93 protein-coding genes, 1 tRNA gene and 4 pseudogenes (1 of these 98 running past the window's edge) are annotated in these 115,343 nt (G+C 61.4%); 40 read left to right on the top strand and 58 right to left on the bottom strand.

The window, feature by feature from the left end; translation table 11 throughout:
* A protein-coding gene (locus tag IB241_RS23110; protein ID WP_192300516.1) for a SulP family inorganic anion transporter crosses the window boundary here: on the top strand, nucleotides 1-1,409 show its 3' portion. Its footprint begins 235 nt before the window's first position; only the last 1,409 of its 1,644 coding nucleotides appear in the window; its start codon lies beyond the left edge, outside the window; it ends in the stop codon at nucleotides 1,407-1,409.
* A 51-nt stretch (nucleotides 1,410-1,460) separates the two neighbouring features.
* Here IB241_RS23110 and acnB read toward each other — a convergent pair whose 3' ends face one another.
* Nucleotides 1,461-4,070 (bottom strand): bifunctional aconitate hydratase 2/2-methylisocitrate dehydratase, encoded by a 2,610-nt coding sequence (acnB, locus tag IB241_RS23105; protein WP_192300543.1) that lies wholly within the window; start codon nucleotides 4,068-4,070, stop codon nucleotides 1,461-1,463.
* A 398-nt stretch (nucleotides 4,071-4,468) separates the two neighbouring features.
* Between acnB and IB241_RS23100 the strand changes: the two genes are divergently transcribed.
* A complete protein-coding gene (locus IB241_RS23100) occupies nucleotides 4,469-4,939 on the top strand; it encodes a DUF1289 domain-containing protein (protein WP_192300515.1) in 471 nt (156 codons plus the stop codon).
* A gap of 67 nt (nucleotides 4,940-5,006) precedes the next feature.
* Here IB241_RS23100 and IB241_RS23095 read toward each other — a convergent pair whose 3' ends face one another.
* Complete coding sequence (locus IB241_RS23095) at nucleotides 5,007-5,870, bottom strand: universal stress protein (protein WP_192300514.1); 864 nt, start codon at nucleotides 5,868-5,870, stop codon at nucleotides 5,007-5,009.
* A gap of 151 nt (nucleotides 5,871-6,021) precedes the next feature.
* On the opposite strand from IB241_RS23095, the gene IB241_RS23090 reads away from it, so the two are divergent.
* Nucleotides 6,022-6,624 carry a tRNA-(ms[2]io[6]A)-hydroxylase gene (locus IB241_RS23090; RefSeq protein WP_192300513.1) on the top strand — a complete coding sequence of 201 codons (603 nt, stop codon included), beginning with the start codon at nucleotides 6,022-6,024 and terminating at the stop codon, nucleotides 6,622-6,624.
* On the opposite strand, the gene IB241_RS23085 is transcribed toward IB241_RS23090, so the two are convergent.
* Entirely contained in the window at nucleotides 6,580-7,779 is a 1,200-nt protein-coding gene (locus IB241_RS23085) for an MFS transporter (protein ID WP_192300512.1), read from the bottom strand. The two genes, IB241_RS23090 and IB241_RS23085, sit on opposite strands and share 45 nt — an antisense overlap.
* A 156-nt stretch (nucleotides 7,780-7,935) precedes the next feature.
* Between IB241_RS23085 and IB241_RS23080 the strand changes: the two genes are divergently transcribed.
* The gene (locus IB241_RS23080) at nucleotides 7,936-8,643 is read left to right on the top strand and encodes a winged helix-turn-helix domain-containing protein (protein WP_192300511.1); all 708 of its coding nucleotides are present in this window, start codon (nucleotides 7,936-7,938) and stop codon (nucleotides 8,641-8,643) included.
* Nucleotides 8,644-9,921 (top strand): ATP-binding protein, encoded by a 1,278-nt coding sequence (locus IB241_RS23075; RefSeq protein WP_192300510.1) that lies wholly within the window; start codon nucleotides 8,644-8,646, stop codon nucleotides 9,919-9,921.
* Between the two features lie 40 nt (nucleotides 9,922-9,961).
* Here the strand turns inward: IB241_RS23075 and IB241_RS23070 are convergent, their stop codons facing one another.
* Both IB241_RS23070 and ampC read right to left on the bottom strand, forming a co-directional pair.
* Nucleotides 9,962-10,765: a MipA/OmpV family protein gene (locus IB241_RS23070; RefSeq protein WP_225595669.1), complete on the bottom strand. Its 804-nt coding sequence runs from the start codon at nucleotides 10,763-10,765 to the stop codon at nucleotides 9,962-9,964.
* Between the two features lie 130 nt (nucleotides 10,766-10,895).
* Nucleotides 10,896-12,038 carry a class C beta-lactamase gene (gene ampC / locus IB241_RS23065; protein WP_192300509.1) on the bottom strand — a complete coding sequence of 381 codons (1,143 nt, stop codon included), beginning with the start codon at nucleotides 12,036-12,038 and terminating at the stop codon, nucleotides 10,896-10,898.
* A gap of 130 nt (nucleotides 12,039-12,168) precedes the next feature.
* Here ampC and IB241_RS23060 point away from each other — a divergent pair, with 130 nt between their 5' ends.
* Both IB241_RS23060 and IB241_RS23055 read left to right on the top strand, forming a co-directional pair.
* Entirely contained in the window at nucleotides 12,169-13,047 is an 879-nt protein-coding gene (locus IB241_RS23060; RefSeq protein WP_192300508.1) for a LysR family transcriptional regulator, read from the top strand.
* Between the two features lie 73 nt (nucleotides 13,048-13,120).
* On the top strand, nucleotides 13,121-14,305 hold the full coding sequence (locus IB241_RS23055) for a DUF2252 family protein (RefSeq protein WP_192300507.1): 1,185 nt from the start codon (nucleotides 13,121-13,123) through the stop codon (nucleotides 14,303-14,305).
* 206 nt (nucleotides 14,306-14,511) lie between these two features.
* Here the strand turns inward: IB241_RS23055 and yghX are convergent, their stop codons facing one another.
* Nucleotides 14,512-15,399, bottom strand: a complete 888-nt coding sequence (gene yghX / locus IB241_RS23050) for a YghX family hydrolase (RefSeq protein ID WP_192300506.1) — start codon at nucleotides 15,397-15,399, stop codon at nucleotides 14,512-14,514.
* A gap of 44 nt (nucleotides 15,400-15,443) precedes the next feature.
* Nucleotides 15,444-15,938: a PaaI family thioesterase gene (locus tag IB241_RS23045; protein ID WP_192300505.1), complete on the bottom strand. Its 495-nt coding sequence runs from the start codon at nucleotides 15,936-15,938 to the stop codon at nucleotides 15,444-15,446.
* 89 nt (nucleotides 15,939-16,027) lie between these two features.
* Between IB241_RS23045 and IB241_RS23040 the strand changes: the two genes are divergently transcribed.
* The gene (locus IB241_RS23040) at nucleotides 16,028-16,594 is read left to right on the top strand and encodes a YceI family protein (RefSeq protein WP_192300504.1); all 567 of its coding nucleotides are present in this window, start codon (nucleotides 16,028-16,030) and stop codon (nucleotides 16,592-16,594) included.
* Here IB241_RS23040 and IB241_RS23035 read toward each other — a convergent pair.
* Entirely contained in the window at nucleotides 16,591-17,481 is an 891-nt protein-coding gene (locus IB241_RS23035) for a DMT family transporter (RefSeq protein WP_192300503.1), read from the bottom strand. The two genes, IB241_RS23040 and IB241_RS23035, sit on opposite strands and share 4 nt — an antisense overlap.
* A gap of 89 nt (nucleotides 17,482-17,570) precedes the next feature.
* On the opposite strand from IB241_RS23035, the gene IB241_RS23030 reads away from it, so the two are divergent.
* The gene (locus tag IB241_RS23030) at nucleotides 17,571-18,896 is read left to right on the top strand and encodes a PLP-dependent aminotransferase family protein (protein ID WP_192300502.1); all 1,326 of its coding nucleotides are present in this window, start codon (nucleotides 17,571-17,573) and stop codon (nucleotides 18,894-18,896) included.
* A 29-nt stretch (nucleotides 18,897-18,925) separates the two neighbouring features.
* Here IB241_RS23030 and IB241_RS23025 read toward each other — a convergent pair whose 3' ends face one another.
* Nucleotides 18,926-19,357, bottom strand: coding sequence for a nuclear transport factor 2 family protein (locus IB241_RS23025; protein WP_192300501.1), 432 nt, complete (start codon nucleotides 19,355-19,357; stop codon nucleotides 18,926-18,928).
* A gap of 235 nt (nucleotides 19,358-19,592) precedes the next feature.
* Between IB241_RS23025 and IB241_RS23020 the strand changes: the two genes are divergently transcribed.
* Complete coding sequence (locus tag IB241_RS23020; RefSeq protein WP_192300500.1) at nucleotides 19,593-19,817, top strand: DUF6434 domain-containing protein; 225 nt, start codon at nucleotides 19,593-19,595, stop codon at nucleotides 19,815-19,817.
* Nucleotides 19,814-20,551 (top strand): type II CAAX prenyl endopeptidase Rce1 family protein, encoded by a 738-nt coding sequence (locus tag IB241_RS23015; protein ID WP_192300499.1) that lies wholly within the window; start codon nucleotides 19,814-19,816, stop codon nucleotides 20,549-20,551. Before IB241_RS23020 ends, IB241_RS23015 begins: the two co-directional genes overlap by 4 nt.
* A 76-nt stretch (nucleotides 20,552-20,627) precedes the next feature.
* On the opposite strand, the gene IB241_RS23010 is transcribed toward IB241_RS23015, so the two are convergent.
* Together IB241_RS23010 and IB241_RS23005 are read right to left on the bottom strand one after the other, a co-directional pair.
* The gene (locus IB241_RS23010; protein WP_192300498.1) at nucleotides 20,628-22,337 is read right to left on the bottom strand and encodes an amidase; all 1,710 of its coding nucleotides are present in this window, start codon (nucleotides 22,335-22,337) and stop codon (nucleotides 20,628-20,630) included.
* A 53-nt stretch (nucleotides 22,338-22,390) separates the two neighbouring features.
* The gene (locus IB241_RS23005; protein WP_192300497.1) at nucleotides 22,391-23,179 is read right to left on the bottom strand and encodes a helix-turn-helix domain-containing protein; all 789 of its coding nucleotides are present in this window, start codon (nucleotides 23,177-23,179) and stop codon (nucleotides 22,391-22,393) included.
* An 83-nt stretch (nucleotides 23,180-23,262) separates the two neighbouring features.
* Here IB241_RS23005 and IB241_RS23000 point away from each other — a divergent pair, with 83 nt between their 5' ends.
* Nucleotides 23,263-23,568 (top strand): DUF2834 domain-containing protein, encoded by a 306-nt coding sequence (locus IB241_RS23000; protein ID WP_192300496.1) that lies wholly within the window; start codon nucleotides 23,263-23,265, stop codon nucleotides 23,566-23,568.
* Nucleotides 23,561-24,004 (top strand): MAPEG family protein, encoded by a 444-nt coding sequence (locus tag IB241_RS22995; RefSeq protein ID WP_192300495.1) that lies wholly within the window; start codon nucleotides 23,561-23,563, stop codon nucleotides 24,002-24,004. Before IB241_RS23000 ends, IB241_RS22995 begins: the two co-directional genes overlap by 8 nt.
* A 119-nt stretch (nucleotides 24,005-24,123) precedes the next feature.
* Here the strand turns inward: IB241_RS22995 and IB241_RS22990 are convergent, their stop codons facing one another.
* Genes IB241_RS22990 through IB241_RS22980 form a run of 3 tightly spaced genes read right to left on the bottom strand, consistent with a single transcriptional unit; the run spans nucleotide 24,124 to nucleotide 27,060 of the window.
* Nucleotides 24,124-25,047: a sugar ABC transporter substrate-binding protein gene (locus IB241_RS22990; protein ID WP_192300494.1), complete on the bottom strand. Its 924-nt coding sequence runs from the start codon at nucleotides 25,045-25,047 to the stop codon at nucleotides 24,124-24,126.
* A 43-nt stretch (nucleotides 25,048-25,090) separates the two neighbouring features.
* On the bottom strand, nucleotides 25,091-26,215 hold the full coding sequence (locus IB241_RS22985; protein WP_192300493.1) for a phytanoyl-CoA dioxygenase family protein: 1,125 nt from the start codon (nucleotides 26,213-26,215) through the stop codon (nucleotides 25,091-25,093).
* Nucleotides 26,215-27,060, bottom strand: a complete 846-nt coding sequence (locus tag IB241_RS22980) for an SDR family oxidoreductase (protein ID WP_192300492.1) — start codon at nucleotides 27,058-27,060, stop codon at nucleotides 26,215-26,217. Before IB241_RS22980 ends, IB241_RS22985 begins: the two co-directional genes overlap by 1 nt.
* A gap of 123 nt (nucleotides 27,061-27,183) precedes the next feature.
* On the opposite strand from IB241_RS22980, the gene IB241_RS22975 reads away from it, so the two are divergent.
* Nucleotides 27,184-28,209, top strand: a complete 1,026-nt coding sequence (locus IB241_RS22975) for a LacI family DNA-binding transcriptional regulator (RefSeq protein WP_192300491.1) — start codon at nucleotides 27,184-27,186, stop codon at nucleotides 28,207-28,209.
* A gap of 34 nt (nucleotides 28,210-28,243) precedes the next feature.
* Complete coding sequence (iolG, locus tag IB241_RS22970) at nucleotides 28,244-29,248, top strand: inositol 2-dehydrogenase (RefSeq protein ID WP_192300490.1); 1,005 nt, start codon at nucleotides 28,244-28,246, stop codon at nucleotides 29,246-29,248.
* On the opposite strand, the gene IB241_RS22965 is transcribed toward iolG, so the two are convergent.
* Together IB241_RS22965 and IB241_RS22960 are read right to left on the bottom strand one after the other, a co-directional pair.
* Nucleotides 29,245-30,405 carry a GGDEF domain-containing protein gene (locus IB241_RS22965; RefSeq protein WP_192300489.1) on the bottom strand — a complete coding sequence of 387 codons (1,161 nt, stop codon included), beginning with the start codon at nucleotides 30,403-30,405 and terminating at the stop codon, nucleotides 29,245-29,247. The two genes, iolG and IB241_RS22965, sit on opposite strands and share 4 nt — an antisense overlap.
* Before the next feature lie 107 nt (nucleotides 30,406-30,512).
* Nucleotides 30,513-31,724: an MFS transporter gene (locus tag IB241_RS22960; protein WP_192300488.1), complete on the bottom strand. Its 1,212-nt coding sequence runs from the start codon at nucleotides 31,722-31,724 to the stop codon at nucleotides 30,513-30,515.
* 85 nt (nucleotides 31,725-31,809) lie between these two features.
* Here IB241_RS22960 and IB241_RS22955 point away from each other — a divergent pair, with 85 nt between their 5' ends.
* On the top strand, nucleotides 31,810-32,631 hold the full coding sequence (locus IB241_RS22955) for an AraC family transcriptional regulator (RefSeq protein ID WP_192300541.1): 822 nt from the start codon (nucleotides 31,810-31,812) through the stop codon (nucleotides 32,629-32,631).
* Between the two features lie 6 nt (nucleotides 32,632-32,637).
* Here the strand turns inward: IB241_RS22955 and IB241_RS22950 are convergent, their stop codons facing one another.
* Complete coding sequence (locus IB241_RS22950; protein ID WP_192300487.1) at nucleotides 32,638-35,190, bottom strand: EAL domain-containing protein; 2,553 nt, start codon at nucleotides 35,188-35,190, stop codon at nucleotides 32,638-32,640.
* A 182-nt stretch (nucleotides 35,191-35,372) separates the two neighbouring features.
* Entirely contained in the window at nucleotides 35,373-36,875 is a 1,503-nt protein-coding gene (proP, locus tag IB241_RS22945) for a glycine betaine/L-proline transporter ProP (RefSeq protein ID WP_192300486.1), read from the bottom strand.
* Nucleotides 36,876-37,158: 283 nt separating this feature from the next.
* Here proP and IB241_RS22940 point away from each other — a divergent pair, with 283 nt between their 5' ends.
* Complete coding sequence (locus IB241_RS22940; protein ID WP_192300485.1) at nucleotides 37,159-38,562, top strand: MFS transporter; 1,404 nt, start codon at nucleotides 37,159-37,161, stop codon at nucleotides 38,560-38,562.
* Nucleotides 38,563-38,600: 38 nt separating this feature from the next.
* On the opposite strand, the gene IB241_RS22935 is transcribed toward IB241_RS22940, so the two are convergent.
* Complete coding sequence (locus IB241_RS22935) at nucleotides 38,601-39,521, bottom strand: helix-turn-helix domain-containing GNAT family N-acetyltransferase (protein WP_192300484.1); 921 nt, start codon at nucleotides 39,519-39,521, stop codon at nucleotides 38,601-38,603.
* Between the two features lie 151 nt (nucleotides 39,522-39,672).
* Here IB241_RS22935 and IB241_RS22930 point away from each other — a divergent pair, with 151 nt between their 5' ends.
* The 5 genes from IB241_RS22930 (at nucleotide 39,673) to IB241_RS22910 (ending at nucleotide 47,235) form a co-directional block, all read left to right on the top strand.
* Complete coding sequence (locus IB241_RS22930; RefSeq protein WP_192300483.1) at nucleotides 39,673-40,701, top strand: UV damage endonuclease UvsE; 1,029 nt, start codon at nucleotides 39,673-39,675, stop codon at nucleotides 40,699-40,701.
* Nucleotides 40,702-40,760: 59 nt separating this feature from the next.
* Nucleotides 40,761-41,267, top strand: a complete 507-nt coding sequence (locus IB241_RS22925; RefSeq protein WP_192300482.1) for an AAA family ATPase — start codon at nucleotides 40,761-40,763, stop codon at nucleotides 41,265-41,267.
* Nucleotides 41,268-41,342: 75 nt separating this feature from the next.
* Nucleotides 41,343-44,054, top strand: coding sequence for a type VI secretion system Vgr family protein (locus IB241_RS22920; RefSeq protein ID WP_192300481.1), 2,712 nt, complete (start codon nucleotides 41,343-41,345; stop codon nucleotides 44,052-44,054).
* A complete protein-coding gene (locus IB241_RS22915; protein ID WP_192300480.1) occupies nucleotides 44,051-45,952 on the top strand; it encodes a phospholipase D-like domain-containing protein in 1,902 nt (633 codons plus the stop codon). The genes IB241_RS22920 and IB241_RS22915 overlap by 4 nt, the downstream gene beginning before the upstream one ends.
* Complete coding sequence (locus IB241_RS22910) at nucleotides 45,952-47,235, top strand: sel1 repeat family protein (RefSeq protein WP_192300479.1); 1,284 nt, start codon at nucleotides 45,952-45,954, stop codon at nucleotides 47,233-47,235. Before IB241_RS22915 ends, IB241_RS22910 begins: the two co-directional genes overlap by 1 nt.
* A 34-nt stretch (nucleotides 47,236-47,269) precedes the next feature.
* Here IB241_RS22910 and IB241_RS28015 read toward each other — a convergent pair whose 3' ends face one another.
* The 3 genes and pseudogenes from IB241_RS28015 to IB241_RS22900 all read right to left on the bottom strand — a co-directional run bounded on the left by IB241_RS28015 (nucleotide 47,270) and on the right by IB241_RS22900 (nucleotide 49,490).
* On the bottom strand, nucleotides 47,270-48,037 hold the full coding sequence (locus IB241_RS28015) for a methyl-accepting chemotaxis protein (RefSeq protein WP_412547885.1): 768 nt from the start codon (nucleotides 48,035-48,037) through the stop codon (nucleotides 47,270-47,272).
* 87 nt (nucleotides 48,038-48,124) lie between these two features.
* Nucleotides 48,125-49,129, bottom strand: a pseudogene (locus IB241_RS28010) (cache domain-containing protein); the annotation flags it as partial.
* 64 nt (nucleotides 49,130-49,193) lie between these two features.
* The gene (locus IB241_RS22900; RefSeq protein ID WP_192300477.1) at nucleotides 49,194-49,490 is read right to left on the bottom strand and encodes a hypothetical protein; all 297 of its coding nucleotides are present in this window, start codon (nucleotides 49,488-49,490) and stop codon (nucleotides 49,194-49,196) included.
* Nucleotides 49,491-49,543: 53 nt separating this feature from the next.
* Here IB241_RS22900 and IB241_RS22895 point away from each other — a divergent pair, with 53 nt between their 5' ends.
* Nucleotides 49,544-49,834, top strand: coding sequence for a hypothetical protein (locus IB241_RS22895; protein ID WP_225595668.1), 291 nt, complete (start codon nucleotides 49,544-49,546; stop codon nucleotides 49,832-49,834).
* A gap of 6 nt (nucleotides 49,835-49,840) precedes the next feature.
* Here the strand turns inward: IB241_RS22895 and IB241_RS22890 are convergent, their stop codons facing one another.
* Entirely contained in the window at nucleotides 49,841-51,382 is a 1,542-nt protein-coding gene (locus IB241_RS22890) for a hypothetical protein (RefSeq protein ID WP_192300476.1), read from the bottom strand.
* Between the two features lie 125 nt (nucleotides 51,383-51,507).
* Between IB241_RS22890 and IB241_RS22885 the strand changes: the two genes are divergently transcribed.
* The gene (locus tag IB241_RS22885) at nucleotides 51,508-52,923 is read left to right on the top strand and encodes an XAC2610-related protein (protein ID WP_192300475.1); all 1,416 of its coding nucleotides are present in this window, start codon (nucleotides 51,508-51,510) and stop codon (nucleotides 52,921-52,923) included.
* Here the strand turns inward: IB241_RS22885 and IB241_RS22880 are convergent.
* On the bottom strand, nucleotides 52,886-53,485 hold the full coding sequence (locus IB241_RS22880; protein ID WP_192300474.1) for a hypothetical protein: 600 nt from the start codon (nucleotides 53,483-53,485) through the stop codon (nucleotides 52,886-52,888). The two genes, IB241_RS22885 and IB241_RS22880, sit on opposite strands and share 38 nt — an antisense overlap.
* 80 nt (nucleotides 53,486-53,565) lie before the next feature.
* Nucleotides 53,566-55,131 (bottom strand): methyl-accepting chemotaxis protein, encoded by a 1,566-nt coding sequence (locus IB241_RS22875; protein WP_192300473.1) that lies wholly within the window; start codon nucleotides 55,129-55,131, stop codon nucleotides 53,566-53,568.
* 163 nt (nucleotides 55,132-55,294) lie between these two features.
* Here IB241_RS22875 and IB241_RS22870 point away from each other — a divergent pair, with 163 nt between their 5' ends.
* A complete protein-coding gene (locus tag IB241_RS22870) occupies nucleotides 55,295-57,493 on the top strand; it encodes an OsmC domain/YcaO domain-containing protein (RefSeq protein ID WP_192300472.1) in 2,199 nt (732 codons plus the stop codon).
* Between the two features lie 153 nt (nucleotides 57,494-57,646).
* On the opposite strand, the gene IB241_RS22865 is transcribed toward IB241_RS22870, so the two are convergent.
* From IB241_RS22865 to IB241_RS22850, 4 genes are all read right to left on the bottom strand, one after another.
* Complete coding sequence (locus tag IB241_RS22865; RefSeq protein ID WP_192300471.1) at nucleotides 57,647-58,813, bottom strand: cystathionine gamma-synthase; 1,167 nt, start codon at nucleotides 58,811-58,813, stop codon at nucleotides 57,647-57,649.
* Nucleotides 58,810-60,186: a pyridoxal-phosphate dependent enzyme gene (locus tag IB241_RS22860; protein WP_192300470.1), complete on the bottom strand. Its 1,377-nt coding sequence runs from the start codon at nucleotides 60,184-60,186 to the stop codon at nucleotides 58,810-58,812. Before IB241_RS22860 ends, IB241_RS22865 begins: the two co-directional genes overlap by 4 nt.
* 121 nt (nucleotides 60,187-60,307) lie before the next feature.
* A complete protein-coding gene (dapA, locus tag IB241_RS22855; RefSeq protein WP_192300469.1) occupies nucleotides 60,308-61,171 on the bottom strand; it encodes a 4-hydroxy-tetrahydrodipicolinate synthase in 864 nt (287 codons plus the stop codon).
* A gap of 282 nt (nucleotides 61,172-61,453) precedes the next feature.
* Nucleotides 61,454-61,936, bottom strand: coding sequence for a VOC family protein (locus IB241_RS22850; protein ID WP_192300468.1), 483 nt, complete (start codon nucleotides 61,934-61,936; stop codon nucleotides 61,454-61,456).
* A gap of 246 nt (nucleotides 61,937-62,182) precedes the next feature.
* On the opposite strand from IB241_RS22850, the gene IB241_RS22845 reads away from it, so the two are divergent.
* Together IB241_RS22845 and IB241_RS27810 are read left to right on the top strand one after the other, a co-directional pair.
* On the top strand, nucleotides 62,183-62,443 hold the full coding sequence (locus tag IB241_RS22845) for a hypothetical protein (RefSeq protein ID WP_192300467.1): 261 nt from the start codon (nucleotides 62,183-62,185) through the stop codon (nucleotides 62,441-62,443).
* 164 nt (nucleotides 62,444-62,607) lie between these two features.
* Nucleotides 62,608-62,709 (top strand): annotated as a pseudogene (locus tag IB241_RS27810) (cupin domain-containing protein); the annotation flags it as partial.
* Between the two features lie 54 nt (nucleotides 62,710-62,763).
* Here the strand turns inward: IB241_RS27810 and IB241_RS22840 are convergent.
* Both IB241_RS22840 and IB241_RS22835 read right to left on the bottom strand, forming a co-directional pair.
* Entirely contained in the window at nucleotides 62,764-63,633 is an 870-nt protein-coding gene (locus IB241_RS22840; protein WP_192300466.1) for an AraC family transcriptional regulator, read from the bottom strand.
* 103 nt (nucleotides 63,634-63,736) lie between these two features.
* Entirely contained in the window at nucleotides 63,737-64,177 is a 441-nt protein-coding gene (locus IB241_RS22835; protein WP_192300465.1) for a hypothetical protein, read from the bottom strand.
* 324 nt (nucleotides 64,178-64,501) lie between these two features.
* Between IB241_RS22835 and IB241_RS27805 the strand changes: the two genes are divergently transcribed.
* From IB241_RS27805 to IB241_RS22820, 3 genes are all read left to right on the top strand, one after another.
* The gene (locus tag IB241_RS27805) at nucleotides 64,502-66,523 is read left to right on the top strand and encodes a methyl-accepting chemotaxis protein (RefSeq protein ID WP_053257157.1); all 2,022 of its coding nucleotides are present in this window, start codon (nucleotides 64,502-64,504) and stop codon (nucleotides 66,521-66,523) included.
* Nucleotides 66,524-66,699: 176 nt separating this feature from the next.
* Nucleotides 66,700-68,073 (top strand): transposase, encoded by a 1,374-nt coding sequence (locus tag IB241_RS22825; protein ID WP_192300464.1) that lies wholly within the window; start codon nucleotides 66,700-66,702, stop codon nucleotides 68,071-68,073.
* Between the two features lie 272 nt (nucleotides 68,074-68,345).
* Nucleotides 68,346-68,684, top strand: a complete 339-nt coding sequence (locus tag IB241_RS22820; RefSeq protein WP_192300463.1) for a hypothetical protein — start codon at nucleotides 68,346-68,348, stop codon at nucleotides 68,682-68,684.
* A 260-nt stretch (nucleotides 68,685-68,944) separates the two neighbouring features.
* Here the strand turns inward: IB241_RS22820 and IB241_RS22815 are convergent.
* Nucleotides 68,945-70,380, bottom strand: a pseudogene (locus tag IB241_RS22815) (IS1182 family transposase).
* A 134-nt stretch (nucleotides 70,381-70,514) separates the two neighbouring features.
* Here IB241_RS22815 and IB241_RS22810 point away from each other — a divergent pair.
* Nucleotides 70,515-70,973, top strand: a complete 459-nt coding sequence (locus tag IB241_RS22810) for a GNAT family N-acetyltransferase (RefSeq protein WP_192300462.1) — start codon at nucleotides 70,515-70,517, stop codon at nucleotides 70,971-70,973.
* A 345-nt stretch (nucleotides 70,974-71,318) separates the two neighbouring features.
* Here IB241_RS22810 and IB241_RS22805 read toward each other — a convergent pair whose 3' ends face one another.
* From IB241_RS22805 to IB241_RS22715, 19 genes are all read right to left on the bottom strand, one after another.
* Nucleotides 71,319-71,729 carry a hypothetical protein gene (locus tag IB241_RS22805; RefSeq protein ID WP_192300461.1) on the bottom strand — a complete coding sequence of 137 codons (411 nt, stop codon included), beginning with the start codon at nucleotides 71,727-71,729 and terminating at the stop codon, nucleotides 71,319-71,321.
* Nucleotides 71,730-71,810: 81 nt separating this feature from the next.
* Complete coding sequence (locus IB241_RS22800; RefSeq protein WP_192300460.1) at nucleotides 71,811-72,176, bottom strand: hypothetical protein; 366 nt, start codon at nucleotides 72,174-72,176, stop codon at nucleotides 71,811-71,813.
* Nucleotides 72,177-72,539: 363 nt separating this feature from the next.
* The gene (locus IB241_RS22795) at nucleotides 72,540-72,926 is read right to left on the bottom strand and encodes a hypothetical protein (RefSeq protein ID WP_192300459.1); all 387 of its coding nucleotides are present in this window, start codon (nucleotides 72,924-72,926) and stop codon (nucleotides 72,540-72,542) included.
* 75 nt (nucleotides 72,927-73,001) lie between these two features.
* Nucleotides 73,002-73,466 (bottom strand): GNAT family N-acetyltransferase, encoded by a 465-nt coding sequence (locus tag IB241_RS22790; protein ID WP_192300458.1) that lies wholly within the window; start codon nucleotides 73,464-73,466, stop codon nucleotides 73,002-73,004.
* A 123-nt stretch (nucleotides 73,467-73,589) separates the two neighbouring features.
* A complete protein-coding gene (locus tag IB241_RS22785) occupies nucleotides 73,590-75,743 on the bottom strand; it encodes a TonB-dependent siderophore receptor (RefSeq protein WP_192300457.1) in 2,154 nt (717 codons plus the stop codon).
* A gap of 211 nt (nucleotides 75,744-75,954) precedes the next feature.
* The gene (locus IB241_RS22780) at nucleotides 75,955-78,522 is read right to left on the bottom strand and encodes an autotransporter outer membrane beta-barrel domain-containing protein (RefSeq protein ID WP_192300456.1); all 2,568 of its coding nucleotides are present in this window, start codon (nucleotides 78,520-78,522) and stop codon (nucleotides 75,955-75,957) included.
* A 220-nt stretch (nucleotides 78,523-78,742) separates the two neighbouring features.
* Entirely contained in the window at nucleotides 78,743-79,504 is a 762-nt protein-coding gene (locus IB241_RS22775) for a PIG-L deacetylase family protein (RefSeq protein ID WP_192300455.1), read from the bottom strand.
* A gap of 316 nt (nucleotides 79,505-79,820) precedes the next feature.
* Nucleotides 79,821-81,980 (bottom strand): glycogen debranching protein GlgX, encoded by a 2,160-nt coding sequence (gene glgX, locus IB241_RS22770; RefSeq protein ID WP_192300454.1) that lies wholly within the window; start codon nucleotides 81,978-81,980, stop codon nucleotides 79,821-79,823.
* Between the two features lie 188 nt (nucleotides 81,981-82,168).
* Nucleotides 82,169-82,408, bottom strand: coding sequence for a DUF2934 domain-containing protein (locus tag IB241_RS22765; protein WP_192300453.1), 240 nt, complete (start codon nucleotides 82,406-82,408; stop codon nucleotides 82,169-82,171).
* Between the two features lie 24 nt (nucleotides 82,409-82,432).
* On the bottom strand, nucleotides 82,433-85,168 hold the full coding sequence (locus IB241_RS22760) for a malto-oligosyltrehalose synthase (protein ID WP_192300452.1): 2,736 nt from the start codon (nucleotides 85,166-85,168) through the stop codon (nucleotides 82,433-82,435).
* Nucleotides 85,165-87,249, bottom strand: coding sequence for a 4-alpha-glucanotransferase (gene malQ, locus IB241_RS22755; RefSeq protein WP_192300451.1), 2,085 nt, complete (start codon nucleotides 87,247-87,249; stop codon nucleotides 85,165-85,167). The genes IB241_RS22760 and malQ overlap by 4 nt, the downstream gene beginning before the upstream one ends.
* Nucleotides 87,246-88,991, bottom strand: a complete 1,746-nt coding sequence (gene treZ, locus IB241_RS22750) for a malto-oligosyltrehalose trehalohydrolase (protein ID WP_192300450.1) — start codon at nucleotides 88,989-88,991, stop codon at nucleotides 87,246-87,248. The genes malQ and treZ overlap by 4 nt, the downstream gene beginning before the upstream one ends.
* 19 nt (nucleotides 88,992-89,010) lie before the next feature.
* Nucleotides 89,011-90,567, bottom strand: coding sequence for a glycogen synthase GlgA (glgA, locus tag IB241_RS22745; protein ID WP_192300449.1), 1,557 nt, complete (start codon nucleotides 90,565-90,567; stop codon nucleotides 89,011-89,013).
* A 513-nt stretch (nucleotides 90,568-91,080) separates the two neighbouring features.
* On the bottom strand, nucleotides 91,081-92,034 hold the full coding sequence (locus IB241_RS22740; protein ID WP_192300448.1) for a D-2-hydroxyacid dehydrogenase family protein: 954 nt from the start codon (nucleotides 92,032-92,034) through the stop codon (nucleotides 91,081-91,083).
* Between the two features lie 66 nt (nucleotides 92,035-92,100).
* Nucleotides 92,101-92,532 carry a YqaA family protein gene (locus IB241_RS22735; protein WP_192300447.1) on the bottom strand — a complete coding sequence of 144 codons (432 nt, stop codon included), beginning with the start codon at nucleotides 92,530-92,532 and terminating at the stop codon, nucleotides 92,101-92,103.
* Nucleotides 92,529-92,975 (bottom strand): DUF411 domain-containing protein, encoded by a 447-nt coding sequence (locus IB241_RS22730; RefSeq protein WP_192300446.1) that lies wholly within the window; start codon nucleotides 92,973-92,975, stop codon nucleotides 92,529-92,531. The genes IB241_RS22735 and IB241_RS22730 overlap by 4 nt, the downstream gene beginning before the upstream one ends.
* A gap of 80 nt (nucleotides 92,976-93,055) precedes the next feature.
* Nucleotides 93,056-93,514 (bottom strand): SRPBCC family protein, encoded by a 459-nt coding sequence (locus tag IB241_RS22725; RefSeq protein ID WP_192300445.1) that lies wholly within the window; start codon nucleotides 93,512-93,514, stop codon nucleotides 93,056-93,058.
* Nucleotides 93,515-93,604: 90 nt separating this feature from the next.
* Complete coding sequence (locus IB241_RS22720) at nucleotides 93,605-95,599, bottom strand: methyl-accepting chemotaxis protein (protein ID WP_192300444.1); 1,995 nt, start codon at nucleotides 95,597-95,599, stop codon at nucleotides 93,605-93,607.
* Nucleotides 95,600-95,735: 136 nt separating this feature from the next.
* Nucleotides 95,736-96,731: an aldo/keto reductase gene (locus IB241_RS22715; protein ID WP_192300443.1), complete on the bottom strand. Its 996-nt coding sequence runs from the start codon at nucleotides 96,729-96,731 to the stop codon at nucleotides 95,736-95,738.
* 121 nt (nucleotides 96,732-96,852) lie between these two features.
* Between IB241_RS22715 and IB241_RS22710 the strand changes: the two genes are divergently transcribed.
* On the top strand, nucleotides 96,853-97,764 hold the full coding sequence (locus IB241_RS22710; RefSeq protein ID WP_192300442.1) for a LysR family transcriptional regulator: 912 nt from the start codon (nucleotides 96,853-96,855) through the stop codon (nucleotides 97,762-97,764).
* Between the two features lie 18 nt (nucleotides 97,765-97,782).
* On the opposite strand, the gene IB241_RS22705 is transcribed toward IB241_RS22710, so the two are convergent.
* Nucleotides 97,783-101,319 (bottom strand): membrane-targeted effector domain-containing toxin, encoded by a 3,537-nt coding sequence (locus IB241_RS22705; RefSeq protein ID WP_192300441.1) that lies wholly within the window; start codon nucleotides 101,317-101,319, stop codon nucleotides 97,783-97,785.
* 306 nt (nucleotides 101,320-101,625) lie between these two features.
* Between IB241_RS22705 and IB241_RS22700 the strand changes: the two genes are divergently transcribed.
* Nucleotides 101,626-101,820 (top strand): hypothetical protein, encoded by a 195-nt coding sequence (locus IB241_RS22700; protein ID WP_192300440.1) that lies wholly within the window; start codon nucleotides 101,626-101,628, stop codon nucleotides 101,818-101,820.
* Between the two features lies 1 nt (nucleotide 101,821).
* Here IB241_RS22700 and IB241_RS22695 read toward each other — a convergent pair whose 3' ends face one another.
* Nucleotides 101,822-102,202: a fe2+ zn2+ uptake regulation protein gene (locus tag IB241_RS22695; protein ID WP_192300439.1), complete on the bottom strand. Its 381-nt coding sequence runs from the start codon at nucleotides 102,200-102,202 to the stop codon at nucleotides 101,822-101,824.
* A gap of 237 nt (nucleotides 102,203-102,439) precedes the next feature.
* Between IB241_RS22695 and IB241_RS22690 the strand changes: the two genes are divergently transcribed.
* The 6 genes and pseudogenes from IB241_RS22690 (at nucleotide 102,440) to IB241_RS22670 (ending at nucleotide 107,641) form a co-directional block, all read left to right on the top strand.
* The gene (locus tag IB241_RS22690) at nucleotides 102,440-104,728 is read left to right on the top strand and encodes an acylase (protein WP_192300438.1); all 2,289 of its coding nucleotides are present in this window, start codon (nucleotides 102,440-102,442) and stop codon (nucleotides 104,726-104,728) included.
* Between the two features lie 212 nt (nucleotides 104,729-104,940).
* A tRNA-Cys gene (locus IB241_RS22685) sits at nucleotides 104,941-105,014 on the top strand.
* Between the two features lie 218 nt (nucleotides 105,015-105,232).
* On the top strand, nucleotides 105,233-105,412 hold the full coding sequence (locus tag IB241_RS22680; RefSeq protein WP_192300437.1) for a hypothetical protein: 180 nt from the start codon (nucleotides 105,233-105,235) through the stop codon (nucleotides 105,410-105,412).
* Between the two features lie 151 nt (nucleotides 105,413-105,563).
* Nucleotides 105,564-106,172, top strand: a complete 609-nt coding sequence (locus tag IB241_RS22675) for a LysE family translocator (protein WP_192300436.1) — start codon at nucleotides 105,564-105,566, stop codon at nucleotides 106,170-106,172.
* A gap of 304 nt (nucleotides 106,173-106,476) precedes the next feature.
* A pseudogene (locus tag IB241_RS27800) lies at nucleotides 106,477-106,587 on the top strand (signal peptidase I); the annotation flags it as partial.
* Nucleotides 106,588-106,657: 70 nt separating this feature from the next.
* Nucleotides 106,658-107,641 carry a GlxA family transcriptional regulator gene (locus IB241_RS22670; protein ID WP_192300540.1) on the top strand — a complete coding sequence of 328 codons (984 nt, stop codon included), beginning with the start codon at nucleotides 106,658-106,660 and terminating at the stop codon, nucleotides 107,639-107,641.
* Nucleotides 107,642-107,844: 203 nt separating this feature from the next.
* Here IB241_RS22670 and IB241_RS22665 read toward each other — a convergent pair whose 3' ends face one another.
* The 5 genes from IB241_RS22665 to IB241_RS22645 are packed head-to-tail and all read right to left on the bottom strand — an operon-like array spanning nucleotide 107,845 to nucleotide 114,265.
* Nucleotides 107,845-109,080 (bottom strand): NAD(P)/FAD-dependent oxidoreductase, encoded by a 1,236-nt coding sequence (locus IB241_RS22665; RefSeq protein ID WP_192300435.1) that lies wholly within the window; start codon nucleotides 109,078-109,080, stop codon nucleotides 107,845-107,847.
* Nucleotides 109,081-109,083: 3 nt separating this feature from the next.
* The gene (locus IB241_RS22660) at nucleotides 109,084-110,655 is read right to left on the bottom strand and encodes an aldehyde dehydrogenase (NADP(+)) (protein WP_192300434.1); all 1,572 of its coding nucleotides are present in this window, start codon (nucleotides 110,653-110,655) and stop codon (nucleotides 109,084-109,086) included.
* A 60-nt stretch (nucleotides 110,656-110,715) separates the two neighbouring features.
* Nucleotides 110,716-111,663, bottom strand: coding sequence for a dihydrodipicolinate synthase family protein (locus IB241_RS22655; protein ID WP_192300433.1), 948 nt, complete (start codon nucleotides 111,661-111,663; stop codon nucleotides 110,716-110,718).
* A gap of 37 nt (nucleotides 111,664-111,700) precedes the next feature.
* The gene (locus IB241_RS22650) at nucleotides 111,701-112,627 is read right to left on the bottom strand and encodes a 4-hydroxyproline epimerase (RefSeq protein WP_192300432.1); all 927 of its coding nucleotides are present in this window, start codon (nucleotides 112,625-112,627) and stop codon (nucleotides 111,701-111,703) included.
* A 12-nt stretch (nucleotides 112,628-112,639) separates the two neighbouring features.
* Nucleotides 112,640-114,265: an APC family permease gene (locus tag IB241_RS22645; RefSeq protein ID WP_192300431.1), complete on the bottom strand. Its 1,626-nt coding sequence runs from the start codon at nucleotides 114,263-114,265 to the stop codon at nucleotides 112,640-112,642.
* A 189-nt stretch (nucleotides 114,266-114,454) separates the two neighbouring features.
* Here IB241_RS22645 and IB241_RS22640 point away from each other — a divergent pair, with 189 nt between their 5' ends.
* Complete coding sequence (locus IB241_RS22640) at nucleotides 114,455-115,222, top strand: AraC family transcriptional regulator (RefSeq protein WP_192300430.1); 768 nt, start codon at nucleotides 114,455-114,457, stop codon at nucleotides 115,220-115,222.
* Nucleotides 115,223-115,343: the final 121 nt, after the last annotated feature.

Below are 115,343 nucleotides of genomic sequence, written 5' to 3'. Positions count from 1 at the left end.
TGGCCGCAGCGACCGCCAGCCTTGCCGGTGATGACCCGGCGTTGCGGCTTTCCCTGGCGTTTGGGCTGGTGTTGGTCACGGGTGGATTTTTCTTGCTGGCCGGGTTGCTCAAGCTGGGTGGCGTCACTTCGTTTATTGCCAAGCCGGTGTTGCGCGGTTTCGCGTTCGGCCTGGCGCTGACCATTATCCTCAAGCAACTGGCAGCTGTGGTGGGCGTACACCTGAGCGACAACAACCTGATCCGCTTCCTGCCGCAATTAATCGAGCAGTGGCCAAGCTGGAACTGGCCGGCGGCGCTGGTCGCGGCCGTGGCCTTGTGCGTGTTGTGGCTGTGCGCGCGGATTCCGCGCCTGCCGGGCGGGTTGCTGGTGGTCGTGCTGGGAATTGCCGGCGGGCAACTCCTGGACCTACAGGCCCACGGTGTGGGGTTGATTGGCATGATCGACCTGCGCCTGGAACTGGGGCGCTTGCCGGTGCTGCCGTTCGCCGATTGGTTGCGCCTGGGGGAGTTGGCGTTTGCGTTGGTCATGATCCTTTATGCGGAGTCCTACGGCTCTATCAGCTCGTTCGCCCTTAAACATGGCGACCGCGTGTCATCCAATCGTGATTTGTTGGCGCTGGGGGCGGCCAACCTGGTGTCCGGGTTGTTTCATGGGATGCCCGTCGGCGCCGGGTATTCGGCAACCTCGGCGAATGAAGCCGCCGGTGCGGGTTCACGGCTGGCCGGCATCGTCGCGGCGCTGGTGGTGTTGGTGATTGTGTTGACGGTGCTGCCCTACGTCGCCCTGACACCGGAGCCGGTGCTCGCAGCGATTGTCATCTATGCACTGGGGCATGGCTTGAGCGTGCAACCGCTGGGGCGCTATTTCATCTGGCGGCGTGATCGCCTGCTGGTGATCTGCGCGGTCGCGGCGGTGCTGGTGCTCGGCGTGCTGGATGGCTTGTTGCTGGCGGTGGCGATCAGTGTCGTGTTGATGCTGCGCCAGATGTCCTCCGCTGACATCCAGGTGCTTGGTCGCCTGGGCGATAGCCACGACTTTGTTGACCGTCAGCATCATGCCGACGCACGGGAGGTGCCGAGTGTGCTGATCGTGCGTCCCAGCGAGGCGCTGTTTTTCGCGAATACCGAACGCATCCTGGGCGCGGCCTTGCGCCTGATGCGCCAATCGCCAGTGGAAGCCGTGGTGTTGAGCCTGGAGGAATCGCCGAACCTGGATGGCACCAGCATTGAAGCGCTGGCCGCGTTTTTTGCGCAGGTGCGCGGGGAGGGTAAGCGCCTGGTGCTCGCGCGGGTACGGCACGACGCCCTTGAGGTGTTGCAGGCACTGCCTGAGGCAATGGCGCCGCAGGTGCTGCTCAGCGATTTGAGTGTGGATGGCGCGGTGCAACTGGCCAAATCCCGGGCATAAAAAAAACGCCGCGTATCTTGCGATACGCGGCGCCTTCTACGTCAACACACCTTAGGCTTGAATCACCGGGATGTTGGCGCTTGCTGCGATTTTGCGGAACTCGGCGATCTGGTCGAAGTTCAGGTAGCGGTAAACGTCACTGGCCATGGTGTCCAGTTTCGCTGCGTAACCCATGTACTCTTCGACGGTCGGCAGGCGACCCAGGGTGGAGGCAACTGCCGCCAGCTCAGCCGACGCCAGGTAGACGTTCGCGCCATCACCCAGACGGTTCGGGAAGTTACGGGTCGAAGTCGACACAACAGTCGAGTTCGGCTCTACACGTGCCTGGTTACCCATGCACAGCGAGCAGCCCGGCATTTCCATGCGCGCGCCAGCTTTGCCGTAGATGCCGTAGTAGCCTTCTTCGGTCAGTTGGTGTGCGTCCATCTTGGTCGGCGGCGACAGCCACAGACGGGTTGGCAGCTGGCCCTTGACCTGTTCCAGCAGTTTACCGGCAGCGCGGAAGTGACCGATGTTGGTCATGCACGAACCGATGAACACTTCGTCGATCTTCTCACCGGCAACGCTCGACAGCAGACGGGCATCGTCCGGGTCGTTCGGTGCGCAGAGGATCGGCTCGTTGATTTCCGACAGGTCGATCTCGATGATTTCGGCGTATTCCGCGTCGGCATCGGCTTCCATCAGCTCAGGGTTCTTGACCCAGGCTTCCATCGCTTGGGCGCGACGTTCCAGGGTACGTGCATCGCCGTAGCCTTCGCCGATCATCCAGCGCAGCAGGGTGATGTTGGAGTTCAGGTACTCGGTGACGGACTCTTTCGACAGCTTGATGGTGCAACCGGCAGCCGAACGTTCAGCCGAGGCGTCGGACAGCTCGAAAGCCTGTTCCAGCGTCAGGTCGTTCAGGCCTTCGATCTCCAGGATGCGGCCGGAGAAGGCGTTTTTCTTGCCTTTCTTCTCTACAGTCAGCAGACCCGATTGGATCGCGTAGTAAGGAATGGCATGAACCAGGTCACGCAGTGTGATGCCAGGTTTCATTTTGCCTTTGAAGCGCACCAGGATCGATTCCGGCATATCCAGTGGCATTACGCCAGTGGCTGCGGCAAACGCGACCAAGCCAGAACCGGCCGGGAACGAGATGCCCATCGGGAAACGGGTGTGGGAGTCACCACCAGTACCGACGGTGTCCGGCAGCAGCATGCGGTTCAGCCAGCTGTGGATGATGCCGTCGCCTGGACGCAGCGATACGCCGCCACGGGTCATGATGAAGTCAGGCAGGGTGTGGTGGGTGGTCACGTCGATCGGCTTTGGATAGGCCGCGGTGTGGCAGAAGGACTGCATTACCAGATCGGTCGAGAAGCCCAGGCACGCCAGGTCTTTCAGTTCGTCACGGGTCATCGGACCGGTGGTGTCCTGGGAACCCACGGTGGTCATCTTCGGTTCGCAGTAGGTGCCAGGGCGAACGCCTTTGCCTGCTGGCAGGCCGCACGCCTTGCCGACCATTTTCTGGGCCAGGGTGAAACCCTTGCCGGTGTCGACAGGTGCTTCAGGCAGCTTGAACAGGTCGGTTGGGCCCAGGCCCAGCTCGGCACGTGCCTTGTCGGTCAGGCCACGGCCGATGATCAGCGGGATACGGCCGCCGGCGCGGACTTCGTCCAACAGCACCGGGGTCTTCATTTCGAAGGTGGTGATGACTTCGTCGGTGCCGTGTTTGCAGACTTTGCCAGCATGTGGGTACAGGTCGATCACGTCGCCCATGTTCATGTTGGAAACGTCGAACTCGATAGGCAGTGCGCCAGCATCTTCCATGGTGTTGTAGAAGATTGGAGCGATCTTGCTGCCGAAGCAGAAGCCGCCGGCGCGCTTGTTCGGCACGTAAGGTACGTCGTCGCCGAAGAACCACAGTACGGAGTTGGTCGCCGACTTGCGGGACGAGCCGGTGCCGACCACGTCACCGACGTAGGCGATCGGGAAGCCTTGGCCGCGCATCTCTTCGATCTGCTTCATCGGGCCGGTTTTGCCTTGCTCGTCCGGCACGATGCCTTCACGGGCCATTTTCAGCATGGCCAGGGCGTGCAGCGGGATGTCCGGGCGGGACCAGGCATCTGGAGCAGGGGACAGGTCGTCGGTGTTGGTTTCGCCAGTGACCTTGAATACGCGCAGGCTGATCTTGTCGGCCAGGGTAGGGCGGTTGCGGAACCATTCGCCGTCAGCCCAGGACTGGATCACGCTCTTGGCGTGCTCGTTGCCGTTCTTGGCTTTTTCGGCGACGTCGTGGAACGCATCGAACATCAGCAGGGTGTGCTTGAGTTGGGCGGCTGCGACAGCTGCCAGCTCGGCATCGTCCAGCAGCTCGACCAGGGTCACGATGTTGTAGCCGCCTTGCATGGTGCCAAGCAGTTCAACAGCGCGCTTCTTGTCGATCAGGGGGGAAGTGACTTCGCCCTTGGCCAGGGCAGACAGGAAACCGGCCTTGACGTAGGCAGCTTCGTCAACACCTGGTGGAATGCGGTTGGTGATCAGGTCAACGAGGAATTCTTCTTCGCCAGCCGGAGGATTTTTCAGCAGCTCAACCAGGCCTGCAGTTTGTTCGGCGTTAAGCGGCTGGGGAACAATACCCAGGGCTGCACGCTCTTCGATATGTTTGCGGTAGGCTTCAAGCACAGTTATTACCCTCATCAGTGGTCCCACGGGACGCTCATCCAGAAATGAACGGCACGCATGCGCTCGGGGGCTTTTTGGGCCGCAAAGCCAGCGCTGCCGGCATTCCTCACAGAAGCTGCTTTCAAAGTTTTACGCCTGCAGAACGGAGCTGATGAGGGTTGGCGCTGGTGACTGACCTACCGGGTCAAACACCATCGCCAACACCGTTCTGAAGGAACGACTGTGCTCGTGACGCTTTGAAAACAGCTTCCAGCGGATTGTTGGCGCCTTACAAGGCCGGATGATTCTACGGCAAAAAAAAACTAAAGGTAAGTTGCCTCGCCAAGTTTGCAGGGTGATAGAGGTTAGACAAAGGGCTAACATGGCGCATTGTTTCGCTGATTTGTGTGTCGTTGCCCATGTCCAACCAAGCCATCAAAACCCCCTGCGTAGGCCTGTGCTCCACGGTCTACGGCGATCTCGTGTGCCGTGGCTGCAAGCGCTTCCACCACGAAGTGATCCAGTGGAATGGCTATAACGAAGAAGAAAAGCGTGCGGTTTGGCTGCGCCTGGAGCAACTGCTGGTGCAGGTGATGGGCGGCAAGGTCGAGGTTTTCGACCCCAAGACCCTGCGCGTTCAACTGGAACAGCGCAAGATTCGCTTCGTACCGCACCAGTCGGAGTATTGCTGGGCGTACCAGTTGATTGCCCGGGGCGCACGGGTAATCTCCAATCTGGAGGCCTATGGCATGGTGCTGTTGCCGGAATTTCGCGACTGGGCCTTGCCGGATTTGCGCGATGCGATCGACCGGGAGTTTTTTATCCTGTCCGAAGCGCATTACCACCGCTATATCGCACCGGGGTTTCTGCGGGATGTGTTTGCTGACTGACAACACCCGACCCAATGTAAATGGGCTTGTGTGGGAGCGGGCTCCCACAGTTTGATCCTCGTCGCCCTCAGGACTTAGCCGCCAGCTCTTCCAGGTGATCCATAAGGCTCGCAGGCTTGAGCACCAGCACATCACTTTCCAGCTTGTCGAGCACGACCTCCGCCGTATTGCCGATTAACGCGCCGGAAATGCCGGTACGCGCCACCGTGCCGATGATGGTGACGACCGCATGGTACTTGTGCGCCGCAAAGGGAATCAGCACGTCGGCAGGGCCTTCCTCGATGTGCAGCCTTGGGTTGTCGATATCAAACTCGGCTTGGAATGCCCGGCACTGTTCGCGGTAGCGCGCCTCAATCGTTTCTTTGAGCTGGAACGTCGGGTCCGCCGCCGATAGCATCGGCGAAGGGTGGGCGCTGATCACATGCAGTTGGGCCTTGGCCAGGCTGGCGATGTCGAAGCCATGACCGACTATCTCGGCGTGCAGTTCACGGTGTTCGGCGTCGGTATTACCCACATCGATTGCCGCCAGGATCACACCTTCAGCCCACGGCGTAGACGTCTTGACCAACAACACCGCCGTCGGGCAATAACGCAACAGTTTCCAATCCGCCGGGGTCAGCAGAGCCTTTTTCAATGGGCTGTCGGGAAAGTGCTGCTTGATCACCAGTCCACAGCCTTCGGCCTGCTGCACATCAATAATGGTTGCATGCAGGCTCTCGTTCCACGCCTGCTCGGTGGTCACGCTGTAGCCATCCTCCTGCAAGCCCGCCTTGAGCAGGCTCAGCAGCGCCGAATGCTCATGTTTCCTGTCGCACACCAGCAAATGCAAGTGCGCACCGGTGACCCCGGCGATCAACTTGGCGCGTTTGAGGGCCAGGCTTTCCGAATGTTCGGGCTCGATGAGCACCAGGATGCTGCGGATGGCTTGCATGGTCGGTAACTCCGGGAAGTGGTGGGCATGAGACAACTATAGTTGCTGCCCGGCGCACGTCATGTTGATGCACATCAAGGCCGGTGGCTGGTGGTCTGCGGCGTGGTCGGTATAATCGGCGCCCTTTTGTGATCCTTTGCCCGTGAGCCCGATGAACCTGCCCGAAATCCACGAATTCCTCGGTTGCCGCACCCCCGACGCCTGGGTCCAGGCCGCGCTGGCCGATCAGGAAACCCTGCTGATCGACCACAAGAACTGCGAATTCAAAGCCGCCAGCACCGCCCTGAGCCTGATGGCCAAGTATCACGGCCATGTCGACCTGATCAATATGATGTCGCGCCTGGCCCGCGAAGAGTTGGTGCACCACGAACAGGTCATGCGCCTGATGAAAAAGCGCAAGATCGAGCTGCGCCAGCTGCATGCCGGTCGCTACGCCTCGGCGTTGCGCAAAGTGGTGCGCAGTCATGAGCCGGTCAAACTGGTGGATACGCTGGTGGTCGGCGCCTTTATCGAAGCCCGCAGTTGCGAGCGTTTCGAAGCGCTGGTGCCGCATTTGGATGAAGAACTCGGCAAGTTCTACTTCGGCCTGCTGAAAAGCGAGGCGCGGCACTTCCAGGGCTATCTGAAATTGGCCTACCAATACGGCGACGCCAAGGACATCGCCCAAGTCATCGAGCGGGTGAGGGCGGCCGAGCAGGAACTGATCGAGTCACCCGACGTCGAGTTCCGCTTTCACAGCGGCGTGCCGGCCTGAGGCCACGACCACTCCGATCAACGCGGTGATCCCGGTCAGCAGCAGGATCACCGTTTGCGTACCCAGCGGCGCCGCCAGCAGTGCAACCGCCAACCCGGCCAGGGGTTGCGGCAGGTTGTTGAGCAAGGTAATCACCCCCACGGTTTTGCCAAAGTCCTGCACTGGAATCACCTTTTGCCGCACGCTGCGCATGTACACGCTGTACATCTTGTCGAAGCCGATCACCAGCAGGAACCCCAGCGAGTAAGCCCACAGATTGGGGCTGATCGCGGTGATCAGCGCGCCGGCGGCAATCAGTGCGTATGACAGGCCACCGAGGATTTTCAGCGACAGGGTGGCGCGCGCCAGGTAGAACAGAATCGCGATGGTCACCCCTGCGCCTGCGGCTTGCAGTACCGCATAGGCGTCCTTGTCGGCGGCGTAGAGCCCGGTGACCATTGCGGCCGACGTGGCCAGCGTGACCCCGATGATCAGGTTGACCCCCACCGTCAGCGCAATCAGGCGTTTGAGCCCGGCAAGCTGGCGGATATGCCCGAATGCAATCCGCAGTGGTTGCAGCCAAATATCACGATGCTGTTCAAAGACCGCCAGGTCGACCGAGCTGGAGCGCTGCCACACCCCCATGGCCACGTCCGCCAGCACAAACAACCCGGCAATCCCCAGTACCACCCAATGCCACGCCCACACTTCGAGCATCAGCGCTGCCACCAGCGGCCCGAGCACCAGTCCGCTCTGGTCGGCAATCTGCGAGTAGGAGAGGGTCTTGGCATAACTGTATTGCGCAAAGATATGCGGCATCAGCACTTCGCGGGCCATGATGCCCTGGGTGGTCAGCACCCCGCACACGGCCGAAAGCAACACCAGCCAATAGATGCCGTCGAACATCCCGTACAGCGCCACCGCAACGACGCACGTCAGCGCGCGATAGACCTGGCTGATATGCAGGATGTGCACCGGCGGGTACTTGTCGCACAGCGCCCCGCACAGCGGAAACGCGAGGAAACGCGGCAACGACTCGACAAAAAACGCCAGCCCGGCCCAGGACACGCTCCCTGTGCTCTGAAACACTATCAAGGGCACGATAAACAACAGAATCTGGTCGGCCAGGCGCGACAGGAACAGCGAAACGAAGAACGCCAGGTAATCCTTGCGCATACAACTCCCTGTAGATGGCGTTAAAAATTGCAGGCTATTTGTTAAAAAGTCTTAAAAGCATGAAGCTTCGTCGGCCGCTGCTGGCCAGTTGCTCAAGTTGCCCAGCTTGCCACCTATAATGCCCGCTCTTCAATCTGCGTCGCACACTGAGAACTTATGGAAAACCTGGGGCTGGGCAAGGTCTTGCTCGTTGAAGACGATGAGAAGCTGGCAGGGCTGATCGCGCATTTTTTGTCGCAGCATGGTTTCGAGGTGCGCGTGGTGCACCGGGGCAACGCGGCCTTGGCGGCCTTTCTCGATTTTCGTCCCAAGATCGTTGTTCTCGACCTGATGCTGCCCGGCCAGAGCGGCCTGCACGTGTGCCGCGAAATCCGCAATGTGTCCGACACGCCGATCGTGATCCTCACGGCCAAGGAGGACGACCTGGACCACATCCTCGGCCTGGAATCCGGCGCTGACGACTACGTGATCAAACCGATCAAGCCGCCGGTACTGCTCGCCCGCTTGCGCGCGTTGCAACGTCGCCAGGCGCCAGAGCCCACCGTGCGTGGGGCCCTGAGTTTTGGCCGCTTGGCGATTGACCGTAGCTGCCGGGTGGTGCGCCTGGGAGACGAAACGATCGAACTGACGACCATGGAGTTCGAACTGCTGTGGCTGTTGGCCAGCCACTCCGGCACCATCCTGTCCCGCGATGACATCCTCAACCGCATGCGCGGCATCGCGTTCGACGGCCTCAATCGCAGCGTCGACGTTTACATCAGCAAGCTGCGCGGCAAACTCAACGATAACCCTCGTGAACCGGTGTGCATCAAGACCATCTGGGGCAAGGGCTACCTGTTCAATCCGTTTGCCTGGGAGGTATGAATGCTACGGCTTTATCTACGCCTTTACCTGATCCTTGCTCTGGGCCTGGCGGGGGCGATCTGGCTGGTCAACTACACCTTCGACGAGTGGCTGCCGGAAGCCAACGAAACTTACAACCGCGAGGCGTTGCGTGGACCGGCCTACGCCCTGGTCGAGCAGTTGCGGCCGTTGACGAGCGAAGCGCGGGCTGCCCGCCTCGCCGAGCTGCAACCCCATTACGGGTTGCATCTGAAACTGCTGTCGCGTGATTCCCTGAGGCTGAACGAGCGTGAGCAGCAACTGCTGGCGGACGGGCTGCTGGTCGTGCGTGGGCACTTTATGGAGTTCCTCGCCCGTATCGATGACGGCCCGCAATTGCTGGAAATCAAGCTGCCGGAAGAGCCCAAGTGGCTTTACCTGTGGGCTTATGTGCTCCTCGGCCTGTGCCTGGCCGTCGTGCTGTATTTCTGGGTGCGTCCCCATTGGCGTGATCTGGAGCATATCCGCCTGGCCGCACAGCGTTTTGGCGACAATCACCTGGCCTCGCGCATCCTGCTGCCACGCCGCTCTACCGTGCGCGAACTGGCCGGGCACTTCAACCAGATGGCTGAACGCATCGAGAACCTGATCGCCAACCAGCGTGAACTGACCAACGCGGTTTCCCATGAATTGCGTACGCCGATTGCGCGCTTGTCGTTTGAACTCGATCAACTCAAGCAGCAGGTCGACCCGCGTCTGCGTAGCGAACTGATCGCCGACATGTACGCCGACCTCGGTGAGCTGGAGGAAATGGTCTCCGAGTTGCTGACCTACGCCAGCCTGGAGCGCGGCGCGACCCAGGTCACCCGGGAAAATATCGAGGCTCACAGCTGGCTCGACAGCGTGATCGGCAGCGTGGCCCTGGAGGCCGAGGCGGCAGGGGTCCGACTGACGTTGCGCAGTTGTGAGGTGGACACCATCCAGATCGAACCGCGCTTTATGGCGCGGGCGGTGATCAACTTGCTGCGCAATGCCATTCGTTATGCCGAGCGGCGTGTGGAGGTTTCGTTGGTTAAGTTTGGCAGCGGCTACGAAGTGCGGGTGTGTGACGACGGCCCCGGCGTGCCCGAGGATGGCCGGGCGAAAATCTTCCAGCCGTTTATGCGCCTGGATGCCAGCCGTGACCGCCGCACCGGCGGCTTCGGCCTGGGCCTGGCGCTGGTGCAGCGGGTGTCGCAGTGGCATGGCGGGCAGGTAGAAGTGCTGGATTCTCAGTGGGGCGGGGCGTCGTTTCGGATGACGTGGGCCTATGCCGAATGATCAGGCCCCGCGCTGAGCTCTGCGCTTCACACTGGTTGGATCAGAAGGTGTATTCCAGCGCACCTATGAGCGAGCTTTGCAGGCGCCGCTCGACGATAGGGCTTTTGCCCGCGTCCCCCGACAGGTACTGCATGTCCAGCAGTGTGCTGAATGTGGTGTGCTCGCTGACCGGCAAACTCCACGTCAGGTTCAGACCACGGCTGAATAGCCCGCCTTTGGCGTCATATGCCTGAAAACGGCTGCGCGCGGCTTGGTCGGGCGTCACGCCATACCATGTGCGCAGGTAATTGGCGTCGCCAAAGCGGCTGTTGAGGCTGGCGTCGAGGCTGCCGTAGTCGCCGTCGTACAGCTTGGTGCCGATGCTCAACTCCAGCGAGGTGAAGGCTTTGGCGCTGTCTTTGTGGTCGTCGTCCTTGAGCGCATGTTCCAGGGTTGCCCCCACAATCGCTGCGCCGAGGTTATAGCTGGCGCTTACGCCCAGTTGCGGGCGTGATTTGATTTCACCCATGCCTTTGAGGCGGTCCGAGCCCAGGCGGCCGGTTTTGTTTTTATCTTTGCGTGAGGCACTGGCGCCGATATAGGCGCTGAAACTCAAGGCGTTGCCTTCGTAGCCCCAGCCCAGCCCTTTGTCGGTATCAAGGAAAATCCCCGATGGGCTGACGATGGCGCCGCCCAGCAGCGGCGTGGTCGTACGCTCGTCGCTGCCGCTGTAGCGCGGCAGGTTGGCCACGCCGGCTTTCAATCGATAGTCCCAGTCGTCGGCCAAAACCTGATGGGCACCGGCCAACAGACACAGGGTGGAGATGGATAAACAGAGGTTTTTTGATCGCATCGTGCGAAGCATGTAGAGCACCCGATTGGAGGTTTGGAAGCTCGAATGCTAGGTCTGAGGGAGGGCGGGGGTCTTTGACAGCTTTGTCGGAAAACTGTCAAAGACTGTTAAGCGCGCAACACATTGTGGGCCGTGATGCTTGCTACTGATCCATCGCGCTCAAGATGCCATGGGCCGCCGTCACTCTGTCGGCAATCGGGTAGTTCTTGTTGGCCAGGATCACCACGCCTATATCCTTGCCAGGCACATACGCCACGTACGCTCCAAAGCCGCCGGTAGAGCCGGTTTTGTTGAACATGACGTTGCCCGGTTGTGTCTGCGCCGGTTGCAGCCAATGGGCTTTATTGGGTTGCAGCGCGATAAGCGTGGAGTTGCCGTCAAGCAATGCCTGCAACTTCACCGGGTAGGGGTAGTATTCCCAGCCCAGGCCTTGGGTCATGCCGTTGACGGTGTAGTAGCCGGTGTGTGTCGTGGCAATTGCCTGTTGCAGCGGCGCGCTCAGGGTTTGTGGGTGCATGTTCGCGATGACAAAACGCGCCATGTCCTGGGTGCTGGACTTGACGCCGTAGGCCTCGCCGTCCAGTGCGCCGGGGCCGACCCGTACCGGGTTTTGCTGCTTGTCATAACCTTGGGCGTATTGGTCTGCCTTGTCGGCGGGCACAGTGATGTAGGTGTGCTTGAGCCCCAACTGCGGCAGCAGGGTTTTCTCCATCGCCACATTGAAGGGTTGCCCCAGGCTTTGCGCGCTCAGGTAGCCGAACAGGCCGATGCTAGGGTTTGAGTAGAGGCGTTGCACACCGGGGGCGTAGGTAGGTTTCCAGTGTTGGAAATAGCCGAGCATGGTCTTGGCGCTGTCGGCGGCTTCCGGAAATTGCAGGGGCAAACCACCCGCCGAGTAGGTCGCCAGTTGCAACAGGCTGATGCGGTCGAAGGCGCTGCCTTTCAGGGCTGGCAGGTGCTGGCTGGCCTTGTCTGTCAGCTTGAGTGCGCCGGTGGCCTGGGCATAACCGCCCAGCGTGGCGGTGAAGGTTTTGCTGACGGAGCCAAGTTCGAACAGGGTGTCTTCGGTGACGGGGCGCTGGGTGGTCTTGGACATTACGCCGTAGTTAAAGTATTGCACCTGGCCATTTTTGATCGTGGCTACCGCCAGGCCGGCGATCCCGTGTTGCTGCATCAACGGCGCAACGGTGCTGTCCACAACCTGGCGCAGGTCGGTGGCGGCCATGCAGGTTCCAGATCCAACAATTGCGGCTGAAATAAGGAAATTTCTTACGTGATGGTTCATGCTGACTTGCTTCCATATCAAGGGCGCACTGCCAACCGAGGCCTGCGCAGGCGGATAAATCTAGGTAGATTTGCGCGCGTCGACAAACGATCATATCTCGCACCAGCCATTAGAATAACTAGGGTCAAGCATGTTGCGCTCCCATCTACCCCTCAATGCCCTGCGTGCATTCGAAGCCTCTGCACGGCATTTGAGCTTTACCCGCGCGGCCATCGAGCTGTGCGTTACTCAGGCGGCGGTAAGCCATCAGGTTAAAAGCCTGGAGGCACAGCTCAATGTCACCTTGTTCAAGCGCCTGCCACGGGGGCTGATGCTCACGAGCGAGGGCGAAACCTTGCTGCCGGTAGTGCGTGAATCGTTTGACCGGATTGCCCAGACCCTCAGTCGGTTCGAAGGCGGACATTACCGTGAAGTGCTGACGGTGGGCGCAGTCGGCACGTTTGCCGTGGGATGGCTACTGCCGCGCTTGCCGGAGTTTCACGCACGTTATCCGTTTATCGACTTGCGGCTGTCGACCCACAACAACCGCGTCGACGTCGCCGCCGAAGGCTTGGATTACGCGATCCGCTTTGGCGCGGGTGCCTGGCATGGCACCGACGCAAGCCCCTTGTTTGAAGCGCCGCTGAGCGTGCTTTGCGTGCCGCACATCGCCGAGCAACTGCAAACCCCGGCCGACCTGCTCAAGTTCACCTTGCTGCGCTCTTATCGGGCGGATGAATGGACCCAGTGGTTTCAGGCCGCAGGTCTACCGGCCGACACTCTGGTGCCGCGCAGCATTGTGTTCGACTCATCCCTGGGGATGATGGAGGCGGCATTGCAGGGCGCGGGGGTGGCGCTGGCGCCGGCGATGATGTTTTCGCGGCAATTGGAAAATGATGTGATTCGCCAGCCGTTCGACGTGGGCATCACCACCGGCAGTTACTGGCTGACCCGCCTGCAGTCGCGTGCCGAAACTTCGGCGATGCTGGCGTTCAAGGGCTGGTTGATGGCAGTAGCGGGGCGCGGCTGAAGGTTTATTCGCGAAACAAAATGAAACATTTGCGCCGGCCTAACCTCTACCGTAGCCCCAGCCGAGTGCCTATATGAACAGTCCGCGTCCCTCCGCCCGCATGCCCCGCCTGATCCAACTGCGCAACCTGAAGATGGCGCGTTCCGCCCACGCCTATGTGCGCGGCAGCACCGTGCAGTTCTACGATTGGCTGCACAGCCTGCCTGGCCGCCGGTTGCCCCACGGCCCGGCGATCTGGATCTGCGGCGATTGCCATGCGGGCAACCTGGGGCCGACCGGCGACAGCAAGGGGCGCATCGATATGCACATCCGCGACCTCGACCAGACCGTGATCGGCAACCCGGCCCACGACCTGGTGCGCCTGGCCCTGTCCCTGGCCACCGCGGCACGTGGCTCTGACCTACCTGGCGTGACCACCGCACGCATGCTCGAAGAAATGATGGTGGGCTACGAACAGGCGTTCAAGGACAAGCCGGATGAAGCGCCGCCGCGCCCGTCCCAGGTCAAGGCCGGCATGCGCAGTGCCGTGGAGCGCACCTGGAAGCACCTGGCACGTGAACGCATCGAGAATGCGCGGCCGAGCATTCCCCTGGGCAAGCACTTTTGGTCGTTGTCGCGGGCGGAAAAAAGCGCGTTGGCTGACGTTTGCGCATCGGACGACCTCCACCAGTTGGTCACGTCCCTCAAGGGGCGGCCCAAGGACGCCAAGGTCGAGTTGCTGGATTCGGCCTATTGGGTCAAGGGCTGCAGCTCCCTTGGCTTGCTGCGTTACGCGGCGTTGCTGGGGGTGGGAGACAAGGACGATCGCGAATACTGCCTGATCGACATCAAGCAGGCGGTGGGCGCTGCGGCACCCCGTGCCGCACGGGCGAAGATGCCACGGGACAATGGCCGCCGGGTCGTCGAGGGCGCTCGCCAGCTGTCCCCTGGCCTGGGTGAGCGCATGCTGGCGACGCGCTTTCTGGATCACGGTTTTTTCATCCGTGAATTGCTGCCGCAGGACATGAAGCTGGAGTTGGACGAACTCAGCGAGACCGACGCGATGCATGCCGCCGGGTATCTCGCCCGGGTTGTCGGTATCGCCCATGCCCGCCAGATGGACCGGGACACGCGCAAGGCCTGGATGGCCACGCTGCAAGAAAACCGCTCCAGGCAGCTGGATGCGCCGTCCTGGTTATGGACCAGCGTGGTGCAATTGGTAGGCAGCCATGAGCAGGGCTACCTCAGCCATTGCCGTCGGTATGCGCTGGAGCACTGACCTGCAAATACTGAAAATCAAATGTGGGAGATCTATGGTCGAGGGCAACACTTCTACCAACAGTGCCGCCGCCTTCGCAGCCTCGCTAAAGCTCGACAGCTCCCACAGGGGATTGGCAGTGTCCGGGCGATCTCCAGCCGAGCGCTGACAGCCCAGCAGCACCGATCAACTGTGGGAGCGGGCTTGCTCCCGGATCTGGGTGGCCACTAGGCCAGGTATTTGCGGAACCAGCCCAGCGTCCGCTCCCACGCCAGATTCGCCGCCGCCTCGTCATAGCGTGGCGTCGAGTCGTTATGGAAACCATGGTTGGCGCCCTTGTAGATAAACGCCTCATACGTCGTGCCTGCTGCCTTCAACGCCTGTTCATACGCCGGCCAGCCCTCGTTGATCCGCGTATCCAGCTCGCCGTAATGCAGCATGATCGGCGCCTTGATGCGCGGCACGTCCTTGGCCTGCGGCTGGCGCCCGTAAAACGACACCGCCGCGCCCAACTCCGGGTAAGCCACCGCCGCCGCGTTGGTCACGCCGCCGCCGTAGCAGAAGCCGGTGATACCGACTTTGCCGGTACTGCTGTCGTGGTGCATCAGCCATTCGATGGCGGCGAAAAAGTCGTTCATCAGCTTGGTCGGGTCGACGGTCTGTTGCAGGGCCACGCCTTTTTCATCGTTGCCGGGATAGCCGCCCACCGAGGTCAGGCCGTCGGGCGCCAGGGCGATAAAACCAGCCTTGGCCAGGCGGCGAGCGACGTCTTCGATGTACGGGTTGAGGCCGCGGTTTTCGTGGACCACCACCACGGCTGGCAACTTTCCTGACGTCTTGGCCGGGCGCACGAGGTAACCGCGCACGCTGCCGTTGCCGTTGGGCGACGGGTAGGTGATGTAGTCGGCGACGATGTCCGGGTCGGTGAATTTCACCTGTTCGGCCAACGCGTAGTTGGGGCTCAGCGCCGCCAGCAGCGCCGAGGCGGTGAGCCCGCCGAAGGTGAACAGCGCGGCGCGGTCGAGAAACTCGCGGCGGTTGATCTTGCCGTGGGCGTAGCCGTCGTAGAGTTCCAGCAGTTCGGGGGCAAAGTCCTGCGCGGTGAGACGAGTCATCGGGGCCATCCTCGATTAGCGGTAGCAGTCAATGTAGACCACGTTCAATCGTCGCGGCCATGGGCGGCAGCGGCCAACTGCCCGGTGTCGACGCGCACGAACAATGAATCGCCAATGGCGGTCAGCACATCACCGGCGTACACCTCGCAGACCACGCGGCTTTTGCGTCCGACGTCGCCCTCGACCCGGGCGCGCAAGGTCAGGGTGACACCCATGGGCGTTGGCTTGATGAACTTGATGCCGAGGTTGCCAGTGACGCACTCGATGCGCGGCAGGCTGCCGGGCTCGCGCTGTTCGGCGCGGTAGTGGTAGGCCATGGCGGTCCAGTTGGAGTGACAGTCCACCAGCATGGCGATCAGGCCACCGTAGACCAGGTCTGGCCAGCCACTGTATTTGGCTTCGGGCACATGCTCGGCGACCAGGTGGATGCCGTCGGCGTCCCAGCGGCTTTTGATGTGCAGGCCGTGGGGGTTGCTGGCGCCGCAGCCATAGCAGATACCTTCGGGGGCGGTGATGTCCTGGAGGGAAGCGGGGTGCATGCCAAGTCCTTTTTGTTATGGGGGCTACTCTGTTTAGCAGGACACGGGCAGGATGGGAACCCGATGGCCTTACTTCCCCCGGAGCGTGCATGAACCGTCGATTATCCCCAGTCGTGTTGCTGGCACTGGTGCTTGGTGTGTTTTCCAATGCCCGGGCCGTGGAATACCGTGATGTCAATCGCGCCGCCAGCCAGATCAGCTTTACCTTCCAGCAGTTCGGGCAGCGGGTGTATGGCACGTTCAACGAGTTTGAAGGGACGCTGGCGTTCGATACCCAAGCGCCTGGGGCGGCGCACGCGTTGCTCAAGATCCAGCTCGCCAGCATCGACGCCGGCAGCGCGGATGCCAACGACGAACTGCAGCGCCCGTCATGGTTCGACACGGCGACGTACCCGGTGGCGGTCTACCAATCCACCGGCGCCACGGCGCTGGGCAACAATCGCTTCAAGATCAGCGGCAACCTGACGCTCAAAGGGATTACACGGCCGGTGACGGTCGATGTGGTGCTCAAGGAGTTGGGCGGGATTGGCGTGTTCGACGGTGAATTCATCCTCAACCGTGCCGATTTCAAGATCGGCGAGGGTGAGTGGGCTGGCAACAGCGTGGTGTCCAACGACATCCACATCAAATTCAAGATGGTTTCACCGCAACGCTAGCGGGCAAACCTCTTCGCCCCGGCCACGCATCCGATCACCGCGACGGTGACCAGCACCATGCCCAGGCTGACCTGCTCATGCAGCAGGCCCGCCGCCAGTGCCAGGCCGAAGAACGGCTGCAGCAGTTGCAATTGGCCAACGGCGGCGATGCCACCCTGGGCCAGGCCGCGATACCAGAACACAAAGCCGATCAACATGCTGAACAACGCCACATAACCCAGGCTCAGCCACGCCGGCAGGCTGATGCCGCGCACACTCGGCGGCGCCAGGATCACACTCAACGGCACCACCACCGGCAACGACACCACCAGCGCCCAGCAGATCACCTGCCAGCCTCCGAGGCTGCGCGACAACTTGGCGCCCTCGGCATACCCCAGGCCGCACACCAGCACTGCCAGCAACATCAGCAGGTCACCGGCCGGTGCAGCGCTGAGGCCCTGGGCGAATGCATAACCCATCACCAGCGCGCTGCCGAGGATCGAGAACAACCAGAACACCGCACGCGGCCGTTCGCCACCGCGCAATACGCCAAACACGGCGGTAGCCAACGGCAGCAGGCCGATAAATACGATGGAGTGGGCGGAGGTCACGTATTGCAGCGCCAGTGCTGTCAGCAGCGGAAAACCGATCACCACGCCCAGCGCGACAATCAGCAACGGCCCCCACTGGTTGCGTGCGGGACGCTGTTCCTTGAACCACCCCAGCAACAGCAGCCCCAGCACGGCAGCGATGGTTGCGCGGAGCATGGTGAGGAACACCGGGTCGAACTCCATCACCGCCAAACGGGTGGCGGGCAACGAACCGCTGAAAATCACCACGCCGATAAAGCCGTTGATCCAGCCCTGGGTGCTGCTGTCCGGGGTGCTGAGGGAGAAAGTACGTTGCATGGGCAGGGGCCTGAAAAAGAATGATTGCGTGCCGGTCATCCTAAAGTTGAAGATTAGGACAATCAAAAAATTGTCATGGATACATCCCGATGCCCCGCGCCCGCTACAAATCGCTGGTCGACACCTTTGCCCAAGCCATCCGCAGCGGCGACATGCCGCCCGGCACACGCTTGCCAACTCACCGCCAGTTGGCCGCCGAGCATGGCCTGGCGCTGGTCACCGCGAGCCGGGTGTATACCGAGCTGGAGGCCATGGGCCTGGTCAGCGGCGAAACCGGGCGCGGCACCTTTGTGCGCGAGATTTCGCTGCCGCCAGGGCAGGGCAGTGGGCAGATGAATGTTGCCGCGGGGATGTTGGACCTGAACTTCAACTACCCGTCACTGCCGGGCCAGGCGGACTTGTTGCGTACGGCGCTGCGCCAACTGGCGCTGTCCGGCGATCTGGAAGCGCTGCTGCGCTATCAACCCCATGCCGGCCGTGTGCATGAGCGCGCGGCGGCGGCGCGTCATCTGCTGAGCCGTGGGTTGGCGGTCGCCTCCGAGCAGGTGTTGCTGGTCAGTGGCGCCCAGCATGGCCTGGCGGTGACGATGATGGCGCTGCTCAAGCCGGGGGATGTGATCGCCGTCGATGCATTGACCTATTCGGGTTTCAAGGTGCTGGCCGAGACCTTGCACCTGGAGATCGTCGCAATCCCGGTCACACCCACCGGCCCGGATCTGGAATACCTGCACAGCCTCTGCCGCAAGCGCCCGGTGCGTGCGGTGTACAGCATGCCGACCCTGCACAACCCGCTCGGCTGGGTCATGGGCCTGGCGCTGCGAGAGCAGTTGGTAGCGATTGCTCGCCAGCACAACCTGATGATCATCGAGGACGCGGCCTACGCCTTTCTGGCCGAAGATGCACCACCACCGCTGGCGACATTGGCGCCGGAGCGCACGGTCTACGTGGCCGGGCTGTCGAAAAGTGTCGCGACGGGGCTGCGGGTGGGGTTTGTCGCGGCACCTGTGCCGTGGGTGAAGGCGGTGGAGCGCACGATCATGGCCACCACCTGGAACGTTCCGGGGGTGATGAGCGCCATTGCCGTGGGTTGGATCGAGGACGGCACCGTCGCCCAACTGGAAGCGCAAAAACGCGAGGATGCCCGGGCGCGTCAGGCCTTGGCGGCGCAAGTGCTGACGGGGCTGGATTACCTCAGTCACCCGTCCTCGTATTTCTTGTGGTTGCCGCTACCGGAGGAGGCCCGCGCCGATCAGGTCGCCATGGCCTTGCAGCGCGAGAACGTCTCTGTCTCCACCGCGGAGCCGTTTGCGGTCGGTGCTCATGTGCCCCATGCGTTACGCCTGGCGCTGGGCTCGGTAGCCATGCCGATGCTGCGCGAAGCGCTGGTCAAGGTACGAGCGGTGGTGGCGTGGTGAGCCGGGGTTAGGCGGCTCGCCGGGGCGTTTCAGTACTTGTAGGCCTGACGTCCGATCAACAGCCATTTGCCATGCTGCTTCTGCCAAACCTGGAAGTTGTCGATGTCGGTGGGCACTTCGACGCCGCTGTTCACGGCCAACGCGTGAAAGTGGTTGCGCACCAGCGCCGTGTCCCCATCGAGGGTGATGGTCTGGTTTTGCATTTCCAGGGTCTTGAAGGCGCTGGTATGGGTTTCCAGGTCGGCGATGAATTGCGCCTTGTTCTGCACTTTGCCGCTGGAATGGCCGTAGGTGAGGGTGTCGGCGGTCAGCGCGTGGAGTTGCTTGAGGTCCAGGTGCAGCATGGCTTGGGTCAGTTGGTCGACCGCCTGGGCCACGTCCTTTTCTGCCGGGGCAGGGGCGGCAGCGACGTAGCCGCTGAACAGGCACAGAAAACCGATCAGTACTTTGACGTTGGGCATGGGTGTTTCCTTATTGTTTTTGGGTGAATACGACACTTTAGTCGTCGTACAACATTGCAATAATCAGGGCGCCCAAGCAAAGGGAAATTTTGAAATATTCATAAAATATTAGTCATTGAGTGATCGTTAATCTTGTGTGACGTCCTAACTCATTGGGAGGACCATCGGGTTTCTTCCTAGTGAAGTGGCACATCGCTATGCTGTTTCCTAAACAACAATGCACCTGAGGGACAAAATGGATTTTGACTGGCACAGCGACCCCATCACTCGCGCCACCCCCGTGACTTCCCACTACAAAAACACCCAGAACGTCCGCCGCTTCATGCTGGAACACTGCGGCCCGGGGTTTAAGTTTGATCGGGCATTCATGGCCTGGATTTGCGACGGCGCGGCCAAAACCCTGGGCGACGTAGTGGATGAGTGGCAACGCCGTCATCCAGACCAGGAGCCCGGGCAGTGATCGCCGAAGGCCTGGCGGTGCTGATCCACTACACCACTTATCTGAGTCCCGGCGTGCTGCTGTTCGGTCTGTGGTTTGCGCTCACGCCCAAGGCAATGCCGGCGATGCGCATCCTGATTCTGTTGGCGGCGTTCGTGTTGATGCGCGACGTGATGACACCCTTGGGCCTGTGGACGCTGGGCAGTGGGGTGCAGATCGGGTTCACGGCGAATGCCTTTGTACTGGCGGCGCTGGGCGGGTTGTCGGTGCTGTTGATCCTGCTGCTCGCCTACATCGCCCCGGACCTGTGGCGGCTGGTGCGCTGGACCATCGGCAGCCCGTGCGTTGGCTTGGCCGTCGGGTTGCTGGTCGGATGTTTGATCGGTGTACCGCTGCGGGTTTACCAAGGCATTGAGGCGTCTGCGTTTTACGGTTACTGGGTCTGGCTGCCGGCCATGGTGGTGCTGGCCTATGGCGCCAATGCCCTGGAAGAGGTGTTGTTTCGCGGGTTTTTGCAGGGTTATCTGGAACAACAGCTGACGCCATTGCGTGCGGCGTTGACCAGTGGCGTGGCGTTTGCGGCGTGCCATGCCTTCCTGGCGTTGAGCGTGACCCAATTGGGTTGGCCGGTGTTGGTGTTTACCTTGATCGAAGGTGTGGCGTGTGGGTTGGTGCGCATGCGCTATGGCGTGCTGGCGGCGACGGTCACCCATGGGACGGCGATCTTGCTGGTGGCGGTGCCCTACATAGCCTGATGCGGCATACAGGCTCAAGACAATATGGAACGGGGCCTGCTCCCACACAGGCCCGCGTTCATAAGGCTTGGCGCGTTCAGTCAGATTGCAGTGCAGGTGTACGCGGTGGAACCTGGCGTTTGTTGCCCATCGACTCGAACGCCGCGGCAAACCGCAGCAACGCGGAGTCATCATACGCACGCCCGGCAAACGTCAGCCCGACCGGCATGCCGATGTCTGCCATTACGCCCATTGGCACGGTGACCGTCGGTACGCCCAGGTGGCGGATCGCCAGATTGCCGTTGGCCACCCACACGCCGTTGCTCCAGGCAATATCTGCCGATGCTTCGTTCACGTCTGCGTCTGCCGGGCCTACATCGGCCACGGTGGGAAACAGCACGGCGTTGAGGCCGAGGTTGTCCATCCAGTCTTCCAGGTCCAGCCGGCGGGTTTGTTCCAGGCCGCGCAGGCCGTCAGGGACGGTGCTGATCTCGTTCCATGGGGTGATGCCGCGTTCGGCCATGCGCACGTACTCGTCCATGCCGGCGGCGAGGTCGTCTTCGCGGTTCGGCAAGGTGCCAGGGTCATGGGGGAAGATCTTCGCCCCATCCACATCCGCCAGGCGGTTGAGGCTCGGGTCGGCGTTGGCGCGCAGGAAATCGTCGAAAGCCCATGCGGACAATTCCCACAACTCATCGTGGAGAAATTCCTTGGAGACCAGGCCACGGGTAAACACCGTTGGCGCGTCGGGGCGGTCGCCTTCGCAGTTGGACACCAGCGGGAAATCCACTTCGACCACTTCGGCGCCCGCCGCTTCCAGGGCTTGGCGTGCGGCTTGCCACAGCTCGATCACCGTCGCGCGGGTGTTGATCTTTTGCCCGGTCGGGCCGCCGATCCCAGGTTTTTCGCTGGTGCCGGCTTCCGGGTCGGCGTTGATGTACATGCGCGGCACGCCGAAGCGTTTGCCGGCCAGGGACGCGCAATCCACCGCCAGTTCAGCGTAGGACGCCGGACGCACCGAGGCGACGCTGGGAATCGCCACCCAGGGTTGCAGGCGCCACAGGTCGCCACGGGTGTCGGGGTCTTCGGCGACGATCACGTCGAGCACTTCCAGCAGATCGGCCATGGTGCGTGCGTAGGGCACGACTACATCCATGGTCGGTGTCAGTGGCCAGTTGCCACGTACCGAAATCAGTCCACGGGACGGGGTGTAGGCGCACAGGCCATTGTTGGACGCCGGGCCGCGCCCGCTGGACCAGGTTTCTTCCGCCATGCCGAACGCGGCAAAACTCGCCGCCGTTGCGGTGCCGGCGCCGTTGGAGGAGCCGGAGGCAAAGGGGGCGGTCAGGTAGTTGGCGTTGTAGGGGCTTTCCGCGCGGCCATACACACCGCGCTGCATGCCGCCGTTGGCCATTGGCGGCATATTGGTCTTGCCCAGGCAGATCGCCCCGCCGGCGCGCAGGCGCTCGATGGTGAACGCATCGCGCTGGGCGACGAGCTTGGCAAAGGCCGGGCTGCCGGATGCCGCGGTCAGGCCTTTGACCAGGTAGCTGTCTTTGGCGGTGTAAGGAATGCCATCCAGTGGCCCCAGGGTTGCGCCCTTGGCCCGACGTGCATCGGACGCCTCGGCTTCTGCAAGGGCTTGCGGGTTGCGCACGACCACGGCGTTCAGCGCGGTAGCGGTGTGCGGGCCGTCATAGGCCTCGATCCGCGCCAGGTAAGCCTGGACCAATTCAACGGCAGTGGTCTGGCCGGTTTCAAGCGCAGCGCGCAATTGGGCAATGGAGACTTCGGTTACTTGCATCACGTTTTTTCGCCGCCTTCACGTGGGGGTATCGCGGCAGTCTACGTACAGATATTTCACAAAACCAGCGCCGAATATTCTGCATAGGCGGCGCGCATTATCTGCCAGGTGTGGGCGTCGGCCGGAATCAGATGCTCGATACGCAGGGAGGTGAGTGTGATGTCCTGGGGCATGCCGAAGGTGGTGAAGGTTGACAGAAAGTTCAGCTCGCCCTGGGTTGAGCGGATGCGGGTGAGTACCAGTGGCGGCAGTTCCTGGGGCGGCTCGGTGGGGCTTGGCGTCGGCAAACCGGCGAGCAATTGCGCCAGCGGCGGATTACCCAATGCCTCTCGGCTCGCGCGCTGCCAGGCCAGGGTGCGGATCTCGTCGGCATTGAGCAGGTGATCACCGAGGCCGCCGGGTTGCAACAGGGTGGTCAGCAGGTTCAAGCCATCGGCGGCGTCCGGCGCGATGCCGACCAGGCCAAACAACACCGCAGTACTGGCATTCGCCGCCAGCACTTGCCACTGGCTGTCGAGCAGAATCGCCGGGGCAGGATTGTTGGCGTGCAGCACATGGCTGACGGCTTCGCGAATTGCCGTCATGCCGGGTGCAGCGAGCGGGGTGGCGTTGTAGCGCGGGGCGAAACCGGCGGCGAGGAACACGCGGTTGCACTGCTCCAGAGGGGTCTCCAATGCCGTCAACAGGTTATGCAACGTCGCGGGGCTGGGGTTGGCGCGGCCGGTTTCGAGGCAACTGAGGTGGCGTTGGGAAACACCAGTGATCAAGGCCAGGTCGAGCTGGCTCAGCTTGGCCTGGCGGCGCAGTTGGCGCAGGTGTTCGCCGGCGGTAGAGGGGGTGTCCATGGCAGCTTCATGACCTCCGAGGTCATTGCGAGGGGCAGAACCTTATCACTAACGTGAGCCTTCATCACGTGGAGGAACAGACCATGCCAAGACCCTATTTCGCCCTGGCCGGCTTGCTCGGATTTACCCTGTATACGGGGTTCACGATGCTGACGGCCGAGCAGTCGCTGCTGGCGTTTGCAGCGCAGTTGCTGTCGCGACCGGACACGGCGCAGGTGGTCATCGACCTGTACCTGATGGCCGTGCTGGCGTGTGTGTGGATGTACCGGGATGCGCGCAGGCGAGGGCGGCCGCTGCGTTCGGTGCTGCCGTATTTTTTGCTGACGGCGGTGTTTGTGTCGGTGGGGCCGTTGCTTTACATCGTGGTGAAGGGGTTCAGGGATGAATGATCTTTTACCTGTCTATGCGGTATGCGTGTTGGTGCTGTGCCTGAAGATGTTCGCCATTTCCTGTTATCAGGGATATTTCCGTATACACGCACGGGCGTTTACCAATCGTGAAGACGCGGCCTTTTTTAATCGCAGAGCGCAGCCTATGGAGTTGCCGCAAGTGGCCCGCGCGGCCAGGGCGTGGGCCAATGACCTGGAAAATATCCCGCTGTTTTTTGTGTTGGGCGGGTTGTGTGTCGCGCAGCAGAGTCACAGCGCCGCGGCCCTATGGTTGCTTGTGGCCTTTACCCTGGCGCGGGTGCTGCACACGGTGATGTATCTGATGGGCTGGCAACCCTGGCGCACGCTGGCCTATGGCGTGGGTGTGGTGTGCCTGTTCGGCCTCGGCGCCGGGATTATTGGTAGTGCCGTCGATCAACGGTGGGTAGAGCTTTAGCGAGGCTGCGAAGGTGGCGGCAAGGCCAATAGACAGGTTGCCTGTGCTGGCGTCTTCGCAGGCAAGCCAGCTCCCACCGTTGACCGTGTTCACAAATCAAGACGTGGGAGCGTTCGGGGTTATGGGTTGAGGAAGGCTTGGTAGTTGTCCTTGGTGATCTGCTGATAGGGGATGGTCAGTTCAGCGGTATAGGGTTGCTTCTTGACCATCTTCACCGCCAGGTCAATCGAGCCCACTGCCTGGCCCTTGTTGTCCTGGTACACCGTCACCAGCAGTTGGCCTTTTTTCACCGCGTCCAACCCGGCAGGGCCGCCGTCGCTGCCGGCCACCAGGATGTCCTTGCCCGGCTGCATGCCCGCCTGGCTGATGGCCATGGCCGCGCCTATCGCCATCTCGTCCGCGTTTGCCGCCACCGCGTCGATCTTGCGGCCGGATACGATCCAGTTGTTCATCAGGTCAATCGCTTTGTTGCGCTGCCACTCTGCGCTCTGTTCCTCGACGATCTTGATATTCGGGTACTCCTTGAGCACGCTCTTGACCCCCAGCGTACGGTTGTGGGTGGCGTTGTTGGACAACAGCCCGAGCATGATCGCCAGGTTGCCCTTGCCGCCCATTTTCTCGGCCAGGTAGCGCATCTGGATCTCACCGGCCTTGACCTCATCGGAACCCACGTAACCCACGCCCGGCGGCAGTTGCGGCGCGTCCGGGCGACGGTTGACGTAGACCAGCGGGGTCTTGGCCTGCTGGGCATTGGTGCTCATCTTGGCGGTGGCGGCGGTGTCCACCGGGTTGACGATGATGGCGTCCATGCCCTGGGCAGTGAAGTTCTGCACCTGATTGAGCTGGCGCACCACATCGCCCTGGGCGTCTTCGAATTGCAGGGTCACACCGGGCAATTCCTTGGCGTGGGCGGCCATGTAGTCGCGCATTTGGGCGAGGAACACATCGTCGACCTGGGCGATGCTCACGCCGATACGGATATCGGCCAGCGCCCAGGGCGTGACAGCCAGGGTAAACAGTGTCGCAAGGATTTGCTTCTTCATGGTTTTGCTCCGTTGTTTTTGTTGTTGTTAAAACACGGGGGATTTACGCCTGGCGCTTGGCTCGCATCTGCGCCACGGCTGCTGCGAAGTCCGCTGGCGGCCAGCGTTCGCGCAACGCCTGCTGCATCAGTTGCTGCCCGGTTTGCGGGGCCAGGCCCTTCAGCGGCGGGTCGGTATCGAGGTTGGTGGGAAACGAATAGCCGTCGGCCGTGCAGGCGATCACCGCCTCGGCATCCAGGGCCGGGTTGGCCAGCAGGGCCGGATACACCGCCAGCATCATGCGGTCGCGGTCGAGGGCCTCCATGGGTTTGCCGAACGCCGAGGAGATTTGCAGCAGATTGGCTATGCGCTGGCGATCCGGCGTGCGGTTGGTGCCGGCCGCATGGAACAGCGCCGGGTTGAAGAACAGTAGGTCGCCCTTGTCCAGCGGCAGTTGCACGGCGTGTTGCTGGAAGTAGTCGATAAATTCCTCACGGCGCCACGCCAGGTAGCCCAGGGCGTATTGCTGGGAGAACGGCAGCAGCTGGGTCGGGCCGGTTTCCAGCGGCATGTCCGAATGGGCCACTGCACCTTGCAAGGTCAGGTACTGGGACAACACGTGCAAGGGCAGGGGGAAGCGCTCGACCACATCGTCGGTCTGGAACCCCAGGTGATAGTCACGGTGCGGTTGCTGCGCCTGGCCGCCGGGGTGCACCACATTGACCTGCGCCGTCACCTGGAAATTGGGCCCCAGCCACGCTTCGGCAATCAGCCCCAACAGCGGGTTGGCGTAGTACTCGACAAACGACTCGGGCGACTGCAGTGCGGCTTTCTGCAGTGAGTTCCAGATCCGCCCGTTGCTGCCGGCCTTGGCAAAGTGGTCGGCGGCCACGCCTTGGGCGGCTTCGTTGGCGAAGATTTTTTCGAACACCTGGCTGTGACGGTCGACCACTTCCAGGTCTTCGTAGGCGCGGCGCACGACCATCACGCCCGGGCCATCACGGAACAGTCGGTGCAGCTCATTCATGACCGTAAGTCTGTCGCTGTTGCGCAGTGCACGTGCCTGATAGATCGGCACGTTGTCCAGCACGTGCTGGCACAGCGGGTACTCTTCAGCCGTGGCCCGTTGCGCGCAGATCCGGCTGAAGTCCGCCAGGCGCACGGCATTCGCGCTCACGAACGCCGACATCACACACCTCCCGGCAGGCTCAGGGCCTGGTGCGGTTGCGGGCTGCCGCCGTCGGTGCAGCCCACCACGCCTTGCTCCAGGTCGATCACCGCGCCGGTCATCATTCCCGATTCACTGGACAACAGAAACGCCACGCTGCGCGCCACTTCCTCGGGCTTGAGCAGACGCCCGAACGGCTGCGCGCTTTCGGCCTGCTGCAACCAGCCGTCCCTGGCGCCGTGGTACTGGCGCTGGATCTGATCTTCGTGGGGCGTGTCCATCCAGCCGATGTTCAAGCCGTTGACCCGGATACGGTTGCGCAACGCACTGAACGCGACGTTCTTGGTCAGGATCGCCAGCGCGCCCTTGGACGCCGCATAGGCGCTGAGGAACGACTGCCCACCATGCCCGGTGACGCTCTGGATATTCACCACGGCGCCTGCCACACCTTTGCTGATCATCAGCTTCAGCGCTTCCTGCATCAGGAAAAACGGCGCCCGCACATTCACCGCAAACAGCTTGTCGAACAGCTCCGGCGAGGTGTCGAGGATGGTGCCGCGATCCGACATGCCGGCGCAGTTGACCAAGCCGTGCAAGGTGCCGAAGTGGGTATGTGCGGCAGCGATGATCGCCCGGCAATCCTCGATATTTTCCAGATCCGCCTCGACAAAAAACGCCTGGCAATCGAGTTGCGCCAGTTGCCGTACCTGTTCTTCGCCTTGGGTGCGACGGCGCCCGCAGATGATCAGCCCGGCGGCGCCACGTTGGGCCAAGGTATGCGCCACCGCCGCGCCGAGGCCCTGGGTGCTGCCGGTGACGACAAAGTATTGGCCGCTGAACGGCATGGCGAGATCGGCGTTAGGCATGGGGTTCTCCGGAGTTTTTGTAGTTGTGAGTCGCCCGGCTCGACGCCGGACGAAACTGAGACTAGCATTGCGAAACCTCAGAAATACCCAAATAAGACCTCAAAAACACCTCAGGCGAACCGCATGCTCGAACGCGCAAAACACTTTTCCATCAAGCAACTCGCGACCCAGGCGGGTGTGAGCAACGCCACGGTCGACCGTGTGTTGCACCAGCGCGGCAGCGTGCATGCGCAAACCCGGCGGCGCATCGAACAGGCGCTGGAGGAATTGGAGTCCCAGGAGAAAAATGGCTTGGCGATGGGGCGTACGTTCCACGTCGACGTGATCATGCACACGCCCCAGCGCTTCAGCGCGGCGGTGCAGGCAGCGATCGTCGCGCAACTGGCCAGCCTCGCGCCGTTTCGGATTGCCCCGCGGTTTCACCTGTTCGAAGAGATCGCCCCCAAGGCCATGCACGATCAACTGCTGCGCTGCCTCGACACCGGCAGTCAGGGCGTGGTGCTCAAGGCGGCCGACGAGCCGGCGGTGAACCTGGCGGTCAAGCAACTGATCGCGGCGGGCATCCCGGTGGTGACCCTGGTGACCGACCTGCCGCAGAGCGAGCGCATTGGCTACGTCGGCATGGACAACCGTACCGCCGGGCAGACCGCCGCGTACCTGATGTCGCGCTGGCTGCCGGCGGTGCCCCAGGACGTCGCGGTGGTGATCGGCAGTGAGCTGTTCCGTGGCGAAGAAGAACGCGAAATGGGCTTTCGCGCCTGGCTGCGGGGGCGCTCGCCGCACTTGCGGGTGTTGGACGTCAGCGGTGGCTACGGGGTGTACGACCGCACGTTCGAGCGCGTGACCCTGGCGCTCAAACAGCACCCCGAACTCAAGGCGGTGTACAGCGTCGGCGGCGGCAATCGGGCGATTGTCGATGCGTTCGCCGCCCTTGGCCGCCCACTGGAGGTGTTTATCGGTCACGACCTCGACGAAGAAAACCGCCAGTTGCTGCGTGAAGAAAAAGTCGCCGCGATCATCGATCACAACCTGCAGATCGATGCGCGCAGCGTGTTCCTGCACATCCTGCAATTCCATCGGCTGTGGAAGGCCGGGCCGATAGCGCCGTCACAGGTGCAGATCGTCACACCGTTCAACCTGCCGGACTGAATCTCCCCCAACAACAAAACCAGGAGTTTTCACCATGCTACGAATTGCCGTCCTCGGTGCCGGGCGTATCGCCAAGATCCACGCCGGCAACGTCGCCGCCCATCCCAATGCCACGCTGGTGCTGGTGGCCGACCCCTGGCGCGAAGGCGTCGATGCGCTGAGCACGCAACTGGGCTGCGAAGCCGCCTACGATTGCGCGGCTGTACTGCGTCGTGAAGACATCGACGCGGTGGTGATCGGTACGCCCACCGACACCCACATCGACTTGCTATTGGCGGCAGTCGCCGCAGGGAAGGCGGTGTTGTGCGAAAAACCCATCGATCTGGACATCGGCAAGGCACGCACGGCGGCCCAAGCGGTGGAACGCCAGGGCGGCAAGGTGATGCTCGGTTTCAACCGGCGCTTCGACCCCGACATGCTGCGCCTGCGTCAGGCCCTCGATGCCGGCCAGATCGGTGCGGTGCGCCAGGTCATCATCACCAGTCGCGACCCCGGCCTGGCCCCGCGTGATTACCTGGCCCATTCCGGCGGCATCCTGCGCGACATGACCATTCACGACTTCGACACCGCCCGCCATCTGCTCGGCGAAGAACCGGTGCAAGTCAGCGCCATCGCCAGCCGCCTGGTGGACCCCAGCCTTGCCGAAATCGACGACTACGACAGCGTAATGGTGTTGCTGCGCACCGCCTCGGGCAAGCAATGCCATATCAACTGCTGCCGCCAGGCGGTATACGGCTATGACCAGCGGGTCGAAGTGTCCGGCGCCAGCGGCGTGCTGCTCACCGACAACCATCGCCCCAGCACCCTGCGCCACTGGAGCGCCGCGCACACCGAAGCGCTGGAGCCGTTGCAGCATTTCTTCCTGGAACGGTATGCCGACGCCTATCGCAATGAGCTGACCCAGTTCATCGATGCGCTGAACGACGACCTGCCGTTGCCCACCAACATGCGCGACGGTTTGTATGCGTTGCACCTGGCGGATTGTGCGCTGGAGTCGGTGCAGACTGGGCGCAGTGTGGTGGTCAGCTACGACCTCTAGCTGCGGGCGCCGGTGCGATCCACCAACCGAATGCTGTCACGTCCACCGCGCTTGGTTTCATAGAGCGCGGTGTCACCCTGTTCGATCAACTCCGTGAGGTTCGCGGGCGGTTGGTCTAACAGGTTGGCGCCGATGCTCAGTGTCACTGGGGTTGGGGTCGCAAAGGTTTGCGAAGCGAACTGAAAAAAATCCCCGCGCAGGCGGCTGCCGAGGTCGACGATCTGTTCGGTCGAGGCCGGGTGCAGCAGGATCACAAACTCATCACCGCCCAGGCGCGCGGCCAGTGCGCCACGGGGGATCACCGTGCGGATCATCTCGCTGAGGGCGATCAGCAGGCGGTCGCCGGCGATATGGCCATACAGGTCATTGACCGGTTTGAAGTTGTCGATGTCGATCAGCAGCAGTGCGCCAGGACGGGCCGGGGAGATCTGCGCCAACAGGCGCGGCGCGCGCAAATCCAGGGCGCGGCGGTTGTACAGGGCGGTGAGCGGGTCGCGGGCGGCGAGGCGGGCGATCTGTTGTTCGCGGCGGTAGCGTTCAGAGCCGGTCATCGACAGGGCGATCAGCATGATTGCCATCGCGCCCTCCACCAGGGAAATCTGGATGATCTCGCCCTTGAACGAGGCCAGCTCGATCAAGGTGCCCGGGATCAGCACCGACAACGCCTTGGCCACGTAGAACGAACCGTGGAACAGCAGCACATAACGCAGTTGCACCGCGCCGATGCTCAAGGATTTGCCATGGGGCCGCAGCATGAAGCTCGCCCGCAGGGTCGGCGCTGCCACCAGCAAGGATTGCACCGCCAGCATGGCTTTGGACCACGGCAGGTCGCTCGGCAACATCAGCATCCCCAGCCAGATGAGCGGCATCAGTAGCCAGCGTCGCGACAGCCGCACCTGGGTGAAGCGCGCGACGCCAAGCAGGAACAGGAAATGCGCGATGACCAGCAAGCCATTGGCGAACCAGATGCCGATCATCAGCAAGCCGTTGGTGCGCAGCAGGGCCAGGGTGGAGCCGACGGTGATGGTGGCGAAACCGGCGCTCCAGAACAGCAGCGAAGGTTCGCGCACGCTGCGCCATTCAATCGCCAGGTACAGGGCGGCAGCGGCGGCGAGGGCCACGGTGAGGGCCAGAATCGTAGGAGGGTCGAGCGTCATGTCTTGCCGGGTCTGCCTGGTGTGCGTTTAAACCGGAATTGTAAGCGCACACGCAGGTTTTCAGAACACACTTCGTACTGGCATACGGCCAGACGACGCGCGGCCGATCAGACGCCTTTGGTCGAGGGCAGCAAGATCGTCAGGATGCCCACCAGCGGCAGGAACGAACACAGCTTGTAGACATACTCGATGCCGTGGTTATCCGCGAGCAGACCGAGCAGCGCTGCGCCAATCCCACTGAAACCGAACATCAGGCCGAAGAAGATCCCGGCGATCATGCCTACGTTGCCCGGCACCAGTTCCTGGGCGAACACCACGATGGCCGAGAAGGCCGACGCGAGGATAAAGCCGATCACCACGCTGAGCACTGCGGTCCAGAACAGGTCGACGTAGGGCAGGGCGAGCGTGAACGGCGCGGCGCCGAGGATCGAGAACCAGATGACTTTCTTGCGGCCGATCTTGTCGCCAATCGGCCCGCCGGCAAACGTACCGACGGCAACGGCCCCCAGAAACAGGAACAGGTACATCTGCGAACTGGCGACCGACAGCTGGAACTTCTCGATCAGGTAGAAGGTGAAGTAGCTGGTAAGGCTGGACATGTAGAAGTACTTGGAAAACACCAGCACAGCCAGCACCACCAGGGCAAAGGTCACACGGCCCTTGGACAAGCCATGGGTGGCTTTACCGCCCTGCTTGAGCTTGAACAGATTGAGGTGGTGGCGATACCAGCGGCTCAGGCCGTACAGCACCAGGATCGCGAACACTGCAAACAGACCGAACCAGGCGATGTGGCCCTGGCCGTAGGGAATGATGATCGCCGCCGCGAGCAATGGGCCGAGGGCGCTGCCGGTGTTGCCGCCGACCTGGAAGGTCGATTGCGCCAGGCCGTAGCGACCGCCGGAAGCCAGGCGGGCGACGCGCGAGGTCTCTGGATGGAAGGTCGAGGAGCCCACGCCGACCAGGCCGGCGGCGAGCAGGATCGCCGGGAACGTGCCGACAAACGCCAGCATCAGGATGCCGACCAAGGTGCACACCATGCCCGCCGGCAGCAGCCACGGCTTGGGGTGGCGGTCGGTGTGATAGCCGATCCACGGTTGCAGCAGCGAAGCGGTCAGTTGGAAGGTCAGGGTGATCAGGCCGACCTGGGCAAAGCTCAGGCCGTAGTTGGCCTTGAGCATCGGATAGATCGACGGCAGCACGGCCTGGATCAGGTCATTGATCAAATGCGCCAGGGCGCAGGCGCCAAGGATGCGCATGACCAAGGGGCTGGTTTGGGACGTAGTGGGGGCAGCAGTGGGTGACGCGGTCAGGGTCGACATGCAGGCATTCCATACAGGGGTGGCGAGTACTTGAGCCCGCCACTTATTTCAAAATGATTCGGCGTTCATGCTAGATTTGCAAAAAATGCCTGTCTCGCGAAATTCGGGCAGTAATCATCGCAAAAAGGGCGAAATGATCAAATCACTGGATAAATTTCTGCAGGAGATCGACGAAGGCGACTGGGCGGTGATCAGTTCGGCCACCGATTATCCCGAAAACTGGGTGATCCCTGACCACAGCCACGAGAAGCACCAACTGCTCTATGCCATCGAAGGCGTGATGGTGGTGCACTCGGCGCAAAATCAGTGGACGGTGCCGTCCAATCGCGGCTTCTGGATGCCCTGCGGGCATGTGCATTCACTGCGTTGCGTGGGCCCGTTGAAAATGCGCAGCGTGTTTGTGCGCCCCGACGCGTTCCCGAACCTGCCCACCGAGACCAAGGCGGTGAGTGTGTCGCCGTTGTTGAGCGAACTGATCAAGGCCTCGGTGAGCTTGAAGCCGCCGTATGCCGAGGATTCGCGGGACGCGCGGATCATGCACCTGATCCTTGACGAGCTTGCGCTGCTGCCGGCCTTGCCGCTCTCGCTGCCGCAACCGGCCGACCCGCGTATCCAGCAGATCTGCCAGGCATGGCAGGACGATCCGGGCGACGCCTCCACCGTGGCCGACTGGAGCGAGCGCCTGGACCTGGACCAGAAAACCATCCAGCGCCTGTTCCGCAAGGAAACCGCGATGACGTTCGGCCAATGGCGCCAGCAAGCGCGCTTGCTGCTGGCGCTGGAGCGCATTGCGGTGGGGGAGAAGATTATCGACGTGGCCCTGGAACTGGGCTATGAAAGCCCCAGCGCCTTTACCAGCATGTTCAAGAAACAGTTTGGCAAGACGCCGAGTCAGTTTTTCAGGTAGGGCTGGTCAGCGGACCAGCAACTGATTGAAGGTGTCCCGGTCCAGCGGCCGACTGAGGAAGTAACCCTGGCCTTCGTCGCATGCCACGGCCTTGAGCAAGTCCAGGTGTTCAGCGGTTTCTATGCCTTCGGCGGTCACGGTCAGGGACAGGGCACGGCCCAGGCCGACAATGGCCTGGATGATGGCTTTGTCATCGTCGCTGTCTTCGAGCCGGCTCAAGAAGCTGCGGTCGATCTTGAGCCCATCGAATGGAAATGCGCGCAAGTAACTCAGGGAGGAATAGCCTGTGCCAAAGTCATCCATAGCGATGCGTATTCCCAGTGCTTTGAGGGTGTGCATGATCGCCAGGGCGCCTTCGGCGTCTTCAAGCATGACGCCCTCAGTAATTTCCAGTTCCAGCCGCGACGGGTCGATACCGGAAGTGCCCAGCGCTTGACTGACACGCGCCACCATGTTCCCGCGCTTGAACTCAGAGGGAGAAAGGTTGACCGACACGAACAGGGGGGCCGGCCACTGGGCGGCACAGGCGCACGCCGTCTCCATTACCCAGTCGCTGAGCGACAGGATCAGCCCCGACTCTTCGGCAATCGGGATGAAGGTGTCCGGTGCAATCAGGCCGCGCACCGGGTGTTGCCAGCGCACCAGCGCTTCGGCCCCCACCATCTCGCCGTCAGCGATACGGTAGCGGGGCTGGAAGTGCAGGCGTAATTCTCCATGCTTGATCGCGAACCGTAAGTCGCTTTCCAGGCGGCGCCGCTCAATGATCCGTGCATTCATGTCCGCGGAATAGAAGCGCCAGGTGTTGCGGCCGGCGGATTTGGCTTCGTACAGCGCGATGTCGGCATAGCGCAGCAGTTCGGCCGCGTCGCTGGCATCGTTGGGTGCCAGGGCGATGCCGATGCTGGCGCTGATGAACACCTCCTGCTCATCGATCCCGATGGCGCCCTCGATGGACGCAATCAGGCGTTGGCAGAGTTTTTCGACGTCATCCTGAATGCCTGTATCAGTGAGGATCAGCACAAATTCGTCGCCGCCCACTCGAGCTACCAGGTCGCCATGGCGCACGCAGTCGACGAGACGGTTGGACACGACATTGAGCACGCGGTCGCCAGCGGCATGGCCGAGCAGGTCGTTGACTGGCTTGAAGCGATCAAGGTCCAGGGTGAGCATGACCAACGGCTGCGCCAGAGGCGACGCGGCCTGGAGCTTGCTGTTGAGGAAAGCTTGCAGACGTGTACGGTTGGGCAGCCCGGTGAGGGCGTCGTGCTGGGACAGGTACTCGATTCTGCGTCGCGCCTCGACTTCATCGGTGACATCGGTGGCCGTACCGCGAAACCCGCCACAAGGCATTTCCCGGGCCGAGAGCCGGGTGCTACGCGCCTGGCCTTGGGCATCGACGTAGCGGCACTGCACGCTCAGGTCTGGGCGTCTGCCGGGTGTGGAGAGCCATTGCGACAAGCGCCCGACGTCCGTGTCGAGCAGGTCGTTCATCGCTGCGCCCATCCAGGCCTGTCTGGCGAGACCGGTGACGCTTTCGAAACGTTCCGATAAGTAGGTGAAATGCCAGGTGGCGTCAATTTCCCAAACCCAGTCGGAACTGGCCTCTACCACGTCGCGAAAACGTGCTTCGCTGGTGGCCAGGGCCGCCTGGCTGCTTTGCAATGAAGCGTGGCTGGCATCAAGAGCCAGGGCGCTGGCAGTGGATCGACGCAGGATCATCCAGGTCATCGCGCACACCAGCAGTGCCGCCAGGCCCAGCAGGGGCAGGCCTACGCCCACCAACTTCAGACCGGGGCGCTCCGGCTCCCAGTACAGGCTGCCGGCGGCGCCGTTGTCGCCGAGGGGTAGAAGTGACTTGCCGATTTCTTCGGAGCTGGCGATGTGGAGGTTGGCGACGCCAAAGTCATTACCGATAGCATCCAGTTTGGCGCTGTCCAGAATGTCGACGAAGATCAACACGGAGGGCCGCCTGCCGTCCGGCAATACCGTGGGGTCGGTGCCGGGGGTGATCGCGGCAGCCGCCACCAGGGCAGGGCTGCCGCGCACGTTGATAAAGCTCGTCACCGGGGTTTCGGAGGCGGCCCCGGCACGCGCCTGTTCAATAATGGGGTCAATGGATTGGCCAAGCCAACTGCTCAACTCCAGCGGCTGTAGTTTGCCCTCGACCACTGCATACACCGTGCGATTCACGTCGCTGACGACAAAAAGCCCTTGAAACCCGAAATCCTGGAACAGTGTCGGGCCGACATTTTCGCGCACGTAGGCCCAGTCGGTGTCCACTTGAACGTGCAGGTGTTTGTACGCGTCGCTCCAGAACGCATAGTCTTTGACGGTCAAACGCAAGGATTTGTCCAGGGACTGCATGGCCTTGCGAGCGTGAAAAGCGCTTTCAGCCTGTTCGGTGCGATCCATGTCGTAGGCGAGGTAGACCAACGAATAGACGACCGCTGCAAAGACACCCGCCAACAGGGCCATCAGCTTGAATAGTGATGTGCGAGTCAGTGATAGGCTGGTGCGATTGGACAGCGTGCGGACAATTGGTGCGTGGGAGTTCGGCATTATTTCCCGCAGGACACTTCTGCAAGTCAGTTCGATGACAGGCTATCGGCGCCCTTGGCGAAATAATGAGGGGGGAAGGCTAAACACGCTTCAGTCATCAGATGGATAAAAGCAGGCCTCTGCTCGGCCCAGCCTTGCCACGTCGGATAACATGGCAAGGCTATTGGCGGCGCAGACTTGCTTCAATTTATGCGCGGATGCTGCTGCACCAAGTTTTTGCGTTTGGCTTCCAACTCGGCAATCTCGGCGTCGATGTCTTCGATCTTCTGCTCGATATTGTCGTGATGTTCCTGCAACAACTCCTTGGCCTCTTCCATGTCCGACGCCGCCGGTGCCGCGCCGCGCAGGGGTTTGTTGGCGGTTTCCTTCATGGTCAGGCCGGTGATCAGGCCGACCACCGCGAACACCATCAGGTAGTAGGCGGGCATGTACAGGTCGTTGGTGCTTTCCACCAGCCAGGCCACGGCCGTCGGGGTAAGACCGGCGATCAACACCGAGACATTGAAGGCGCTGGCCAGCGCGCTGTAGCGCAGGTGGGTGGGAAACATCGCGGGCAGCGTCGATGCCATCACACCGATGAAGAAGTTAAGCACCACCGCGAGGATCAGCAAGCCGGCGAAGATCAGGCCGATCTTGCCGCTGGTGATCAGCATGAACGCCGGGATCGACAGCACCAACAAGCCGATGCTGCCGGCAATGATGAAGGGCTTGCGGCCGATCTTGTCGCTGACAAAACCAATGAATGGCTGCACGAACAGCATGCCGACCATGATCGCGATGATGATCAGCACACCGCTGTTTTCTTTGTAGTGCAGGTTGTGGGACAGGTAGCTCGGCATGTACGTGAGCAGCATGTAGTAGGTCACGTTGGTTGCCGCGACGATACCGATGCAGGTCAGCAGGCTGCGCCAGTGCTTGGTCGCGACTTCCTTGAAGGAGACCTTGGGGCCGTGGCTCAAGCCTTCGCGGTCGCCTTGTTCGAGCTTGTCCATGTGCTGCTGGAACGCCGGGGTTTCTTCCAGGGCGTGGCGCAGGTAAAGGCCGATGATGCCCAGGGGCAGGGCAAGGAAGAACGGCAGGCGCCAGCCCCATGATTCGAAATCGGCCTCGCCCAATACGCTGGAAATCAACACCACGACGCCCGCACCCAGCACGAAACCGGCGATGGAGCCGAAGTCCAGCCAACTGCCGAGGAAGCCGCGCTTGCGGTCCGGCGCGTACTCGGCGACGAAGATCGAGGCGCCGGTGTACTCACCGCCCACGGAAAAGCCCTGGGCCATTTTGCACAGCAGCAACAGGATCGGTGCCCAGATGCCAATCGAGGCGTATCCGGGGATCAGACCGATGGCAAAGGTGCTCAGGGACATGATCACGATGGTCGCGGCGAGGACTTTTTGCCGCCCGTATTTATCGCCCAGTGCACCAAAGAACAGGCCACCCAGGGGGCGGATCAGAAACGGCACGGAGAAGGTGCCCAGTGCGGCAATCATCTGCACGCTGGGGGACGCGTCGGGGAAGAACACTTTGCCGAGTACATAGGCGACAAACCCGTAGACGCCAAAGTCGAACCACTCCATGGCATTGCCCAGTGCGGCGGCGGTGATCGCCTTGCGCATCTTGGTGTCGTCGACAATGGTGATGTCTTTCAACCCGATGGGGCTGACGCTTTTCTTGCGAGATTTCATGGGCACCACTCTAAATCTGAACAGGGGAGGTGCCATCGTGGCGATGGCACCGCTCTGAAAGGTCAGATACAGGCGGATACGAAATAATTCACCACTAATTGCGTTTTTTTGCTGAGGCCTGCGTTTTTGTCGTGATCGGGGGGATGTTGTCCTACGACTTGTTTTGGTTTGGCGTAGTGTTTCAGATTGACAGCCCCTAGATCGCCCGCTATAAAAGTCACAGTTGTACGACGACATATGACGTTACGTATGTCCTACCTAACAAAAATAAAAAAGTGATGCCATGAATTTGAACGAGCCCATCAACGCCCAGCGCGTTGGCCAAGCGGTAGGCAGCTATCGCTGGACCATCTGCGCGATGCTGTTCTTCGCCACCACCGTCAACTACCTCGACCGCCAGGTGCTCAGCCTCCTGGCGCCACAGCTGTCTACGCAATTTGGCTGGAGCAACACCGACTACGCGAACATTGCGGCGGTGTTCCAGTTTGTCTACGCCATCTCAATGCTGTTCGCCGGGCGTTTTGTCGACAAGATCGGCACCAAGGCCGCTTATATCGTCGCGATTGGCATCTGGTCTACCGGCGCGATCATGCATGCGTTTGCCGTGCCGATGGGCGAGGGCATCGCTGCGGTCAGTGGCGCGATTGGCCTGGCGGTGATCCCGGTGTCGATTGCCGGTTTCATGTTGTCCCGCGCGGTGCTGGCGGTTGGCGAGGCGGGTAACTTCCCGATTGCGATCAAGGCCACCGCCGAGTACTTCCCGAAGAAAGAGCGCTCATTTGCCACTGGCATTTTCAACTCCGGGGCCAACGTCGGCGCGATCCTGGCGCCGATCTGCGTGCCGCTGATCGCGGGGCTGTGGGGCTGGGAGGCGGCCTTTATCGTGATCGGTGCGTTGGGTTTTGTGTGGGTAGCGGTGTGGATCGCCTTCTACCAGCCGCCCGAGCAGCAAAAGCGCCTGTCGGCCGCAGAACTGGCGTATATCCGCAGCGACCAGACCGTGCAGCCCTTCAACCCGGCGCCAGCGGGTGCGGTAGAGAAAAAAGTCTCGTGGTTCAAACTGCTCACCTACCGCCAGACCTGGGCGTTTGCCTTTGGCAAGTTCATGACTGACGGCGTGTGGTGGTTCTTCCTGTTCTGGCTGCCGACTTATCTGTCGGCGCAATACGGCATGAAAGGCGCTGACATCGTGATGCCGCTGGCCGTGCTCTACAGCATGACCATGGTCGGCAGCATCGGCGGCGGCTGGTTCCCAAGCTACTTCATGGCACGCGGCGACGCGCCGTATGACGGGCGCATGAAAGCCATGCTGGTGATCGCGCTGTTCCCGTTGGTGGTGTTGCTGGCACAGCCGTTGGGCTATATCAGCTTCTGGGTGCCGGTATTGCTGATCGGCGTGGGTGCGTCAGCGCACCAGGCGTGGTCCTGCAACATCTTCACCACCGTGTCCGACATGTTCCCGCAGAAAACCGTGGCCTCGGTGGTCGGTATCGGCGGCATGGCCGGCGGCCTGGGCGGTGTGGTGATGACCAAGGTCGGCGGCTGGGTGTTCGACTACTACAAGTCGATCAACGATATTCACACCGGCTACATGATCATGTTCGCGATCTGTGCGCTGGCGTACCTGGTGGCTTGGAGTGTGATGAAGACGCTGGTACCACGCCACAAGGAAATCACCGACCTTTAAGTGACGACTTCCCGCGCTGGTGGCGGCGCGGGAAGGCTTTACAGCTCACGGGTCCAGGTTTCGCTGATCAACGATTTGCCGAAACTCTCGGTGGGTTCTTCCTCGACCAACTCGAAGCCGGCTTTCTGATAGAGCTTGCGGGCATCGGTGAGGATGTTCACGGTCCACAGCAGCATGCTTTTGTAGCCGGCCTGCCGGGCAAAACGCAGGCACTCATCCACCAGGCGCTGGCCAATCCCCATGCCGCGCGCACTGGCGTCCACATAGAGCATGCGCAGTTTGGCGGTGTTGTCGTCATGGCGCACCACGAACACCGAACCCACCACTTCGCCGTCTTTTTCCGCGATCCAGCAGCGCTCGCAGCTGCGGTCAAGGTTCCTCAAGTATTTGGCGACAATCTCCGCCACCAGCGCCTCGAACTCCCAATTCCAGCCGTACTCGCGGGCATACAGTGCCGATTGTTGTTGCACCACCAGCCCCATGTCGCCGGGTTGCGGGTCGCGCAGCAGGTAGCTCGGCGCGGTGCCTTGCAGCAGGGCCTGAATGCGTTTCATCGCGCCTGTCAGTTGCTGCTGTTGCCGTTCAGGCAGGGCCTGGAGCAGGGCGATCACTTCGTCCTGGGTCTGTTGTTCCAATGGCGTCAACACGCTGCGACCGAGGTCGCTGAGGTGCAGTTGCACCGCGCGGGCATCGGTGACAGAGCGGACTTTCTGGATCAGGCCTTTCTTTTCCAGCCCACTGATCAGCCGGCTCAGGTAACCCGCATCCAGGCTGAGCATCTGGCACAGGTCGGCGCTGGTCAGGTCGCCTCGGGACGACAACTCATACATCACGCGGATTTCGGTGAGTGAAAACTCGCTTTGCAGCAGATGCTCCTGCAGCACACCAATCTGGTGCGTGTAGAAGCGGTTGAAGCCACGGATGATGCCGGCGCGTTCGACCAGGGGGGAGATAGACATGATGGTGTCCAGATGGTTGCCTTTGGCAATTATATTGTTGCCTTGAGCAAATATGTCAAACCCTTTGCTCGCGCAAAATCTACTGAACCTCCTGCGTAGACCAGCGCCTAACCCCGTATCATCCCGCCCTCAATTTCCGCCAGGCATTCCCATGACCCATCCCCGCATCGGCTTCGCATGCCAATACAAGCACCCTGAACGGTTGCTCTCGGCCAGTGCCATGAAGCTGATCGAAGGCCCGTTCAACCCGCGTACCACCACCTTGCGCTGGATGGACGGTGTGACACCGCAGGAGGCCCGCGCCAAGCTGGTCGAAGTGGTCACCCATAACCTTGCCGCGCAATTGCGCCTGCTCACTTACGTCGCCGGGCTGCCGCCGACCTTGCGCATGCTGCGTCTGAGCAGCGACCTGTTGCCGTTCTACAGTCACCCCAAGGTGGCGGCGGTGTACAAGGACCCGGCCATCGAACACCAACTGGTCGAGGGGTTTGCCGCCATCGGCGAGCTGGCACGGGCGTCGGACATCCGCCTGTCTTTCCATCCCGGCCAATACTGCGTGCTGGGCTCGGAGAATCCCGGCGTGGTGGAAAACAGCCTGGCCGAATTTGAATACCACGCCGATATGATCCGCATGATGGGCTACGGTCGACAGTTCCAGGACCTCAAGTGCAACGTGCACATCGCCGGCCGCCTTGGGGTGGAAGGCACCCGCGCCGTCTGGACGCGCTTGTCGCAAGTGGCGCGCAACTGCATCACCTTCGAGAACGACGAGAAAACCTACGGGCTGGATCACTGCCTGCAAGTCGCCGACCTGGCGCCGGTGGTGCTGGATATTCATCACTGCTGGATCAACGAGAATGAGTACATCGATCCCCACTCGGAACGGGTGGCTCGCGTCATCGACAGCTGGCGCGGTGTGCGCCCGACCATGCACTACTCCCAGCCCCAGGAGAGCCTGCAGGAGCTGGGCTTCGACGCCGAACACAAGCTGGAGATGGATGCGCTGATGCAGGTGGTGTCCAAGCGCGACCTGTACGGCCACAGCGCGCAGATGTGGAACCGCTGGACCAACGACTACGCGCTGCAGTTTCTCGACCGTTTCGACATCATGCTCGAAGCCAAGGACAAGAACGTTGCGTCCCTGGCGTTCTACGAACATTGGCAGCGGCATACCACCTGAGTTGCGGGGTATCGCTGATGCCGGGCATGCTGGGCAAACCGACACAAGGAAACGTCCCCATGCCAACCCTGCATCTGCTCTGCGGTAAGATCGCCTCCGGCAAGTCCACCCTTGCCAACACCCTGGCCACTGCGCATGCCGCACTAGTGCTCAGCGAAGATCACTGGCTGGCGCAGCTGTACCCGGGTGAAATCCTGTCCATCGCGGATTACCTGCGCAGCGCCCAACGTATTCGCGGTGTGCTGGGGCCGCTGGTGGTCAACCTGCTGCAATCGGGCGTCAACGTGGTGCTGGATTTTCCGGCCAACACCCTGGCCAACCGCGAATGGCTGCGCGGCCTGGCGCAGACGGCCCAGGTGCCGCACTGCCTGCATTATCTCGAGCTGGATGACGCCACTTGCCGCGCCCGGCTGCATGCCCGAAATGCGCGGGGCGAGCATGACTTCGCGGCAACCGATGCCGAGTTCGACCTGATCACCCGTCACTTCAGTGTGCCGAGTGAGGAGGAGGGGTTGGTGATTGAGGTGCATCGCGCAAGAGGAGATCAGGAAGCACCCTTCTCTTAAAGTCGAATCTTCCGACATTAATCTGGGATAACAAAACTTTACTCTCTGGACTCTCACGCGTTCAGGAGTAAAGGGATGACTTCCAGCGTACTACCGACCCCATTTTTCGATCACAGCCGGCACGTGCTGTGGGTTCGCAATGTCGGTGCCATGCTTGATGTGCTGGCCTTCGAAGGCGAAGAGCAGCTCAGCCAGCCTTTCCAGTACCGCATCGAATTCACCAGCCCCGACCTCGACCTCGCCGCCGACTCCATCCTCGGCCATCAAGCCAGTTTCAGCCTGCACGCCCCACCACAAAAACTGCCGCTGCTGAGCCTGGCGCCCCCCAAGATCAAACCCCTGCGCACCCTGCACGGCGTCGTCACCGCCTTCGCCCGCCGGTCCGGCTCCAATGACCAGGCCACCTATGCAATCACCCTGCAACCGCGTCTGGCCCTGCTTGAACGTGGCCGACAGCTGCGTATCTACCAGCACCAATCCGTGCCCGAGATCGTCGAACACATCCTGCGCAGCCGCCACGCTTTCGAAGGCCAGGACTTCCTGTTCACCCTCAAGCGCGACTACCCCCGGCGCGAACAGGTCATGCAATACGGCGAAAGCGACCTGGCCTTTATCAGCCGGCTGCTCGCCGAAGTGGGCATCTGGTATCGCTTCACCAGCGACGAACGCCTGCGCCTAGAGGTCGTCGAGTTTTTCGATAGCCAGCGCGGTTACCAGTTCGACGTCGAACTGCCATACCGCCCGCAGTCCGGGCTCGGCAGCAGCGGGCAGGACGGCGTATGGGCGTTGCAATCGAACCACCAGGTCGTCGAGCAACAGGTCAGCGTACGCGCCTACCACCACCGCGACGCCAGCGCCCACCTGAACGGCGGGATCGAGCAGAGCCGCGGCGGGGCCTACGGCGATGCCTACCACTACGCCGAACCCTACAGCGTCCTCGGCAACCGCCTCGATCAAGACGAAGACCTGCCATGCGAAAGTGGCTACTTCTTCGCACGCCTGCGCCACGAGCAGTACCTGAACCAGCAGACCCGCCTGAGCGGCCTCAGCAGCAGCGCCACCCTGGCGCCGGGCCAGGTCCTCAGGATCAGCGGCGGCGCACCCCAGGCGTTCCAAGCCGGTGCAGTCATCACCCGCCTGACCACCCAGGCCGCGCGCGACCGCAGCTTCGAAGCCACCTTCGAGGCGATGCCCTATTCAGAAACCCTGTGCTTTCGCCCGGCCCCACACGCCAAACCGCAAATCGCCGGCACCGTCCCGGCCCGCGTCACCAGCCCCCAGGCCCACGACCCTTACGGCCACATCGACATGGAAGGCCGCTACCGCGTCAACTTCCTGTTCGACCGCGACACCTGGAAACCTGGCGAAGAAAGCCTGTGGCTGCGCCTGGCCCGGCCCTATGCAGGCGACACCCACGGCCTGCACCTGCCACTGATCCCCGGCACCGAAGTGGCCATCGCCTTCGAACAAGGCGACCCGGACCGCCCCTACATCGCCCACGCCCTGCACGACAGCCAGCACGTCGACCACGTGACCCTGCGCAACTACAAACGCAACGTGCTGCGCACTCCGGCCAATAACAAACTGCGCATGGACGACACGCGGGGGCAGGAGCACATCAAGCTGAGCACGGAACACAGCGGCAAGAGCCAGTTGAACCTGGGGCATCTGGTGGATGCGCACAGGCAACAGCGCGGTGAAGGGTTTGAGTTGCGCACGGATGGGTGGGGCGCGATCCGGGGTGGGAAGGGGGTGTTTATCAGTGCGGATGAGCAGGGTAAGGCGCAGGGGCAGCAGCTTGAAATGGGCGCGGCGATGGCCCGCTTGGAGCAAGCGAGTGAGCAGTTGGACGCGCTCTCCACTGACGCTCTGGCGGCGAATGCCGATCCGGCGGACGTGCAGGCGCAGTTGAATTTACTCAAGCAAGACCTGGAACGACTCAAGTCGTCCGTGCTTCTACTCAGCGCTCCCCAGGGCGTTGCCCTGAGCAGCGGGGAGCACCTGCAACTGGCTGCGCAGGGCAACGTGATGATCAACGCCGGGGCTGAGGCGGATGTCAGTGTGGTCAAGCGCTTGTTTATCGGTGTGGGGCAGGGCGTCAGTCTGTTTGTGCGCAAGCTGGGGATCAAGTTGATCGCCAACGCCGGCCCTGTGCGTATTCAGGCACAGAACGACACGTTGGAACTGATGGCGCGCAATGGCTTGGAAATCATCAGTGCTGAAGATGAAATCCGCATCGTTGCGAAAAAGAAAATCAGCCTGAATGCAGGTGGTAGTTACATCACCCTTGATCCAAGTTGCATCGAGTCCGGCACCCTAGGTAACCACAACATCAAATCGGCAAACTTTGATTACCTGGGCCCCGGCAGCCTGAAAGCCGCGCACCCGGAGTATCCGCGCAGTCTCTACAGGCAACCGCTGCGCTTCACGGTAGCGCAAACCCCCAACACCGTCGGCAAGGGCTGGGCAGGCATGCCATACACCCTCTACGCCGACAACGCTGCAATCGAGCAGGGTGTGTTCGACAAGAGCGGGCATGTGCGCATCGATCATCAAGTCGTGACCCAGCACTACCGAATCGAAATGGCCAATGGCGTGAGCTACGAGATACCGGTGCCCAGTGAATATCGCAACGCCGAGCAAGCGGTGCTGGCCAATGGCGGTCTGCACAACCATCACCTGCTGCCTTGCAGCGAGCTGAGCCAGCCCACCTCGCATACCGACCACCGCGCCAAATACGCTGCGGTGATCCGCACGTCCAACGACCAGGAAGGGAAAACCCCATGAATGACCTTTGCACCGTCGTGCCCGTCGCCCTGCGACACACCCAACAGGCAACCTGCACTGCGCCCTGGTACCTGCAGTGCACTGAGTATCACCCGGTCGAGGCCACCTACCAGCCGCTGATCAACGGTGAAGAAGCGTTCAAGGCCGTGCATTTGGCAATCGCCAACGCCACGAGAACCATCGACATCATTTGCTGGGGCTTCCAGCCGTCGATGTATTTCATTCGCGACGGCGAGAGCCCAAGTATCGGCGAATTGCTCATGGCAAAAGCAAGAGAAGGTGTTGAGGTCCGGATATTGGGTTGGGAGTCACCGTTCAATAGCGCTGGCGCGGCCGGCGAGGCCAATCTGCCTGGCAAAGGACCGTACCGGATCCAGGACCGGGCGCTGCAACCGGCCACGGATGATCAATATGCCTACGACCGGCAGTGGTTTTCCCGTTGTGCCTTTGCCGATCATCTGGCGCCTGCCATGCGCGTAGCGCGCAATGTGCCGGTGTTTGTCAGCCGTGGTTTCAGCCTGTTTGAACGCGCGGAAATCGCCCATCAAGCCAAATATAAAAGCCTCGACCCACAGCTCAGCGTCGGCACCCTGGGCGCGCTGGCAGTGGCTGTGACCCACCATCAAAAAACCGTACTGGTCGACTATGAACGGGCCGAGGATGCCGTCGGTTTTGTGATGGGGCACAACATGCTCGATGAGTACTGGGACACGGACGAGCATACGGCGCAGAACCGCGCCGAAGGCAGTAAACCTGCACCCAATCGCGGCCCGCGTGGTGATACACCGCGTCAGGATATTTCCAGCCAGGTCAGCGGGCCGATCCTTGAGCACTTGCACCACAACTTCGCGACCGCCTGGCTTAGGGAGACCGCTGAAGACCCGTTCGCCTTGCGCCAGGCCAAGCAGATCGGCCCCACTCTGCAATGCACCCCCGGCGCGACGCGCCAACTGGCCCAACTGGTGCGCACCCAGGCGCAAGACGGCAAGCGCGACATCGAAAAGCTTTACCTGAAAGCGGTCAACAACGCGACCCAGTTCATTTACATCGAGAACCAGTATTTCCGCTGGCCGCCCCTCGCCGAAGCGATCAACAAGGCCGCCGCCGTCCAGACCCGCGCGGGGCGCGATCCGGGGTTGCATGGCAGCCTGCACCTGTTCGTGATCACCAACGCCAGCGAAGATGGCGTAGGCCCTGGGGCCTTGAACACCTACCGCATGCTCGAAAGCCTTGGGCGCGGTGATGCCATCCCGCAGATCACCAAGCTGCAGCGCATCGAACAGGCCAAGGCCCACACGAGTGCACAGGCACCGACCTTGAGTGAACTGCTCGAACGCCGAGCATTGATCACCTTGACGCGCCTGACCGATGCGCTGAGCGGTGGCGCAATCAGCGAAAAAGCCGAGGACGCGCAGCGCGACGCCAAACTGCGCAATGAGCTACGCGAAGCCGCGCTCGAACAACAGATCAAGGCCATCGAGAATAGCACGCTGGCCCCGGAACCAAGGCCGGGGCTGAAGGTGCATGTGTGTTCGCTGGTGGCCAAGGACTCGCCGGCGGGCAAGCCGTGGATGCCGGTGTATATCCATTCGAAGCTGATGATTGTTGATGACGTGTTCACTACGCACGGCTCGGCGAATATCAATACACGGAGTATGCAGGTGGATAGTGAACTGAATATTGCGCATGAGTGGGGGAGTGTGACGCAGGGGTTGAGGCGGCGGTTGTGGGGGCTGCATACGGATGGGAGGGGGGATCAGGATGATGCGGCGCAGGCGTTTAAGGCTTGGGGGGACGTGATGAAAGAAAATCAAGATCGTCAATTGAAGGAGTTGGGGCCTGACACTTCGCTTGTCGAGTTTCATTACGCTGGAAAGCTCCCTAAGGACCTCGACTAATGCGCCAGTCTTTTTTGTTGCGTTGTTTGCTGCTGGTTGTTTTTGGCATCGGTGCAATCCCCAGTAACCCAATTGAGGGCGCTTCTATGAATCCATTATCTGAAATCAAAACCAAGTTAGCTTTTAGCTGTGTACACGAGCAAATTCCAGGGGCCTCTGCCGAGACCGAAGAGTTGTTCCAGTACGCGCGCTGGTTACAGAAGAGCAATTTGCTCAAGCAGAACAAAGTAGTGGACCTGGAGATTGAACGTCTGTATCGCGTTGCTGCGGAAAATGGTCATTACAGAGCAAATATCAACCTGCAAAACGGCGGCATGCGGGGCCACTTCAAACTTCGCGGAGATGAACATCTTCGTCTCAGTCAGCAACTGATCGAGGTGGGAGTGGCGACAGGCTATTACTTTGTTGGCGTTTTCCTGCAACAGGGGGCTGCGGGTTTGAAGCAGGATCAGGAAATGTCGCTGCGCTATTACCGTATGGCCGCTGACCAAGGCAGCGCCCAGGCTCAATACGTCGTAGGGGATAAGCTGGCGCCGATCAGAATTGCACCCGATATAGCCCGGCAAATGCGCCGCTGCGCGGCTGAGCAGGGAAATGGCGAGGCAGCAGTAGCTTTAGGAGTCGACCTCAAAAACGAGGGGCGCTACCCAGAGGCGCTGGAGGCTTTTCAAATGGGCGTTATGGGGGGGGATGAAAGTGCTGCTGGTCGTCTGGATGAGGCCTTTCGCGGCCCACCGGCCTCCAATCGGATGTACCACCTGGGTCAACAGAAGGATTTGGAACGCGCTGATCGCTATAAAACAATATGGCGAATGCTTGCTGGATACTCCTACGCCAACCCCAAAGTCCCCGAAATCAACGAAATCCTCCCCTTGCCCCCAGCCAAACTGCCCGCCTGGGACGGCAAACTTCAATGGTTGGAAGCTCACTTGGCCAACGTTCCACCCCCCAAGCCCAGCGAAGCCCTGATCACCCAACTGGCCAAGGCCAAACTTCTAGACCCCGCCACGGGCCAGGGGCTGCCAGGTTCGCCGGCATTCAGCCAATCCCATCTGTCCGCGCCCAACGGCTATAGCGGTCAAATTTGCCCATTGAGCGGCTATTGGGAGGTCGGTTTGCTCTGCTGGGGTGATTCGTTGAGAGACGGAAACGGCGCACGGTATTTCAAGCAAGGCGATGTATTTCCCACGGTATGGATCGAACGCTATCACTCCCGCCTGTGGCCGTTCTCCGACAAAGTCACGCAGCGTGAACAAGCGGTTGAATGGTGCCTGCTTTCATGAAACGAAAGCAGGTACCACTTTCCCATTCGTTGCCCTATGACTTGAACCGTCCCACCAACCCATTCAACTCATCCGACAGGTTCGACAACCGTCCCGAGTCATCCTGCGCGGAGTTCGCCAGGCTTTCCACCAGCCGTGCCTCGTCGTAGATCTGCTGGATATGCCGGTTGATCTCTTCCGCAACGCTGTGCTGTTCCTCAGCAGCCGCAGAGATCTGCAGGTTCTGGTCGCGGATCTCGTTCACCGACAACTGGATGCCTTCAAAGCTGTCCCGCGCGCTTTCAATGGACGACACGCTGGCCCGTGACAGGTCGAGGCAGCTGCCCATTTTCTGGGTGACTTCCTGGGTCTTGTTTTCCAGGGTGCCGAGCAGGTGTTCGATCTCGCCGGTGGAGTCCGAGGTGCGTTTGGCCAAGGCCCGGACTTCGTCGGCTACCACGGCAAAACCCCGGCCTTGATCGCCGGCGCGGGCGGCTTCGATGGCGGCGTTGAGCGCCAGCAGGTTGGTCTGCTCGGCAATCGCGCGGATGGTGCCGAGGATCTGGTTGATGCTGCGGCTGCCGGCTTCCAGTTCGACCATGGCTTGTGACGATTCCGTGAGGCGGCGGCCGAGGCGGTTGACGTTGTCGGTGGTCACTTCGATTTGCTGCTTGCCCTCGGCGACCCGGCGGTGGCCGTTCTCGGCCGACTCCGCCGCACCGCTGCACGAGCGCGCGACTTCGTTGGCGGTGGCGACCATCTCGTTGAAGGCGGTGGAGACCAGCTCCACCGCCTCACGCTGGCGCCCGGCGGCTTCGTTCATGTTGTTGGCCACTTCACTGTTGACCCGCGAGGCGTTCTGCAAATTGGCCGAGGCCGCGCCGATGTGTTGGATCAACTGGCGGATCGCCGCGAGAAACTTGTTGAACCAGCCGGCCAGTTCGGCAGTTTCGTCCTTGCCCTGCACGTGCAGTTCGTGGCGCAAGTCGCCTTCGCCCTGGGCGATGGATTGCAAGCCGGTACTGACCTGGCAGATGGGTTTGACGATGACCTTGGAGAACGCCGCCGCGACCAACCCGAAGATCAGCACCAGCACCGCGACGATCGCACTGGTGAGATAGGTCATGCGCGTGGCTTCGGCCATCACTTCGTTGTATTCGATCAGGCCGACATAACGCCAGCCGAGGCCGGGGGAGGTCCAGATATTGGCCATGTAGCGCACGCCATTGATTACCACATCGGTCGAGCCCTGGGCGGTGTTCGCCAGCTGTGCGTAGGGTTCGCCGAGGTCTTTGAGCGGCTTGAAGTTGTGCGCATTGTCACGCGGGTCAACCAGCACCACGCCATCTTCGATCAACATCACGTAGCCACTGGCGCCCAGTTTGATGCTCTTGACCAGCTCGGTGAGGTTTTTCAGCGAGACGCTGACCACGAACACGCCTTTGGGTTTGCCGGCATTGTCCAGCAAGGCGCGCGCAGTGCCCACCAGGGCCACGTCGTCCTTGTCGTAGTAATACGCAGGGGTGCGCACGGTCTTGCCGGGGCTCGCCATCGCGGCCTTGTACCATGGGCGCGCGCGCGGGTCGTATTTGGCCAGTTGCGGGTCATCCGGCCATTTGGCGTAGGTGCCATCTTCGAGGCCGATGGACAGAATCGCAGCGGCGGGGTGGGTCGCGCCATAACGCGCAAAGTGCTCGATGACCTCTTGTGCCTGCGCCGGCATCGGCTGGCTGGCGGCATTGGCGGGCTGATAATCCTTGAGCGTGTTCACAGAAGTGTATACAGGATCGGCGGACATTTGATCGACGTTCTGCGTCGTGCCATCGAAAAACTGGCGGATGTTGCCATCGATCTGGCGGATTTCACGGGTGCTGCCGTCGATAAACTGTTCGACTGCCTGGCTCCGCGTGTTCATGACGGAGATCACCGCGACCAGGCTGACCGGGATAAAAGCGACGGAAACGAAAGCAAGGACCAGCTTATTTTTTATTTTCATCGAGACAACCATCAGCGGGGAGGGCGGCCAAATCGTCGCTGCTGTGTGTGACGCGGCGATTTGCTATCACCGCTATGTCGGCGCGGGTGTCGAGAATCTTTAGGGCTTTTTTGTGTACAACAGAAAAGATGGATTGTCTGGTATCTGCTCTTGGTTCGCGGTGTAGGTGTGGGCCGATCCAGTGGTTGCCAGCCTTAACGACCTGGATGCTGAAGCCCGCGCCACCTATCTGCTGGACATGGCCCGCCTCGGCAACTCTGAGCCGGAACTGCATTGCCATATCTTTCCGCGCTATGCCTCGGAACCGGATGACAAGCTGCGGATGCCTGCCTGGTGATACGCGAACTGCGCGAGGAGACCGGCGTTGTACGCGATAGCGTTGGCGCCTGCGTGGCGGATCGGCGCTTTGCCTTGATGCTGCCCAGCGGCGAAACGGTGATGGCCATCGAGCAGTATTTTGTCGTTCACGCGCACAGCAAGGCGCTTTCCAAAGCCGAGTGGACCCTGGCAGAAACCCAGGTCATGGCTGACCACCATTGGTGGTCTGTCAACGAGCTGAAAACCACTGCCGATACGGTTTGGCCTGAAGCGCTGATCCAGATGCTGCTAGACGCCGGTGTTTGACGCCCCTCAGCGCGTGTAGCCCGGCAACAGCCGAAACGCCTCGGCGACGCGCGTTGGGTTGGGCAATGCGAGCACACGTCGATACAACTCCTGGTGGGCAGTGCACACCTGTGCGGGTGCGTGTTTGCTCGGGGACCGATAGCGCTCGTAGGTGCCGGGCTGAACGTGCGTGAACACACGGTTCAAGTCGGCCCGGGCCTGGGCGGTCGGGGCAATGTTCTGGTTGACCTCGGCGGCTGCTTTGACCAGTTCGCGCCGGCTGTCGCGTGCGTTGGTGAACAGCGCCTGCAAGACGTCTGGCATAGCGCTGTAACCCCCGGGATAAACGCCTGTAAGGTAGAACGCGCAGGCCTGTTCGCCGCCTTGCACCGCGGCGTCCACGAGCGACGCCTGGGCTTGCCAGAACCGCAACAGTTGCGGGGCCGGGGCCTTGCGCAGAGCGTCCTGGATCAGCCAAGCGTCGTGCTCGCGCGTGAGCTTATCGAACGCGCTGTAGGCTGTGGCCTCATCCAAGGCTTTTTGTGCCTTGGCCTTGTGCACTTCGTACTGCGCAGGCACCTCTTCGGCCAGCGTTCTGAACTGGAAAAACGTGCGCAAGTAGACATCCAGTTGCCCCGCTTCCCGTAGCCGCGCAAGGCGTGCATCGGTGAAGCCCCGGGCGTCTACGGTGGCCGACACGATGTGCTCACGCTTGAGTTCAGCGATGTCCGGAAACCACATGTCTTCGCGTCCGGTCGCCAGCACTTTATCGACGAATTGTCTGGACGCGCCGTGCTTGAGCAGTGCCTCGCGATACTGTGCGACGACTAGCGTTGATTGATTGTCCGAATCGAATAACGTCGCGGCGTGGAACCCCAGCTTGCCTTCCACGCCTAGCAACCGTTGTTTGCCCGACATGAACACCAGCGCGCAGGCACTCATGCATGCGCTGTTGGTGTAGGTGGTCAACGCCTTTTCTTCGATCAGCCGCGCGATGGCCCGGGCCTCGCCGAACAGGCCGCCCGGGCTGTCGAGCTGGAGCGTGGTGACAGCGGGGTGAGCGGCCAATGCTTGCTCGAAGGCAGAGAAACTGCCGGAGCCGATGCCGCCATTGAATTGGAGCTCAGTATCGCTGAGCGCAGTGATCCGGTAGGGCGGCATCGCGTTGGGGTTCATGGCCAGGCGCAGAGCAGACTTGAACGCCGGCACCACGTCGAGCACCGAGTAAACGGTCTGCACCGCCCCGACCACCACCAGCACACGAACCACCATGACCCAGCGGTGTTTGCCACCGCGTTGGCGGTGATGCCTGGCCGAGCGCCAAACGCCAACGCCTTGCCAAACTGTGACGGCGAGCGCGATAAGCATGAACGGCACGCCTGCCAGCAGCAGGGTGGCGGGGCTCGGAGGGTCACGCACCAACAGCACGTACAACGGCGTCGTGGCGAGCAGGCACAGCAGGCTGATCAATACTTCATTGATCCAGAATGCGTGCGCCAGCGGGAACTCCCCTCGCCAGTGGCGAATAAAATAGTTGCGACGGGCTTTCGGTGTGGCGGCTTCTTCCATGATGGGTGATGGTCCTTGGCGGTGTGGCCGGTTGCAGCCGCGCAACATACCAGCCATTGCCGTTGGCAAAACAGCGATTTGTTCGAATACACTGCGCGCCCCCATTTGCAGCAAGGAAGCGCTGGATGCGTTCGCTCCTCAACGGTGTGCTCATCTCCCTGGCCCTGGCCACCCCGGTCATGGCCGAACCCCGCTCGTTTTCGGTCGATGAGCCCAGTGGTCACTATCTGGTCGAAGTGTTGTTCCCGCAGGTGCCGCAAGACCTTGAGGAATTGACCCGGGCACTGGTCACGATCCGTGACAAACACACCCTGGAAATCCTCCAGCAACTGCAAACCCCCGCCGCGCAGGTGCCGCTCAACGCAGACGGCAAAACCCTCGATTGGCGCCTGGTGGGCGAGTACGGCGTGCTGTACTTCGCCGATATCGACCGCGACGGCCGTATCGACCTGGCGATCCGCAACGGCAATGGCGCCGATGCAAATTTCCAGTCCAGCTACGACGTCTACCTGCAAGACCCGCAGAAGCCCCAGTGGGTGCTCAATCGCCCATTGACCGACCTGGCCAATGAATCCAGCGGCGGGATGTTTTCGGTCAACCCCAGGGACGGCGTGATCCATTCGCAAACCGATCGTGGCTGTTGCTGGACGCGCTCGTCGCAATGGCAAATGCGCGACGCAGAGCTGGTGCGGCTGGGTTCCTACACCCAGGCAGAAGTGCCACCGACCGAAGACGGCGAAAACTCCAGCATGCCCAGCGGCTATATGCTGCGCACCACCGGCGAATGGAAGGACGGCAAATGGCAGGAAACCCCACGTCTGGAAGGGCCGGTTACCGAAGACCCGGAGATGCTCCACGGCACCCTCGACGGCAAGATCCCGGTGCAAATCTGGTATCAGCAGCAGGGCGCGGTGTTGATCGGCGAAGTGCGCTACAGCAAAAGTGGCAGCGGCAAGCCGATCAAGCTGGTGGGTGACCAGAGCGACTACGACGACAAACCCTTCACTTACCTGCATGAATATGCCGACGATGGGCGCCAGACCGGCATCTGGCGCATGACCCGGGAAAGTGTCGAACCCTACAACTTCTCCGGCACCTGGGTCAGCGGCGCCAAGGGTAATACCCCTGAACTGGCGATTCAGCTGGGGCGCTCAGACCGCGAGCCGGACCTGGACAAACTCGGCGACGTCCCGCGCGAGCAGCGCAGCGGCCATTACCAGATGCGAGACGACTTCCTCGGCCGCGATGGCGACCTGGACGTGAACGTGCTACCCGAACGTGACGCCGAGGGCAGGGAGGTCGCGGAATTCACCGTGACACTCAAAGACGCCAAGACCGGCAAGCAGATCCTCAGCGCACATCACCGCGTGCCGATGGAAACCGACAACCTGATCATCGTGCGTGAACCCCTGGCGCCCAAGGGCAACGGGCCATATCACATCCAACTGGTCAGGGACTTTGCGGTGATCAGCCACAACTCGGCGCCGGACAACATGGAGTACTTCACGGGGATGTATCGCAAGCAGCGCTCTGCACAGTGACGTGCAAGCCTGCCTGTTGCGCAAGCTCCAGGGTCGATTCGACGCTGTGCGTGTCGACGATAAACCCCACGTAGTCGTCATCGCCAGAATCCAGATGCAGGTAGCGCTTGCCGAACCCGGCCAGCCATTGGTCGAAGCTCTCCAGCACCTCCTGCATCGGCCGGGTGCCCGTGTGCTCATAGGTATAGGGCGCTTGCACGCCGCTCGCGGCCACCAGGTAAGGCGCGTGGTATTCGAATACGTCGAAGCCGCGCCAATCGACACCGAGCAGCGCCAGGTCAGCGAGCTTCTGGCCTCTTGAGCTGTCCAGTAGCCCATGGGTCAACGCGCTGGCGGGGTCCTGGTCGGCGGCATATTTACGCATGACGCGGCGCACGAGCCGCGCGCTTTCTTCTTCCGGCGTACGGGCCAGCAGGGTTTGCGTGAACAGCTTGAGGGCCTGCTTCTGCGCGGCGTATTGCGGCGAACGCATCTCGCGCATGATCGCCGCGTGGCTGGCGTCGGTTTCGTCGGGCGGTGGCATGGTGAAGCGCCCCCCGAACAAGCGAGCAAAAAATCCCATCACATTCCCTCGTCTTGATGCGAAGGTGGACGTTAGCGCAAGCAGAGGCGCCCTGTAAAAGGGCGCGTGAGAAGGGTGGGTCAGCGGTTGAAGCGTTCAACCAACGCGTATTGGGTAGCGGCGGTGTTGGTCAGTTCTTTGCTCAGGTCAGTGGACTGATGGGCCTGGATCGAGGTTTGGTCCGCGAGCCCGGCGATGGTGGTGATGTTGCGGCTGATTTCTTCGGCGACCGCGCTTTGTTCCTCGGTTGCGGCGGCGATCTGGGTGGTCATCTCGGTGATATGGGACACCGCTTCGCTGATGCCGACCAAGGCCTGGTCGGCTTCCAGTACCCATGCCACGCCTTCCTGGGCCTGGCGCTGGCCGTTTTCCATGCTGTGCACGGCGTTGTTGGACGACGCTTGCAACTGGGTGATCAGCGCGTGGATCTGGGTGGTCGACTGCGAGGTCCGCTGGGCCAGTTGCCGCACTTCGTCGGCGACCACCGCGAACCCTCGGCCTTGCTCGCCAGCGCGGGCGGCTTCGATGGCGGCGTTGAGGGCCAGCAGGTTGGTTTGATCGGCGATGCCTTTGATCACATCCACCACGCTGCCGATTTCGTCGCTGTCGCGGGCCAATTGCGCCACGGTCACGCCGGTTTCGCCGACCACCGCCGACAGGCGCTCGATGGCTTCGCGGGTATCGCGCGCCACCTCACGGCCGCGCCCGGTAAGGGCATTGGCTTGCTGGGTGGCATCGGCCGTCCGCTGTACGTGGCTGGCGACTTCCTGAGTGGTGGCGGCCATCTGGTTGACGGCGGCGGAGACTTGTTCGGTTTCCACACGCTGGCGGTCCAGGCCCTGGGCGCTGGCGCTGGCCAGCTGGTCGGATTGGCTGGCGAGGGCGCTGAGCTGTTCGGCGCTGTCCTGCAGGCGCGTGAGGCAGGTCTTGAGGCGCGCATCCTGGCTGAGGAACGCCGTTTCCAGGCGCCCTTGGGGGCCGCGTGCGTCGCTGTACATCTGCGCGATCAAGGCATCCGATGTCGACGGGTCAACCCCCTGCAACAGACCCAACGTGCTGCCCTGGCGCATGCGCGCGCAGAGCACGCCCACCGGCAAGGCAACGGCGACGGCCACGGCGATGGCGAGCGGAGCACTGAAGAACAGCCCCGCCACGCCGCCGATCACGGCGGTGGCCATATACGGCACGCTGCTTACTACGGCCGGCAGCCACACATCCTGACGCGGCACGCCGGGCTTGCCTGCGCTGATGCGTCGGTACAGCGCCTGGGCGCGGCGGATTTCATCGGCACTGGGCTTGACCCGTACCGACTCGAAGCCGACCACCGTACTGCCGTCGAAGATCGGCGTGACGTAAGCGTTGACCCAATAGTGATCGCCGTTCTTTGAGCGGTTCTTGACGATGCCCATCCACGGCAGGCCCTGCTTGAGGGCGCTCCACATATGGGCAAAGACCGCAGGTGGGACATCGGGGTGACGCACGATATTTTGCGGTGCGCCGATCAGATCGGCCCGCTCGAAACCGCTGATGTCGACAAAGGCGTCGTTGCAGTAGGTGATCACACCTTGAACGTCGGTGGCGGAAATAAGTTTTTGCTGCGGCGCGAGTGAAATCTCACGCTGTGTAACAGGCTGGTTATTGCGCATTCCGACTACTCCCTGGTTGCACTTAGCCAATCGGCCACAGCAGCAAAAAGATTAATGCACATTTGATATTTCGCCATCCGCTGGTCAAAAGCCTGAAACTTCCCGGTGAAAGACTTCATAATGGCGGCCATTTTTGTTTAGCCCGTTATTCTGGTGTGCCCGCATGGAAATCAAGGTCAACTTTCTCGACAACCTTCGACTTGAAGCCAAGTTCGACGACTTCACGGTCATTGCCGACCAGCCCATCCGCTATAAAGGCGATGGCTCGGCGCCGGGGCCGTTCGATTACTTCCTGGCTTCGTCGGCGTTGTGTGCGGCGTACTTCGTGAAGTTGTATTGCGCAACCCGCAATATCCCCACGGACAATATCCGTTTGTCACAGAACAACATCGTTGACCCGGAGAACCGCTACAACCAGATCTTCAAGATCCAGGTCGAGTTGCCGGCGGATATTTCCGATAAAGACCGCCAAGGCATCTTGCGTTCCATCGACCGTTGCACGGTCAAGAAAGTGGTACAGGCCGGCCCTGAGTTCGTCATCGAAGAAGTCGAAAATCTCGATGCCGACGCCCAGGCCTTGCTGATGCCCAACTCGACGTCAGCGGCGGGCACCTACATCGCCGGCAAAGACCTGCCGCTGGAGCAGACCATCGCCAATATGTCCGGAATTCTGGCCGGGCTGGGCATGAAGATCGAGATCGCGTCGTGGCGCAATATCGTGCCCAACGTGTGGTCGCTGCATATCCGCGATGCCCACTCGCCGATGTGCTTTACCAACGGCAAGGGCGCCACCAAGGAAGGCGCACTGGCGTCGGCGTTGGGCGAGTTCATCGAACGGCTCAACTGCAACTTCTTCTATAACGATCAATTCTGGGGTGAAGAACTGGCCAACGCGCCGTTCGTGCATTACCCGGATGAGCGCTGGTTCCAGCCCGGGCCCAACGATGAGCTGCCGCCTGAGATCCTCGACGCCCACTGCCTCAAGGTCTACAACCGCGACGGCGAGTTGCGTGGCTCGCACCTGTTCGACACCAACTCGGGCAATGAAGCGCGCGGAATTGTTTCGCTGCCGTTTGTGCGCCAGTCCGACGGTGAGGTGGTGTACTTCCCATCCAACCTGATCGAAAACCTTTACCTGAGCAACGGCATGAGCGCGGGCAACACCTTGGCCGAAGCCCAGGTGCAGTGCCTGTCGGAGATTTTCGAGCGGGCGGTGAAGCGGGAAATCATCGAAGGCGAATTCGCCCTGCCGGATGTGCCGGCCGAGGTGCTGGCCAAGTACCCGGGGATTCTTGCCGGTATCCAGGGCCTGGAAGCCCAGGGCTTTCCGGTGCTGGTCAAGGACGCGTCCCTGGGCGGTGAATTCCCGGTGATGTGCGTGACCCTGATGAACCCGCGCACCGGCGGCGTGTTCGCTTCGTTCGGCGCCCACCCGAGCCTGGAAGTGGCGCTGGAACGCAGCCTCACCGAGCTGCTGCAAGGCCGCAGTTTTGAAGGCTTGAACGACCTGCCGGCGCCGACCTTCGAAGGCCAGGCGGTGACAGAGCCGAACAACTTCGTCGAGCACTTCATCGACTCCAGCGGTGTGGTGTCGTGGCGCTTCTTCAGCGCACAGTCGGACTACGAATTTGTCGAGTGGGACTTCACAGGTGAAGGCGCAGATTCCAACGCCGAGGAAGCCGCGACGCTGTTCGGCATTCTTGAAGGCATGGGCAAAGAGTCCTACATGGCGGTGTACGAACACCTCGGCGCAACCGCCTGCCGCATCCTGGTGCCGGACTACTCGGAAATCTACCCGGTGGACGACCTGATCTGGGACAACACCAACAAGGCGCTGTTTTTCCGCGCCGACATCCTCAACCTGCACAGCCTGGATGATGCCGAGCTCAACGCCCTGGTCGAGCGTCTTATCGAAAGCGAGCTGGACGACTACACCGATATCACCACCTTGATCGGCATCGAGTTCGACGACAACACGGCCTGGGGCCAGTTGACCATCCTGGAGTTGAAACTGCTGATCTTCCTCGCCTTGCAGCAGCACGAGGAAGCCAAGGAGTGCGTGGAGATGTTCCTGCAGTACAACGACAACACCGCCGATCGTGGCTTGTTCTACCAGGCGATGAATGCGGTGCTGGAGATGCAACTGGACGACGACCTGGAGTTGGCGGACTACGAAGCCAACTTCCGCCGCATGTTTGGCGATGAGCGGATGGATGCGGTGATTGGTTCGGTCAATGGCAGTGTGCGTTTCTACGGTTTGACGCCGACCAGCATGAAGCTCGAAGGACTGGATCGCCATCAGCGCCTGATCGAAAGCTACAAGAAGTTGCACACGGCGCGGGCCAACATCACCTCAAGCTGATCCCGACACGTGTAGGCGCTGGCTTTTCTGTGGGAGCTGGCTTGCCTGCGATAGCATCACTTCGGTTGACCTGATACACCGAGGTGCCTGCATCGCAGGCAAGCCAGCGGCCACAAAAAGCAGCTCCCACGCAAGCCAGTTCCCAGGCAGGCCTTAGATGTGGGCCAAGGCTCGCGCCAGGTCCGCACGCAAATCCTCCACGTCCTCGACGCCCACCGACAGCCGCACCAACCCATCACCAATGCCCAATTGCGCCCGTGTGGCGGCGGGGATGCTGGCGTGGGTCATGATCGCCGGGTGTTCGATCAGGCTTTCCACGCCTCCCAGGCTTTCGGCCAGGGCGAAGATCGTCACGTTTTCCAGAAAGCGTGTGGCGCCGGCCAGGTCACTGTTCAAGTCCACTGAAATCATCCCGCCAAAGCCGCGCATCTGCCGACGTGCCAGTTCGTGCTGTGGGTGGGACGCGAGGCCTGGGTAGTAAACCCGTGAGACTTGCGGTTGCTGTTCCAGCCAGGTGGCCAACTCCAGCGCGTTGCTGCAATGACGCTCCATGCGCAACGCCAGGGTTTTCACGCCGCGCAGGGTGAGGAAGGCGTCGAACGGGCCGGCGATGGCGCCCACCGAGTTCTGCAGGAAACCCAGGCGCTGCGCCAGTTCAGGGTTATCACCGACAATCGCGATGCCGCCGATCACATCCGAATGGCCATTGAGGTACTTGGTGGTGGAGTGCACCACCACATCAAAACCCAGTTCCAGCGGTCGCTGGACCCAGGGGCTGGCAAAGGTGTTGTCGGCCACGCAGAGAATCCCGCGCGCCCGGCAGATGCGCGCGATGGCGCCAAGGTCGGTGAGGCTCAGCAGCGGGTTGCTCGGCGTTTCGACCCAGACCATGAGCGTGTCGTCCTGCAAGCTTGCTTCAAACGCCCGCACATCACTCAGGTCGACAAAGCTGAAACGGTGCCCGGCGCTGCGTTGGCGCACCTTGTCGAACAGCCGGAAGGTGCCGCCATACAGGTCATTGCCGCAGACCACGTGCGCGCCCGCATCCAGCAGTTCCAGCACCGTCGAGATCGCCGCCAGCCCCGAGGCGAACGCGAACGCCTGGGTGCCGCCCTCCAGGTCTGCCACGCAACGTTCCAGGGCAAAGCGGGTCGGGTTGTGCGAGCGCCCGTAGTCGAAGCCTTTGTGCACGCCGGGGCTGGCTTGCAGGTAGGTGGAGTTGGCGTAGATCGGCGGCATCAGCGCGCCGGTGGTCGGGTCGGGGGCTTGCCCGGCGTGGATGACACGGGTGGCGAACGCGCTTTTATCGGACAGGCTCATGCAAGGGATCTCCGCAAATGGTTGAGCAGATCGACGCGGGTGATCAGGCCATGGAAGCCCGAGGCGTCGGCGATGATCGCGACCAGGCCGCGGTCCAGTTCTTCCTGGAGTTCGGCGAGGCTGGCGCTGGGAGGCAGGGTTTCGAGGGCTTCGGTCATGGCGCTGGCGACGAGCATGTTGAAATCAGCCGCATCGTGGTGCAGGCCCAGCAGAATGTCGGACTCATCGATCACACCCACCAGTTGCTTGCCATCCACCAGCACCGGCAGTTGCGACACATCCGCCAGGCGCATGCGCTGGAAGGCCGTCAGCAGGGTGTCGTCGGGGCCTACGCTGATCACGCGGCCGTCTTCAAAGCGCCGGGCAATCACGTCGCGCAGGTCGCCGTAATGGGTGTAGTGCAGCAGTCCCGCATCCTTCATCCACTGGTCGTTGTAGACCTTCGACAGGTAGCGCGTGCCGGTGTCGCAGACAAAGCTGACCACACGCTTGGGCGAGGTCTGTTCGCGACAGTAACGCAGCGCGGCAGCGAACAGTGTGCCAGTGGATGAGCCGCCAAGAATGCCCTCGGCCTTGAGCAACTGGCGGGCGTGGTCGAAGCTCTCTTCATCGCTGATGGAGTAGGCGTGGCGCACGCTGGAGAGGTCGGCAATCGACGGGATGAAGTCTTCACCGATGCCTTCCACCGCCCACGACCCCGGCGGCTGCAGCGTGCCACTGCGGCTATATTCAGCCATCACCGAACCCACCGGATCGGCCAGCACCATCTCAAGCGCAGGTTGCACGCGCTGGAAAAAACGGCTCAGGCCGGTGAGGGTGCCGGCCGAGCCGACGCCCACCACAATTGCGTCGACGTCGTGCTGGGTTTGCGCCCAGATCTCCGGCGCGGTGCCTGTCTCGTGGGCCAGCGGGTTGGCCGGGTTGTTGAACTGGTCGGCGAAAAACGAATCCGGGATGTCCGCTGCCAGGCGCGCAGCGACATCCTGGTAATACTCGGGGTGGCCCTTGCCCACGTCGGAGCGGGTGATATGCACCTCGGCGCCCATGGCCTTGAGGTGCAGCACTTTTTCCGTGGACATCTTGTCGGGCACCACCAGCACCACGCGGTAGCCCTTGGCCCGGCCGACCAGCGCCAGGCCCAGGCCGGTATTGCCGGCGGTGGCTTCGATGATGGTGCCGCCGGGGCGCAGACGGCCGTCGCGCTCTGCGGCGTCGATCATAGCCAGGCCGATGCGGTCCTTGATCGAACCGCCGGGGTTTTGCGACTCCAGTTTGAGAAACAGCGTGCAGGGGCCGGTATCGAAACGGCTGACCCGAACCAGCGGCGTGTTGCCGATCAGTTCGAGCACGGCGGGGCGAGGGAGGCTGGGCATGGTGTCACCTGTTACGGGTTGACGTAGGTGGGACAACAAAGTGCAAAGCGTGCCTTGGACCATAGGCCGGGATCGCACCGGTCGCAACCGGGCGGCCCGCCGCATGTCTGTTTTTGGCGCATCAGCCGGGTAGCTTGCACACCTGCTGCAAGCGCCTGACCACCGCGTCACTGGCCGCTTGCATCGGCGCGCGCAGCTCGCGGCTGATCAAGCCTTCCAGGGCCAGCGCAGCCTTGACCGGCGCCGGGTTCGGCTCGATAAACATCGTGTTGATCAGCGGCAGCAGTTGGAAGAAGCTCGCACGGGCTTCGGCCAACTGGTTATCCCGCACCTGTTGCCACAGCGCGACGAATTGCTCGGTGTGCACATGGGCCGACGCCGCAATCGCGCCGCTGGCGCCCAGGCACAGCGCGTTGAAGATATGCAGGTCTTCGCCGCACAACACGTCCACCTGACCGCTCGCCAGCAATGCCAGGGTATTGGCCAGGTTGCCGCCACAATCCTTGATCGCGACGATGCGCTCGTGCGCGACGATATTCAGCAACGTGGCTTGTTCGAAGGTCGCGCCGGTGCGGTAGGGAATGTCGTACAAGATGATCGGCACACTGGACGCATCCGCCACCGTGCGGAAAAACGCCTCCAACCCAGGCTGGGACGGGCGGATATAACTGGGTGCCGGCACCAGCAAACCCGCGACCGGACGCTGGAGGATGGCCTGCTGGAACTGCAGCAATTCAATCTGGTTGTTGCCCGACAACCCCATCACCACACGCTGCGCGGGCACCAACTGCAACACCGCATCCAGCACCGCCAATTGTTCCTGGCGGCTCAGCGCGGCGGCTTCGCCGGTGGTGGTGCACACCATGATCCCGGCTACATGCTTTGCCAGCAGATGGCTGACCAGGCGGCGCAGGCCGATAAAGTCGATGGCGCCGTCCTGGAACGGCGTGACCACGGGAACCCAGATACCTTGAAACGCTGACATGCACTTTCTCCTGATGATTGACCGATCAAGTCACCGTCAGAAGGGCAGAGGCAATTGTGCAGAGGGGGGAGACCGTCGCGCTCAATGTCCTGTCAGCTCATCTGACGGGACAGCGCGCCCCGGTCACATGAGCGACTGTTTCTTCGATTTGAGGGCGTGCGCCACGCAACCTTGCGCCTTGGCCACGGAGCCAATGACGGAAAGGTTAACCAGCGACTTAGCAGACATGAATTGTCACACCCTGAATGAGGCGCTCATCTTCAGGGGATGTGAACGAATGTGTCAAGCCCCGGCGACGGCGGCTTCAATCGCGGCAATGTCGATCTTGGTCATGCCCATCATCGCGTCAAAAGCGCGCTTGGCGGTGGCCGGGTTGGGGTGGGTGACCGCTGCGGTCAGTGCCCGTGGCGTGATCTGCCACGACAGCCCCCACTTGTCCTTGCACCACCCACAAGCGCTGGCCTGGCCGCCGTTATCGATGATGGCGTGCCAGTAGCGATCTGTTTCGGCCTGGTCATCGGTGGCCACCTGAAACGAGAACGCTTCGCTGTGGGGGAAGGCCGGTCCGCCGTTGAGGCCCAGGCAGGGGATGCCCATGACGGTGAACTCGACGGTCAGCACATCGCCTTGCCTACCTGCCGGGTAGTCGCCGGGGGCGAGGTGTACCGCTTGCACGGCGCTGTCGGGGAAGGTCTTGGCGTAGAAGGTCGCAGCTTCCAGGGCGGTGCCGTTGTACCAGAGGCAGAGGGTGGTTTTGTTGGGCATCTCGGATCTCCACAGAGTCGGTGGTGAATTGAGTTTAGCCGGTGATTGCCGCACCCCCCCGCGTGCCATGCCTGCCGGTCCGCAAGCGCGACTTTTCAATGCTGAGCCGGGTATTAGACAGAATGATGTCAAAACAGTAGCATTTTGCCTATTGCTTGACGTTCCAGGGCGCACGGGTCCCTCCATAGTGCGTTTGTTCCTGAACAAAACTAAAGCCCGTCCCTCAGCCAGCCTTCAGGCTTATCCATGTTGAAAGTATGTAAATTTATCTTGATCGGTACTTGCGCGTTGATTTCGGCTTGTTCCGGCGTTCCGTATGCACCCAAAGGCTCGACGATGTACCAGGGTGGGTACAGCGACGAAAAAACCGGAACCAACACCTATACGGTCAATTTCGAAGGTAACGCCTACAACCAGCAGGATCAGCCAGCAGTTGCAACAGATCGCCATCCTCACGCGCCAATCCGCCAGCCAACTGGCCACGGTGCTGAGCATCAAGCCGACTGACATGGCGACATTGGAGCACTTGATCACGGACGGGCCACTGGCGCCGACCGACGATGGCGGGCAAACCATCGACGAGCGCGGGGCAGGGCGCATGCCAAGGCCACCGGTACCCAGGACAAGTAGTTGTTCAAGATCGAGGGTGCCACGCCCATCGAGACCTATTGGGCGCCCGCTCGGCGTGGCATACGCATCCGGCGGGGCAGCGTTTGGTGGTGATGTCGGGCGTGGGGTTGACCCAGGAGTGGGGCAAACCTGCGCAGCGCATCCAGCATATTCAGAGGCGTGTGATGTGACGGCCCCTTGGCGAGAGGCCGTGTGCATTACTGCAAAGGCACATAAATATCGGTCTGCCATTGATCCTGCGGTGTCTCGGGGAAAATGCTCAGATACTCGAAGAACAGCGGCTGGTCCCGCAGCTCCTCGCCGCTGGAAGGCAGCCAGTCGCGATAGATCGGATAGATCGATTCGCCGATATGATCCGGCGAGCCCACGTGACGCACCACCACGCAACGCCCGCCAGGGATAACCCGCTCGGTTACGCCGAACTCATTCGCTGCTACCGCCTCGTGAATCTCGCCGCAGATTGCAAACCGGAACTCTTCGGCCGGGGTCGTATCGGGGTTGCCGAACGGAATACCAAAGCTGCGACTGGAGGCCACCGGCGATTGCCCGCTCCGCATGCGCCACTCGATAAATTTACGCACGCTCTCTCCCACGAGCGCGGGCGCTCCGCGATGCTCCAAGGCTGCAACCCGGACTGCGCAAAACTCGACGATTCGTATCTGCATGATGATGTTCCTGGAAAAATGAGGGATGGTGAACACCGCGCTCCAGACCTGCCAATTCGGTTGTTTCCTGAAGGCACTCGGCGTCGTACCGAACGCGCGCCTGAACGCCCTGGAAAACGCTTCGGGGCTTTCGAAACCCGCACCGAACGCGGCGTCCAGCACCGAGTAGTCCGCGCCGCAAGACAAGCAGTGCGCCGCGCGTCGTAGTCGCATCAGTTGCACATAACGCGAAACAGGCACGCCTACGAACGCGGTGAATTGTCGGTGGAAGTGAAACGCCGAAAAATTCGCGACCTGGCTTAACGTGTTCACCGACAAGTCGCCTTCAAGATTGGCGTCGATGTAGGCGAGCACCCGGTCGAAGCGTTTTGTGTAGGCGGCGTTGCTCGGCAAGTCAGGCACTGGATGCAGGCTCCGGAAGATACGGTAGGCAGTAGAGTCGACGAGATCGGCGTGCCCGTGCCTAGCCGTGTTTGCTCAGGTCGCGATTGAATTGACGGATCGCTTACTCGGGAATTCCGCTCACCGTATGCACTACGCGCATTGCACAAGGAGGTCGCGCCCCTTGCGGTTCGACCTGCTCGCATTGCTTCAGCAACGGATAGGCATCGGCAAACTTCATAGCCGCCACCTGTTCGGGGTGCTGCTGCGAAACAAAACAGTGCTCGAACCGGAAGGCGGCATACACCTCGGGCAGCAAGGCCGGGTAGTCGTAAACCTCGTCGACGATACTCTTCAGCATCTGGGACATCGGCCCGTTGGCCGCAGGGGAAATCCTGGAGAGCAGCTCATCCTTGGCGACGCCCGCTTGCCTGGCCTCAATAGCTTGTTTCGACGCACCGATCGAGGCCTGCATTCCCTGCGGAAACGGACAATCAGACGCCGCCCATGCAGAGGCCGACGCCATGCAACTCACAACAGTGAAAACAGCGGCCACCCTTGTCATGAATTTTCCTCGGTTGCCGCAAGCGTTGTCGAAATAGGCTGCGGATTTTAACGGATGTTGGTTGATGATGGGGTCCGTTGAACGGGTTCGTTTTGGGTTGCGTTCTGGCTCTCATGGCGGGCGAGAATCGGTCAAAAGCGGACACCAACAGCGTCTACGAAAGCCGGGGCCGTTCACTCTCGGCTGAAAGCAGCCTGTCAATAACGGGGAAACTCCCTAAAATCGCATCCATCCGTCACATCCCACCTCCAGCCTCCACCCAACCTGCCGATAACCCTACTAATCGCATGTCTATCACTGGCCATCCTTGATCGAGTCCACCACATGAACCCACTTTCCCTTCTAAAAAAAGCCCGGGCCGATCGTCAAGGCACCGCCACGCTCACCAGTACTGCCAACGACCTGGACGCCGCACTCACCGCCTTACGCATCACCCCCACCCTGATCACCGGCTTTATCTCGCCGCATCTGGACATCGACGTAATCGCCGCCAAGCTCAAACGCCGCTTCCCCCAATCCACCATCAGCCTATGCACCACCTCCGGCGAACTCTGCAATGCGCCCAATTCGTTGTATTGCGCCACCGGCGATCGCTGGGATCGGATCGTGTTGCAGTTGTTCGACGACAGTCTGATCGCCTCGGCCGAGGTGGCGATGGTGCCGTTGGAGTGTGAGGACATTCGCGGTGGCGGTAAGCGGTTGGGAATGCAGGAGCGAATTGCCAAGTTGGTGTCCAATATCAAGCGAGTACAGGTGCGCACGTCGATTGATCATCGCGATACGTTGGCGTATGTGGTGTTCGACGGGTTGTCGGCGTCGGAGTCGTTTTTTATGGAGGCGCTTTATGAGTCGGGGCGGTTTCCGTGTTTGTTTGTAGGGGGATCGGCCGGGGGTAAGTCGGATTTCCAGAAGACGCTGATTCATGACGGTCAGCGCAGCTATCAGAACCATGCACAGATTGTGTTCCTGAAGACGGCGGCGCATGTGCGATTTGGGGTGTTCAAGAGCCAGAACTTTAAACCGGCGGATTTGACCTTCAGTGTGCTGACCGCGTCGGTTGAGGACCGCACGATTGACCAGGTGATCGACAGCAACGGCAATATCAAGAGCATGGTGCAAGCACTGTGTGATGCTTTCAGTTGCGCGCCCCAGGCGCTGGAGTCGAAGCTGGCGGACTATTCGTTTGCGATTCGGGTGGGCAGTGAGTTGTTTGTACGGTCCATCGCGCGTATCGATTATGAGCAGCAGATCGTGCAGTTGTTTTGCGACGTGGCGCCGGGCGAGGAATTGGTGATGGTGCGGCGTACGCCGTTGCGCGAGGCGACGCGCCTGGACTATGAGCAGTTCCTGCGCGGCAAGGGTGGCCAGCCGGTGGCGGGAATTTTGAATGACTGCATTTTGCGCCGGCTGAACAACGGCGCCGAGCTGGGCAGCATGGCCGGCATTTTTGGTGATGTACCGTTGGCGGGTTTTTCGACCTTTGGGGAGATTTTGGGCTTGAACCTGAATCAGACGTTGACGGCGATTTTCTTCTTTCGGGTGGCCAAGGGTGCGAGTTTCAGTGATGAGTACGTGGACAATTTCATCGCCCATTACGGCGAGTTCAAGGCATTTTTCCTACGGCGCCAGGTGAAGAAGTTGGCGGGGTTGAACCATGTGGTGGTCAAGCAGATTACCGCGTTCAAGAACAATGACTTCAGCAATACCCTCAATACCCGTGGGCTGGACCGCAATATCCTGCCGGTGTTCGAAGGCTTGGCAGACTTAGGCATGGTGTTGGCCCATGCCGAGCGTCAGCAGGAGGACATCGCCGCGCAGCTCAAGCATTACTCGGGTGAGTTGCACGCGTCGATGGACGAACTGGTGGGTACGATCGACCAGCAGAACGCCGTGTCTGCCCAGGCCGGGACAACGGTGGAAGGGCTTTCCAGCCAGGCGGATGTGGCGGTAGAAGGTGCGCGCACGCTGGCCGGGTCGAGTTTGCGTATCCAGTCGATTGTGCAGGTGATCCAGCAGATCGCCGGGCAGACCAACCTGCTGGCGCTTAACGCCGCCATTGAAGCGGCGCGCGCGGGCGACCTGGGCCGGGGTTTTGCGGTGGTGGCGGATGAAGTGCGCAAACTGGCGGAAATCACCCGTAAGAATGCGGCGGAAATCGGCGTGGATATTGACCTGCTGTCCAGTGAGATCCAGCGCGTTGCCCAACAGATCGAAGACCAATCCACCGGCGTCGGCGCGTTGCGCGAAATGCTCGATGCACTGGAGGCGTCGAGCCGCGCGACCGAGGGTACGGCGCAACGCACTAAAACCATTGCGGATACGTTGACCGGGCTCACCCATGCGTAGGCGCAAGCCGAGTCGCCAGGGCTACAACGCTCATTGGCAATAAAGCGTTTTTACACACTGTGGGTCGATTGCAGTCGTTCATGACAGTCTGCAATCGGCCGATTCTGTTGAAAAAGTAGCTCCCCTGCCTGGCCTGCTGCAAAATCTCTGCATTGGCCGGTGGGGGATCACACAGCATGATGGGACAGTTATCGAGTGGGCAGGAGCGACTGTTTTACTCGTTCAACCTTGAAGATCACATCCCAGCCAATCACCTTCTGCGCAGCATTGATCAGTGTCTCGATCTAAGCGACCTGCGCCATTACCTCGCCGACTTCTACAGCCCGATTGGGCGTCCTTCGATTGACCCAGAGCTTATGATCCGCATGCTGATCGTGGGCTATTGCTATGGCATTCGCTCCGAGCGGCGGTTGTGCGAAGAGGCTCATTTGAACCTGGCGTATCGTTGGTTTTGCCGGTTGAGCCTTGAAGACGAAGTCCCCAACCACTCGAGCTTTTCAAAGAACCGACACGGCCGATTTCGGGACAGTGATCTGTTTCGCTGGTTGTTCAATGAAGTGCTGCGTCGCTGCATGGACGCCGGCTTGGTCAAGGGCGAAGGCTTTGCCGTGGACGCCAGCATCATCAAAGCGGATGCGAGTCGGCAGCGCGGTGTACCAGGTGATGAACCGGTCAACTGGAGCGATCCGGCCCTGAGTACCCGCGCCGTGCGTGAATATCTTGAAGCCCTGGATGAAGAGGCTCTGGCGGAAACGCTACCCAAGCGCCTGTCGCTGACGGATCCCCACGCTCGCTGGACGGCAGCTCCAGGCGGCCCAGCGTTTTACGCTTACTCGACGAATTATCTGATCGATACCGAGCACGGCGTGATCATGGATGTGGAACCCACACCGGCTCATCGAACTGCAGAAGTCGAGAGCACCAAGACGATGATCGAACGCGTCGAAGCGCAATTCGACATCAAGCCGGAACGCCTCATCGGCGATACCGCGTACGGTACTGCCCCGATGTTGGCTTGGATGGTTGAGGAAAAAGACATCGAACCTCACGTGCCGGTGTGGGACAAAACCGAGCGCAAGAACGACAGTTTCTCGAACAACGATTTCCAATGGAATGAAGAGGCGGAGGAATACCGCTGCCCGGCCGGCAACGCGTTGCGCAGCGAATGGCGAGCCTTCAAGAACGAGCGTTCGCACGTCACCAAAGCCAACACCATCCTCTTCCGATCCCGGCAGACCGACTGCGCTGCTTGCCCGATGAAAGCCAAGTGCTGCCCGAACACCGCGTTCCGCAAGATCGCCCGCAGCGTCCATGAAGCCGCGCGCGATGTGGCTCGGCGAATCGCAACGACACCTGCGTACGTGCGCTCTCGCCACGAACGTAAGAAGGTCGAAATGTTGTTTGCCCACCTCAAACGCATCCTGAAACTGGATCGCCTGAGACTACGTGGCATGAGTGGCGCGACTGATGAGTTCACGCTGGCCGCTGCGGTACAGAACCTGCGACGGCTGGCCAAATTTACCTCTCAAGGGCCACCGGTCACGGGATAGGTGCGTCTGCACGAAGCAAAAAACCTCAAACCAACCCAATAACAGAGCAGCAAAGGTCAACGAAGGGCCGAAAAACCACGCAACGTGGTGAGTAGGTTCTCCGGTTGTGGTCGTGCCCGAGTTCAGGCGAGCTGAAAATCCGACTTTTTCAACAGAATCGGCCAGAAGCAGACGTTCGGAAATAGGGGGCTTCTCCCTTGTTTCTCCATCCCTGTACGCGCTAGCCTCAATGCTGTTTTAACCGCCACAAACAGGAAGAAGGCAGTCACCCTATGAATTTGGATCGTGCAAGGCAGCTGATTCATGGCGAGTTAAATCACCACTTCCCTACTGAAAGTCTCATCCATGTTCTTGAAGCAGCCATTGAGCTTATTTCTCTTCCGGACAATGACTTCTGCTGGTCAAGTTGGGAGGACGAAGCACAGGCAAAAAGAGAACTGCTAGGGTTGGTCAGTACGCTGAAGTCTGGCGTGTTGCCCGAAAGGCTAAAATTTGCAGTTCTGTTTGCTCCAACCGGTCCCCTGCAAGAAGTCAGTCTCAGCAGTGGTTGGGCGGAACCCTTCCTTAAGGTCGCTGAGAAATATGATGAAGTTGAAGCATTGCTGTGGTGAGCGGGCCAAAAATACACTGAATCTCATCCACTAAACCGCATTTACACGTGTTGTAGCTGAGCCTTCGTGTATGGCCGCTATGGGTCCAGGATGTGTGAAAACGCGCTAAGCACGTCGAAAACTGAGAGTCACGAGGATTGCCTGTGGAATAAGCAGGCGGAAGCGAGAATTACCTTAGTCAGCTACATAGACGTGCGTAATGCCGTTTGGGCCGCGTCAGCGACCAAAACGGCTACTAACGGGCGGGCCAAGCGGCTGGATCACGCCCTGATCGCCTCAAGCAGTCCTGCGATACCGAAGATGCTCATCATTCGTTTGAGGTTGTAGGCGAGCACATGAAGGCTCATCTCAGTGCTCACCCTCGGCAGGGTTTTGGTCAGGAAGTGGGTACTTCCCATCCAGTACTTGAGCGTTCCAAAAGGATGTTCAACGGTCTGTCGACGAACCCTCATCATCGCTGGATCATGTTCTAGACGAACCTGCATCGCGTCGACTACAGCCTCATGTTCCCAGCGCTTTACGCGGCGCTCCTTACCCGTCGTACATTGCTTTTGCATTGCGCAGGACTGGCAGCCGAATAGTCGTAACAATGCGATAACATGCCGTCTTCCATCGACGAATACCGCCTGGTTAGTAACTGCCCCGCAGGGCATCGATTCTCGTCCGACGCAATAAGATAGATGAAATCCTGCTTGCCGAATCTGCCTTCGGCTTTGCTGCCAGATGTCAGGGGTTTCGGTACGAAGGTAGTGATGCCGGCTTGCTCGCAAGCAAGGATTTCCAGGCCTTTGTAATAGCCTCGGTCGGCCACCACCGTTAGCGATTCAGCCTCGATTTCTTCACGCGCCTGGTTCGCCATATTGCTCAGTTGCCCACGATCATTACCAATGTTGGTCACCTCATGGGCAACGATCAGATGGTGTTTGTCGTCGACCGCTGTTTGTACGTTGTAACCAACCGTTCCGGTGCCTCGGCCGCTCGGGGCCATTGAGCGTGGATCTGGGTCTGTGAGGGAGATCTGCTGGTCTGGACTTTCGTGGAGCTGCACCTTCATTTCCTTGAGTTTCTGCATCTGCTTTTTCAGTGTTTCTATCTTTTCTTTAAGTCGCTCTGCTTTGGCCTCGGCCACTTCGGGCGTTGCTCGATCCGCCGAATCCATCGCTGACAGATAGCGATCAATACTTTGCTCGATCTGTTGCATGCGTGCCTTCACTTTGCCCTGGGTGAAGTTACGGTCGCGGTTGTTCACGGCTTTGAATTTGCTGCCGTCGATGGCGATGATCGACTGAGAGAAGAGATTTAGGTTGCGACAAAGCACTACGAACTGGCGGCATACACTGCGAATGGCTTTGCCGTTGTCCTTGCGAAAGTCGGCAATGGTTTTGAAATCTGGAGACAAACGCCCCGTCAGCCACATCAACTCGACATTGCGCTTGGCCTCACGGTCAAGCCGGCGACTGGACTGAATCCGATTGAGATAGCCGTAGATGTAGATCTTCAGCAAGACCGCTGGGTGATAGGCAGGACGACCCGTTGCAGCAGCATCGACACCCTCAAATCCAAGTGCACCCAAGTCGAGTTCATCGACGAAGACATCAACCACATGCACCGGATTTTCTTCCGTCACGTAATCGTCCAAACACTCCGGCAGTAAGGTAACTTGAGTCCGAGCCTCGCCTTCTATGAATCGCTTCATCATCGCCTCCGCTATCTCGGTGGTCGAAAGGTTAGACGATCCTCCTGACTTTGACATAGTCTGTACCGCAGGCAGACGGCTGTACGATTGTCCCGAACCCTACCAGCGTGACAAATACATAAGGAGCGTTTCAGATGCTGCGAGTGGATTGGCTCGATAAACAAATGGACAAGTGCGGCGTTATGGCCGAATGGCTTTATCGGGAATTCAGTTATGAGTTTACGCAGCAATCTCTTTCGAGTTGGAAACACGAGTTCTCTGATGGACAGCGTGATGGCAGTTGGAAGTGTCTGATCGCAATGGAACGAGACCAGTTGCTAGGTGGCGCAACGCTTGCCAATAACGACCTATCTGACCGGCCGGATCTAGGCCCGTGGCTTGCGTGTGTGTTCATCACACCTGAAGCTCGAAGGAGAGGGCTCGCAGCGCAGTTAATCGAAGGCATCTGTGTCCATGCAAGAGACGCTGGGTTCACTACCTTGTACTTGCACACCCACAGCCAGAGCAATTATTACTCCAAGCTTGGCTGGAAAGTGTTGGAGCGCTTTGAGGCTTGGGGGAAAGAGCAATACCTTATGTCACGGAGTTTATAGTCAAAGCCGACTTCAAATTTCCGCCGCTTTTTTATAAACAGCAAAACTCTGATGTGACGTCTGCGTTTTAACACAGCCTGGACCCAAAGCTGCCTTTCAGAGACGGCAACAATCGGCCAGAAGCGGCCCCTCAATGGTGTCTATCAGAACAGTGGTATTCATTCCCTGACGGACCTCGGTTTAGGTTTTGTACGAAGTTTCGGGACGGTTAGAATCGCCGACATGATTGACTGAAGGCCCGCACGGTATAGAGTTACGACTCCGATGCATCCTGTGAATTGATCAAGAACCTGGTTTCTCCCGAGCAGAAGATGGGTCGACGTCGAGCACGCCTTAACGCGCTGCTCACAGTCGATCAGACTCTTCCTCCGAAACCAAATACTCAACAAAATCCAAGTAGGAGCCCCATACTTCAGGTGCTGTCATCAGTGCTTCTTTACCAATACGATCAACATCAATCGCATCACACCAGAGCACTTGCCCCGATCGGGAATTGCAATCCATCACGATCAAACCTTCAGCAGGCTCCCCCAACACAAGATAGTTTGATAAAAGTCGGCCACTGCTTCTCAAACGCTTCGTTTCATCAAGAACGTTAGTTGGGGATTCCCAACCGATCTGGTGCAGCGGTAAAACATAAATACCACTTCCATCGAAAAATTCCCCAACCAGTTTGAAGCTATCTCGAAGTGATATTTTCAACTCATGCTCGAGCTTTTTAATAAAATCCGGATCCACTGTGCGAATGCCATTCAACGACTCATTCCGCGCGAAGGAGTGCTGGGCATATCCATGCGATAGGTTGCTGCGAAGGTTGCGTGAGCGAGTGACGCCCGATTAGCGCCCCATGAGTAGGTAGTGCCCGATGCGACACGGATGCGGGTGGCCGTCGCCCTTGCAAATCCCATCCAGATACCGGTAGTCAATCTGCACCGACTGGCCTTTTCGAGGCCATTGCCGACGCGGGAGGGTGTTCTGGTAATCGGTGGTTTCCGGGGTGAAGGTGACCATCGAGCCTTGCTGGGGACATTGCGTGGTGGGGGAGGTCGGGGCGACCTTGAGGATCCGCCCCTGCAGCTGTGGGTACGGTTGTTTCAAGACGTTGACGATCTGTACGTCCAGCCGGCAAACCTGCCAGCTCGCCGCGTGGACGGGGCTGCACAGGGTGGTGAGCGCAAGGGCCAGCGCTGCGTAAGTTTTCATGGGCTAAATGTCCAGATCCTTGGAACAAGCAACCTGGCAAGGCCCTGAACTTCCGTCAGCTTCTGGCTGACTTAGTCCTTGGCGCCGGGTCAGTTGGGGAGTGGTAGCACTATGCCAATTACCCAGCGGCCAATACAAGTCTTATAAATTTGAGAGGGGGCCTATAGGGATATAGGTGTAAGCAATAAGCCAGAATGACTTTAGATATGCAGTCGCATGCTGTGAGCCTTGACTATCGGGCTGAACCGGAACCGCGCTGGCGGTACGCTTCTGGCCGAAAGCCACCCCTCAATACCGCGGCGTTTTCGTCCGGAAAAAAACGCCATTCATAAATGTCTGAAAGAGGGCGCGCAGGCACCCACCTCAAGGACGATACAACCCTGTCGCATCCCGCCAGTACAAGGTTTGCTCGAACTGAAAGCTAATGAGAAAGAGTGCCGAACACGACTGGAATATGGATTGAGCGAGTTTATCCAAATCTTCCATAGCCGATTCCCCCTCTGGTTCGGGGCCTTTGATTCTAATGGTGCAACGCACAGCGACAGGGAAGTCGATCCCCATTTTATGCTCGGCATAAATCGTTGGGTCATCGCGTACGCCATGGGTGCTCAATTTGAGTCCCGAGGTAAATTCAGCGTATAGCCCATTTTCTGTGACCTCGATTTCCAGAGCACCAGCCTGCGCAAGTGCTGTGCTCAGCGTCGAAATGGTGAGCGTACTGTCAGCTTCCAGGCACAGATCAAGACTCATGAATCGTTCCTCTTCCTTGGCAGCACAAAGCGGTGGCCGGTCAACATGCAAGTGTCCTTGTGCGCTCGCACCCAACTAGCCCGCTGGCGCATGCAGACGAACATAATAATTATCGAACTCGCCGCTTTCGACGAACTGGAAACCGTGGCGGGTGTAAAAACGATTCGAGGCACTCTGTTTCAGCGCGCCGACTTTAATCGGTAGTGCAACGGCATCCGCTTCGTTGAATAGCTGGGCAAGTACCGCAGAGCCGATGCCCGACCCTTGTGCGTTGGGTCGCACATACAAGTGGTCGAGCAACCATTCGCTTGGACGCTGTCGGACCACTACAAAGCCGACCTTTTCTCCCGACACTTCGATATAGCGCGTGTCGCGGGCTTCAAAACTGCCAACAAACCGCTCGCGGGCACGCACCGGATCGAAGCGTCCGACCTGCTCCAGGCTGTCGCGCATGGCTTCAATTCGAATGGCAACGAGATCGTCCAGGTCGCTTTGTTGTGCAGGGACTAACAGGGCAGGGGGATTGGGGGTGATAGGCATAGTTGCACGCGAGGTTCCATCCTGGGGTGGCCAGTATAGGGGCTATTCAGAAACGCGTGCGTTGGGACTGCGATGGCTCCAACGCATGCGTTTCCAGGCGGGTAGCCGTAGGTCGGAGCGCGGTCAGAAGGTGTATTTGGCGGTGACGCCGAAGCTGCGCGGGTTGCCGTAGGTGTCGGTGGAACCCCAGGTCGGGCTGGTGCCAATGGCCGAATAGTAGGTGCGGTCGAAGATGTTGTTCACGTTCAGTTGCAGGTCCAGGTGCTTGTTGAGCTGGTAAGCAGCCATCACGTCGGCCACGGCGTAGCTGCCTTGTTCCAGGCGATAGGTGCTGCCGTTTGCGAGGGCGACATCGTTGTACATGCGGCTCTGCCAGTAGAGGTTGCCGCCGACGCGCAGTTTTTCCAGGGGGCCCTGGAAGCGGTACGAGGTGGTCAGCTTGAACAGGCGTTCCGGGGTATCGGTGTCGAAGCGCTGGTTTTTGTTGCTCGCGCTGTCTTTGACGTAGTGCGCACGGGTGTAGGTAAAGCCGCCGCCGACTTGCCAGTTTTCGGTGAGGGCGCCTTGCAGTTCCAGGTCGATACCTTGGCTGCGCACCAGGCCGGAGGCTTCGGAGCAGCTCTGTTGCGGGCAGCCTGCCTGGGTCGCAGGATCGGTCGCACGGTTTTTCTGGTCGATCTGGAACACCGCCAGGCTGGCGTTCAGCGCACCGTTGAAGTACTCGCCCTTGATGCCCATCTCGTAGTTTTCACCAACGATGGGTTCCAGCACCTTACCGGAAAAATCCTTGTTGCTTTGCGGGGTGAAGATGTCGGTGTAGCTGGCGTAGACCGAGTGGTGGTCGTCGAGGTCGTAGATCACACCGGCATACCGCGTGAGGTTGCGGGTGACCTTGTAGTCGCCGTCGCCCTGGCGGTCGTCGTAGTCATACCAGTCGACGCGCGCGCCGAGGATCACCTTGAGTGGGTCGGCAAGGTTGAGGCGGGTGGTCAGGTAGACGCCGTCCTGGGTAGTGATGGCGTGGGTCTTGCCGTCACGGACGAAGTCGGGCTTGGCACCATTGAGCGGGTAGTTGGTGTCATACGGGCTGTATTCCTTGGAAGTGGCGTCGTAGATGCGCTTGCTGGTGCCGACCACTACTTCGTGAGTGCGGCCGAACGCTTCGACCGGGCCGCTGGCGAAGGTGTCGAAAGCGTATTGCTGGTCGTCCTGGTGCGATTGGTAGACGGTGCGCGCCAGGGTGGTCTGGTAGCGCGACTGATAGCTGCCGCTGAACACACCGTCGAGTTGCGAGGCGGAGCCGGCGACCTTGAGTTTCCAGCCGTTTTCGAAGCGCTGTTCGACGTCGCCGAATACCGTGTCGATGGTGAGTTTCTTGTTTTCCCAATCGGTGCCGGGGTTGGTGGAGCGGGGCAGGTTCAGGTGATGGCCGTCGGTACCGATGGGCAGGCCGCCCCAGAAGAGGTTGGTCTGGTCTTCCTGGCGCGACAGGCCGAGGGTCAGGGTGGTGTTTTCGCTCAGGTCGGCTTCGGTGATGCCGTAGAACAGACCGTGGTTGCTCTCTTCACCGTCGCGGAAGCTGTTGGCGTCGCGGTACGAACCGACCATACGCCCGCGCAAGGTGCCGCTGTCGTTCAGCGGGCCGGAGGCATCGAGTTCACCGCGATAATCATCCCAGCTGCCGGCGGCCCCGGTGATCGACACTTGCGGCGTGGCGGTGGGGCGCTTGCGCACGAAGTTGATCGCCGCCGACGGGTTGCCAGCGCCGGTGACCAGGCCGGTGGCGCCGCGAATCACTTCCACGCGGTCAAACATTGCCAGGTTGGGCTGCACACTGTTGCTGTAGCCGGAGTAGGCGCTGGGCAGTCCGTCGAACATCATGTTGTCGATGTCGAAGCCGCGCGAGCTGTAGGTCTGGCGGCCCGGGCCGCTGGCCTGGCTGAGGAACAGGCCGGGGGTGTTCTTGACCACATCGTTGACGCTGGTCATGGCTTGGTCGTCCATGCGTTGGCGGGTGATGACGGTGCTGGCTTGCGGGGTTTCACGCGGGGTGAGCTTCAGCTTGGTGGCAGTGGCCATTTCGCCGGTGGTGTAGGACTGGGTGCCTTCGGTAGTTTCACCCAGTTGTTGCCCGGAGATTTCGGTGGCGCCGAGTTCCAGCGGTGCTGCGTGGGTGTCTGCGGCGGCCGCGAACGCGGCTTGAGGGCTGGCGATACAAATGGCCAGGGTCAGCAGGCAGGGTGAAAAACGGCCGCTGACGGAGGGTTGTATGGACATGCAGGTTGCTCTCCCCGAAATGCCGTCCCTGGCAAATAATAAAACGGTTGATAATTATTCGCATTAGGTTGGCAGCTTACGTCCTGTAATAAAAGCCTTTGCAGAGAGATAGTTAATAAAATTTTCACATTTGGCGGGGCACTGCGAACGTGCATTTCAAGCGGGGGGTATCGCAGCGCCGCACGTATCCGCTGCGATACAACACAGCACCTCAGAACGCCATTCTCAGTCCCAGCGTACCTTGCCGACCGTTGAAGGCATTGCTGTCCAGGTTGCGGTTGAAGCCCACTTCGCTGTACAGGCTGATGCCCGGCGCCACCGTGAGGTCGGCGCCAAGGCTGACGCCCATCGTAGTGGATTTCTGTTCGGTATCGATGTCGGTGACATCGGCAAAGGTCACCGTGTTTTTACCTCCACGGGTGTGCCAGATGTTGGCACGGGCATAGGGTTGCAATGGCATGCCACTGACTTGGTAATCACCGCGCAAACGTGCGCCGAGGCGGCTGGTGACGGTGGTGTCGGCTTTATACGCAACGTCGGAGATACCGTCGTTTTGGCTGTCCAGTTTGGTCTTGCCGATGATCAGTTGGGCCTGGGGTTCGACGACCCAGTTGGCTACCACCGGGAAAGACCAACCTACTTCCGCCGAAGCAGACACGTTATGCCCACGGGTTTTCATCTTCACGCCACGGTCCGACTCGTTGTGGCCGTCGAGGCGCGAGCCCATCAACACCAGGTCCAGATAAGCCCGGTTGGCGCCGATCAGTGTCCAATACACACCGAGGCTGTCGCTGCGCAGGGTGGTGCTGCCGGCGTCCTTGTCCTGCCAGCCGTCGTTGAAACCCTTGATGTCGCCCTTCAAACGGCTATGACCGACGAAGAACCCGGCGTGGTGCACCTGGCCGTCGTCGGTAGCCAGGGTAAAGAGGTCGGTGCCCACTTGAAACCCGGTTGTGGAACTGTCCAGCGTGGGGTTTACCGTGCCGGCGAAGCTTTGCCGGCTGCTGCTGCCGTAGACCCGGCCCCATCCCGCGTGACGTAGGTCGGTCTGTTGCTGGTTCTGGTCACCCATGCGTTCGTGGTAAGTGCCAAGCATGCCCTGGACAATTTGCTGGGCGGCCGGAAACAGTGCGGCGTAGATCGATGCTTCGGGGCGGTAGATTGGAATCGGGGTGATGACCGGGTTGGGCGGCAGCGGCGGTGTACCGGGCACCGGTTCCGGGAGCGGCGTGACGATCACCGGGTCCGGTGGTGGGATAACCGGAACGGTGGAGCGCAGGTAGTAGTTTTCTGCGGTGCCGTCGGTGACGCCACCCTTGAACAGGTAGTAGTTAAATGCCCCTGCGGAAACGGAATGGGCCAGGCTAAAGGCACCGGCGCTACTGGTCGCACCGTTGGTGGCTTGCACTACCTGTATTCCGTCTTGCAACGAGCCTGCGCCCGCGCCGCCGAGGTTGGTGATGTCGATCTTGCTGGAGCCCTGGATCGTGCCTTTGCTGACCACCAGCTTGTCGCTGGCTGAGTTATCCGGCCCCAATACGGTCTGCAGGGCGAGCGTGCCGCCGGTCCCGTTGTAATTGCCGTTGACGGTCAGGACGTCCGTGGCAGTGGTACTGCCGGTGGTCATGTCGATCGTTCCGCGGTTATTCAGGGTTGCCAACTGGTTGCTGTCAAATGCGCTGATGGCTCCGGTGTTGACCAGCAGCCTGCTGCTGCCGTTGAGCGTCATGGCGCCGGTTCCCGTACCGGCATCGCCCAGTACAAAGGTGCCTCCAAGGGTGAAGGTGGCGTTGTTGTCCAGCGTCACCTGTTCCCAGTTGGTATAGCGTCCGGGAGTGGTGGCCTGGGTATTGTCGAATGTCAGCGTGTCGGTGCCCGTACCGCCGTCAATCAGTGGGGTAGACGACACAAGGGTTTCATTCAAGTTCTGTAGCAGCGCCGTATCGTTGTCGGGGCCGAGCAGAATGAAGCCGTTGATTTTGCCGCCACCGATCCAACTGAAACGATCGTTGCCGGTACTGGCGAGGATTTGCCCGTTGATGGTGCCGCCAGTGACGGTGATCGTGTCCAAGCCACCGCTGGTGCTGACATTGCCGCCGATGTAGGCGGTGCCCGAGATCAAAATGGTGTCGTCATCAAAGCCGGTCACCAGGTTGTTGATGATGGTCCCGCCACTCATGTCGAACAGGTTTTTGTCGAGCTTCATGTCCACCCGACCGATCGTGCCGCCGGTCATCTTGGCATCATCACCGTCCTCGAACGCACCGGTAATCGTGCCGCCACTCATGGAGAACTTGTCGTGCCCGTCGCCCTGGGCCAATGAGGCAATCGTGCCGCCACTCATGGAGAAATCGTCAACGCCGGCCCCCTGGTTGATCGCGCCTGCCTGGCCACCGCTGACCTGCGCAACATCGGTCCCCGAGCCCTGGTTCACAGCCCCGGTGATCGTGCCCTTGTTCAAGCGAAAGATATTCGCGCCATCCCCCATGTTCACCGCGCCGTTGATCTGCGTGTCCGGTGCGTCCAGTTGCACCAGATCGTTGCCTGGGCCCAGGGTCACATTGCCATTGATCACGCTGTTGCCACTGGGGAACAACACTTGGTTGTCGCCGGTCGCTGCGTTGATGCCGGGGTCGGTGCCACTGGTACAGGTAAACACCTGGCCGGTGGCAGGGCTGCCGCTGACGACACAGGCGCCCTGGGACAGCAGCGGCCACGCCGCGAGGATCGCCGACGTGGCGAGGCCGAAGTACAGCGGGGGGCAAGTGCGTATACGCATAATCCGTCCTCATGAATGAGCAATGCGGCTCAAACCATGACAACGTGATGCGCGATATGGATCAGGGAATACGGGGTACCTGCTCAAAAACACCGGCCAATGCAAGGGGTTGGCATGGCTTTCTCGACTGCACCTCAACCTGTGCAGCGCTGTTGCCACCTTAGTAGCAGATTCCAGCGCCCGCCACTGTGAGAATTGACAGGTATAGACGAGTAAGTGCCTAGACAAACACGATCTCATACGGGTCGCGCATGCGTTCCAGCAACACCTGCGCAAGCATGGGCGCCAAGCCGATCTCGGGGTCGCCCACCAACTGGCTGGCGTAGGCGTGGGCGGCGTGCAGCTTGCGCGCCACGCTCCAGGTATCCAGGCGTACCTTGCGCGCCCGTTGCCAGGGGATCACCGACGCCTCCCGCGTTGGCCAGTGCCACGCCCAGATCGGTAGCTCGTACAGGCGCGCCCCCACCAGGTTGCATGCATGGGCGGTGGCGCGACCGACTGCATCATGGTCGTCGTTGCCGTCGTTGCGCCAAGTGGTGAAGACCACATCCCCCGGCTGCAGGTAGCGGGCAATGAACTGGCCCAACGGTTGCTCGCGGGCGGCCAGGGCTTTGTCGCAAAAGCCGCCGCGAATCCACTTCAGGCTATGCAATGGCATGCCCAGGCGGCGCAGCGCCTCGACGCTTTCCTGGGGCCGCACCACGCTCAGGCGGCTTGCCGGCCACACGCTGGAGCCGGGGTGGCTGGCGCTGCCGTCGGTCACAGAGATCAGTTGCAGCGGATGATCCAGGGTGCTCAGCAGTTGCAGCAGACCGCCGCAAGCCAGCACTTCATCGCCCGGATGCGGGGCGACCACCACCACGCGGGTGTCCCGTGGTACCAGCGAAGTCGGATTGATTACGGGGATTTGCGCCAGTTGCGGGGCGCTGTTCCAGATTTGCGCCGGGCCGCGGCGGCCGTCGCTTAAGGAGGCAGGCTTCATGGGTGTCACATCCTTGTCGATTGATGCGGGTCGTACCCCGTTGACGGGACGACACTCTTTTATTCACTCCAGGCTCCGCTGGCGTGACTGCACGGCACTCCAACCCTGGAGTGCCGGCAAGGCGACTTGAGCATAGTCAACGATTGGTCGCTTTCACATCTCGTAAAGTCGTTTTTTTAACTGTAGTGAGCGGGCTTGCCCCGCGCTGGGGGGCGAAGCCGCCCTAAATCCATACACCGCGGTCTCGCTGATGCAACGCGGCGTACCGTTTGGGGCGGCTGCGCCACCCAGCGCGGGCAAGCCCGCTCACTACAGGTCACGCTTCGTCGTCGTATTGGAGTTCGAACAATAACAGCGAACGCCCAGTGGCCGCGTACTCGTGATCGAACTCGAAGCGTTCCTGGCCGCGCACGGCGGTCTGGTTGGTGTCGACCATGCACGTCCAGAAGCCGCCTTCAGGCACCGGCGGCAGGCGGAAGTTGACCATGTCGTGGTGCGCATTCACCACCAGCAGCAAGGTGGCATCGGCACCTGGCCGACGAATGCCGGTTTCCTGGGCACGGCCGTCCATCAGCATGCCCAGGCAGCGGCCATGGCTGTCCTGCCACTGCTCGGTGGTCATCTCATTGCCATCCGGCGCGAGCCAGGTGACGTCCTTGACGCCGATGTCTTCGTTGTAGTCGCCCACCAGGAAACGCCCACGGCGCAGGATCGGGTACGCCAGGCGCAGCTTGATCAGGCGTTTGACGAACTTGAGCAGGGCCTTGCCGTCTTCGTCCAGGTCCCAGTTGACCCAGCCGATTTCGCTGTCCTGGCAATAAGCGTTGTTGTTGCCGTGTTGCGTACGCGCGAACTCGTCACCCGCGACGATCATCGGCGTGCCCTGGGCCAGCAGCAGCGTGGCGAAGAAGTTGCGCATCTGGCGCAGGCGCAGCGCGTTGATTTCCGGGTCGTCGGTGGGACCTTCGACGCCGTGGTTCCAGGACAGGTTGTTGTTGCTGCCGTCCTGATTGTTCTCGTCGTTGGCCTCGTTGTGTTTGTCGTTGTACGACACCAGGTCGTGCAGGGTGAAACCGTCGTGGGCGGTGATGAAGTTCACCGAGGCATAGGGCCGGCGGCCACGATGGTTGAACATCTCGCCGGAGGCGGTCATGCGTGCGGCGAAGTCGGCGAGTTGGCCGTCATCGCCTTTCCAGAAGGCGCGCACGGTGTCGCGGAAACGGTCGTTCCATTCCACCCAGCCCGGCGGGAAGTTGCCGACTTGATAACCGCCGGGGCCGCAGTCCCAGGGTTCGGCGATAAGCTTGAGCTGGCGCAACACCGGGTCCTGGCGGCAGGCGACGAGGAAACTGTGGCGCTCGTCGAACCCTTCGCGGTAGCGCCCGAGGATCGTCGCCAGGTCGAAGCGGAAGCCGTCGATGTGCATCTCGTTGGCCCAGTAGCGCAGCGAGTCGGTGACCATTTGCAGCACGCACGGGTGGCTCAGGTCGAGGGTGTTGCCGGTGCCGGAATCGTTGATATAGAAGCGCTTGTCATCCGGCATCAGGCGGTAGTACGAGGCGTTGTCGATACCACGCATGGACAGGGTCGGGCCGCGCTCGTTGCCCTCGGCGGTGTGGTTGTAGACCACGTCGAGGATCACTTCGAGCTTCTGCTCGTGCAGGTGCGCGACCATTTCCTTGAACTCGGCGATCTTGCCGCTGGCCAGGTAACGCGGGTCGGGGGCAAAAAACGCGATGCTGTTGTAGCCCCAATAGTTGGTCATGCCTTTTTGCAGCAGGTGCTGGTCGTTGACGAACGCGTGCACTGGCAGCAGTTCGACGGAGGACACGCCGAGCTGGCGGATGTGCTTGAGCACATCATCTTCCATCAACCCCGCGCAGGTGCCACGCACGGATTCGCCGACGCTGGGGTGGCGCATGCTGATGCCGCGCAGGTGGGTTTCGTAGATGATCGTGCGGTCCCACGGTACCCGCACCGGCTGGTCGTTGCCCCAGGTGTGCGCCGGGTCGATGACCTTGCACTTGGGCACGAAGGGCGCGCTGTCGCGTTCGTCGAAACTGAGGTCGTCGTCCGGGTGGCCGATGGTGTAGCCGAACAGCGCCTCGGACCATTTGAGCGCCCCGACCAATTGCTTGGCATAAGGGTCGATCAGCAATTTGTGATGGTTGAAACGGTGACCGTTGGCCGGGTCATACGGGCCGTACACGCGGTAGCCGTAGACAAGCCCGGGGTGAGCGTCAGGCAGGTAGCCGTGGAAGGTTTCATCGGTGTATTCGGGCAGCTCGATGCGCTCCAGCTCCACCTCGCCGCTGTCGTCGAACAGGCACAGCTCGACCTTGGTCGCGTTGGCCGAGAACAGCGCAAAGTTGACGCCCAGACCGTCCCAGGTAGCGCCGAGGGGGAAGGGCAAACCTTCACGAATCCGCGACGGCTCGGTTTTAGGCGTCGATGGGGTGTTGTCGGGTTTGCTCATTGAGTTGCTCCTGCAGAATTTTTTCGGGACGAACGCGGCCGTGCTGACGGTGGTCAGGTGAGCATTGAATTCAGAGTGAAATGCGCCCCAGTGGGAGCGGGCTTGCCCGCGAATGCCGAGTGTCAGTCAGTGCATCGGTGCTGACCCAGCGCCTTCGCGGGCAAGCCCGCTCCCACAGGGAAGTGTGGTCAACTGGCCGGTTTGCGCGGGGCCTTGGGTTTTTTCTCGGCGGGCGGCTTGGCGGCTGGCTTGGGCTTGGCGGCCGCTTTCGGTTTGGCCGCCGGCTTAGGCTTGCTCGGCGTCAACGCTTCGGCTTCCGCCAGCTTGCGTGCCATCTCCCAATGGCGCGTGTCCTGGCCGTGGGGTTTGCCCTCCGACTCCCAGATCTGGTGTGCCAGTTCCCGTATGCGTTTGTCTTCAGTACTCATCGCAATGCTCCTCACAGAAAATGTTCAGCTCTCTTGATCATCAGGATTAATAAAGACGTTGACCGGGAAATCCCCCAGGGCAGTGCTCAGCGGCAGCTCCTTGTTTGGTGTGACTGCGCCTGTGTGGAAAAGTCCCTTCCATTTTTGTGTCGTGGCGGCGAACGGTAGTGTGACCCGTGTATCGCCCCAAACCTGCGCATTGATCTGGGGGAACACACCGTTTTCAAGCAGGCAATGGGACCAGCGTGGCACCACCACCACGAGGTATTTGCCCTGGTGCTCGCGGGCGAACGCGACAACGTGCGCGGCGTGTTTGCCCAGCACTTGCAGCGGCGTGTAGCGGCCACTGTGGAACAGTTCGGGGTAGGCCTTGCGCAGGGCCAAGGCCTGGGCGATCACCGCCTGTTTGATACGCCCGTCGCGCCAGTGGAACAACAGTTCGCCGATGTCCGGTGGGGTGCGCAACGCCTGTTGCCGTGCGTTGAAATCCACCGGGCGACGGTTGTCCGGGTCCACCAGGCTGAAGTCCCAGAACTCGGCGCCCTGGTACAGGTCCGGCACCCCCGGCACGGTGATGCGAAGCAAGGATTGCGCCAGCCCATTGATCGCGCCAGCCGGGGCGATGACCTGGGCGGCGTTGCCGATGGCGCTGCGCAAGGCGTGGCCTTCAGCGCTCAACAGCAAGCGCGACAGAAAGGTTTCGACGCCGCGCTCGTAGGCCTCGTTGGGCGCGCTCCAACTGCTGTGCAACTTGGCCTCGCGCAAGGCTTTTTGTTGCCACTGCCAGAGGCGTTGTTGGTAACCCTCGAGGTCTGCACCGAGGTCCAGTGGCCAACTGCCCAGCAGCACTTGATAGAGGATCAGTTCATCGCCCGCGGCGGGGCTGGTGTCACTGCGCAACGGCGCGGCAAGGCTGCGCCAGTGTTCCACTTGCTCGACAAACCACGGTGCGCATTCACTCAGCACCGCCAGGCGCGCGCGGCTGTCTTCGCCGCGCTTGTGGTCGTGGGTGGCGGTGGCCAGCAGGTTATCGGGGAAGCTCTGCAAGCGCTGCCGGTTGACCGCATGAAACTCGGCCAGCGGCGCACTGAACTGCTCGGTGCTGAAGCCCACATCGTTGCGCGACAACAGCACCGCCGAACGATAGAACGCGGTGTCTTCCACCGCCTTGGCCGCCGCCGGCGAGGTCAGTTGCTGGAACCGTACGCAGGCATGCTTGAGGATCTTGCGCTCACGCCCCAGCGGGCGATCGCGCCAGGGTTGGCCGCCTAGCCAGTTGGCCAGGTGGTCAAGCACCGGCCAGTCGCCTTCGCCCAAGGTGCTGCGGGCGCCGTCCATGGCCTGCTGGAACACACGCTCATCGGCGGCACTGCGGCCACGGGCGCTGATGTAGGTGCGGTACACCGGGAAATGCACGATCAATTCCTGCAAGGCACGGCGGATTGCGCCAAGGGTCAGGTCGCGGGTCATCACGTCGTCGCGGGCCACTTGCAGCAGGGCCTGGGCCACGCTTTCAAAGTCGCCGCCGAGGGAGCCGTTGAGGATTTGCTGGCGGGCCAGGCGCGCTTCCTCGATGAACGCCGACGGGCGCTCGCTGTGGCGCGTCCACAGCTCGGCCAGTGGGGCGAAGCCGTCCGGGTGATGTTGCAGCAACGACAGCTGGTTCATGAATTCGTAGCCGGTGGTGCCGTCCACCTGCCAGTCTTCACGCAGGGTTTCACCGTCGCCGAGGATCTTCTCGACAAAGATCGGCAAGTGCCGTCCGGGCGCCAGCGAGTCCACGCGTCGGCGCAGCTTGCGGCAGTAGCCGCGTGGGTCGGCCAGGCCGTCGATATGGTCGATGCGCAGGCCGTCCACCAGGCCTTCGCTGATCAGTTCGAAGATCTTGCCGTGGGTGGCTTCGAACACCGCACTGCGTTCGACACGCAGGCCGCCGAGCTCGTTGACGTCGAAGAAGCGCCGCCAGTTGATGTCGTCCGCCGCCGTACGCCAGCTGGCCAGGCGGTAGGCTTGTTGTTCCAGCAGATGATGCAGGCGGTCGAAGTCGAACCTGGCCAACTGTTGCTCGATGGCGCGCAGGACCTGGTCCTCGCTGGCGCGTTCGGCCAGTAACTGTTTGAGCCGTGCGGCCTCGTGGTAGGCGTCGTCTTGATAGGCGAGGGCGCCGAAGCGCTCGGCCAGCGGCTGGAGCAATGGGTCGGTGCCGAGGATCGCGGGGTAATCCCGTGGGCAGATCGGGAAGTGGTGTTCGTAATGGGCGACGTAAAACGCGCCGTGGGCCGCATCAAATTGCAGGGTCACAGTGCCGCTCTGCAACGCTTCGCCGTAATCGCTGCCGAGGAACGGCATAAGCAATTGGCCCTTGAGCAACGGGTCTGGCGAGTGCCACTGGATGTCGAAAAACTCGCTGTAGGGGCTCAAGCGCCCCCACTCCAGCAGGTCCAGCCACCAGGGGTTATCGGCGCCGCCGACGGCCATGTGGTTGGAGACAATATCGAGGATCAGCCCCATGTCGTGTTCGCGCAAAGCGGCCACCAGGCGCCGCAATGCCGATTCACCGCCCAGCTCGGGATTGACACGCGTGGGGTCGACCACATCGTAGCCATGCATGGAGCCGGCGCGGGCGCTGAGCAGCGGCGAAGCATACAGATGACTGATTCCCAGCGCGGCGAAGTACGGCACCAGCGGCACCGCATCATCCAGGGTAAAGCCGCGATGAAATTGCAGGCGTTGGGTCGCGCGTAGCGGCAGTGTTTTCATCGGTCACGCTCGTAGGCCTGGTTGCGCGCCACGGCCAGCAGTTCCAGGCGGCGTGCGGCACCGGCGTTGTCGAGCAGGCTGGAGGCTTCGCCCGGCAGGCGTCGGCGCCAATTGGGGTGGGTGTCGATGGTGCCCGGCAGGTTGGCTTGCTCGTCCACGGCCAGGGCATCTTCCAGCGGCAGCAGCACCAGCGGCGCACGAGTGTGGCCCAGGTAACGCACGCTGGCGTCGATCACGTGGTCGGTTTCGTTGCGAATCTCATCGACGAAATTCTGCGGGTCCTGGCTCAAGGCCTGACGCAGCGCCTGGCGTTCGCGCAGGCGGTGTTCGCTCCATTGCTCGACAGTAGGCGCGTCGATCAGGCCGAGCTGGATATTCCACTCGATGTCGCGGCTGTGCCACCAGCCGTTGAGGGTTGGCAGGTCGTGGGTGCTGGTGGTGGCCAGGGCGTTGTCGGGCCAGTCGAGGATCGGCTTGAACTGGCCGTCGTGACCCTGTTCGAACAGCAACACGCGCATGCCCAGGATCGAGCGGCCGATGAGTTTGTCGCGCAGGCCATCGGGCACGGTGCCGAGGTCTTCGCCGAGGACAATGGCTTGGTGGCGGTGGGATTCGAGGGCGAGCAAGCGCAGCAGGTCGTCCACCGGGTAATACAGGTAAGCGCCGTCCCGTGGCGAGGCATCCATGGGGATCACCCACAGGCGTTGCAGGCCCATCACATGGTCGATGCGCAAGCCGCCGGCGTGGGCGAAGTTGGCGCGCAGCATCTCGATGAAGGCGCGAAAGCCGTTGCGTTGCAGACCCTCCGGAGAAAACGCGGAAATCCCCCAGCCCTGGCCGGCACGATTGAGGATGTCCGGTGGTGCCCCGACGGTGAGGTCGGCGAGCAGTTCATCCTGACGGCTCCAGGCCTGGCTGCCACCGCCGTCGGCGCCCACGGCGAGGTCAGCGATCAGGCCGACGCCCATGCCACTGCCCCGCGCGGCTTGTTGTGCGCGTTCCAGGCAACGGGCGATCAGCCATTGGCTGAAGGCGAAATAACCGATCTCGCTGGCGTGCTCTGCGGCGAATTGTGCCAGTGCCGGGCTTTGTGGGTCGCGCCAATCCTGGGGCCAGTGGCGCCAGTCGAGATCCTCACCGGCTGCGGCGCGCGCGGCTTGTACGGCTTCGAAGCGGCAGTGGTTTTCGAGGGCTTCGCCGCCAGCCTGGCGGAAGCTGAGGAAGTCGGCGTGTTGCGGGTGATGGCCGTGGCGGAAGTCTTCATATAGCGCGCGCAGCAGACGTTGCTTGGCTTTGGCTGCGCTGGGCCAGTCGATCAGGCTGTGTTGTTCCAGGTCGTGCAGTTCTTCCGTCAGGCCGAGGGCCTCGATGGCGTTGCGCACTTCGCGTTCGCCGAGGATGCAGGCGGGCGAGGCGTACAGGCTGTTGAGGAACAAGCGGCTGGACGGCGAATACGGGCTGTAGCGCCCGGTGTCGGCGCTGAACATCGCGTGCATCGGGCTGATCGCCAAGGCATCGGCCCCGCGTTCGGCGGCCGCGCGCGCCAGGTGTTCCAGGGCCAGGGTGTCGCCAAAGCCGCCGTCGCCCAAGCGACGCAGGGCATAGAGTTGGGCGCTGATGCCCCAGGCACGCGCGGGTTGGCTATGCACCGCTTCGGCCACGCTGTAGCAGTGGGTAGGCGCGACGGCGAGGGTGAAGGTCTGGCCAGCGATGTGCACGTGGTGATAGCCGAGGGCGATGACGCCGGGCAGTAGCGCATTGCCGTCGAGGCGTAGCTCCAGGGTGTCGCCGCCTTCAAGGCTGACCCGGCACAGCGTGTCGGGTTCGAAGTAATGCGCCAGGTTGAGGCTGTCGCCGCTGTCGACCGTCATCAAGGGCGGCAGTTGCCTGTCCTGTTGAGCGCGCTCCAGTTGCAGCAGGCTGGCGTCGACCTCGGCGTCGCTGTCGGCGGGGTGGCCCAGGCCCTTGAGCACGGCGCGCAGGGCCTCGGGTTTGACACGTTGTGGGCGGCCGTTGGCGTCGATCCAATCGACGGCCAGGCCCGCGCGGCTGGCGAGGATTTCCAGGTTCGCTTCGCTCAAGAGTGCTCTCCAACAGGGGATAGGGTGACGCGTGCGCTGTACGGCGGCAGTTGTGCGCCTTGGTCGGCAGGCGTTTCGAATAGCAGGTGTTCGGCGCGGTGATACGCGAGTGCGGTGGCGCTCAGGTTGAGGTCGATCTGCAGCAGGCTGCCGTTGCCCAGGCGCCAACGTGCACTGACGGCGCCCTCGGCCAGCACCTGTGCGCCCAATGCGACGCTGCCGGGCAGGTGCGGCACCAGGTGGCGGTGGCGCAGGCTGAGCAATTGGCGATAGAGCCGGGCCTGGGGGTGGTCGGTGAAGGTCGGTGTCGAGTGTTCAAAGGTGCGCAGGGCGTTCGGGTCGGGAATGCGCTTGCGCAGCGCCGGCTCGTTGAATGCGGCGAAGTCGGCAAATTCATTGCGTCGGCCTTCGCGCACCGCTTCGGCCAGTTCGCCGTGGTGGTCGGTGAAAAACAGAAACGGTTCGCTGGCGTTGACTTCATCGCCCATAAACAGCAGCGGGATCATCGGTGACAGCAGCAGCAACGTGGTTGCCGCCTGAAGTGCCTGGGGTGAGCAGAGTTGATGCAAGCGTTCACCGAGGGCGCGGTTGCCGATCTGGTCATGGTTCTGCAAGAACAGCACAAACGCGGTCGGCGGCAGATGGCCGCTGGGTTCGCCGCGTGTGTGGCCGTGGCGGGTGGTATCGCCCTGGTAGATGAAGCCTTCGCCCAGGCAGCGGGCGAGCTTGGCCGTGGTGTCGGTGGCGAAGTCACGGTAATAGGCGTCGGTCTCGCCGGTGAGCAACACGTGCAGGGCGTTGTGGCCGTCGTCATTCCACTGCGCGTCGAAATCGTGCTCGAGCAGGTTGGCCTGGTTGAACTCGTTCTCCAGCACCAACCATACGTGGCGGCCGGTATCGACTTGCTGGCGCACCCGTTGCGCCAGCTCCTTGAGAAACCCCGGGTTGTCGATGGCGTGCACGGCGTCCAGGCGCAGGCCGTCGAAGCGGTATTCAAGTAGCCACATCAGCGCGTTGTCGAGGAAGAAGTTGCGCACTTCACGGCGTTCGAAGTCGATGCCGGCGCCCCAAGGCGTGTGCACCTCTTCGCGAAAGAAACCCTGGGCGTATTGGCCCAGGTAATTGCCGTCGGGGCCGAAGTGGTTGTAGACCACGTCGAGGATCACCGACAGGCCGTGTTCATGGGCGCTGTCAATCAGGTGCTTGAGCTGCTCGGGCGTGCCGTAGCTGGCGTGGGGCGCATAGGGCAAAACCCCGTCGTAGCCCCAGTTGCGTTCGCCGGGGAACTGCGCCAATGGCATCAGCTCGATCGCAGTCACGCCCAGCTCGGCCAGGCGCGGCAGGTGTTGCTCTACGGCGGCGTAACCGCCCAGCGCACCGACGTGCAGTTCATAGATCACCGCTTCGTGCCACGGACGGCCGTGCCACTGGCTGTGTCGCCATTGATAGGCGAGGGGGTCGACGACCCGGCTCCAGCCATGCACGTCCGTGGCCTGGGCCCGGGACGCCGGGTCGGGGACATCCTTTTCCCCATCGATATTGAAGCGGTAGCGCGTGCCTGCCGGGCAGGCTATTTCAGTTTCAAACCAGCCATCTGCCTGGGGCAGCATGGCGACGGACTTACCGTGTTCCAATTCAACGCTGACGTAATACGCGTCTGGCGCCCACAAGGCAAAACGCGTGTGTTGCGCGTCCAGCATGATTGCGCCGTGGGGCCAGGTTTCCAGAGTCCGTGACGGCATCTACAGAGACCTCCCATGTCTATTTATTGGCGGATTTCCCCAGGGCCTTGGCCACAAGCTGTTCGTACAGTTCGGCGTAGGGTTCCACCGCCTGGCACCAGTTGAAGGGTTGGGTCATGGCGCGCGAACGCATGGCGTTGAGCAGGCCCGGGAAGGCGAAGACCCTGAACGCTCGGCTCAGGGCTTCGCGGTAACTTTCTACGCTGGATTCATTGAACAGGAAGCCGGTGACGCCATCTTCAATGGTGTCTGCGAGCCCGCCGGTATTGCGCGCCACCGGCAACGAGCCGAAACGTTGCGCGTACATCTGGCTCAGGCCGCACGGCTCATAGCGCGAAGGCATCAACAGGAAATCGCTGCCGGCAAACATGCGCCGGGCGTCGGTTTCGTTGAAGCCGATGCGCACGCCGACCTGGCCGGGAAAGCGCAGCGCCAGTTCGCGCATGGCCTGTTCTTCTTCCGGCTCGCCACGGCCGATGATCGCGATCTGGCCGCCGTTTTCGACGATAAAGCCGGCTACGGCTTCGGTGAGGTCCAGGCCTTTCTGGTAGACCAGGCGCGAGACCACCGCGAACAGCGGGCCTTTGGAGTCGTGCAGGCCGAACAGTCGACGCACGTGGCCGGCGTTGATGGCCTTGCCGTCCCAGTCGCCAATATTGAAATTATGTTGCAGGTGCGTATCGGTGGAGGTTTCCCAACTTTCATCGATGCCGTTCGGGATGCCACTGAGCAGGCCTTGCTGGGTCTTGCTGGCCAGGAAACCATCGAGGCCGCAGCCGAATTCGGGGGTGGTGATCTCCTGGGCGTACGTTGCACTCACCGTGGTGATATGGCTGGAATACGCCATGCCAGCCTTGAGGAACGACATCTTGCCGTAGAACTCCATGCCTTCCTGTTGCAGGGCGTGGGGCGGAATGCCCAACTCCGGCGTGGAGGCCAGGCTGACCACGCCTTGATAGGCCAGGTTATGGATGGTGAACAGCGTCGGCGTGCGTGACCCACGCCAGTGCATATAGGCCGGGGCCAGGCCAGCGGGCCAGTCGTGGGCGTGCACCAGGTCGGGGCACCAGTGGATCTGCGCAAGGTTGGCGGCCATGTCGGCGGCGGCCAGGCCGAGGCGGGCGAAGCGGATATGGTTGTCCGGCCAGTCGCGACCGTTGTTGGCGCCGTAGGGCGTGCCTTCACGTTCGTACAGTTCGGGGCAGATCAGCACATAGATGACCAGGCCGTCCTTGAGGTCCATGCGCCCGATCTTGCACGGCGGCAGCGCAGCGTGGCCGCCCAGCTCGCCGACGATATGAATCGGGTTATCGCTTTCCATCACCTGTGGGTACCCAGGGATCAACACGCGTACATCGTGCAGATGGGCCATGGCGCGGGGCAGGGCGGCGGACACGTCGCCGAGGCCGCCGGTCTTGACCAGGTCGGCGAATTCAGAGGTGACAAACAAGACTTTCTTGCGGTTGGGATTTTCGTTCACGACCTGCCGCACAGTGGTGGGCAGGTCGACCAATGATGGCCCCCCTACCGGCTGACTGACACGCTCTCCCTGAACAACTACAGCGGCATTGATCATAATTCACTCCCACATGTTGGCTGGCTAATGGCCCGCTGCCATCAGCTCCGATGACCGCTTCCTGCGATCAGGCGCACAAGCACTGTACAAACTGGCAAGGCGTATGCCAGATGCACATTTGGCTCGAAAAGATTGGATGGACGGGCATTGGGGATGAACTCCACGTGCTCGCCTCACCTTAAAACTGGACCTACGGCAGAGTTGGAAAGTTTCGATTTTTTGCGGGGTTTTTGTTTTGAAACGGACCCATCGGTCATCAGTCTAGGACAGATCCCAGAGCCCGTAGGGTTTGTGAGGAATTTTTGTAGGACAAAAAACTTGTAACCTTATGCAGCTTTGAAAACATGCCCAGAAAGTTCGCGGATAGGTATTTGTAGTGAGCGGGCTTGCCCCGCGCTGGGGGGGCAAGCCGCCCCAAATCCGCACACCGCGGTCTTCCTGATACACCGCGGCGCGCCGTTTTGGGGCGGCTTCGCCCCCCCAGCGCGGGCAAGCCCGCTCACTACAAGTGCGTCAGGCGAGCCCGCGAATGGGCGTGTCGTTGGCCCACGCGAGGATGTTTTCGATCATCTGCTGATAGAACTGGCGGTAATTCTGCTCGCTCACATAACCCACGTGCGGAGTAGCCAATACATTGGGCAGGCGCCGGAACGCGTGGTCGTGCGGCAAGGGTTCCTCGGCGAACACATCCAGTGCCGCCCCGGCCAGACGCCCGCTTTCCAGCGCTTGCACCAGCGCGGTCTCATCCACGATCGGCCCGCGAGCAGTGTTCACCAGGCGCGCAGACGGTTTCATCCAGCCCAGCGCCTCGGCATCCACCAGGCCTCGGCTGCGCTCGCTGAGCACCAAGTGCACGCTGAGAATGTCGGACTGTTCGAACAGCGCCTGCTTGCTGACCCACATCACCCCCGACTCGGCCGCGCGCTCCGGCGTGAGGTTTTCACTCCAGGCGATCACGCGCATGCCGAACACCTGGGCGAACTGGGCGACCTTTTGACCGATGCTGCCGAGCCCGAGAATCCCCAGGGTCTTGCCATGCAGGTCGCCCCCCAGGCCAACCTGCCAGCCCCCGGCGCGCAGCGAGTTGGCTTCGGCCAGCAGGTTGCGGCTAGACGCCATGATCAATGCCCAGGTCAATTCCGGTGCTGCCTGTTTATAGCTGTCAGTCCCACACACCTGAACCCCCAGTGCCTTGGCGGCGGGAATGTCGATGGCCGCGTTGCGCATGCCGCCGGTCACCAGCAGCTTGAGCCTGGGCAAGCCCTGGAGCAGGGCCTTGTCGAAGGTCGAGCGTTCGCGCATCACGCAAATGACCTCGAAGCCCTGCAAGCGCTGGATCATGGTGGCGGTGTCCGCCGGGTAGTCGTGCAGGAAGTGCACCTGGCCGACGCTTGCAAGCGGCGACCAGTCCACCACGCCACTGGCCACGTTCTGCCAATCATCAATCACTGCGATCTGTACCGACATCAACGAGTGCCCCGAAAAAGGTTGGATTAAACGGCGTTCAATGTTGGCGAGAAATTAAACAGGGATTCACACCCAGTGCAAGGTCAGTGCGGCGAGCACGGCGTAGCGCAGGCTTTTGGCCACGGTCACCCACAGCAAGAAACGCCACAGGGGTTCGCGCATCACGCCGGCGACCAGGGTCAGCGGGTCACCGATGACCGGCAGCCAACTGAGCAACAGCGTCCAATGCCCCCAGCGCTGGTAATGCCGCCGGGCCTTGTCCAGTTGCCGGTCATTGACCGGAAACCAGCGTCGCCCCTTGAAGTGCTCCACCCAGCGCCCCAGCCACCAGTTCACCACTGAACCGAGCACGTTGCCGAGGGTGGCGACGCCCAGCAGCAGCCACAGGCTGTAATGCCCACTGAGCAGCAGGCCGACCAGCACCGCTTCCGATTGCAGGGGTAACAAGGTCGCGGCGCCAAACGCCGCGACGAACAGTCCCAGGTAACCCGCGATCATCGCGCCGGGTATTCAGCCACCACGACGTCCTTGCCATCACGGGTCAGACCGATTACTTCAAAGGCTTCGCTGCGACCCTCGACTTCCATGCCAGGGGAGCCCATGGGCATACCCGGTGCGGCGACGCCGAGCAGGTCGTCGCGTGCGCGCAAGGCCAGTACCTGCTCGGCGGGCACGTGGCCTTCGACGAACTTGCCATCGATCACGGCGGTGTGGCACGAACCCAGGCGTGGGGCGACGCCAAGGCGTTGCTTGACCGCGCTCATATCGGTTTCCACATGGTCATTGACCTTGAAAACGTTGCTTTCCAGGTGGCTGATCCACTTCTTGCAGCAGCCGCAATTGGCGTCGCGGTGCACGTCGATAGGGATCAGGTCGGCCGCCTGGGCCAGGGTGGTGGTGAACAGGGCCGAAAGCAGGGCCAAGCGCAATGGGGTCTTCATGGGTTGTCATCCGGTTCCGAGCAGTAAGCCCGGCATTTTCCCCGCTTTTTGCAAGGGTACGCGGCGGTAATGTTTCTAAATTATACAGAGGGTGGGTTTTCCAGCCGTTGCTTGAGCTGGTCCAGGGCAACGGACGACAGCTCGATCATGCGTTCATGCAGGCTGGCCAGCTGCAACTCGGTCTCGTAGATCAGCACACGCTTGAACAGCGTGCCATCGCGGTGGGCCTGCAAGAAATAGTGAATCGAGCCGTCGACGGCCAGGGAGGTGAACACGGTCTTGAATTCGTCGGGACGTCGGGCGATCTGCACGCGATAGCTCATGGGGACGCGGATGCCCAACAGGTCGATGAATTCGGTGAAGCGGGCGCCGACGGGGAGGGAACCAGAGGTGCCGGTCTCGGCGCCGAGGGAAGTGGGGTGCCATTCGTGCCAGCGGTCCGGTTGGGTCACGTAGTCGTAGACGGCCTCGGTCGGGGCCTGGATAAAGCGTTCCTGACTGATCCGCTCCAACCGGACCGACTGCTCGACAGCGCGCATGACACACCTCCTGTGTGGCGTGGCTAAACACCTTGAGCTGTCAGAATAGTCCGACTCCCGCGCTTTGCACGGGAGACCTTGGCGAGTTGATCAACGGACTTTGAAGCGACTCATCAGTGCAATAACCCGGCCATTGGCGTCGAGCAGGCTTTGGGTATTGGCTTCGGTGGCGTGACCACTTTGCACCAACTCTTCGACCATATGGCGAATGTGCACCATGCTGCGGTTGATCTCCTCGGTCACTGCGCTTTGCTGCTCGGCGGCCGTGGCGATCTGGGTGCTGAGGTTGTTGATGTGGCTGACCGAGCCCGCCATTTCGTCCAGGCCGGTGTTCACCCGCGCCGTGGCGTCGGCGGCCGACTGGCAACTGGCCTGGGTGTTTTCCATGGCCGCGACGGACGTGCTGACCCCCGTGGTCAGGCGCACCAGCATCTCGTTGATCTGCGACGTGCTGGCCTGGGTACGTGCCGCCAGTGCGCGCACTTCGTCGGCGACCACCGCGAACCCACGGCCTTGCTCGCCAGCCCGCGCCGCCTCGATGGCGGCGTTGAGCGCCAACAGGTTGGTCTGGCCGGCAATCGCGCCGATCACCCCCAGGGTCTCGGTGATACGCGCGGCGTCCTGGCGCATGTTTTCCACGCTCTGGGTGGCACTGGAAACTTCGCCGATCAACGCGCTGACGCTGTTGGACGCCTCACCCACCACCACACGGGAACGGTCGGCGTGTTCGTTGGCACGCTGGGTAAAGGCCGCGGTTTCGGCGGCGTTTTGCGCGACGGTGTCGGCGGTGGAACTCATTTCGGTGATGGCGGTGACGGTCTGGTCGGTCTCCGAGGCATGTCGCAGCAGGATCTGGTTGGTCTGCGCCGAGGTCTGTTGCAATTGCTCCAGGCTCGAGGACATGGCACCCGTGGCCTGGGTGACTTCGCCGATCATGTTTTGCAGGTAGACAATAAACCGGTTGACCGAGTGGCCGATGGCGCCCAGTTCGTCTTCGGCGCGGATGGTGATGCGTCGGGTCAGGTCGGCGTCGCCGGCAGACAGCGCCTCGATATTGCTTTTCAGCGTGGTCATGCGCTGCACCAATTGGCGGATCGCGTACACCGCGAGCAGCACCAGCAGCAACACCATAGGGATTTGCAGCAGGGCCAGGGTACCCAGTACATCATCGCGCTGGGCAGTGATCAGCGAGGTGGGCAGGGCGGTGGCGAGGAACCACGGGGTGCCTTCAATCGGGCGCATGTAAAAGGTGCTGGCGACGCCGCCGTTGTCGAACTCACTGCGCTGCAACGCTTGGTTGCGCTGGGCCAGGGCTTTGCTGACCTGGGCGGCGAAGGCCGATGTGCCAGTCAGCTCGCTGATGTTTTTCAACACCACCGGGCTGCTGATGCGCGAGCTGTTGCTGATGATCTTGCCGTCGCCTTCAACGATCAGCATTTGCCCACCGATGTCTTTTTCCTTGCTGGCCACCAACTCATTGAAGAAGCCCAGGGTCACATCGATGGTCGCCACGCCATAGGCGGCACCGTCGCGCTGGATCGCCATGGCGCAGTTGGTGCGTGGCTCCTGGCTGGCGTCGTCCTTGTAGGCCGCCGCCCAGGCGCATTGGCCGCGAGGTGAAGCGAGCCCGCCTTTGTACCAACTCTGGTCGTAGTAATTGGGGGCCGGGTCGCTGTTCCAGAAGGTATTGACCGTCAGCTTGCCCGAAGCATCACGGTGCCAGAACGTACTGTGTTTGTTGCGCCCGGGGGTGCGCTGGTTGGGAAGCGGCCAGATGCCACCACCGAAGACTTTCAGCTCGCCGTACTGGTCGACCAGGCCAGGCAGGACCTTGTCGATGGCATCGCTGTCGAGCAGGGGAATGGTTTGGGTGATAGTGCGTTGTTGGGCCTGAACCTTGTTCAGCTCGCCCTGGATCTGTTCGGCGACTTCGCTGATGCGGTTGAGCACCACTTGTTCTTCGGTATGGCGCAGCGTGGGTGCGACCAGTTGGCCGATGCCGACGATGGTCAACACAAACAACACCAGGACGAACAGCACCAGAAACACGGTATAGCGGGCTTGGATAGAGCGCAGTGGGGGCATGGGATCGTCCTTACGAAGCGTTTGTTATTCACGCGGCTTTATTAGAGCTTCGTCGGGCTATCGGCTTGGCGAGCCAGAGCTTTAGGTACGATCGTACAAGAAAGTTGGAGCGCCGCTTCAGGGCGCTCCGGGGTGTTCAGATGTTCAGCATCGCCATCACCGTTTCGGGATAACGCAGGCCGACCGTGGCATCGGCCGCAAACACCGCCTCCAGCGCCGCCAATTCACTCGGGCTGAGGCGCACCTCCAGCGCCGCGACGTTCTCTTCCAGGTACTTGCGTCGCTTGGTCCCCGGAATGGGGATGATGTAGTCGCCTTGCGCCAACACCCAGGCCAGCGCCAGTTGCCCGGCGCTGACCCCCTTGTCCCGCGCCAGGGCCTGCACCTGTGTCACCAGTTGCAGGTTCTTCGCGAAATTCTCGCCTTGGAAGCGCGGGCTTTGGCGGCGATAGTCGTCGGCGTCGAAATCGTCCGGGCTTTGCAGTGCGCCGGTGAGAAAGCCGCGGCCCAACGGGCTGTAGGGCACAAACGCAACGCCCAGGCGCTGGCAGGCGGCGAGGCAGCCGTTGTCTTCCTGGTCGCGGCTCCACAGCGAATATTCGCTTTGCAGGGCGCTGATGGGGTGGACCTTGTGCGCCCGCTCCAGGGTGGCCGCCGACGCTTCGCTCAGGCCCAGGTAACGCACCTTGCCTTGCTTGACCAGTTCAGCCATGGCCCCGACGGTTTCTTCGATGGCCACTTCGGGGTCGATGCGGTGTTGGTAGTAGAGGTCGAGGGTCTCCACGCCGAGGCGGCGCAAGGTGCCGTCGATGGCGTTGCGGATGTACTCGGGGCGCCCGTCGACACCGCGCAGCGTCGGGTTGGCCGGGTCGCGCACGATGCCGAACTTGCTGGCCAGGAACACCTGGTCGCGCTTGCCGACGATGGCTTTGCCGATCAGCGCTTCGTTGGTGTGCGGGCCGTACATGTCGGCGGTGTCGAGGAAGTTCACCCCCAGCTCCAGGGCGCGATGCAGGGTCGCGGTGGCCTCCGTGGTGTCGGTGCCGGGGGTGTAGAAATCGGTCATGCCCATGCAGCCGAGGCCGATGGCAGAGACGTGGGGGCCGTTTTTACCGAGTTGACGTGTGTGCATGTGTTAAACGCCTGGGGTGGGAAGGGCTCCATTGTTATCCTCGACAGAATTGGGATAAACCGGCTAAAACAGTTATCACTATTCGGATTATCTAAATAATCATCAGCGAGGGGCCCGGGTTTTGGACCGTTTTAATGCAATGCGCGTGTTTACCCGGATTGTCGAACTGGGCGGCTTCGCCAAGGCCGCAGACAGCCTGCAAATGCCGCGCGCTTCGGTGACGGTGCTGATCAAGCAATTGGAGGCGTATCTGGGGGTGCAACTGTTGCAACGCACCACGCGCCAGGTCAGCCCCACGCTGGACGGCGCTGCGTATTACCAGCGTTGCGTGCGTTTGCTGGCCGACCTGGAGGAGACCGAGGCGGTATTTTCCACCCGTCGGCAAGACCCGCGCGGCACCTTGAGCGTGGACATGCCGTCGGGCATTGGGCGCTGCATCGTGATTCCCGCATTGCCGACGTTCACGGCGCGCTACCCGCATATCGAACTGGAAATCGGCCTGAATGATCGCCCGGTGGATCTGATCCGCGAAGGTGTGGACTGTGTGCTGCGTGGTGGCCCGGCGCTGGATGAGTCGCTGGTGGCGCGCCCCTTGGCGATGCTTGAGCAGGTAACCCTGGCCAGCCCCGCTTACCTGGCGCGCATGGGCGTGCCCGAGTGCTTTGAAGACCTGGTGCATCACCAGATGGTCGAGTACGTATCGAGCACCACTGGCAAGCGCTATGGCCTGGAATTTGAAGTGGGGACCGAGTTGCGCCCGATCAACCTGGCCAAGAGCGTCGCGGTTAACAGCGCCGACGGTTACTTTGCGGCATGTGAGGCAGGGTATGGCTTGATCCAGGCCCCGCATTACCATGCCCTGCGCCAGTTGGCCGAGGGGCGGCTGGTCGAGGTGTTGCCCCGGTTGACGGTACCCGCAATGGCACTGACGGCGCTGTATCCGCCGCACCGCCAGCTGTCCCTGCGGGTACGCGTGTTTGTGGATTGGCTGGTGGAGCTATGCGCCACTCCAGGCCTTGGACTGAGGCGATGACTGCGACGCCGCTGGCGGCTACACGAATATGCGCAAGTCGCCTGGATAGTCCTTGTGGCCCAACGGCTTGCTCGGGTCAGGGGCTGGAACCTTCGCGGCGTAGCCCATGCTTGGCATGGGTTTGACGTTATTGAACACGCCGATCGCCGTACTGCCCGTCATTTCGGCCAGCCCCGGCACCGCTTCGGATGTCTTCATGTGCGACATGCCTACCAGGGCCACCCATTTTTCGCCGTTGGAAGTGGCTTCGATGGTTTTGGTCGCGTAATAGTTGAACTCTCGAAGCCGTTGTTCAGAGCCGAAGCCGGTCTTGGTGGGGCCGTAAAGTGCCTTAACATCCTTGTGCCGGGTGAGGTAATAGTGGTCGAGTGGCACGATCTCGATGCCGTTGGCTTCCAACTTGGCCTTGAGTTCCGTGAAGCTTGGCGATGTGCGCGGCTTGCCTGTGCGTCCGAGCATGCTGATACCGTCATCCTGAAGGCCGTCGGGTAAATCCGGCCGAGACAGCAGCCCTTCCATATACACGCGCTTGACGCCCTCTTTTTTCAACGTTTGCGCATTATCGAACAGGGTCTTGAAGCTGGCCATTTCGTGATGCAGTTCGCCCAGTACCACGCCGTTCGAGGTCTTGAGTGCTTGCGAGAGCAGCTCAGCCGGCGGTATCGGCTTGGTGACCGTTGGAATAGGCGGGCGCGGGGGCATGTTGGTGCCGATCTTGGCGTAATGGTCAAACAGCTCCTCGACGAACTTTTTCATTGTTTCGAACTTGGTATCGGGCTTGAAGTGATCAGGTTCCAGCTTGCCTTTCATGGCGGTGGCATATTCCCCTTCGGGTAACGGCTTTCTGGTACGCGGCGGGCGTTGGCTGACGCTGTACGGCGTGACGCGGTGTTTGCGCGACGGGGAAGAGGCGACGGGCGACGGCGCCAGTGTGTAGGAGGGCTGGAAGTCCTGGATCGGCCCGCCGTAGGGTTGGTTTTTTACTGGGTCATAGGCGTACCAGTTGTCGTTGTGGTGAATCGCGACGGTTTCAATGGTTTGGTCGGCCGACTTGAACGTGCCGATTGAGGCCGCGCCATGGGCCTGGCTGGCCTTGATCAAATCGTAACTGCCGTTTGCGCCTTTGAGTGTGCTCATGGTTTTTTCGGCTAATGCTCCGGTGGCATTGCCCAGCGCTTGCGCGCCCTTGAACAACTGCTTGCCGGTTTTACCTGTTATTCGCGCGGCACCTATCAGCAGGTCGCCCATGCCATCCAGCGGGTTGAGGGCGCCGATGGCCGCGGCCCCGATCACCTTCGCGCCCTTGATATATTTCGTACCGGCAGACACGGCGGCGGACCCCAACTTGCCTAACTTGCCCACAGTGCCCGCACCGGCGGTCAAGAAACTGAAGAGGTCCAGGCCCAGATCCAATGCGCCGTCGGCGATATTGCCCTGGGAAAAGTTGACGATCGCGGACCTGAACGGGATCAGGTTCAGAAAGAACTCGCGCGCGTTGTCTTGTGCCTGTAGTTGCCGCTCGTGGGGGGTTGTGCCCATCGCTTCCTGTTTGATTGCGGGGTTGTCGTAGTCAAGGTGCTCGACAAAGGCATTGGCGATGAGGTGGCTGCGGGCGCTGGAAAAACTGTCAGGCAGTGCAGGCCCTGTCGACGGGCGTTCAGCTTGCGCGGCGTCACCGCCGGCTTTGGGTTTGAACTCGGTTTGCCGGATTTGCCGGTTGCCGTCTTGCCATGTCACGTCTTTCAAGTCGATGTAGTTGTCTTTGCGCGTGATCTTGAGGTTCTGGATATCCAACTGGTAAATCGAGCGTTGGCCCTCTTGCTCGACCTTGAAACTCAGCACCAGGTTTTTTGCCGTCACCTTGTTGCCGTCGTAGGTGGACTCGTGGAAAAACCTGATGTTTCCCGTCTCCAGCCGCTTGCGGTCTTCCAGTGGCAGTTGTGAAATCAGGTGGCGTACCGTGGTGGCAATCGCACTTTTGCGCGTGTCGATGGCCTTGGTGAACTCGCTGTCGAACGCCTGGAACGAACTGCGTGCCGGGCTATTGTTGAACTTGTCGAGCGGGATGCGCTTATCGGAGGTCTTCCATTTGCCCAGGGGGCTTTGCCCCATAGCCACATCGAGCATTGAAAAATACAGGCCTACGGGCCGCAGGTTGGGGTCATAGAGTGGCTGTGGGCCCTGCTTGTACGCTTCGTCCAGCTGCAGGAGCGGTTTTTCAAACAGTGCCGGGTCCATTTCGGGAAACGCTTGCTTGAGCTTTGCCAGCGCGACCCCTTTGCGCGTGGGGAGGTCGGTATTGATTGACTCACTGGCGGCCAGGCGCTGGTTTTGCTGGTCATCGAAGGCGGCCCTGACCCTCTCCAGTTGTTGCGGGGTGTAAACGCCATCAACTGATTTTTGCAACACGCCACTGACTATTCCCCACTCGATCAAGTTCGCTTGCAGCGCATGCTCGGGGGCGGGTTCGGGGATTTGATCGGCGCGCTGCATGACCTGCGCGTAGGTCATCTTTGCCGACGCGCCAAGCGCTTCTTGCTCCACCTTTGCCACCGCCATGCAGAACGTGGTGTGGGCTTGGCTGCCGTATACGATCTGATCGGGGATGTCCTTGACCAGAAAAGCCGGCGCAACGCGGCTGAGCAACAGGTGTGCGGCCAACGGTGCCGTGGCAGGGGTGGCTTTGCCGGTGGCAACGAGGTGGTTTTTCAGGCCTTCAAGCACGCTCGAGACCGGCTTGCCCCAGTGTTGCTCTTGTGCCCAGTCGAAACCGGCCACGCGGGTCCTGCCGGGCTGGCGGACTGACTCGCGATCGAGCCCCAGTTGGATAGCGCTCAGCACGTATTCGGACAGGCTGTCAGGGGTGGCAATACCCCCCAACTTTGTCTGGATCGCGAGGCCCAGCGCCTCGGCCCTTGGTGACTTGAGCAGTTTTTCGATGGCGTTGTGCGGGTCCTGCAGCTCCTGGCTGGAGAGCGGCGTCTGCTCCAGCAAGTAATCCAGTGCCCCTTTGCGTCGGTCGGCAAGGGGCAGGCCCGCAAGCCCGGCGCTGTTGCGGTCTATCGTGTCGCTGATCGCCTGTTGTTGGGCGGCATCCAGCGGCACGGGCCAGGACAGGCCACCGCCGGCATTGCCTACCAAGGGGGCCAGCGCTTTTTGATCCAACCTGTCCCGCAGGGCAATGGCCTGCGCCAGACTGGTCGGGAGTTGGAAGCCCAGGCGGGTGATGACTTGCGCCACGCTGGGGTTGGAAAGCGGTTTATCGGGGTAGGACGAGTCGGGGGCAATCGGCATCGTCCAATTGTGCAACGCACTGGATATGGTTTGCGCGGAGGTCGAATCGGTCCACAGCAGCGCAATACCACGGATGTGGTTGGCCAGTTGGCGCAGGTTCTCCTGGTCGGCGGCTGCGATTTTAAAGCCTTCTGCGGGCGGAATGTGGGTCGGTGTATCGGCGTGGCGGACGGGAGACTGTGCACGGTTCGGTTGGTGGGCTGACGCTGCGGCGTTCGTCATAACACCCGGAATGTACGGAGAGAGGGGAAAGAGGATCATGTGGGTGACTCAATGGCGTAGTGCCCAAACATCCGTGGGATTGGAGTGTGTAGCTTCTTTCCGTGATGGGCTCTAGCTAGGTGAGTGCAGGAGGGAGGACGGTTCCGCGCAAACGGTCAGAAGGCGTTTCGAATGTTTGATGCGGGCGCGCAGGCTGAAGGGCTCGCGGGTTCATCAATCAGGCAGCCGATATGCCAAAGCCTGTCATCGCCTGTAACATGGTGGCCTGCTGACTGCGGCCTATGCCCGCGAGTGGGCATGTGTGGTGATACACCGCTGATACATTCTCAAGATTCAGGAACTGTCATGACTCAAAAGCAACGCTTGAAATATTCGATTCTGATTTCCCTGGTGGTGCTGGGGACGATGTTTGGCCTGTCCTACTTGCAGAACACTGGGGTGATCAGCGAGAAGACGTTCCAGTACATCGCGATCGGCGTGGCCGTCACCGTGGTGGTGATCAACGGCATCATGCGCCGCAAGGTCAAGCCCAACTTCTGAGTCAGGCGCGGCCTTCGAGTACTTTGGCAGCCTCTTCATGGAGGCTGTAGCTTTTGTCCGCATTGAGGGTGATCACGCCCTCGCTGCATAGGCGCTTGAGCACTTCACGCACGCTGAGAAACGACAGCGGAATGCCCAACTCCAGCAAATGGCTGTGCACGCCGCGTACCCCGAGGGTGCGCTGGTTGTCGGCAGCGGTGAGCAGGGCGTCGATGACCTTCAGCCGGATCAGGCTGGTACGCAGGCCAAAATACTTGAGCAAGTGGCGGATACGCTGGTTGCCGTGCTGCTCGGGCGCCTTGCCGAACGCTTGGCCGCCGCGGCCGAACGAGGCATCGGCGGCGGGTGAGTGTCCATCCGTGGGCAGTTGCGAGTTGTACATGCAATAAAACTCCTTATCAGAGCCTGATCAGGAAAATGAGCGCTCTTGGTTAATAAGACGTACGAGCGACAGAAATCATGAAGTTCCAGATGTAGAAATTTTGTCGGTATCGCTTTTGTCACATTGCGGCCCTCTTCGATAAACCCCGTTGTCGCCTAAATTTTTCCGGGTTTTTTGCGTCCTTACGGTGGGGTAACTACCCCTTGCGAGGGTGTTCAATTTGACTGTGGAGTCGGCGTGATTATGTCCAACGGGTTGTCCAGGGTATGTGTGGCAGGGGTGTTGCTGGGGTTGAGCCTGGCGGCATCGGCACGGGAGGCGGTGACGCCGGCGTCGGCAGAGATCCGGCGTACCGGGTACGGCGTGCCCCATATCCGTGCCAATGATGAACGTGGCCTGGGCTACGGCATCGGTTATGCGTATGCCCAGGACAATCTGTGCCTGCTGGCCAACGAAGTGGTCACGGTGAACGGGCAGCGGTCGCGCTTCTTCGGCCCGGACCAGGCGACGCTGGAGGAACGCAACAACCTGGCCAGCGATGTGTTTTTCACCTGGCTGAACACGCCACAGGCCGTCGCGGCCTTCTGGAACGCACAAACCCCGCAGATCCGGCAGCGGGTCGAGGGGTACGTGGCGGGCTACAACCGTTATCTGAAAGAACACGGCGCGCCAGCTCAGTGCCAGGCGGCGTGGGTACGGGCGATCACCGCGCAAGACGTGGTGAAGCTCACCCGGCGTTTGCTGGTCGAAGGTGGGGTGGGGCAGTTTGCCGAAGCGTTGGCGGGTGCCACGCCGCCTGCCGTGACCGCCGGGGTACAGACCCGTGCCCTGGGCTTTGAGCGGGTTGCCGCCAATCAACAGCGCTTTGCCCTGGACCGTGGCAGCAACGCGGTAGCGGTCGGCCGTGACCGTTCGTTCAATGGCCGCGGCATGTTGTTGGCCAACCCGCACTTTCCGTGGGTGGGTGGCATGCGTTTTTATGAGATGCACCTGACCATCCCCGGACAACTGGACGTGATGGGCGCAGCATTGCCCGGCCTGCCGTTGATCAATATCGGTTTCAACCAGCACCTGGCCTGGACCCATACGGTCGACACGTCCAAGCACTTCACCCTGTATCGCCTGACCCTGGACCCCAAGGATTCCACGCGCTATCTGCTGGATGGCAAATCGATCGCGCTGGATAAAACCGCGGTAACGGTGCAAGCCAGGCAGGCCGATGGCAGCCTTAAAGCCGTGTCCCAGACGCTTTACAGTTCCCAGTTCGGCCCGGTGGTGCAATGGCCCGGCAAGCTTGATTGGGACCAGCACCACGCCTTTAGCCTGCGTGATGCCAACCTCGGCAATGATCGCGTGCTGCAACAGTGGTACGCGATGAACCGCGCCGCCAATCTCAAGGAACTGCAAACCTCGGTGCATACCTTGCAGGGTATCCCGTGGGTCAACACGGTGGCGGCGGACGACCAGGGTCAGAGCCTGTACATGAACCTGTCGGTAGTGCCCAACGTCAGCCAGGCCAAGCTCGCCCAATGCAGCGATCCGCGTGCCGGCCTGCAACTGATCGTGCTCGACGGCGCCCACAGCGCCTGCGCCTGGGACATCGACCCGCGTGCAGCCCAGGCCGGGATCTTCGCCGCTGATCAACTGCCGCAACTGGAACGCAGCGACTATGTGCAGCACTCCAATGACTCGGCCTGGCTGGCCAACCCCAAGGCGCCGTTGAGCGGCTTTTCGCCAGTGATCAGCCAGGACCACATCGGCCTCGGCCCGCGTGCGCGTTTCGCCGTGCAACGCCTGCAATCGCTGGAGAGCAAGCCCATCGGCGTTGCTGATCTGCAACATATGGTGATGGACAACGAGGTGTACCTGGCCGGCCAGGTGATGCCCGACCTGATGGCATTTTGCGCCAAACACCTGGGCGCCGATGCCGTGGCCTTGCAGCCGCTGTGCACCAGCCTGAAAAACTGGGACCAGCACGCCAACCTCGACAGCGGCGTGGGCCTGGTGCACTTCATCAACCTGATGGAATACCTGCAGCAGATCCCCGACGCCTGGCGCGTCGCCTTTGACCCGACGCAGCCGTTGACCACGCCCCGCGGCGTGGCCATCGAGCGCGCACCCGTCGCCACGGCGCTGCGCGAAGCGATGCTGGCGTCCACCGCCGACGTGGCCAAGCTCGGTTTGACGGCCAACAGCCGCTGGGGCGATGTGCAAGTCAGCGGGCAGACCCCGATCCACGGCGGCCCCCAGGAGCTGGGCATCTACAACGCCATGCAAACCGTGCCGCGCGCCGATGGCAAACGGGAAGTGGTCAGTGGCAGCAGCTACCTGCAAATCGTCACCTTCGACGACACTGGCCCCCATGCCCAGGGCTTGCTCGCGTTCTCCCTGTCCAGCGACCCTGCATCCACGCACGCCAAGGACCAGACCCAGGCTTTCTCGCAGAAAAAACTCAGCCCGCTGCCGTTCACCGACGCTCAGATCAAGGCCGACCCGCAGTACCGGCAACAACTGATCCAGGAGTAGGGCAGGCGCGCAACCCCTTGATAGCGCTGCGAAATATTTTTGAAATCAAGGGGTTGCACGCTTTGGTAAATGCGTACATAATGGCGCCCATCGAACGCAATGAAGCATTAAAAACTTCAATGTATTCAATGAGTTAGAGTAGAGGCAGGCTTCATTAGCCCACTCAAGTTTGCATGCGGTGAGTGCCAGTGTTCAGGGCATTGATCGTTTGAGGCCGAGTAGCAAAATGGTTATGCAGTGGATTGCAAATCCACCTACGCCGGTTCGATTCCGACCTCGGCCTCCACTCTTGAAAACCCCGTAGATTAGCGTCTACGGGGTTTTTTATTGCCTTGGATAAAGCTCTATCGCCGCAACATAGCCACCCCCGAACAGGGAGCCCTGAACCACCTGTATTCATTCAAATACAAACCCTACCAACGCGTTACACGATAGCCGTGACTCCCTCGACTTGCGGTTGTCATAACACTCGCGAAACAAATATTGCCAAGTGAGAGTGTTGTCATGAAGTTGAATTACCTGACCAAGGCCGCCGTCGTGGTCGCCTTGTTGTCCACGTTATCGGGTTGCTGGATGTTCATGCCACCACCAGGTGGTGGTGGTGGTGGTGGTGGTGGTGGTGGGCACGGTCAAGGTGGTGGGCATGGTGGCCCAGGCTTTGGGGGTGGCGGTGGTCCGCGTTAAGTAGCCAGTCAAGGGAGCAAGCTGTCATGGCTTGCTCCCTTTTTCATGTGGCCAAAGTGTATTCCCCGATCCACCCCCAGCTGTACGGGGCGGTCGGCGCTGCAAACCTCTACTGTCACAGGCCTGTCACCCCGCGCCTGGATGCTCTGTCATGTTCATGTCTACCAGCCTGCTGTCAGCCTTTGTGCTGTTCGCCTTTGTGTCTTCGATTACACCCGGTCCCAACAACACCATGTTGTTGGCGTCGGGGGTGAACTTCGGCTTCCGTCGCTCGATGCCCCACGCGCTGGGGATCAGTATCGGCTTCATGTTGCTGGTGATTGCGGTCGGCCTGGGGCTGGGAGAGGTGTTCAAGGTGTTGCCGTGGGCGTACACGTTGCTGCGCTATGTGGGCGCGGCGTACCTGTTGTACCTGGCGTGGAAGATTGCGACGTCCGGCGGCATGTCCGAGAGCAATGACGAGCACGGCAAACCTATGACTTTTCTCGGTGCCGCGGCGTTTCAGTGGGTCAATCCCAAGGCGTGGATCATGGCGCTGGGCGCGATCACCACCTACACGCCAGCGGAGGGCTATGTCACCAACGTGCTGGTGATTGCCCTGGTGTTTGCCGTGGTCAACCTGCCCAGTGTGTGCGTCTGGGTCGTCTGCGGCAGCGGGCTGCGCAATGTGTTGCGCGAGCCGCGCCTGTTGCGCGTGTTCAACGGGTCAATGGCCGGGCTGCTGGTGCTGTCGTTGTACCCGATGCTGTTTGCCAGCTGAGCGCATTAGACCGGCGATATAGTCGCCAACAGGCCGATGCCGATGGTCAGCACTAAAAAGCCGAACAGGAAAATTGCCATCTTGGTCATAAGGCCTCCGAAGGGAAGGGGGCGTCAGGAAGAGTCCTGCCGCGCTCGACAAGGGTGTCGGGAGTGGCGCCATTGTCTCTTTGCAGGCGCTTTCGATACAGAGGCAGATAGCAAAGAAAAAACCGTATCAGATGCACTTGCAAGCGCTCGGCCACGGGTTTTGCCGGCAGGCGGTTTTCTCAAGATCAGGCATAAACCGGCTGTTTAAATCGTTGTATGTACCGCGCCGATTGCTGATCGGCCGCGCGCAGCCTATCCTGGCGTCCGCGCCGATCCTGGATCACCGGAAGCCACGATTTCGCCGTTTTGGTGCGCCAATCCTCTAAGATGGCGCCCACTGCATCAACAATAAAAGTGGGCTAACCCTCGATGGAAAGACGCCAGTTCAGCGGTGGCATGAAAGGCAAGAACCTGCGCTACCTGAATGACCCCTCCCAACAGCCGTCGCCGGTCACCCGCGTCGGTTTTTTGCTGCTCGAACATTTTTCCCTGCCGGCCTTCACCCAGACCCTCGACACCCTGGTCACCGCCAACCTGCTGCGCCCCGATCTGTTTGCCTCGCGCACCTTTGGCTGGGGCGACGGCGAAGTGATCAGCGACCTGGGCCTGGTGATCCGCCCGGATGCGCGCCTGGATGTGGCGGCGTTGCACGACCTGGAATTGTTGGTTATCTGCGGTGGCTTTCGCACCGAACTCAAGGCTGGCGAAGACTTCATCCACGTGTTGCGCACGGCTGCCGAACATGGGGTGGGTCTGGCGGGACTGTGGAATGGCTCGTGGTTCCTTGGCCGCGCGGGATTGTTGCAGGGCTATCACTGCGCCATCCACCCCGAGCACCGTCCCGCGTTGGCGGAAGTGTCGAAAGCGGCGCAGGTCACCAGCGAACCCTTTGTGATCGATCGCGACCGACTCACTGCGTCCAGCCCTTCGGGGGCCTTCCACATGGCCCTGGACTGGATCAAAAGCCTGCACGGCAAAGCGCTGGTCGAAGGTATCGAGGACATCCTGGCGTTTGAAGAGTCACGCTACCGGCGCATCAAGCCGACTGAAAACATCAGCGTCAGCGCACCGTTGCGCGAGGTGGTCAAGCTGATGGACGCCAACCTCGAAGAGCCCCTGGAACTCGACCAGCTGGCGGTCTACGCCGGTCGTTCGCGACGCCAGCTGGAGCGCCTGTTCAAGGAACAACTGGGCACCACGCCGCAGCGCTACTACATGGAACTGCGCGTCACCGAGGCGCGGCGGTTGCTGCAGCACACGGAGTTGTCCCAGGTGGAAGTGTTGGTGGCGTGCGGGTTTGTATCGCCGAGCCACTTCAGCAAGTGCTACAGCTCCTACTTTGGCTACCGCCCGTCCAAGGAGAAGCGGCTGGTCAAGTAGAGCAGATGTTGCAGGTTCCATGGTTGAGGGGAAATGTCTCTACCAACAGTACCGCCGCCTTCGCAGCCTCGCTAAAGCTCGACACCACAGAGGACTAGCAGTGTCTGGGCGATCTCCAGCCGAGCGCTGACAGCCCGGCAACACCAATCAACTGTGGGAGCGGGCTTGCCCGCGAAAGCGGTGTATCAGGCAATACATCCCCCTCAGAACCGCCCCAATCGGTAAGCCCCACACTGCGCTGAGTCACCTTTCCACAGCTTCACCATCCACTCCGCCGTCACCGCCGCCTGCGTCAGCCCCAAATGCTGATGCCCAAACGCAAGCAGCACTTTGCCCTCACACACCCGATCAATAATCGGTAGAGAGTCCGGCAGCGAAGGCCGGAAACCCATCCACGGCGTGGCATCCGTCACGCTCAGTGGCTGGCGGAACAACCCGTCACTCAACCGGTGCAACTGCCAGGCGCGCTGCATGTTCGCGGGGCGATCAAGCCCGGCGAATTCCACCGTGCCGGCCAGGCGCAAGCCGCCCGCCATCGGCGTCATGATGAATTTGCGTTCCAGCGAGGTGACCGCAAACGGCAGGCGCTGCGCTTCCTGGGGCAGCATCAGGTGATAGCCACGCTCGGTGTCCAGCGGGACCTGTTTACCGGTCAAGGCCGCGGTCAGTTTGGCCGAATGCGCACCGCAGGCGATCAGCACCTGGCGCGCCGTCAGCTTGCCCTGGTCGGTCAGCAACGCGACGCCTGCGCCTTCAAGGCAGGCATCCATTACACGCTGCTGGAGAAACGTCACGCCGCTGGCCCTGGCCGCCTCCACCAACTCGCACACCACCCGATAAGGGTCTACAAAGTGCCCGGTCGCCGGGAAAAACAACCCGCCGCGTATACCCTCGCTCAACTGCGGCGCAGCCTCGCGTATGGCACTGCCGGTCCACGCCTGCACAGGCACGCCTTGCTGTTGCATACGCTGTTGCAGCGCGTCGAGGGCGGCTTGGGATTCGGCGCGTTCAAATACCAGCAACGAGCCATTTTCATGCAACAACCCTGGGCGTTCGATGCTCTGCAACAAACGCTGCCAGGCGCCCAGGCTGCCTTCGTTCAGCGCGCGGATGCCCGCCACGGTGCGCCGGTAACTGGCCGGACGCAGGTTGAGCAGCAGGCGGATAAACCACGGCAGCGCGCGGGGCAGGTATTTCCAGTCCAGGCGCAGCGGGCCCATGGGGTCCAGCAGCATCGCGGGCAGGCGCTTGAGGATCGACACGTCGGCAATCGGGAAGACTTGCTCGGTTGCCAAGTGGCCGGCGTTGCCCCACGAGGCGCCCATGCCCGGTGCCTGCTGGTCGACCACCACCACACGCGGGCCCTGACGCGCCAGTTGCAGGGCACAGGCGACGCCGACGATACCGGCGCCGACCACTATGATGTCGGGTTCGGGCATGGCCTAGACCTCCCTCGAACCGTCGAGCAGGCGGCGCAACAGCAGCGGGTTGCCTGCCTGGAGCGCGCTGGGCAGCAACTCGTCGGGAAAATCCTGGTAGCACACCGGGCGCAGGAACCGTTGGATCGCCGCGGTGCCCACTGACGTGCTGCGCGAATCCGACGTAGCCGGGAAGGGCCCGCCGTGGACCATGGCGTCGCACACCTCCACGCCGGTCGGCCAGCCATTGACCAGCAGGCGCCCGGCCTTGCGTTCAAGTACCGGCAGCAGGGCCTTGGCACGTGTCAGGTCGGCCTCATCCAGGTGCAAGGTCGCGCTGAGCTGGCCTTCCAGGTGTTCGCTGACCTGGCGCACCTGCTCATCGTCGGCACACACCACCACCAGCGACGCCGCACCGAACACTTCGGCCTGCAACTGCGCATTGCTCAAAAACTCGCTCGCCTGGGTCACAAACAGGTGCGCCTGGCCTTGGTTCGGCCCAGTCGCCCCCAGACCTCTGGCAACCACCTCGGCGTGTTCAGCCAGGGCGCCGACACCTGCCTCGTAAGCCTGGAAAATACCGGGCGTGAGCATGGTCTGCGCCGGGCATTGCGGGAGCAGTGCCCGCGCGGTGCTGAGGAAGCGCTCCAGCGCCGGGCCCTGGACGGCCATCACCAGGCCGGGATTGGTACAAAACTGCCCGGCGCCCTGGGTCAGCGACGCCACAAACCCTTTGGCCAAGCTCTCTGCCCGTGCCTCAAGGGCCGCAGCAAACAGGTACACCGGGTTGATCGAACTCATCTCGGCATACACCGGAATCGGCTCGGGCCGCGCCTGGGCCGCCTGGGTCAGCGCCACGCCGCCGCTGCGCGAGCCGGTAAAACCCACCGCCTTGATACGTGGGTCGGTGACCAGCGCAATTCCCACTTCGCGCCCGGCCCCGTACAGCAGCGAAAACACGCCCTCAGGCAAACCGCAGTCCTTGACCGCCTGGGCCACGGCACGTCCCACCAGCTCACTGGTGCCAGGGTGGGCGCCGTGGGCCTTGACGATCACCGGGCAACCGGCGGCCAATGCCGAGGCGGTATCGCCGCCCGCCACCGAAAAGGCCAAGGGGAAATTGCTTGCGCCAAACACCGCCACCGGGCCCAGCGCGATATGCCGCTGACGCAGGTCCGGGCGCGGCAGGGGTTGGCGTTGCGGCTGGGCGCTATCGACCCGCACATCCAGCCATTCCCCGGCACGCACGGTGCGGGCGAAGGTACGCAGCTGCGCGCAAGTGCGCCCGCGTTCGCCGCTGATACGCGCTTGCGGCAGGCCGGTTTCGGCCATCGCGCGCTCGATCAAGGCATCGCCCAGCGCTTCGATTTGCGCGGCGATGGCTTCCAGAAAACGGGCGCGCGCCTCCAGTGAAGTTTCGCGATAACCATCAAAGGCGGCCCACGCCAACGCGCAGGCCTGGGCCACCTGTTCAGCATTGCCACCGGCATAGGCCGGTTCCAAGGGGGTGTCGGTGGCGGGGTTGATCGCCCGGATCGCATCGCGATTGCCGCAAAGGGAGTGCTGACCGATCAGCATCGTGCCCGTCAGAGTCATGGGGTCGTCCTGGAAAAAAGAGGGTTGGCCGCTGCGCAAAGCACAGCGGCGCACAAGGCTTCAGTCGAAGTTCTGCTCAGCCGACCAGTTGGCGTACCACTGGCGGAACAGTGCGTACTGGTTCTCGGCATAACGGCGCTGGGCGTCGCTCAACACGTCCGTCTCGTTGAAGTGCAGCGCGTAGCCCTGGTCACCGTTGAGCACCATCAGGTGCTTGTAGTACAGCACCAGGTCGCAACCTTCATCGAAGGATGACAACACCGCCAGTGCGGCCTCCAGCTCGCGGGCCAGGCGCCGGGCCTTGGCATCGCCCTTGGCCGCCTGTTTGCTCAGGGCCACCAGTTGCAGGACTTCGCGGGGCAGGGCGTTGCCGATGCCGGTGATGGCGCCGGTGGCGTTGCAGTTGACGAAACCATGCACCACCTGGGTGTCGACGCCGACCATCAAGGTCACGCTGTCATCCTGGGAGGTGATGTGTTCCGCCGCGTAGCGCAGGTCCGCGCCACCGCCGAACTCCTTGAAGCCGATCAGGTTCGGGTGTTCACGACGCAGTTCGAAGAACAGCTCGGCGCGGGTCGCAAAACCGTAGTACGGGCTGTTGTAGATCACTGCCGGCAGGTTGGGCGCGGCCTTGAGGATCGCCGAGAAGTGCGCTTTTTGCGCCGTGGCGGACGCACCGCGGGACAACACTCGGGGGATCACCATCAAGCCGTGGGCGCCGACCTTGGCCGCGTGGGCCGCATGGGCCACTGCCTCACGGCTGTTCACCGCACCTGTGCCAACGATGGTCGGCACGCCCGCGGCCACCAGGCGCGCCACGCCTTCCTGGCGCTCGGCCTCGGTCAGCAGCGGCCAGTCGCCCATCGAGCCGCAATACACCACCGCGCTCATGCCCGCGTCGATCAACTCGCGGCCCTTGGCGACCAGCGCGTCGAAGTTCGGCTTGCGCGCAGCGGTGCACGGGGTCATCAGCGCGGGAATGCAGCCGGTGAAGATGTTGTCGCTCATTGTTCTAACTCCTTGGAACGTTCAAGTGGATGGGGCCTTAGATGCCCCAGGCGAAAGGGTCCTGCGCGTCGATCAGCAAGGTGCTGTCGGCGGTCATGTAGGCGCGGCCGGTGATGAATGGGCGCACGCGTTCGCCGTCCCATTCGTAGCGGCCTTCGAATTGGCTGCCGGTGATGCTCGCTTGCAGCCAGGTTTCACCGGGTGCGAGTTTTCCATCGGCGGCCAGGCATGCCAGCTTGGCGCTGGTGCCGGTGCCGCAGGGCGAGCGGTCGTAAGCCTTGCCGGGGCACATCACGAAATTGCGGCTGTCGGCCGTGGCGTCATCGGCGAACAGTTCTATATGGTCGATCAGCGCCCCGTCGGCGCCGTGGATGCCCTGGGCTTCGAGGGCCTTGAGCATCGCCCAGGTGTAGTCGGTGAGGGCGTCGACGTTGTCCATCTGCAAGCGTTGGCCATGTTCCGAGACCAGGAAAAACCAGTTGCCGCCCCAGGCGACGTCGCCCAGGACCCGGCCATGGCCCGGCACATCGACCGCCACCTGCTGACGATGCCGATACGCCGGTACGTTGCGCAGGGTGACGGCGCCGTCCGCGTGCAACGTGGCGGCGACCGGGCCGACCGGCGTGTCGATGGTGTGCACGCCGGGGGCGATGCGCCCCAGGTGATGCAACGACGCCACCAGCCCGATGGTGCCGTGGCCGCACATGCCCAGATAACCGGCGTTGTTGAAGAAGATCACGCCACAGGTCGCGCCGGGTGTGACCGGCGCGCAATACAGCGCGCCGACCAGCACATCATTGCCGCGCGGTTCCAGCAGGCAGGCGCGACGCCATTGATCGTGCTCGCTGCGCAGGTTGTCCAACTGCGCGGCGATGGAGCTGCCGCTCAGGGCCGGGAAGCCGTCCAGGATCAGGCGCGTGGGTTCGCCGCCGGTGTGGGAGTCGATGACGTGCAAGCGCTTCATAAAAGCCTCCATTCAGTGAGTGGCCGGGGCCAGCGGGGTGGCGTAGTGAGCGTCGCCGACGGTTTCGCTTTCAGCGTCGTCGGACTCCAGGTGTACCAGATGCGCCGGTACGCCGGTCGCCGCGCCCCAGTAGTAAATGCCCAGGGCGCAGACGGCGACCACAACGGTGTCGAGGGGGTGACCGATGGCGCCGATGCCGCCAAAACTGCCGAGTTTGGAGAGCAGGATCATGGCCGCGTAGAAGCCGATCAGCCACGCAGAAGAACGCACTTGCTGTTTGAGATTGAGGTGCGCGGTCGGCACCCAGCGGGCGCACAGCAGGTACACCACGAACATCAGGATTTGCAGGCCCAGCAGCCAGGACACTGTGCTCCAGCCGGACCAGTACACAATCAACGCAGCGATGATGAACGACAGCGGGCCCAGCACTGCCATGCCCTTGACCCGGAACGGACGCGCCATATCGGGAGCATTGCGGCGCAGCGCGGCGACGGTCACCGGGGCGACTGCGTAACTGAGGATCAGCGCGGCGGAGACCACATTGATCAACGCTTCCCAGGAGGGGAACGGCAGGGTCCAGAACACCGACAAGCCGAACGTCAGCCACAGCGCCGGGCGCGGGATACCGGACTTTTCATCGATACGCGTGAAGATCTTGAAAAACGTGCCGGTCTGCGCCCAGCCGTAGACCACCCGCGGCGTGGCGTTCATGTAGATATTGCCGCAGCCGCTGGGGGAGATCACCGCGTCGGCCACCACCAGGTACGCCAGCCAACCGACACCCAGGGCCAGGGCGATATCGCGGTACGGCAGGGCCAATTGCTTGCTGATCCCGGCCCAGCCATCGGCGAGCATCTCGGTAGGCACGCCGCCGAGGAACGCGGTTTGCAGCAGCACGTAGATCGCCGTCGACAGCAGCACCGAGAGAATCAACGCGATGGGAATCGTGCGTTGCGGGTTCTTCACTTCGCTGGCCACCGAAATGATCGGCGTCAGCCCCAGGTAAGCGAAAATCACCCCACCGGCCGACACGGCCATCTCGATACCCGACAGGCCAAACGGCGCGAAGCCATGGGCCTGGAAATTCGCCGGCTTGAAGAAGGTGAACAGCACGCCAATCACCAACAGCGGCACGATGAACTTGAATACGCTGACCAGGTTGTTGGCGATGGCGAAGGTCTTCACGCTGCGGTAATTGAGGATGAAAAACACGCACAGCAGGGCCAATTGCACCAGCCAGCCGAGGGTGGTCGGGTCGCTGGAACCGGCTTTGGTCAGCTCGGGAAACCACGCCGCCGCATATTGACGCGAAGCGACCACTTCAATCGCCACCAGGCTGGAAAACGCGATCAGCGTGATAAAGCCCATCAGGTAGCCCAGCAACGGGCCGTGGGAATACACCGGGTAACGCACCACGCCACCGGCGCGGGGCAGGGCGGCGCCGAGTTCGCAGTACACAATGCCCAACAGCAGCACCGCGAAACCGCCGATCAGCCAGGAGATGATCCCCGCGGGGCCGGCGATGGCCGACACGTGGCTGGCCGCAAACAACCAGCCGGAACCGAAGATGGCACCCAGGCCGATAAAGGTGAGATCCATCAGTGAAAGTTGCTTCTTGAACTTGCCTTGACCTGACATAGCGTCGCCTTCTTGTGAGTTATTGGATAGGCATGCAGTGGCCATAGCGTGAACTCACGAGGGGCGGCGCGATTGATGTTTTTTGCGTGCATGAATGACGAAATCGGCACAGTTGGCGTCGCTCGACAGCGCTCCAGGCATGGTGCAATCTGCTACGCGTCGAGGGGTTCAACGAGGGGATAAACACAGATGATGCCGACCGCGTTTGCGACCCTTTGCCAAGGCAGTGAGGTGAATCGTCCCCACACCATCGAGCAGTTATTGGCCGGCATGGTGCAACTGTTGCCGATGCTGGATGTGATCCCCAATGCGGCGATTTTCATCAAGGACACCAGGGCCCGCTACGTGCTCGCCAACCGTACATTGGTGCAACGTTGCGGCCTCAAGCAGTTGCAACCGCTGCTCGGCAAGACCAGCGCCGAAGTGTTTCCCGCGCAACTGGGGCCGGGCTACACCGAACAGGACCGGCGCGTGCTGGAGCAGGGATTTGTCCTCGAAGACCAGTTGGAACTGCACCTGTACGGCACTCGCGAACCGGGTTGGTGCCTGACCCACAAATGGCCGCTGTACAACCACGAGGGGGCGATCATCGGCCTCGGCGGTATCTCGGTGGACCTGCAATCGGCGAGTGAAACCCACCCGGCGTATCAGCGCCTGGCTGCGGTGGACGAATACATCCGCACGCACTTCAACCGCCGCGTAACCCTGGGTGAGCTGACGCAGATCGCCGGGATTTCCGTGGCGCAACTGGAGCGCTACTGCAAGCGCGTGTTCCACCTCACGCCCCGCCAGATGATCCAGAAAGTGCGCCTAGAACACGCCCACCGCTTGTTGCACACCGACCTGCCGATTACCGAAGTGGCCTTGCAGTGCGGCTACACCGACCACAGCGCGTTCACCCGCCAGTTCAAGGCATCCACCGGATTCACCCCTCGGCAGTACCGCGACGGCTTGTAGTGAGCGGGCTTGCCCCGGTACAAACCGGGGACATCGTTTACATATCTAACCGGGGACATGGTTTACAGGTTAATACGCATGATCAGGAGGTAACTGATCATGCCCTGGAACCAAGAGTCTC

Source organism: Pseudomonas sp. PDM05, from assembly GCF_014851685.1.
GTDB lineage: Bacteria > Pseudomonadota > Gammaproteobacteria > Pseudomonadales > Pseudomonadaceae > Aquipseudomonas.
This window is presented reverse-complemented; position numbering and strand designations above follow the sequence as displayed.

Coding starts and splice junctions, on each gene's coding strand:
- dapA (WP_192300469.1), bottom strand. CDS start 61,171: ATGTCAGCGTTTCAAGGTATCTGGGTTCCCGTGGTCACGCCGTTCCAG.
- IB241_RS22985 (WP_192300493.1), bottom strand. CDS start 26,215: ATGTCGGCGTTCGTGAGCGCGAATGCCGTGCGCCTGGCGGACTTCAGC.
- IB241_RS22910 (WP_192300479.1), top strand. CDS start 45,952: ATGCGCCAGTCTTTTTTGTTGCGTTGTTTGCTGCTGGTTGTTTTTGGC.
- IB241_RS22980 (WP_192300492.1), bottom strand. CDS start 27,060: ATGCCTAACGCCGATCTCGCCATGCCGTTCAGCGGCCAATACTTTGTC.
- IB241_RS23085 (WP_192300512.1), bottom strand. CDS start 7,779: ATGCGCAAGGATTACCTGGCGTTCTTCGTTTCGCTGTTCCTGTCGCGC.
- IB241_RS22780 (WP_192300456.1), bottom strand. CDS start 78,522: ATGCGTATACGCACTTGCCCCCCGCTGTACTTCGGCCTCGCCACGTCG.
- IB241_RS22810 (WP_192300462.1), top strand. CDS start 70,515: ATGCTGCGAGTGGATTGGCTCGATAAACAAATGGACAAGTGCGGCGTT.
- IB241_RS22700 (WP_192300440.1), top strand. CDS start 101,626: ATGACTCAAAAGCAACGCTTGAAATATTCGATTCTGATTTCCCTGGTG.
- glgA (WP_192300449.1), bottom strand. CDS start 90,567: ATGATCAATGCCGCTGTAGTTGTTCAGGGAGAGCGTGTCAGTCAGCCG.
- IB241_RS22915 (WP_192300480.1), top strand. CDS start 44,051: ATGAATGACCTTTGCACCGTCGTGCCCGTCGCCCTGCGACACACCCAA.
- IB241_RS23000 (WP_192300496.1), top strand. CDS start 23,263: ATGCCAAGACCCTATTTCGCCCTGGCCGGCTTGCTCGGATTTACCCTG.
- IB241_RS22835 (WP_192300465.1), bottom strand. CDS start 64,177: ATGACAAGGGTGGCCGCTGTTTTCACTGTTGTGAGTTGCATGGCGTCG.
- IB241_RS23025 (WP_192300501.1), bottom strand. CDS start 19,357: ATGCCCAACGTCAAAGTACTGATCGGTTTTCTGTGCCTGTTCAGCGGC.
- yghX (WP_192300506.1), bottom strand. CDS start 15,399: ATGACTCGTCTCACCGCGCAGGACTTTGCCCCCGAACTGCTGGAACTC.
- IB241_RS22650 (WP_192300432.1), bottom strand. CDS start 112,627: ATGAAGCGCTTGCACGTCATCGACTCCCACACCGGCGGCGAACCCACG.
- IB241_RS23040 (WP_192300504.1), top strand. CDS start 16,028: ATGAACCGTCGATTATCCCCAGTCGTGTTGCTGGCACTGGTGCTTGGT.
- IB241_RS22675 (WP_192300436.1), top strand. CDS start 105,564: ATGTTCATGTCTACCAGCCTGCTGTCAGCCTTTGTGCTGTTCGCCTTT.
- IB241_RS23030 (WP_192300502.1), top strand. CDS start 17,571: ATGCCCCGCGCCCGCTACAAATCGCTGGTCGACACCTTTGCCCAAGCC.
- IB241_RS22860 (WP_192300470.1), bottom strand. CDS start 60,186: ATGCCCAGCCTCCCTCGCCCCGCCGTGCTCGAACTGATCGGCAACACG.
- IB241_RS22920 (WP_192300481.1), top strand. CDS start 41,343: ATGACTTCCAGCGTACTACCGACCCCATTTTTCGATCACAGCCGGCAC.
- IB241_RS22880 (WP_192300474.1), bottom strand. CDS start 53,485: ATGGGATTTTTTGCTCGCTTGTTCGGGGGGCGCTTCACCATGCCACCG.
- IB241_RS22890 (WP_192300476.1), bottom strand. CDS start 51,382: ATGGAAGAAGCCGCCACACCGAAAGCCCGTCGCAACTATTTTATTCGC.
- IB241_RS22670 (WP_192300540.1), top strand. CDS start 106,658: ATGAAAGGCAAGAACCTGCGCTACCTGAATGACCCCTCCCAACAGCCG.
- IB241_RS23035 (WP_192300503.1), bottom strand. CDS start 17,481: ATGCAACGTACTTTCTCCCTCAGCACCCCGGACAGCAGCACCCAGGGC.
- IB241_RS23095 (WP_192300514.1), bottom strand. CDS start 5,870: ATGCAAGCCATCCGCAGCATCCTGGTGCTCATCGAGCCCGAACATTCG.
- IB241_RS22940 (WP_192300485.1), top strand. CDS start 37,159: ATGAATTTGAACGAGCCCATCAACGCCCAGCGCGTTGGCCAAGCGGTA.
- IB241_RS23075 (WP_192300510.1), top strand. CDS start 8,644: ATGCTACGGCTTTATCTACGCCTTTACCTGATCCTTGCTCTGGGCCTG.
- IB241_RS23100 (WP_192300515.1), top strand. CDS start 4,469: ATGTCCAACCAAGCCATCAAAACCCCCTGCGTAGGCCTGTGCTCCACG.
- IB241_RS23020 (WP_192300500.1), top strand. CDS start 19,593: ATGGATTTTGACTGGCACAGCGACCCCATCACTCGCGCCACCCCCGTG.
- IB241_RS22655 (WP_192300433.1), bottom strand. CDS start 111,663: ATGAGCGACAACATCTTCACCGGCTGCATTCCCGCGCTGATGACCCCG.
- IB241_RS22885 (WP_192300475.1), top strand. CDS start 51,508: ATGCGTTCGCTCCTCAACGGTGTGCTCATCTCCCTGGCCCTGGCCACC.
- IB241_RS23060 (WP_192300508.1), top strand. CDS start 12,169: ATGTTGCGCTCCCATCTACCCCTCAATGCCCTGCGTGCATTCGAAGCC.
- IB241_RS22765 (WP_192300453.1), bottom strand. CDS start 82,408: ATGAGTACTGAAGACAAACGCATACGGGAACTGGCACACCAGATCTGG.
- IB241_RS22680 (WP_192300437.1), top strand. CDS start 105,233: ATGAAGTTGAATTACCTGACCAAGGCCGCCGTCGTGGTCGCCTTGTTG.
- IB241_RS22850 (WP_192300468.1), bottom strand. CDS start 61,936: ATGCCCAACAAAACCACCCTCTGCCTCTGGTACAACGGCACCGCCCTG.
- IB241_RS23045 (WP_192300505.1), bottom strand. CDS start 15,938: ATGCACCCCGCTTCCCTCCAGGACATCACCGCCCCCGAAGGTATCTGC.
- IB241_RS22760 (WP_192300452.1), bottom strand. CDS start 85,168: ATGAAAACACTGCCGCTACGCGCGACCCAACGCCTGCAATTTCATCGC.
- IB241_RS22965 (WP_192300489.1), bottom strand. CDS start 30,405: ATGACGCTCGACCCTCCTACGATTCTGGCCCTCACCGTGGCCCTCGCC.
- IB241_RS22795 (WP_192300459.1), bottom strand. CDS start 72,926: ATGAGTCTTGATCTGTGCCTGGAAGCTGACAGTACGCTCACCATTTCG.
- IB241_RS22825 (WP_192300464.1), top strand. CDS start 66,700: ATGATGGGACAGTTATCGAGTGGGCAGGAGCGACTGTTTTACTCGTTC.
- IB241_RS23055 (WP_192300507.1), top strand. CDS start 13,121: ATGAACAGTCCGCGTCCCTCCGCCCGCATGCCCCGCCTGATCCAACTG.
- IB241_RS27805 (WP_053257157.1), top strand. CDS start 64,502: ATGAACCCACTTTCCCTTCTAAAAAAAGCCCGGGCCGATCGTCAAGGC.
- IB241_RS22665 (WP_192300435.1), bottom strand. CDS start 109,080: ATGCCCGAACCCGACATCATAGTGGTCGGCGCCGGTATCGTCGGCGTC.
- IB241_RS22990 (WP_192300494.1), bottom strand. CDS start 25,047: ATGAAGAAGCAAATCCTTGCGACACTGTTTACCCTGGCTGTCACGCCC.
- IB241_RS22975 (WP_192300491.1), top strand. CDS start 27,184: ATGCTCGAACGCGCAAAACACTTTTCCATCAAGCAACTCGCGACCCAG.
- IB241_RS22640 (WP_192300430.1), top strand. CDS start 114,455: ATGATGCCGACCGCGTTTGCGACCCTTTGCCAAGGCAGTGAGGTGAAT.
- IB241_RS22820 (WP_192300463.1), top strand. CDS start 68,346: ATGAATTTGGATCGTGCAAGGCAGCTGATTCATGGCGAGTTAAATCAC.
- IB241_RS22900 (WP_192300477.1), bottom strand. CDS start 49,490: ATGGCAATGCAGTTCCGGCTCAGAGTTGCCGAGGCGGGCCATGTCCAG.
- ampC (WP_192300509.1), bottom strand. CDS start 12,038: ATGAACCATCACGTAAGAAATTTCCTTATTTCAGCCGCAATTGTTGGA.
- IB241_RS22695 (WP_192300439.1), bottom strand. CDS start 102,202: ATGTACAACTCGCAACTGCCCACGGATGGACACTCACCCGCCGCCGAT.
- IB241_RS22725 (WP_192300445.1), bottom strand. CDS start 93,514: ATGCGCGCTGTCGAGCAGTCGGTCCGGTTGGAGCGGATCAGTCAGGAA.
- IB241_RS22705 (WP_192300441.1), bottom strand. CDS start 101,319: ATGATCCTCTTTCCCCTCTCTCCGTACATTCCGGGTGTTATGACGAAC.
- IB241_RS22800 (WP_192300460.1), bottom strand. CDS start 72,176: ATGAAAACTTACGCAGCGCTGGCCCTTGCGCTCACCACCCTGTGCAGC.
- IB241_RS22960 (WP_192300488.1), bottom strand. CDS start 31,724: ATGTCGACCCTGACCGCGTCACCCACTGCTGCCCCCACTACGTCCCAA.
- IB241_RS22785 (WP_192300457.1), bottom strand. CDS start 75,743: ATGTCCATACAACCCTCCGTCAGCGGCCGTTTTTCACCCTGCCTGCTG.
- IB241_RS28015 (WP_412547885.1), bottom strand. CDS start 48,037: ATGAACGAAGCCGCCGGGCGCCAGCGTGAGGCGGTGGAGCTGGTCTCC.
- IB241_RS22790 (WP_192300458.1), bottom strand. CDS start 73,466: ATGCCTATCACCCCCAATCCCCCTGCCCTGTTAGTCCCTGCACAACAA.
- IB241_RS22735 (WP_192300447.1), bottom strand. CDS start 92,532: ATGATCGCGGGTTACCTGGGACTGTTCGTCGCGGCGTTTGGCGCCGCG.
- IB241_RS23070 (WP_225595669.1), bottom strand. CDS start 10,765: ATGCTTCGCACGATGCGATCAAAAAACCTCTGTTTATCCATCTCCACC.
- proP (WP_192300486.1), bottom strand. CDS start 36,875: ATGAAATCTCGCAAGAAAAGCGTCAGCCCCATCGGGTTGAAAGACATC.
- IB241_RS22730 (WP_192300446.1), bottom strand. CDS start 92,975: ATGAAGACCCCATTGCGCTTGGCCCTGCTTTCGGCCCTGTTCACCACC.
- glgX (WP_192300454.1), bottom strand. CDS start 81,980: ATGAGCAAACCCGACAACACCCCATCGACGCCTAAAACCGAGCCGTCG.
- IB241_RS23005 (WP_192300497.1), bottom strand. CDS start 23,179: ATGGACACCCCCTCTACCGCCGGCGAACACCTGCGCCAACTGCGCCGC.
- IB241_RS22845 (WP_192300467.1), top strand. CDS start 62,183: ATGTTGAAAGTATGTAAATTTATCTTGATCGGTACTTGCGCGTTGATT.
- treZ (WP_192300450.1), bottom strand. CDS start 88,991: ATGCCGTCACGGACTCTGGAAACCTGGCCCCACGGCGCAATCATGCTG.
- IB241_RS22870 (WP_192300472.1), top strand. CDS start 55,295: ATGGAAATCAAGGTCAACTTTCTCGACAACCTTCGACTTGAAGCCAAG.
- IB241_RS23080 (WP_192300511.1), top strand. CDS start 7,936: ATGGAAAACCTGGGGCTGGGCAAGGTCTTGCTCGTTGAAGACGATGAG.
- IB241_RS22935 (WP_192300484.1), bottom strand. CDS start 39,521: ATGTCTATCTCCCCCCTGGTCGAACGCGCCGGCATCATCCGTGGCTTC.
- IB241_RS22925 (WP_192300482.1), top strand. CDS start 40,761: ATGCCAACCCTGCATCTGCTCTGCGGTAAGATCGCCTCCGGCAAGTCC.
- IB241_RS22720 (WP_192300444.1), bottom strand. CDS start 95,599: ATGCCCCCACTGCGCTCTATCCAAGCCCGCTATACCGTGTTTCTGGTG.
- IB241_RS22930 (WP_192300483.1), top strand. CDS start 39,673: ATGACCCATCCCCGCATCGGCTTCGCATGCCAATACAAGCACCCTGAA.
- IB241_RS22740 (WP_192300448.1), bottom strand. CDS start 92,034: ATGTCGGTACAGATCGCAGTGATTGATGATTGGCAGAACGTGGCCAGT.
- IB241_RS22875 (WP_192300473.1), bottom strand. CDS start 55,131: ATGCGCAATAACCAGCCTGTTACACAGCGTGAGATTTCACTCGCGCCG.
- IB241_RS22950 (WP_192300487.1), bottom strand. CDS start 35,190: ATGCCGAACTCCCACGCACCAATTGTCCGCACGCTGTCCAATCGCACC.
- IB241_RS22995 (WP_192300495.1), top strand. CDS start 23,561: ATGAATGATCTTTTACCTGTCTATGCGGTATGCGTGTTGGTGCTGTGC.
- IB241_RS22865 (WP_192300471.1), bottom strand. CDS start 58,813: ATGAGCCTGTCCGATAAAAGCGCGTTCGCCACCCGTGTCATCCACGCC.
- iolG (WP_192300490.1), top strand. CDS start 28,244: ATGCTACGAATTGCCGTCCTCGGTGCCGGGCGTATCGCCAAGATCCAC.
- IB241_RS22715 (WP_192300443.1), bottom strand. CDS start 96,731: ATGCACACACGTCAACTCGGTAAAAACGGCCCCCACGTCTCTGCCATC.
- IB241_RS22775 (WP_192300455.1), bottom strand. CDS start 79,504: ATGAAGCCTGCCTCCTTAAGCGACGGCCGCCGCGGCCCGGCGCAAATC.
- IB241_RS22660 (WP_192300434.1), bottom strand. CDS start 110,655: ATGACTCTGACGGGCACGATGCTGATCGGTCAGCACTCCCTTTGCGGC.
- IB241_RS22645 (WP_192300431.1), bottom strand. CDS start 114,265: ATGTCAGGTCAAGGCAAGTTCAAGAAGCAACTTTCACTGATGGATCTC.
- IB241_RS23090 (WP_192300513.1), top strand. CDS start 6,022: ATGAACCTGCCCGAAATCCACGAATTCCTCGGTTGCCGCACCCCCGAC.
- IB241_RS22955 (WP_192300541.1), top strand. CDS start 31,810: ATGCCTGTCTCGCGAAATTCGGGCAGTAATCATCGCAAAAAGGGCGAA.